General features: G+C 51.4%; 112 protein-coding genes, 1 other RNA gene, 2 pseudogenes and 1 other annotated feature (1 of these 116 running past the window's edge). Of the genes and pseudogenes, 54 read left to right on the forward strand and 61 right to left on the reverse strand.

Going from position 1 to position 115343, the window contains the following annotated elements:
- Nucleotides 1-316: 316 nt before the first annotated feature.
- From yqaB to AAIR21_RS18485, 5 genes are all read left to right on the forward strand, one after another.
- Nucleotides 317-883 carry a fructose-1-phosphate/6-phosphogluconate phosphatase gene (yqaB, locus tag AAIR21_RS18465; RefSeq protein WP_014171331.1) on the forward strand — a complete coding sequence of 189 codons (567 nt, stop codon included), beginning with the start codon at nt 317-319 and terminating at the stop codon, nt 881-883.
- Nucleotides 880-1308 carry a YqaA family protein gene (locus AAIR21_RS18470; protein ID WP_032678833.1) on the forward strand — a complete coding sequence of 143 codons (429 nt, stop codon included), beginning with the start codon at nt 880-882 and terminating at the stop codon, nt 1306-1308. Before yqaB ends, AAIR21_RS18470 begins: the two co-directional genes overlap by 4 nt.
- Before the next feature lie 83 nt (nt 1309-1391).
- Nucleotides 1392-2936 (forward strand): glutamate--cysteine ligase, encoded by a 1545-nt coding sequence (gene gshA, locus AAIR21_RS18475; RefSeq protein ID WP_014171329.1) that lies wholly within the window; start codon nt 1392-1394, stop codon nt 2934-2936.
- Between the two features lie 152 nt (nt 2937-3088).
- Nucleotides 3089-3604 (forward strand): S-ribosylhomocysteine lyase, encoded by a 516-nt coding sequence (gene luxS, locus AAIR21_RS18480; protein ID WP_183516676.1) that lies wholly within the window; start codon nt 3089-3091, stop codon nt 3602-3604.
- A 54-nt stretch (nt 3605-3658) separates the two neighbouring features.
- On the forward strand, nt 3659-4423 hold the full coding sequence (locus AAIR21_RS18485) for an AraC family transcriptional regulator (protein ID WP_040018931.1): 765 nt from the start codon (nt 3659-3661) through the stop codon (nt 4421-4423).
- Here AAIR21_RS18485 and leuA read toward each other — a convergent pair.
- From leuA to AAIR21_RS18550, 13 genes are all read right to left on the reverse strand, one after another.
- Nucleotides 4420-6069: a 2-isopropylmalate synthase gene (gene leuA / locus AAIR21_RS18490; RefSeq protein WP_183516675.1), complete on the reverse strand. Its 1650-nt coding sequence runs from the start codon at nt 6067-6069 to the stop codon at nt 4420-4422. The two genes, AAIR21_RS18485 and leuA, sit on opposite strands and share 4 nt — an antisense overlap.
- 96 nt (nt 6070-6165) lie before the next feature.
- Nucleotides 6166-7713: a multidrug efflux MFS transporter permease subunit EmrB gene (gene emrB, locus AAIR21_RS18495; RefSeq protein WP_020883860.1), complete on the reverse strand. Its 1548-nt coding sequence runs from the start codon at nt 7711-7713 to the stop codon at nt 6166-6168.
- Between the two features lie 16 nt (nt 7714-7729).
- Nucleotides 7730-8902 (reverse strand): multidrug efflux MFS transporter periplasmic adaptor subunit EmrA, encoded by a 1173-nt coding sequence (gene emrA / locus AAIR21_RS18500; RefSeq protein ID WP_040018933.1) that lies wholly within the window; start codon nt 8900-8902, stop codon nt 7730-7732.
- A 127-nt stretch (nt 8903-9029) separates the two neighbouring features.
- Complete coding sequence (gene emrR, locus AAIR21_RS18505) at nt 9030-9560, reverse strand: multidrug efflux transporter EmrAB transcriptional repressor EmrR (RefSeq protein ID WP_014171323.1); 531 nt, start codon at nt 9558-9560, stop codon at nt 9030-9032.
- Nucleotides 9561-9874: 314 nt separating this feature from the next.
- The gene (locus AAIR21_RS18510; RefSeq protein ID WP_014171322.1) at nt 9875-11059 is read right to left on the reverse strand and encodes an MFS transporter; all 1185 of its coding nucleotides are present in this window, start codon (nt 11057-11059) and stop codon (nt 9875-9877) included.
- A gap of 149 nt (nt 11060-11208) precedes the next feature.
- Nucleotides 11209-12207, reverse strand: a complete 999-nt coding sequence (proX, locus tag AAIR21_RS18515) for a glycine betaine/L-proline ABC transporter substrate-binding protein ProX (RefSeq protein ID WP_014171321.1) — start codon at nt 12205-12207, stop codon at nt 11209-11211.
- Nucleotides 12208-12216: 9 nt separating this feature from the next.
- Nucleotides 12217-13281, reverse strand: a complete 1065-nt coding sequence (proW, locus tag AAIR21_RS18520; RefSeq protein WP_014171320.1) for a glycine betaine/L-proline ABC transporter permease ProW — start codon at nt 13279-13281, stop codon at nt 12217-12219.
- Nucleotides 13274-14476, reverse strand: a complete 1203-nt coding sequence (gene proV, locus AAIR21_RS18525) for a glycine betaine/L-proline ABC transporter ATP-binding protein ProV (protein WP_020883862.1) — start codon at nt 14474-14476, stop codon at nt 13274-13276. The genes proW and proV overlap by 8 nt, the downstream gene beginning before the upstream one ends.
- A gap of 333 nt (nt 14477-14809) precedes the next feature.
- A complete protein-coding gene (gene nrdF / locus AAIR21_RS18530; protein WP_183516674.1) occupies nt 14810-15769 on the reverse strand; it encodes a class 1b ribonucleoside-diphosphate reductase subunit beta in 960 nt (319 codons plus the stop codon).
- A 9-nt stretch (nt 15770-15778) separates the two neighbouring features.
- Entirely contained in the window at nt 15779-17923 is a 2145-nt protein-coding gene (nrdE, locus tag AAIR21_RS18535) for a class 1b ribonucleoside-diphosphate reductase subunit alpha (RefSeq protein WP_183516673.1), read from the reverse strand.
- Nucleotides 17896-18306: a class Ib ribonucleoside-diphosphate reductase assembly flavoprotein NrdI gene (gene nrdI, locus AAIR21_RS18540; protein ID WP_183516672.1), complete on the reverse strand. Its 411-nt coding sequence runs from the start codon at nt 18304-18306 to the stop codon at nt 17896-17898. The genes nrdE and nrdI overlap by 28 nt, the downstream gene beginning before the upstream one ends.
- The gene (gene nrdH / locus AAIR21_RS18545) at nt 18303-18542 is read right to left on the reverse strand and encodes a glutaredoxin-like protein NrdH (RefSeq protein WP_020883865.1); all 240 of its coding nucleotides are present in this window, start codon (nt 18540-18542) and stop codon (nt 18303-18305) included. Before nrdH ends, nrdI begins: the two co-directional genes overlap by 4 nt.
- Nucleotides 18543-18794: 252 nt before the next feature.
- Nucleotides 18795-19121, reverse strand: a complete 327-nt coding sequence (locus AAIR21_RS18550) for a DUF883 domain-containing protein (protein ID WP_014171314.1) — start codon at nt 19119-19121, stop codon at nt 18795-18797.
- Between the two features lie 160 nt (nt 19122-19281).
- On the opposite strand from AAIR21_RS18550, the gene AAIR21_RS18555 reads away from it, so the two are divergent.
- Nucleotides 19282-19626, forward strand: coding sequence for a DUF2002 family protein (locus AAIR21_RS18555; RefSeq protein WP_006811693.1), 345 nt, complete (start codon nt 19282-19284; stop codon nt 19624-19626).
- Nucleotides 19627-19658: 32 nt separating this feature from the next.
- Here the strand turns inward: AAIR21_RS18555 and alaE are convergent, their stop codons facing one another.
- Complete coding sequence (gene alaE / locus AAIR21_RS18560) at nt 19659-20108, reverse strand: L-alanine exporter AlaE (RefSeq protein ID WP_073396515.1); 450 nt, start codon at nt 20106-20108, stop codon at nt 19659-19661.
- A 493-nt stretch (nt 20109-20601) separates the two neighbouring features.
- On the opposite strand from alaE, the gene stpA reads away from it, so the two are divergent.
- A complete protein-coding gene (stpA, locus tag AAIR21_RS18565; protein WP_044858472.1) occupies nt 20602-21006 on the forward strand; it encodes a DNA-binding protein StpA in 405 nt (134 codons plus the stop codon).
- A gap of 38 nt (nt 21007-21044) precedes the next feature.
- Here the strand turns inward: stpA and AAIR21_RS18570 are convergent, their stop codons facing one another.
- The 3 genes from AAIR21_RS18570 to AAIR21_RS18580 all read right to left on the reverse strand — a co-directional run bounded on the left by AAIR21_RS18570 (nt 21045) and on the right by AAIR21_RS18580 (nt 22134).
- Entirely contained in the window at nt 21045-21224 is a 180-nt protein-coding gene (locus AAIR21_RS18570) for a hypothetical protein (protein WP_014171310.1), read from the reverse strand.
- Nucleotides 21225-21303: 79 nt separating this feature from the next.
- On the reverse strand, nt 21304-21825 hold the full coding sequence (locus AAIR21_RS18575) for a rhodanese family protein (protein ID WP_073396516.1): 522 nt from the start codon (nt 21823-21825) through the stop codon (nt 21304-21306).
- 9 nt (nt 21826-21834) lie between these two features.
- Nucleotides 21835-22134 carry an ArsR/SmtB family transcription factor gene (locus tag AAIR21_RS18580; RefSeq protein ID WP_020883869.1) on the reverse strand — a complete coding sequence of 100 codons (300 nt, stop codon included), beginning with the start codon at nt 22132-22134 and terminating at the stop codon, nt 21835-21837.
- Between the two features lie 179 nt (nt 22135-22313).
- Here AAIR21_RS18580 and AAIR21_RS18585 point away from each other — a divergent pair, with 179 nt between their 5' ends.
- Nucleotides 22314-22472 (forward strand): YqaE/Pmp3 family membrane protein, encoded by a 159-nt coding sequence (locus AAIR21_RS18585; RefSeq protein WP_032678825.1) that lies wholly within the window; start codon nt 22314-22316, stop codon nt 22470-22472.
- Here the strand turns inward: AAIR21_RS18585 and AAIR21_RS18590 are convergent.
- A complete protein-coding gene (locus tag AAIR21_RS18590) occupies nt 22469-23398 on the reverse strand; it encodes a LysR substrate-binding domain-containing protein (RefSeq protein WP_020883871.1) in 930 nt (309 codons plus the stop codon). The genes AAIR21_RS18585 and AAIR21_RS18590 overlap by 4 nt on opposite strands.
- Nucleotides 23399-23718: 320 nt before the next feature.
- On the opposite strand from AAIR21_RS18590, the gene AAIR21_RS18595 reads away from it, so the two are divergent.
- The 6 genes from AAIR21_RS18595 (at nt 23719) to AAIR21_RS18620 (ending at nt 31334) form a co-directional block, all read left to right on the forward strand.
- Nucleotides 23719-24324, forward strand: coding sequence for an ankyrin repeat domain-containing protein (locus AAIR21_RS18595; RefSeq protein ID WP_020883872.1), 606 nt, complete (start codon nt 23719-23721; stop codon nt 24322-24324).
- A gap of 106 nt (nt 24325-24430) precedes the next feature.
- The gene (fdrA, locus tag AAIR21_RS18600; protein WP_183516671.1) at nt 24431-25972 is read left to right on the forward strand and encodes an acyl-CoA synthetase FdrA; all 1542 of its coding nucleotides are present in this window, start codon (nt 24431-24433) and stop codon (nt 25970-25972) included.
- Complete coding sequence (locus tag AAIR21_RS18605) at nt 25972-27387, forward strand: DUF1116 domain-containing protein (protein ID WP_032680426.1); 1416 nt, start codon at nt 25972-25974, stop codon at nt 27385-27387. Before fdrA ends, AAIR21_RS18605 begins: the two co-directional genes overlap by 1 nt.
- Before the next feature lie 11 nt (nt 27388-27398).
- A complete protein-coding gene (locus AAIR21_RS18610; protein ID WP_047742219.1) occupies nt 27399-28943 on the forward strand; it encodes a hypothetical protein in 1545 nt (514 codons plus the stop codon).
- A gap of 44 nt (nt 28944-28987) precedes the next feature.
- Entirely contained in the window at nt 28988-29938 is a 951-nt protein-coding gene (locus AAIR21_RS18615; RefSeq protein ID WP_182268865.1) for a carbamate kinase family protein, read from the forward strand.
- Nucleotides 29939-29954: 16 nt separating this feature from the next.
- A complete protein-coding gene (locus tag AAIR21_RS18620) occupies nt 29955-31334 on the forward strand; it encodes an amidohydrolase family protein (RefSeq protein WP_182268866.1) in 1380 nt (459 codons plus the stop codon).
- Between the two features lie 18 nt (nt 31335-31352).
- Here the strand turns inward: AAIR21_RS18620 and AAIR21_RS18625 are convergent, their stop codons facing one another.
- Nucleotides 31353-32273, reverse strand: coding sequence for a LysR substrate-binding domain-containing protein (locus AAIR21_RS18625; RefSeq protein ID WP_020883878.1), 921 nt, complete (start codon nt 32271-32273; stop codon nt 31353-31355).
- 281 nt (nt 32274-32554) lie between these two features.
- On the opposite strand from AAIR21_RS18625, the gene AAIR21_RS18630 reads away from it, so the two are divergent.
- The 5 genes from AAIR21_RS18630 (at nt 32555) to AAIR21_RS18650 (ending at nt 37335) form a co-directional block, all read left to right on the forward strand.
- Nucleotides 32555-33886, forward strand: a complete 1332-nt coding sequence (locus tag AAIR21_RS18630) for an MFS transporter (protein WP_014171298.1) — start codon at nt 32555-32557, stop codon at nt 33884-33886.
- Nucleotides 33887-33921: 35 nt separating this feature from the next.
- A complete protein-coding gene (locus AAIR21_RS18635) occupies nt 33922-34671 on the forward strand; it encodes an SDR family NAD(P)-dependent oxidoreductase (protein WP_014171297.1) in 750 nt (249 codons plus the stop codon).
- 12 nt (nt 34672-34683) lie between these two features.
- Nucleotides 34684-35529 carry a transketolase gene (locus tag AAIR21_RS18640; RefSeq protein WP_020883879.1) on the forward strand — a complete coding sequence of 282 codons (846 nt, stop codon included), beginning with the start codon at nt 34684-34686 and terminating at the stop codon, nt 35527-35529.
- On the forward strand, nt 35529-36527 hold the full coding sequence (locus AAIR21_RS18645) for a transketolase family protein (RefSeq protein WP_020883880.1): 999 nt from the start codon (nt 35529-35531) through the stop codon (nt 36525-36527). The genes AAIR21_RS18640 and AAIR21_RS18645 overlap by 1 nt, the downstream gene beginning before the upstream one ends.
- A gap of 73 nt (nt 36528-36600) precedes the next feature.
- Nucleotides 36601-37335 carry a class I SAM-dependent methyltransferase gene (locus AAIR21_RS18650; protein WP_182268869.1) on the forward strand — a complete coding sequence of 245 codons (735 nt, stop codon included), beginning with the start codon at nt 36601-36603 and terminating at the stop codon, nt 37333-37335.
- Here AAIR21_RS18650 and AAIR21_RS18655 read toward each other — a convergent pair.
- Complete coding sequence (locus tag AAIR21_RS18655) at nt 37329-37931, reverse strand: short chain dehydrogenase (RefSeq protein ID WP_025203409.1); 603 nt, start codon at nt 37929-37931, stop codon at nt 37329-37331. The two genes, AAIR21_RS18650 and AAIR21_RS18655, sit on opposite strands and share 7 nt — an antisense overlap.
- A gap of 97 nt (nt 37932-38028) precedes the next feature.
- On the opposite strand from AAIR21_RS18655, the gene AAIR21_RS18660 reads away from it, so the two are divergent.
- The 3 genes from AAIR21_RS18660 to AAIR21_RS18670 all read left to right on the forward strand — a co-directional run bounded on the left by AAIR21_RS18660 (nt 38029) and on the right by AAIR21_RS18670 (nt 40789).
- Complete coding sequence (locus AAIR21_RS18660; RefSeq protein WP_032678815.1) at nt 38029-38937, forward strand: LysR family transcriptional regulator; 909 nt, start codon at nt 38029-38031, stop codon at nt 38935-38937.
- A 66-nt stretch (nt 38938-39003) separates the two neighbouring features.
- Nucleotides 39004-40185, forward strand: a complete 1182-nt coding sequence (locus tag AAIR21_RS18665) for a PLP-dependent aminotransferase family protein (RefSeq protein ID WP_182268870.1) — start codon at nt 39004-39006, stop codon at nt 40183-40185.
- An 85-nt stretch (nt 40186-40270) separates the two neighbouring features.
- The gene (locus tag AAIR21_RS18670) at nt 40271-40789 is read left to right on the forward strand and encodes a DUF6622 family protein (protein WP_032678813.1); all 519 of its coding nucleotides are present in this window, start codon (nt 40271-40273) and stop codon (nt 40787-40789) included.
- Nucleotides 40790-40791: 2 nt separating this feature from the next.
- Here the strand turns inward: AAIR21_RS18670 and AAIR21_RS18675 are convergent, their stop codons facing one another.
- Nucleotides 40792-41211: a nuclear transport factor 2 family protein gene (locus AAIR21_RS18675; protein WP_160890554.1), complete on the reverse strand. Its 420-nt coding sequence runs from the start codon at nt 41209-41211 to the stop codon at nt 40792-40794.
- Between the two features lie 69 nt (nt 41212-41280).
- Between AAIR21_RS18675 and AAIR21_RS18680 the strand changes: the two genes are divergently transcribed.
- Nucleotides 41281-42039, forward strand: a complete 759-nt coding sequence (locus AAIR21_RS18680) for an AraC family transcriptional regulator (protein WP_181012593.1) — start codon at nt 41281-41283, stop codon at nt 42037-42039.
- On the opposite strand, the gene nudI is transcribed toward AAIR21_RS18680, so the two are convergent.
- The 5 genes from nudI to AAIR21_RS18705 all read right to left on the reverse strand — a co-directional run bounded on the left by nudI (nt 42011) and on the right by AAIR21_RS18705 (nt 58640).
- Complete coding sequence (gene nudI, locus AAIR21_RS18685; protein ID WP_063925506.1) at nt 42011-42436, reverse strand: nucleoside triphosphatase NudI; 426 nt, start codon at nt 42434-42436, stop codon at nt 42011-42013. The two genes, AAIR21_RS18680 and nudI, sit on opposite strands and share 29 nt — an antisense overlap.
- Nucleotides 42437-42607: 171 nt before the next feature.
- Complete coding sequence (locus AAIR21_RS18690) at nt 42608-43777, reverse strand: HlyD family efflux transporter periplasmic adaptor subunit (protein WP_086462978.1); 1170 nt, start codon at nt 43775-43777, stop codon at nt 42608-42610.
- A 10-nt stretch (nt 43778-43787) separates the two neighbouring features.
- Entirely contained in the window at nt 43788-45986 is a 2199-nt protein-coding gene (locus AAIR21_RS18695; protein ID WP_047956000.1) for a type I secretion system permease/ATPase, read from the reverse strand.
- Complete coding sequence (locus AAIR21_RS18700) at nt 45983-47386, reverse strand: TolC family outer membrane protein (RefSeq protein ID WP_047742234.1); 1404 nt, start codon at nt 47384-47386, stop codon at nt 45983-45985. The genes AAIR21_RS18695 and AAIR21_RS18700 overlap by 4 nt, the downstream gene beginning before the upstream one ends.
- Nucleotides 47387-47465: 79 nt before the next feature.
- Entirely contained in the window at nt 47466-58640 is an 11175-nt protein-coding gene (locus AAIR21_RS18705; RefSeq protein WP_183516670.1) for a BapA/Bap/LapF family large adhesin, read from the reverse strand.
- Nucleotides 58641-59407: 767 nt separating this feature from the next.
- Here AAIR21_RS18705 and AAIR21_RS18710 point away from each other — a divergent pair.
- From AAIR21_RS18710 to AAIR21_RS18720, 3 genes are read left to right on the forward strand one after another with little or no spacing between them, the layout of a single operon-like run.
- Entirely contained in the window at nt 59408-59935 is a 528-nt protein-coding gene (locus tag AAIR21_RS18710) for a tetratricopeptide repeat protein (protein WP_032678808.1), read from the forward strand.
- Nucleotides 59936-59942: 7 nt separating this feature from the next.
- Nucleotides 59943-60473 (forward strand): sigma-70 family RNA polymerase sigma factor, encoded by a 531-nt coding sequence (locus AAIR21_RS18715; RefSeq protein ID WP_079231754.1) that lies wholly within the window; start codon nt 59943-59945, stop codon nt 60471-60473.
- On the forward strand, nt 60470-61258 hold the full coding sequence (locus AAIR21_RS18720; protein WP_126488081.1) for an anti-sigma factor family protein: 789 nt from the start codon (nt 60470-60472) through the stop codon (nt 61256-61258). Before AAIR21_RS18715 ends, AAIR21_RS18720 begins: the two co-directional genes overlap by 4 nt.
- On the opposite strand, the gene AAIR21_RS18725 is transcribed toward AAIR21_RS18720, so the two are convergent.
- From AAIR21_RS18725 to AAIR21_RS18745, 5 genes are all read right to left on the reverse strand, one after another.
- Nucleotides 61250-61807, reverse strand: a complete 558-nt coding sequence (locus AAIR21_RS18725) for a YceI family protein (RefSeq protein ID WP_063925502.1) — start codon at nt 61805-61807, stop codon at nt 61250-61252. The genes AAIR21_RS18720 and AAIR21_RS18725 overlap by 9 nt on opposite strands.
- 68 nt (nt 61808-61875) lie before the next feature.
- Complete coding sequence (locus AAIR21_RS18730) at nt 61876-62220, reverse strand: cupin domain-containing protein (RefSeq protein WP_063925501.1); 345 nt, start codon at nt 62218-62220, stop codon at nt 61876-61878.
- An 87-nt stretch (nt 62221-62307) separates the two neighbouring features.
- Nucleotides 62308-62664, reverse strand: a complete 357-nt coding sequence (locus AAIR21_RS18735) for a hypothetical protein (protein WP_020883896.1) — start codon at nt 62662-62664, stop codon at nt 62308-62310.
- A 220-nt stretch (nt 62665-62884) separates the two neighbouring features.
- Nucleotides 62885-63325: a hypothetical protein gene (locus AAIR21_RS18740; protein ID WP_079231756.1), complete on the reverse strand. Its 441-nt coding sequence runs from the start codon at nt 63323-63325 to the stop codon at nt 62885-62887.
- A 557-nt stretch (nt 63326-63882) separates the two neighbouring features.
- On the reverse strand, nt 63883-64050 hold the full coding sequence (locus AAIR21_RS18745) for a hypothetical protein (protein WP_226777971.1): 168 nt from the start codon (nt 64048-64050) through the stop codon (nt 63883-63885).
- A gap of 606 nt (nt 64051-64656) precedes the next feature.
- Between AAIR21_RS18745 and hxsD the strand changes: the two genes are divergently transcribed.
- From hxsD to hxsA, 4 genes are read left to right on the forward strand one after another with little or no spacing between them, the layout of a single operon-like run.
- Nucleotides 64657-64929 (forward strand): His-Xaa-Ser system protein HxsD, encoded by a 273-nt coding sequence (hxsD, locus tag AAIR21_RS18750; protein ID WP_032678801.1) that lies wholly within the window; start codon nt 64657-64659, stop codon nt 64927-64929.
- Nucleotides 64929-66317, forward strand: coding sequence for a His-Xaa-Ser system radical SAM maturase HxsB (gene hxsB / locus AAIR21_RS18755; RefSeq protein WP_032678800.1), 1389 nt, complete (start codon nt 64929-64931; stop codon nt 66315-66317). The genes hxsD and hxsB overlap by 1 nt, the downstream gene beginning before the upstream one ends.
- On the forward strand, nt 66310-67422 hold the full coding sequence (gene hxsC / locus AAIR21_RS18760) for a His-Xaa-Ser system radical SAM maturase HxsC (RefSeq protein WP_079231758.1): 1113 nt from the start codon (nt 66310-66312) through the stop codon (nt 67420-67422). Before hxsB ends, hxsC begins: the two co-directional genes overlap by 8 nt.
- Nucleotides 67419-68048: a His-Xaa-Ser repeat protein HxsA gene (gene hxsA, locus AAIR21_RS18765; RefSeq protein ID WP_079231759.1), complete on the forward strand. Its 630-nt coding sequence runs from the start codon at nt 67419-67421 to the stop codon at nt 68046-68048. The genes hxsC and hxsA overlap by 4 nt, the downstream gene beginning before the upstream one ends.
- Before the next feature lie 284 nt (nt 68049-68332).
- Here hxsA and AAIR21_RS18770 read toward each other — a convergent pair whose 3' ends face one another.
- Nucleotides 68333-68878: a hypothetical protein gene (locus AAIR21_RS18770; protein ID WP_079231760.1), complete on the reverse strand. Its 546-nt coding sequence runs from the start codon at nt 68876-68878 to the stop codon at nt 68333-68335.
- Nucleotides 68879-69510: 632 nt separating this feature from the next.
- Here AAIR21_RS18770 and AAIR21_RS18775 point away from each other — a divergent pair.
- The 6 genes from AAIR21_RS18775 (at nt 69511) to AAIR21_RS18800 (ending at nt 73321) form a co-directional block, all read left to right on the forward strand.
- Nucleotides 69511-70164, forward strand: coding sequence for a hypothetical protein (locus AAIR21_RS18775; protein WP_032678795.1), 654 nt, complete (start codon nt 69511-69513; stop codon nt 70162-70164).
- Nucleotides 70165-70194: 30 nt separating this feature from the next.
- Nucleotides 70195-70404, forward strand: coding sequence for a hypothetical protein (locus tag AAIR21_RS18780; protein WP_126488083.1), 210 nt, complete (start codon nt 70195-70197; stop codon nt 70402-70404).
- 738 nt (nt 70405-71142) lie between these two features.
- Entirely contained in the window at nt 71143-71988 is an 846-nt protein-coding gene (locus AAIR21_RS18785) for a DUF6387 family protein (protein ID WP_001067213.1), read from the forward strand.
- A gap of 282 nt (nt 71989-72270) precedes the next feature.
- Complete coding sequence (locus AAIR21_RS18790; protein WP_000795662.1) at nt 72271-72477, forward strand: helix-turn-helix transcriptional regulator; 207 nt, start codon at nt 72271-72273, stop codon at nt 72475-72477.
- Nucleotides 72478-72497: 20 nt separating this feature from the next.
- Nucleotides 72498-72797 (forward strand): hypothetical protein, encoded by a 300-nt coding sequence (locus tag AAIR21_RS18795; RefSeq protein ID WP_000151178.1) that lies wholly within the window; start codon nt 72498-72500, stop codon nt 72795-72797.
- A 248-nt stretch (nt 72798-73045) separates the two neighbouring features.
- Nucleotides 73046-73321, forward strand: a complete 276-nt coding sequence (locus AAIR21_RS18800; RefSeq protein WP_434681940.1) for a hypothetical protein — start codon at nt 73046-73048, stop codon at nt 73319-73321.
- A gap of 541 nt (nt 73322-73862) precedes the next feature.
- On the opposite strand, the pseudogene AAIR21_RS18805 reads toward AAIR21_RS18800, so the two are convergent.
- Nucleotides 73863-74427: pseudogene (locus AAIR21_RS18805) on the reverse strand (helix-turn-helix domain-containing protein).
- 1039 nt (nt 74428-75466) lie between these two features.
- Here AAIR21_RS18805 and AAIR21_RS18810 point away from each other — a divergent pair.
- Nucleotides 75467-75892 (forward strand): hypothetical protein, encoded by a 426-nt coding sequence (locus AAIR21_RS18810; RefSeq protein ID WP_001274227.1) that lies wholly within the window; start codon nt 75467-75469, stop codon nt 75890-75892.
- Between the two features lie 141 nt (nt 75893-76033).
- Here the strand turns inward: AAIR21_RS18810 and AAIR21_RS18815 are convergent, their stop codons facing one another.
- From AAIR21_RS18815 to AAIR21_RS18855, 9 genes and pseudogenes are all read right to left on the reverse strand, one after another.
- Nucleotides 76034-76354, reverse strand: a complete 321-nt coding sequence (locus AAIR21_RS18815) for a hypothetical protein (RefSeq protein ID WP_000860556.1) — start codon at nt 76352-76354, stop codon at nt 76034-76036.
- Nucleotides 76355-76380: 26 nt separating this feature from the next.
- Nucleotides 76381-76767, reverse strand: coding sequence for a hypothetical protein (locus AAIR21_RS18820; RefSeq protein ID WP_001079017.1), 387 nt, complete (start codon nt 76765-76767; stop codon nt 76381-76383).
- 49 nt (nt 76768-76816) lie between these two features.
- Nucleotides 76817-77089 carry a hypothetical protein gene (locus AAIR21_RS18825; protein WP_000369203.1) on the reverse strand — a complete coding sequence of 91 codons (273 nt, stop codon included), beginning with the start codon at nt 77087-77089 and terminating at the stop codon, nt 76817-76819.
- A gap of 188 nt (nt 77090-77277) precedes the next feature.
- Complete coding sequence (locus AAIR21_RS18830; protein ID WP_000677822.1) at nt 77278-78513, reverse strand: relaxase/mobilization nuclease domain-containing protein; 1236 nt, start codon at nt 78511-78513, stop codon at nt 77278-77280.
- Nucleotides 78510-78917: a hypothetical protein gene (locus AAIR21_RS18835; protein ID WP_001374085.1), complete on the reverse strand. Its 408-nt coding sequence runs from the start codon at nt 78915-78917 to the stop codon at nt 78510-78512. Before AAIR21_RS18835 ends, AAIR21_RS18830 begins: the two co-directional genes overlap by 4 nt.
- 201 nt (nt 78918-79118) lie before the next feature.
- Nucleotides 79119-80072 (reverse strand): ankyrin repeat domain-containing protein, encoded by a 954-nt coding sequence (locus AAIR21_RS18840; RefSeq protein WP_000074023.1) that lies wholly within the window; start codon nt 80070-80072, stop codon nt 79119-79121.
- A gap of 14 nt (nt 80073-80086) precedes the next feature.
- Nucleotides 80087-80527, reverse strand: coding sequence for a hypothetical protein (locus tag AAIR21_RS18845; RefSeq protein WP_000744627.1), 441 nt, complete (start codon nt 80525-80527; stop codon nt 80087-80089).
- A gap of 581 nt (nt 80528-81108) precedes the next feature.
- Complete coding sequence (locus tag AAIR21_RS18850; RefSeq protein WP_306308318.1) at nt 81109-81486, reverse strand: DUF4928 family protein; 378 nt, start codon at nt 81484-81486, stop codon at nt 81109-81111.
- Nucleotides 81443-81565 (reverse strand): annotated as a pseudogene (locus AAIR21_RS18855) (DUF4928 family protein); the annotation flags it as partial. The pseudogene AAIR21_RS18855 and the gene AAIR21_RS18850, both read right to left, overlap by 44 nt.
- A 655-nt stretch (nt 81566-82220) precedes the next feature.
- Here AAIR21_RS18855 and AAIR21_RS18860 point away from each other — a divergent pair.
- Both AAIR21_RS18860 and AAIR21_RS18865 read left to right on the forward strand, forming a co-directional pair.
- Nucleotides 82221-84326: an NACHT domain-containing protein gene (locus AAIR21_RS18860; RefSeq protein WP_000944877.1), complete on the forward strand. Its 2106-nt coding sequence runs from the start codon at nt 82221-82223 to the stop codon at nt 84324-84326.
- Complete coding sequence (locus tag AAIR21_RS18865) at nt 84326-85231, forward strand: RelA/SpoT domain-containing protein (protein WP_000282312.1); 906 nt, start codon at nt 84326-84328, stop codon at nt 85229-85231. Before AAIR21_RS18860 ends, AAIR21_RS18865 begins: the two co-directional genes overlap by 1 nt.
- Before the next feature lie 1052 nt (nt 85232-86283).
- On the opposite strand, the gene AAIR21_RS18870 is transcribed toward AAIR21_RS18865, so the two are convergent.
- The 6 genes from AAIR21_RS18870 to smpB all read right to left on the reverse strand — a co-directional run bounded on the left by AAIR21_RS18870 (nt 86284) and on the right by smpB (nt 92233).
- The gene (locus AAIR21_RS18870) at nt 86284-87180 is read right to left on the reverse strand and encodes a ParB/RepB/Spo0J family partition protein (protein ID WP_000614786.1); all 897 of its coding nucleotides are present in this window, start codon (nt 87178-87180) and stop codon (nt 86284-86286) included.
- Nucleotides 87177-88073, reverse strand: coding sequence for a ParB/RepB/Spo0J family partition protein (locus AAIR21_RS18875; protein ID WP_000936463.1), 897 nt, complete (start codon nt 88071-88073; stop codon nt 87177-87179). The genes AAIR21_RS18870 and AAIR21_RS18875 overlap by 4 nt, the downstream gene beginning before the upstream one ends.
- The gene (locus AAIR21_RS18880; protein ID WP_000146253.1) at nt 88063-89619 is read right to left on the reverse strand and encodes a recombinase family protein; all 1557 of its coding nucleotides are present in this window, start codon (nt 89617-89619) and stop codon (nt 88063-88065) included. Before AAIR21_RS18880 ends, AAIR21_RS18875 begins: the two co-directional genes overlap by 11 nt.
- A 282-nt stretch (nt 89620-89901) precedes the next feature.
- Nucleotides 89902-91131: an integrase domain-containing protein gene (locus tag AAIR21_RS18885; RefSeq protein ID WP_001384082.1), complete on the reverse strand. Its 1230-nt coding sequence runs from the start codon at nt 91129-91131 to the stop codon at nt 89902-89904.
- A 166-nt stretch (nt 91132-91297) separates the two neighbouring features.
- Nucleotides 91298-91661: a transfer-messenger RNA gene (ssrA, locus tag AAIR21_RS18890) on the reverse strand.
- Between the two features lie 89 nt (nt 91662-91750).
- Nucleotides 91751-92233 carry an SsrA-binding protein SmpB gene (smpB, locus tag AAIR21_RS18895; protein ID WP_008502505.1) on the reverse strand — a complete coding sequence of 161 codons (483 nt, stop codon included), beginning with the start codon at nt 92231-92233 and terminating at the stop codon, nt 91751-91753.
- A 156-nt stretch (nt 92234-92389) separates the two neighbouring features.
- On the opposite strand from smpB, the gene AAIR21_RS18900 reads away from it, so the two are divergent.
- Both AAIR21_RS18900 and AAIR21_RS18905 read left to right on the forward strand, forming a co-directional pair.
- Entirely contained in the window at nt 92390-92827 is a 438-nt protein-coding gene (locus tag AAIR21_RS18900; protein WP_024908332.1) for a type II toxin-antitoxin system RatA family toxin, read from the forward strand.
- Nucleotides 92817-93104: an RnfH family protein gene (locus tag AAIR21_RS18905; protein WP_032680464.1), complete on the forward strand. Its 288-nt coding sequence runs from the start codon at nt 92817-92819 to the stop codon at nt 93102-93104. The genes AAIR21_RS18900 and AAIR21_RS18905 overlap by 11 nt, the downstream gene beginning before the upstream one ends.
- Nucleotides 93105-93203: 99 nt before the next feature.
- Here AAIR21_RS18905 and bamE read toward each other — a convergent pair whose 3' ends face one another.
- The 3 genes from bamE to nadK form a co-directional block, all read right to left on the reverse strand.
- The gene (gene bamE, locus AAIR21_RS18910) at nt 93204-93542 is read right to left on the reverse strand and encodes an outer membrane protein assembly factor BamE (protein WP_014171256.1); all 339 of its coding nucleotides are present in this window, start codon (nt 93540-93542) and stop codon (nt 93204-93206) included.
- A gap of 138 nt (nt 93543-93680) precedes the next feature.
- The gene (gene recN / locus AAIR21_RS18915) at nt 93681-95342 is read right to left on the reverse strand and encodes a DNA repair protein RecN (protein ID WP_150344238.1); all 1662 of its coding nucleotides are present in this window, start codon (nt 95340-95342) and stop codon (nt 93681-93683) included.
- Between the two features lie 85 nt (nt 95343-95427).
- Complete coding sequence (gene nadK, locus AAIR21_RS18920; protein ID WP_020883909.1) at nt 95428-96306, reverse strand: NAD(+) kinase; 879 nt, start codon at nt 96304-96306, stop codon at nt 95428-95430.
- A 122-nt stretch (nt 96307-96428) separates the two neighbouring features.
- Here nadK and grpE point away from each other — a divergent pair, with 122 nt between their 5' ends.
- Nucleotides 96429-97022: a nucleotide exchange factor GrpE gene (grpE, locus tag AAIR21_RS18925; RefSeq protein ID WP_020883911.1), complete on the forward strand. Its 594-nt coding sequence runs from the start codon at nt 96429-96431 to the stop codon at nt 97020-97022.
- Between the two features lie 51 nt (nt 97023-97073).
- On the opposite strand, the gene AAIR21_RS18930 is transcribed toward grpE, so the two are convergent.
- Entirely contained in the window at nt 97074-98360 is a 1287-nt protein-coding gene (locus AAIR21_RS18930; RefSeq protein WP_032670206.1) for an HlyC/CorC family transporter, read from the reverse strand.
- An 18-nt stretch (nt 98361-98378) separates the two neighbouring features.
- The gene (locus AAIR21_RS18935; protein ID WP_003863130.1) at nt 98379-99170 is read right to left on the reverse strand and encodes a cytochrome C assembly family protein; all 792 of its coding nucleotides are present in this window, start codon (nt 99168-99170) and stop codon (nt 98379-98381) included.
- A 166-nt stretch (nt 99171-99336) separates the two neighbouring features.
- Between AAIR21_RS18935 and ffh the strand changes: the two genes are divergently transcribed.
- From ffh to AAIR21_RS18970, 7 genes are all read left to right on the forward strand, one after another.
- Nucleotides 99337-100698 (forward strand): signal recognition particle protein, encoded by a 1362-nt coding sequence (ffh, locus tag AAIR21_RS18940; RefSeq protein ID WP_014171250.1) that lies wholly within the window; start codon nt 99337-99339, stop codon nt 100696-100698.
- A gap of 190 nt (nt 100699-100888) precedes the next feature.
- Complete coding sequence (gene rpsP / locus AAIR21_RS18945; protein WP_014171249.1) at nt 100889-101137, forward strand: 30S ribosomal protein S16; 249 nt, start codon at nt 100889-100891, stop codon at nt 101135-101137.
- A gap of 15 nt (nt 101138-101152) precedes the next feature.
- Nucleotides 101153-101692 (forward strand): ribosome maturation factor RimM, encoded by a 540-nt coding sequence (gene rimM / locus AAIR21_RS18950; RefSeq protein WP_032670210.1) that lies wholly within the window; start codon nt 101153-101155, stop codon nt 101690-101692.
- 31 nt (nt 101693-101723) lie between these two features.
- Nucleotides 101724-102491, forward strand: coding sequence for a tRNA (guanosine(37)-N1)-methyltransferase TrmD (gene trmD, locus AAIR21_RS18955; RefSeq protein WP_014171247.1), 768 nt, complete (start codon nt 101724-101726; stop codon nt 102489-102491).
- A 43-nt stretch (nt 102492-102534) separates the two neighbouring features.
- Nucleotides 102535-102882: a 50S ribosomal protein L19 gene (rplS, locus tag AAIR21_RS18960; protein WP_002914145.1), complete on the forward strand. Its 348-nt coding sequence runs from the start codon at nt 102535-102537 to the stop codon at nt 102880-102882.
- Between the two features lie 131 nt (nt 102883-103013).
- Nucleotides 103014-103418, forward strand: a complete 405-nt coding sequence (locus AAIR21_RS18965; protein WP_025203431.1) for a DUF2946 domain-containing protein — start codon at nt 103014-103016, stop codon at nt 103416-103418.
- A 37-nt stretch (nt 103419-103455) separates the two neighbouring features.
- The gene (locus AAIR21_RS18970; RefSeq protein ID WP_183516669.1) at nt 103456-104826 is read left to right on the forward strand and encodes a PepSY-associated TM helix domain-containing protein; all 1371 of its coding nucleotides are present in this window, start codon (nt 103456-103458) and stop codon (nt 104824-104826) included.
- A gap of 2 nt (nt 104827-104828) precedes the next feature.
- On the opposite strand, the gene AAIR21_RS18975 is transcribed toward AAIR21_RS18970, so the two are convergent.
- The 4 genes from AAIR21_RS18975 to AAIR21_RS18990 all read right to left on the reverse strand — a co-directional run bounded on the left by AAIR21_RS18975 (nt 104829) and on the right by AAIR21_RS18990 (nt 107604).
- Nucleotides 104829-105314, reverse strand: coding sequence for an OmpA family protein (locus tag AAIR21_RS18975; RefSeq protein WP_014171244.1), 486 nt, complete (start codon nt 105312-105314; stop codon nt 104829-104831).
- A 12-nt stretch (nt 105315-105326) separates the two neighbouring features.
- Nucleotides 105327-106547 carry a diguanylate cyclase DgcN gene (gene dgcN, locus AAIR21_RS18980; protein WP_183516668.1) on the reverse strand — a complete coding sequence of 407 codons (1221 nt, stop codon included), beginning with the start codon at nt 106545-106547 and terminating at the stop codon, nt 105327-105329.
- Complete coding sequence (locus tag AAIR21_RS18985) at nt 106540-107028, reverse strand: YfiR family protein (protein ID WP_074147062.1); 489 nt, start codon at nt 107026-107028, stop codon at nt 106540-106542. Before AAIR21_RS18985 ends, dgcN begins: the two co-directional genes overlap by 8 nt.
- A gap of 201 nt (nt 107029-107229) precedes the next feature.
- Nucleotides 107230-107604 carry a DUF2799 domain-containing protein gene (locus tag AAIR21_RS18990; protein ID WP_020883919.1) on the reverse strand — a complete coding sequence of 125 codons (375 nt, stop codon included), beginning with the start codon at nt 107602-107604 and terminating at the stop codon, nt 107230-107232.
- Nucleotides 107605-107818: 214 nt separating this feature from the next.
- On the opposite strand from AAIR21_RS18990, the gene aroF reads away from it, so the two are divergent.
- From aroF to AAIR21_RS19005, 3 genes are read left to right on the forward strand one after another with little or no spacing between them, the layout of a single operon-like run.
- Nucleotides 107819-108889 carry a 3-deoxy-7-phosphoheptulonate synthase AroF gene (aroF, locus tag AAIR21_RS18995; protein ID WP_025203434.1) on the forward strand — a complete coding sequence of 357 codons (1071 nt, stop codon included), beginning with the start codon at nt 107819-107821 and terminating at the stop codon, nt 108887-108889.
- 10 nt (nt 108890-108899) lie between these two features.
- Nucleotides 108900-110021 (forward strand): bifunctional chorismate mutase/prephenate dehydrogenase, encoded by a 1122-nt coding sequence (gene tyrA, locus AAIR21_RS19000; protein ID WP_014171239.1) that lies wholly within the window; start codon nt 108900-108902, stop codon nt 110019-110021.
- A 60-nt stretch (nt 110022-110081) separates the two neighbouring features.
- On the forward strand, nt 110082-110954 hold the full coding sequence (locus AAIR21_RS19005) for an SMP-30/gluconolactonase/LRE family protein (protein WP_014171237.1): 873 nt from the start codon (nt 110082-110084) through the stop codon (nt 110952-110954).
- On the opposite strand, the gene pheA is transcribed toward AAIR21_RS19005, so the two are convergent.
- The 4 genes from pheA to bamD all read right to left on the reverse strand — a co-directional run bounded on the left by pheA (nt 110951) and on the right by bamD (nt 113716).
- Nucleotides 110951-112111 (reverse strand): bifunctional chorismate mutase/prephenate dehydratase, encoded by a 1161-nt coding sequence (pheA, locus tag AAIR21_RS19010; protein WP_183516667.1) that lies wholly within the window; start codon nt 112109-112111, stop codon nt 110951-110953. The two genes, AAIR21_RS19005 and pheA, sit on opposite strands and share 4 nt — an antisense overlap.
- Nucleotides 112112-112140: 29 nt before the next feature.
- Nucleotides 112141-112266, reverse strand: a sequence feature (Phe leader region).
- The gene (pheL, locus tag AAIR21_RS19015; RefSeq protein ID WP_001386991.1) at nt 112218-112265 is read right to left on the reverse strand and encodes a pheA operon leader peptide PheL; all 48 of its coding nucleotides are present in this window, start codon (nt 112263-112265) and stop codon (nt 112218-112220) included. It overlaps the preceding feature by 48 nt.
- Nucleotides 112267-112369: 103 nt before the next feature.
- Nucleotides 112370-112711 carry a ribosome-associated translation inhibitor RaiA gene (raiA, locus tag AAIR21_RS19020; protein ID WP_183516666.1) on the reverse strand — a complete coding sequence of 114 codons (342 nt, stop codon included), beginning with the start codon at nt 112709-112711 and terminating at the stop codon, nt 112370-112372.
- A 267-nt stretch (nt 112712-112978) separates the two neighbouring features.
- Complete coding sequence (gene bamD, locus AAIR21_RS19025; protein ID WP_013098339.1) at nt 112979-113716, reverse strand: outer membrane protein assembly factor BamD; 738 nt, start codon at nt 113714-113716, stop codon at nt 112979-112981.
- 131 nt (nt 113717-113847) lie between these two features.
- On the opposite strand from bamD, the gene rluD reads away from it, so the two are divergent.
- Both rluD and yfiH read left to right on the forward strand, forming a co-directional pair.
- On the forward strand, nt 113848-114828 hold the full coding sequence (gene rluD / locus AAIR21_RS19030; RefSeq protein WP_014171235.1) for a 23S rRNA pseudouridine(1911/1915/1917) synthase RluD: 981 nt from the start codon (nt 113848-113850) through the stop codon (nt 114826-114828).
- Nucleotides 114825-115343, forward strand: the 5' portion of a protein-coding gene (yfiH, locus tag AAIR21_RS19035; protein ID WP_020883923.1) for a purine nucleoside phosphorylase YfiH. The gene runs 213 nt beyond the window's last position; 519 of the gene's 732 nt are visible here — the first part of the coding sequence; its start codon is at nt 114825-114827; the stop codon falls past the right edge of the window. The genes rluD and yfiH overlap by 4 nt, the downstream gene beginning before the upstream one ends.

The raw sequence follows: 115343 nt of genomic DNA on the forward strand, positions 1-115343 counted from the left end.
TACTCGGCTACGAACCGAGCGGTCGGAGGTTCGAATCCTCCCGGATGCACCATCTTCTCCGAGATAACAGCAAGGTTGTTGTTTCAAGGTCTGCGGGTTAGCCGCAAGCACCAGGGAAGATAACGTTGCTCAGCAACGGCCCGAAGGGCGAGGCGCAGCCGAGTAATCCTCCCGGATGCACCATCTTCTTTTCTGCACCACTCTCTTTCTCCCTGGTTATTCCTTCGACGTTCCGTCAGCAATCATTTCTCTTTGAGCGACAAAAACCACCGTTTACGATAAAGTAATGCTTTGTTAATCGTTTAGCGAGAGCACGATGTACGCACAGTATGACGGTTTGATCTTCGATATGGATGGCACTCTCCTGGATACCGAACCCACGCATCGTCAAGCCTGGACTGATGTCCTTGCTCGTTACGGTATGCGTTTCGATCTTCAGGCGATGATCGCCCTCAACGGAGCCCCAACCTGGCGTATAGCGCAGGCCGTGATTGAACGTAATCATGCCGATCTCGACCCGCACCTTCTGGCCCGTGAAAAAACCGATGCGGTAAAAGCGATGCTTTTAGATACCGTGCGCCCGTTACCGTTAATTGACGTCGTAAAAGCATGGCACGGGCGTCGCCCTATGTCCGTTGGCACGGGCAGTGAAAGCGCTATTGCGGAAGCGCTGCTCACCCATCTTGGCCTGCGCCATTATTTCTCTGCGGTGGTTGCCGCCGATCATGTTCAAAATCACAAGCCCGCACCGGACACCTTCCTGCGTTGTGCAGAACTGATGGGTGTGCCTGCGGTGAAATGTGTTGTGTTCGAAGATGCTGATTTTGGTATTCAGGCCGCGCGGGATGCCGGGATGGATGTTGTGGACGTCCGCTTACTGTGAGTGACGCGCTGTCACTTTTATCATTATTCGCCAGCAGTTTTTTAAGCGCCACGCTCTTGCCGGGAAATTCGGAAGTAGTGCTGGTAGCGATGCTGTTGTCTGGCGTGAGTCAGCCCTGGTTGCTCGTGTTAATAGCAACAATGGGTAATAGCTTTGGAGGGCTGACTAACGTTATTCTTGGGCGTTTCTTTCCGCTGCGTGAAAAATCGCGCTGGCAGGAAAAGGCAGTCGGCTGGCTAAAACGCTATGGCGCTGCCACGCTGTTATTAAGCTGGATGCCTGTAATAGGTGATTTACTGTGCCTGCTGGCGGGATGGATGCGCATCTCCTGGGGGCCAGTGCTCTTTTTTTTGTGCCTTGGCAAGGCGTTGCGCTATGTTCTCGTGGCATGGGCAACACTACAGGGTATGACGTGGTGGCACTAATTGGTGGAATGAATACGCGACCTTCAATCGTCAACCATTACAATTATGCTGAGTAACAATACTTTGACAGGCGGGAGGTCAATTTGATCCCGGACGTATCTCAGGCGCTGGCCTGGCTGGAAAATCACCCTCAGGCACTGAAGGGTATTCAGCGTGGTCTTGAGCGTGAAACGCTGCGCGTTAACGCGGACGGTAGCTTAGCGACAACGGGTCACCCGAAGGCGTTAGGCTCGGCGCTGACACATAAATGGATCACAACCGATTTCGCTGAAGCGCTGCTGGAATTCATCACGCCAGTGGATGGTGATATTGATCATATGCTAACGATTCTGCGCGACATCCATCGCTACACTGCCCGCAATCTGGGTGATGAGCGTATGTGGCCGCTCAGCATGCCGTGCTATATCGAACAAGGCCAGGAGATTGAACTGGCGCAATACGGCACGTCAAATATCGGTCAGCTGAAAACGCTCTATCGTGAGGGGCTGAAAAACCGCTACGGTGCGTTGATGCAGACCATTTCTGGCGTGCATTACAATTTCTCTTTACCCATGGCGTTCTGGCAGGCGAAGTGCGGCGAAACGGATAAAGACGCGATCTCCGCGGGTTATTTCCGCCTGATCCGCAACTACTATCGTTTTGGCTGGGTCATTCCGTATCTGTTTGGGGCATCGCCTGCGATATGCTCGTCATTCCTGCAGGGGAAACCGACCACGCTGCCGTTCGAGAAGACAGAGTGTGGAATGTACTATCTCCCGTACGCCACCTCCCTGCGTCTTAGCGATCTGGGTTATACCAATAAGTCGCAAAGCAATCTCGGTATTACGTTTAACGAATTGCACGAATATGTGGCAGGATTGAAGCGGGCGATCAAAACGCCGTCGGAAGAGTACGAGAAAATCGGCCTCGAAAAAGACGGTAAGCGCCTGCAGATCAACAGCAACGTGCTGCAGATTGAAAATGAACTGTACGCGCCTATTCGTCCGAAGCGCGTTACGCGCAGCGGTGAAACCCCGTCGGATGCACTGCAGCGCGGCGGGATTGAATACATAGAAGTGCGCTCGCTGGATATCAACCCGTTCTCACCCATCGGCGTTGATGAGCAGCAGGTTCGCTTCCTGGATCTGTTTATGGTCTGGTGCGTGCTGGCGGATGCGCCGGAAATGAGTTCAGAGGAACTGCTCTGTACCCGTACCAACTGGAACCGCGTGATTCTGGAAGGGCGCAAGCCGGGTCTGACTCTGGGTATTGGCTGCGAAACAGCGCAGTTCCCGCTGACGAAAGTCGGTAAGGATTTGTTCCGTGACCTGAAGCGTGTTGCCCGGACCATGGACAGCATTGACGGCGGGGAAGCCTATCAAAACGTCTGCGACCAGCTGGTTGAATCGTTTGATAACCCGGAACTGACGTTCTCAGCGCGTATTCTGCGTTCTATGATTGATCAGGGTATTGGCGGCACCGGGCGTTCGCTCTCTGCGGAATACCGCGAGATGCTGAAGCAGGAGCCGTTAGAGATTCTGAGTGAAGCCGATTTTGTGGCGGAACGAGACGCCTCTGTCGTGCGTCAGAAAGAGGTTGAAGCGGCGGATACGGAGTCGTTTGAGGCGTTTCTGGCGAAACAGGCTTAACAGAAAAGAAAAAGGCCACATCGCTGTGGCCAAAATATACATCTCTGAATTCAGGGATGATGATAACAAATGCGCGTCTTTCATATACTCAGACGTGCATTTTGTAGAAGAGTTCAGTTTATTTTAAAAAAAATCACTATCGGAGGTGACGTATGCCGTTATTAGATAGCTTTACTGTCGACCATACCCGTATGGAAGCACCTGCAGTACGTGTGGCGAAGACCATGCACACCCCGCACGGCGACACGATCACCGTATTCGATCTGCGCTTCTGCGTGCCCAACAAAGAAGTGATGCCAGAGAAAGGCATTCACACCCTGGAGCACCTGTTTGCCGGGTTTATGCGTGACCACCTGAACGGTAATGGCGTGGAGATCATCGATATCTCTCCGATGGGTTGCCGTACCGGTTTCTACATGAGCCTGATTGGTCAGCCTGAAGAGAAACGCGTCGCGGATGCCTGGAAAGCGGCAATGGAAGATGTGCTGAAGGTGAAAGAGCAGAACCAGATCCCTGAGCTGAACGTATATCAGTGCGGAACTTACCAGATGCACTCTCTGGAAGAAGCCCAGGAGATCGCGCGTCATATCATCGAGCGTAACGTTCGCGTAAACAGCAACGAAGAGCTGGCGCTGCCAAAAGAAAAACTGCAGGAACTGCACATCTAGTGCACCTTTTCCCTCTCCCTCAGGGAGAGGGTAGGGTGAGGGGGGTTTAACCTCATGACCACAACCTCAACCTTCTCCTTTACCCATCGCCCACTTGTTCCTTATGCCCATGATTACCTTCATGGCGACAGCGAGCCGTGGCATCAGCATGACTGCGCGCAATTGCTGCACACCCTGAGTGGGGTGGTGAGAGTCGATACCGCATCAGGTTGTTGGGTGGTGCCGCCCGGACGCGGCGTCTGGCTACCCGCGGGCACTCCGCACTCTTTGCGTATTACCGGCAACGTTGCGGCGCGCACGCTGTTTATCGATCCCCTCGCGCGAGCCGATCTTCCGGCAACCTGTCAGATAGTCCAGATCTCCGGTCTGTTACGCGAACTTATCCTCACCTCGCTGACGCTTGAGGCGTCCTACTCGCCAGGCAGTCGTGATGAGCGCGTATATGAGCTCATTCTGGATGAAATCCGCACGTTGCGGGTGCTGCCGTTTCACCTGCCTGAGCCCGAAAGCGAGCCGTTGCGTACCCTTTGCCAGCAGATCCGGCTGTTGCCGGGTGAAAGCTGGGGCAGTATGCAGGCCGCAAACACGCTTGGTATGAGTGAACGCACGATGAACCGCCATTTCAAGCAGCAGACGGGGTTAAGCTACGGTGAGTGGTTAAGAAGGGCGCGCCTGCTGGAAGCGCTGCTGCGCCTGGGACAAGGTCAGCCAGTGCTACGCGTGGCGCTGGATCTGGGCTACGGCAGCCACAGTGCCTTTACGGCGATGTTTCGCCGGGTGATGGGGATATCACCCAGCGATTATTTCAAAGACAGCTAGCTGACAGCATTGAACAGGGCCTGAAGAGACGCGCGGGCCACGTCGCTGTCAATGCCGACGCCCCAGCGGCTGCTACCATCCTGAAACAGACAGCGGATATACGCCACCGAGCGGCTGTCGCTGCGCTCCCCAAGCGTATGTTCGTGATAGTCCTTAATCACAAACGGGGTCGTGACCCAGCGGCTTATACCATTGGCCGCCGCGGATAACAGCCCGTTGCCTTGCCCCTCCAGCTGGCGCATCCCGCCCTGCGTCGTGACGCTTGCCGTCAGATGTAACTGCCCGTCCTGCTGGCTGTCGCTACGGTAAGCGTGCAGGGCAAAGTCCGGCGTCTCTACCAGCCCATAACGGGTGCGGAACAGTTGCCACAGCGCATGCTGCGTCATCTCTTTACCGTGCTGGTCGGTTTCCTGCTGTACGTGCTGGCTAAAGTCCTGCTGCAGGGCGCGGGGTAATTTCAGACCATGGTTTTGTTCAATAAGCCACGCGCTGCCGCTTTTTCCTGACTGGCTGTTAACCCGGATCACCGCTTCGTAGGTGCAACCAATATCCTGTGGGTCAACCGGCAGATAGGGCATCTCCCAGCGTTCGTCAGGCTTGCGGGCATCAAAGCCTTTCTTGATGGCATCCTGATGCGAACCCGAAAATGCGGTATACGCCAGCCGTCCTGCCCACGGATGGCGCGGATGCACCGGCAGCTGATTGCAGGTTTCTACCACCTCCACCACGTGATTCATGTCGCTAAAGTCCAGATTCGGGCTAATCCCCTGGCTGTAGAGGTTCATCGCCAGCGTGACCAGGCAGACGTTACCGGTTCGTTCCCCGTTACCAAACAGACACCCTTCGACACGGTCTGCACCGGCCATCAGGGCCAGCTCCGCGCTGGCGACACCGGTGCCGCGGTCGTTATGCGGATGGACGCTGATGCAGACATCGCTGCGGCGGCTGAAATGACGGCAGAAATACTCAATCTGATCGGCATACACATTCGGTGTACTGACCTCAACGGTGGCCGGTAAGTTGATCACCATCGGGCGTTCGGCGCACGGCTGCCAGATGTCCGCCACGGCTTCGCAAATCTCCAGCGCAAAGTCCGGCTCGGTAAAGCAGAAAGTTTCCGGAGAGTATTCGTATTGCCAGCGGGTGGCGGGATTCTCTTCGCACAGCGTGCGGATAAGACGCGTGGAACGGGTCGCCAGCTCAATGATTTGCGCTTTCTCCATGCCGAACACCAGGCGGCGGAACAGCGGGGCGGTGGCGTTATACAGGTGTACGGTGGCCTGCTTCGCCCCGCGCAGCGACGCAAAGGTACGCAGGATAAGGTCTTCACGCGCCTGGGTTAATACCTGAATGGTGACGTCATCCGGAATGCGGTTTTCGTCGATCAACTGACGCACAAAATTGAAGTCCGTCTGCGAGGCAGAAGGGAAAGCGACTTCGATTTCTTTGAATCCGCAACGCAGTAACAGCGCCCAGAACTGCAGTTTGCGGTTGCTGTCCATCGGCTCGGCAAGGGCCTGATTACCGTCGCGTAAATCGGTGGAAAGCCAGCGCGGCGCCTGCGTGAGGCGTTGCTCAGGCCAGCGGCGATCGGGCAGGGAAATAGCAGGTTGAGGTTGGTATTTGTCGGAAGGTGTTTTCAGCATGGTGCGCTCCTGTTGTCTTTTCACTATCGTGAATCGATTTCAGGAGCGCTGCTTTATCGTTACTGACAATCGCTGTCGCGATCTGGACACCGCACGTTAGTGCGCACCGCCGCCACCGCCTCCGGCGCCAAACGGTGGTCGGGCAAACCATACCAGTCCCAGCAGGATGATAAAGATCCCCGCCGATATCCAGAATATCTCGTTTGCCGAGATAATCAGGCCCTGGTTGGTGATCTGCTGGGCGATCCAGCCGGACGCCTGCTGCTCCGTCATTCCCATTCCCTGAAGCTGACTGTACATCTGCTGCGAGTTAGGGTTGAACGGGTTCACCGCTTCGGTCAATTGCGCATGGTGCATCGACTCGCGGTTGGTCCAAAGGGTCGTGGTGATCGAAGTCCCGATGGAGCCTGCCAGCGTACGCGTAAAGTTCGACAGGCTTGATGCCGCCGCCATGCGTTCTGGCGGTAAGCCAGAAAGCGTAATGGTCGTCAGCGGCATAAAGAAGCACGCCACGGCGAAGCCCTGAATGAACTGCGGCCATGCGGATGCGCCAAAGTCCATGCCCGGCTCGAACGTATACGCGCGCCAGTAGAAGCACACCGCGTACATGATAAAGCTGAAGGTCACCAGCCTGCGCATGTCGAGCTTGTGAGCGAAGCGGCCGATAATCGGCGACAGCAGGACCGGAATTAACCCCACTGGCGCAGAAGCCAAACCTGCCCAGGTTGCGGTGTAGCCATATACCTCCTGCAACAGCTGCGGCAGCAGAACGATTGCGCCGAAGTAGAGCATGTAGGCCAGGCTGATACACAGGCAGCCGATGGTGAAGTTTCGCGACTTAAACAGCGAGAGATCGACGATCGGGTTATCGTCCGTCAGCTCCCAGACGATCAGGAAGCTCAGCGATATCACCGCGACAACGGTCAGGATGATAATCTCTGTCGAGTTAAACCAGTCCAGCTCTTTACCCTGATCGAGCATCACCTGCAGGCTACCGATCCCGACCACCAGCAGCGCCAGACCAATGGCGTCAATTCGCCGCTGCTCTGTTCGGGTTTCGCGACCGCGCAGCGTTTGCAGGGTCAGCATCACCACCAGCGCACCAATTGGCACGTTGATGAAGAAGATCCAGCCCCAGTGGTAGTTGTCGCTGATATAGCCGCCGAGGATAGGCCCGCAAATCGGTGCGACAATCACCGTCATTGACCACAGCGCCAGCGCGATAGAGCGCTTAGCGGGCGGATAGTTGTTCAGCAGCAAACTCTGCGACAGCGGAATCAGCGGCCCGGCTACAATCCCCTGAATGACGCGGAAGATGATCAGCATCGTCAGGCTGTTGGACATGCCGCATGCCCAGGAGGCGAGCACGAACAATACCGTTGACCACAGGAACAGCTTCACTTCACCGACGCGCTTCGCCAGCCAGCCGGTGATAGGGATGGAGATGGCGTTTGCCACCCCAAACGAGGTAATAACCCAGGTCCCCTGGCTCAGTGACGAGCCAAGGTTACCGGCGATGGTTGGGATCGCCACGTTTGCGATGGTAGAGTCCAGCACCTGCATGAATGTCGCCAGCGACAACGCAATGGTCATGATAACCAGTTGCGCCCCCTCCAGCGGTTTTTGCGGCTTTTGCTGTTGCATAACGCTCACCTTCGGATTAACCGGCGTTTGCCTTCACGATGTCATCGATCAGTTTATTGACCGGATCGAGGCTAATTTCACGGGCGTTACTTTCATAAGCCGGGGTGCTGCGCACCTGACTTGCCAGGATCTGACCATCGCGGTTAGCGGTATCAACCGTTACCAGCGTAGAGAGGCCAATACGCAGCGGATGGTCCGCCAGCTGTTTTGCATCCAGTTCAATACGTACAGGCAAGCGCTGAACCACTTTGATCCAGTTCCCGGTGGCGTTTTGCGCTGGCAACAGGGAGAAGGCACTGCCGGTCCCCATATCCAGGCCGACCACTTTCCCGGTGTACTTCACGTCATCACCGTAAATATCGCTGATCACCGTCGCGGTCTGGCCGATACGCATATGGGCAAGCTGCGTCTCTTTAAAGTTCGCATCAACCCACAGGTTGTCCGCCGGAACGACCGCCATCAGCGGCGTGGTTGGGCTAATTTGGGCGCCAGGCTGGACGGAACGACGAGAGACGTAGCCGGTCATCGGGCTGACAATTTTAGTACGCTGCAGGGCAAGCCACGCGTTGCGCACTTCGGTGGCAGCCTGTTGCACGGCAGGCTGGTTTTCCAGGCTGGTGCCGAGCACCATCGCCTGGTTGGCGTTGTACTGTTGAATCGCCACGTCCAGCTGCGCCTGTGCGCTGGCAACGGCATCACGCGCGTGCTGCAGCTCTTCACGGCCAATCAGGTTGGCAGTGCCGAGGGGAACGCGACGGTTCAGGTCGCTTTGCGCCTGCGCCAGTGCGGTTTTCTGCACGTCGATGTTGGCCTGCAGCTGCTTGCTGTTGATCATCAGCTGGCGGGTCTGACGGACGCTGGAGGCCAGCGCGGTCTGGGCTTTTTCAAAAGCCTGTTGGGCGTCGGTCGGATCGAGCGTGACCAATACATCCCCTTTTTGCACAAAATCGGTGTTATCAGCCCAGACTTTCGTCACGCTGCCCGATACCTGCGCCATAATTTGTACCTGGTTCCCTGCCACGTATGCATCGTCTGTCTCTTCAGCATGACGCAATACTAAAAACCAATAGATCCCATATGCCACGGCAATAATAATAAAGAGCAATGTCAGTACAATAAGGGCGCTTTTGCGTTTGCCCTTTTTATTGACCGGTTGCTGCGGGGTAGTGCTCTCCGCATTTGCGCTCATTGTTGTTCTCCACGATCTTCTTATTTTCACATCGGCTGAGCCGAGCTGTTGTCAGAAAGGCCAGCAGTGTGACGTGCTGGCCTGTCGGTTTTCTTATGAGTCTGGGATTGTTGAGCGTGTTGTCGCGTTAGCGCAGCGCCTCTAGAACAGCGCCGTCTTCATCCATCTGGTCCAGACGGGTCAGCAGCTTGCGAGTAATGTGCTCAAGCTGGTCGCGCTCGGTGGTGCTGAGGGCAGACCACAGTTGATGCAGGCAATTATGCTGAGGTGGCAGCACCTCACGCAGGAATTGGTGACCTTTGTCGGTCAGCTGCAGATGCAGGCAGCGGCGATCGTTATCGCTTTCACGGCGTTCAATCCAGCCGCGTTTTTCCAGTTCATCGGCAATACGGGTGGCATTAGTACGGGATGAACCCAGCGCGCAGCTCAGCTCTGACGGCTGAATGCTGTGATTTTCCTGAGACTCCAGCGTAATTAACGCCATAAACAACGTCTCGTTAATCCCTTGAGCTTTCAGCATTTTATTACGATTTTCCAGTAGCTTACCCTGCATGTGCATGCACAGGCGGGTCAGCAGGATCTCCTGATACGGGAAGTCCTCATGACGACTGGCGCGGAATTTAAGCATTTGTTCAATGGGCGTAAACGAACTATCCATTTGGGCATAACCTCATTAATTACAGCCGATATAGTAACGATAGTGACAAATAATGTAAATGAATTATTTGTGCGGTTATATCCGCCAAACTTATGTCACCATCAGAAAGCGCCGGGTAAGTCCGTGACCCGGTGAGCACAGAGAGCGTTGGGTGTGAACCCGCGGAAGAGAGGATGTGAGGACGGGGGTCTGAACTATTCATGCCGGTAGAAAATATGTCACCCACATTAAAATTTCTGGGATAAATGATTACGTTTACATTAACAGACTGCAGGGCCCCTTTACACCCTAAGAGGCCCAAAGCAATGTAAAACTTAGTTAATTACGTCCTGGCGATGGTATCCACGCCACCATACTAGCAGATTCAGCGCGGCGACTATTGCCCCTATCCCACACACGCCTGACCAACCGGCATGCTGCCACGCCGAGGCTGAAATTAACGAACCCGCTGCGCCGCCAATAAAATAGCTGGTCATGTATCCGGCCGTGAGGCGGTTACGCGCCTCTGGCTTCACGCGGTAGATGACGGTCTGGTTAGTGATATGCACGCCCTGCACGGTGAGGTCGAGTACCAGAATACCGACGATCAGCGCCAGCACAGAGGTATGGCCATACCAGATGGCTGCCCAGGAGAGCAGGAGCAGAACCAGCCCGGCAGAGGTCGTCAGATGGGATTTGCCTTTATCCGCCAGTCCGCCCGCCGGACGCGCGCCCAGGGCTCCCGCAGCGCCCGCCAGACCAAACAGACCAATCACCGCTTCGGAATAATTGAACGGCGGCGCGGCCAGCAGAAACGCCATTGAGGTCCATAAGATGCTGAAGTTGGCGAAGGTCAAACAGCCCAGCAACGCACGTGTACGCAGCAGTTTATCGTGTGTGAAGAGGCTGAAAACGGAGGCGAGAAGCTGCGGATAATTAAGGTGATTTTCCTGCTTCACCTTTGGCAGCCCGCGCCACAGGGCAAGCGCCATCACGGCCATCAGTACGCTCGCCACCCAATACACGGTACGCCAGCCACCAAGACTCGCCAGCAGCCCGGCGACGGTCCGCGCCAGCAAAATCCCCAGCAACAGGCCGCTCATGATTGTTCCCACCACCTTGCCGCGCTTTTCCGGTGATGCGAGAGTGGCGGCGAGCGGAACCAGAATCTGCGCCACGACGGAGAACAGACCCGTTAACGCGGTGCCGATAATCATCATCGTTAACGAGTGGCTGCTGGCGGTGATCAGCATCCCGCCAGCGGCCAGCAAGGTCATGGAGACAATCAGCATCCGACGTTCAAACATATCGCCCAGCGGCACGAGGAAAAGCAGCCCGGCGGCATAGCCAAGCTGCGCGGCGGTGACAATAAAGCCAGCGGAGCTGGCAGAAAGGTTAAATGCGCGGGCGATGGTATCGAGCAGTGGCTGCGCGTAGTAGTTACTGGCGACTGCCAGACCCGTTGCCACGGACATTAAAAGGATGAGTGCCGGGCTAAGCCCTTGAGTTGTTTTAGTCATCAGGTTCAGGAATCGTGAGTTAAGTGATTATTTTTCCGTGAACCATAATAGCGAATGATTGTGAATGTGGTGGGATTGTTACGTGCTGGATCGTGCGGTTTAGGGGAGTTAACCCTCTCCCGTGGGGAGAGGGCAGGTCTGAAGGGCTCTTATGACTTCTGCGCGTCCATCGCTTCTTTTACCCAGCCATCAAACTGCTGCTGGTGGGCTTTGATCCAGCCATCCACGTGGCCTTTGATGTCAGCTTCGGAGGATTTCCCCGCGTGCATCATCGCGTTCTGGGCGTTGATGTCCGCCAGAGGCAGTTTCATCACCGAGAACAGTTTCGCTGCCGCCGGGTTTTTCTCAGCCCAGGCTTTGTTAGCAACGATATGCATCGTGTTGACCGGGAAGCCATAGTTCATGCCGTTTGGCAGTTTGGTGTCGATATCTTTCTGCTCGCCCGGAAGGGAAGAGAAGGGGACCTGCAGCCACACCACGTCTTTCCCCGGCTTTAGCACGTCGCTCACCCAGTACGGTGTCCAGGTGTAATAGATAACCGGTTTACCTTCTTTGAAGCGGGCAATGGTGTCGGCCATCATCGCCGAGTAGTTACCGTGGCTGACGTCGACCGTTTTCGCCAGGTCAAAGGCTTTGTTCTGGTGATTAATCACCGCCTCACAGCCCCAGCCCGGCGAGCAGCCCATCATGTCAGCTTTGCCGTCACCGTTAGTGTCGAACAGTTTGGCAATCTTAGGATCCTTCAGCTGCTCGATATTGGTGATGTGGTACTGGTCGGCTGTTTTCTTGTCGATCAGGTACCCCTGGGCCGCACCGGTCACGAAGGTGCCTTCGCGGTAGAATTTCTTATCCCCGCCGGCGGCGGCATACATGTCGTCGTGCAGCGGCTGCCAGTTGACGGCGGTAAAGGTGGCATCACCGGAGGCAATCGAGGTGTAGCCCACGTTGTAATCCACTTCACTTGGGGTGTTGACCGTATAGCCCAGTTTTTCCAGCGCGCGGCTGACTAACAGCGTCTGGAAGGTCTCTTCTGAAATGGTGCTCTGCACCGGTTGCACGGTAATGCCTTTGCCCGGCAGGTCTGCAGCAAACGTGCTGGTGGAGACAAGGGTGGCAAACGCTGTGGCAAAAAGTACGCGATGTCGCATCGTTGTTCCTTATTTTCTGAATGGGCGGGTGATTAACCCGACAGGGCCGGTGCTATACCAGCGACGGTTGCCGCGACTGCGTGAATCACGACCGACAGCCTGCGTCAGGCGGTCAAGGATAATGGCGAGGATCACAATGCCGACGCCGCCCACGGTGGCCAGTCCCATATCAAGACGACCAATGCCGCGCAGCACCATCTGACCCAGTCCGCCGACGGCGATCATTGAGGCAATCACTACCATGGAGAGGGCCAGCATCAGCGTCTGGTTGACACCCGCCATGATGGTTGGCATCGCCAGCGGAAGCTGAACTTTAAACAGCATCTGGCGCGGGCTGGCACCAAATGAACGCGACGCCTCGATAAGATCGGCCGGTACCTGGTTAATCCCGAGTATCGTCAGACGAATGACCGGCGGCAGGGCGAAGATAATGGTCACCACGACGCCCGGCACGTTGCCGATACCAAACAGCATCACGATCGGCACCAGGTAGACAAACGCGGGGGTGGTCTGCATCGCATCCAGTAGCGGACGAATAATCTTCGCCGCCCGCGGACTGCGCGCCAGCCAGATCCCCATCGGCAGGCCGATAGCGACGCAGAAGAGCAGGGCGGTGAGCACCAGCGCTAAGGTGATCATTGCCTGCGACCAGGCGCCAATCGCGCCGATGGCTATCAGTGAGATCAGCGTGGCGACACCCATGCCAGCGCTGCCAAACTGCCAGGCAATCAGGGAGAAGAGCACAATAGCGACCGGCGCGGGCATGCCGAGCATCAGCTGCTGGAAACCGTTCAGGATGTAATCCACCGGTACGCGGATCCCCTGGAAGACCGGACGGAAGTGAGTCACTACCCAGTCGATCCCCTCCGTGACCCAGCTATCCAGCGGGATCAGCGTCTTATGAAACGGATCCATAATATTGAAGTGCTCTGGCGCAGGGGCCGGTGCACTGTTGAGCCAGTCCGCCGCGCCGCCATCGGTTGGCGCAGGCGTGGAAGATCCCCACGCATCGGCAGATTGAGCAGCGCTGTCCGCCGCCTCGGTGGTTCCCCACGGGTTAGATTGATCAGCCATTGTTTGTCCCCTCGCGATCTAAAGCCTGCAGCAACATGCGTTTTGAGATGATGCCGACGTACTGTTGTTCCTCACTGACTACCGGTACGGCACACGGGGCCTGACCAACGTGAGAGAGCAGCTCGCTGAGCGGCGTTTCGGCGTCCACGGCAAGCGGGGAGTCGATAACCGCCGCATCAATGCCCTGATTTTCGCTGAGCGCGGTTTTCAGGGAGTCGATGGAAACAATGCCAACAAATTTATTACCGCGTTCGATCAGATAACCGTATTCCCGATCTTCATCCTGCAACAGTTTCAGTGCAGAGCGCGGACCAAAGCCCGGTGTTTTGCGGATAAGACCGTTCGGTGAACGACGGGCGATATCTTTCGCACTAAAGACCTGACTAATATCCACGCCGCGGAAGAAGGTGCGCACATAATCATTGGCCGGATTATTCAGAATTTCATCCGGCGTGCCGACCTGCACCACTTCACCATTTTGCATAATGGCAATACGGTCACCAATACGCATGGCTTCATCAAGATCGTGGGAAATAAAAACAATGGTACGTTGATGTTTAGCCTGTAATTTTACCAGCTCATCCTGCATCTCGGTGCGAATTAATGGATCGAGTGCCGAGAAGGCTTCATCCATTAATAAAATGTCTGGGTTAATGGCTAATGCGCGGGCTAATCCGACACGCTGGCGCATCCCGCCGGAAAGCTCATCCGGGTAGGCATGCGCATAATTCTCGAGGCCCACCTGACGTAATGCATCCAGCGCTTTTTCCTGACGTTCATTAGCGGTAACGCCCGCTAATTCCATGCCAAAGGCGGCATTATCCAGCACTGTCATATGCGGCATCAGCGCGAATGACTGGAACACCATTGCAATCTTCTTTCTGCGCACCTCGCGAAGTTCAGCCTCTGATATTCTGGCGATATCAACGCCATCAATCAGTACCTGTCCACGGGTGGGTTCAATCAGGCGATTGAGAAGGCGAACCATAGTGGATTTACCCGAACCGGATAATCCCATGATGACAAAAATCTCGCCTTCTTCAATGGCCAGACTGGCGTCTTTAACGCCAAGCGACAGCCCGGTTTTTTCCAGAATTTGCTCTTTTGAAAGGCCTTTCTCAATATATTTGAATGCGCGCTGAGGATGCTCGCCAAATACTTTATAAAGATTTTTCACTTCTAATTTAATTGCCATGCAATAGAGAGTGTCCTGTTATTTGTTTATGTCGATATCATTACCATGGTAAATAGTTAACTAGCATTACCCTAACATACTGAGAATCTGAGACAACCCTGGGTTTGCTTATGGCAGGAATTTTGCCGTAAGCGAAACGGCTGAATTTCCCATGAGTAAAGGGCTGAGCGTGGTTTGAATTTTTCTGAATTTTTTGCTTTTGCACAGCGAAATTTCGCCTGAATCGGAGTGATTCAGGCGAATATGAACGGGGAATTACAGTGTAGTTGCCCGTGAAATATTAGGGAGGAAATTGTTAGATTTATATTAAATTAATGAACGTTAACCCGCTCATTAAAAATCCCAGTCCTCATCTTCGGTCTCCACCGCTTTGCCCATCACATACGACGAACCAGACCCGGAGAAGAAATCGTGGTTTTCATCGGCGTTGGGTGACAGTGCCGCCAGGATCGCCGGGTTTACGTCGGCCATTTCCGGTGGGAAAAGTGCTTCGTAGCCGAGATTCATCAGCGCTTTGTTGGCGTTGTAGCAAAGAAACGCTTTTACCTCCTCCTCCCAACCGGTACCGGCGTACAATTCTTCGGTATAACTCAGTTCGTTCTCGTACAAATCCATCAGCAAATCGAGGGCAAAACCTTTTAACGCTTCGCGCTTTTCTTCGCTGACGTTCTCCAGCCCTTTCTGATATTTATAGCCGATGTAGTACCCGTGTACGGCTTCATCACGAATGATGAGGCGAATCAAATCGGCGGTGTTGGTCAGCTTGCCGCGGCTCGACCAGTACATCGGTAACCAGAAGCCAGAATAGAACAGGAAGGATTCGAGAAACACGCTGGCAATTTTTTTCTTCAGCGGTTCGTCGGCCTGATAATACTCCAGCACCAGGCTGGCCTTTCGCTGCAATGACTCGCTTTCTTCGCTCCAGGAGTACGCCGCGTCCACATCTTTGGTCTGGCACAGCGTCGAAAAAATCGAACTGTAGGAGCGGGCATGGACCGCCTCCATAAAGCTGATGTTCGACATCACCGCCTCTTCGTGAGGTGTCAGCGCGTCGGCCATCAGCGCAGGGGCACCGACGGTATTTTGGATGGTGTCCAGCAGCGTCAGGCCGGTGAACACACGGATCGTCAGCTGCTGTTCGGCGTGGCTGAGGGTTTGCCAGGCCGGAATATCGTTTGAAAGCGGGACTTTTTCCGGCAGCCAGAAGTTGCTGGTCAGGCGGTTCCACACTTCCAGGTCTTTATCATCCTGAATTTTATTCCAGTTAACGGCACTCACGCGTGACAGTTTCATCCTTTCTCCTTACAGCGCGCAGGACACGCAGCCTTCAATTTCGGTACCTTCCAGCGCACGCTGGCGCAGGCGAATGTAGTAGAGGGTTTTGATCCCTCTCTTCCAGGCGTAAATCTGCGCCCGGTTGATGTCGCGCGTGGTGGCGGTGTCCGGGAAGAAGAGCGTCAGCGACAGCCCCTGATCCACGTGTTTTGTCGCCTCGGCGTAGGTATCAATAATTTTCTCAGGGCCAATCTCATACGCGTCCTGATACAGGGCCAGATTGTCGTTGGTCATAAACGGGGCAGGATAGTAAACGCGCCCGGTCTTACCTTCCTTGCGGATCTCAATCTTCGACACAATCGGGTGGATACTCGACGTGGCGTGGTTAATGTAAGAGATTGATCCGGTTGGCGGTACGGCCTGCAGATTCTGGTTATAGATGCCGTGGCGCATCACATCATCCCGCAGCTGCTGCCACATCTCGCGGGTAGGCAGGAGAACCCCGGCATCGGCAAAAAGCTGGCGCACTTTGTCGGTTTTCGGCTGCCAGTCTCCTTCCAGATATGGCCTGAAGTACTCACCGCTGGCGTAACGCGACTGTTCAAAGCCCGCAAAGCGCTGGTTACGCTCGCGCGCCAGCATCATTGAGGTATGCAGCGCATGCCAGGTAATGGTGTAAAAATAGAGGTTGGTGAAATCCAGTCCTTCCGGGCTACCGTAGGCGATACCTTCCCGCGCCAGATAGCCGTGCAGGTTCATCTGCCCAAGGCCGATGGCGTGCGAGGCGGCATTACCGGCTTCAATCGACGGCACGCTGCGGATGTGGCTCATGTCTGACACCGCGGTCAGCCCGCGAATGGCGGTCTCCACCGTGCGGCCAAAATCGGGGGAATCCATGGTGTGGGCAATATTCAGCGACCCGAGGTTACAGGAGATGTCTTTGCCGATGTCGGCGTAGTCCAGGTTTTCGTCATACGTGGATGCGCTGTTCACCTGCAATATCTCCGAGCAGAGGTTGCTCATATTGATTCGCCCGGCAATCGGGTTTGCACGGTTGACCGTATCTTCATACATGATGTACGGATAGCCGGACTCAAACTGAATTTCGGCCAGCGTCTGGAAGAAATCGCGGGCGTTAATGTACTTCTTACGAATGCGATCGTCGGCCACCAGATCGTGATACAGGGCGCTTATCGCCACATCACCAAACGCTTTCCCGTAAATACGCTCAATGTCGTAGGGCGAGAAGAGCGCCATCTCGGCATTTTCTTTGGCGAGCGCAAAGGTGATATCCGGAATCACCACCCCAAGCGACAGGGTCTTAATGCGGATTTTTTCATCGGCGTTTTCACGTTTGGTATCCAGGAAGCGCAGGATATCCGGATGGTGTGCGTGCAGATAGACCGCCCCCGCGCCCTGACGCGCCCCCAGCTGGTTGGCATACGAGAAAGCATCTTCCAGCATTTTCATGACCGGAATCACGCCGGAGGACTGGTTTTCGATGCGCTTAATTGGCGCACCGGCTTCACGCAGGTTCGACAGCAGAAATGCCACCCCGCCGCCGCGTTTAGAGAGCTGCAGCGCCGAATTCACCGCGCGACCAATCGACTCCATATTGTCTTCGATGCGCAGCAGGAAGCAGGAGACCAGCTCGCCGCGCTGGGCTTTTCCGCAATTGAGAAAGGTCGGTGTGGCGGGCTGGAAACGGCCGGAGAGCATCTCATCCATCAGGCGTTCTGCCAGCGTTTCATCGCCCTGCGCGAGCGTCAGGGCAACCATCACCACGCGGTCCTCGAAGCTTTCAAGATAGCGTTTGCCGTCGAACGTTTTCAGGGTATAGCTGGTGTAAAACTTCCATGCGCCAAGAAACGTCTGGAAACGAAAACCGCGGCTATGGGCCTGCCCGAACAGCGTCTCCACAAAGGCACGATCGTACCGGGCCAGCACGCGCTCTTCGTAATAGCCTTCCTTGACCAGATAATCGAGACGTTCGTTCTGGCTTGCAAAGGTCATGCTGTTGGGGCGGACGTGGGTGGCGATAAACGCCTCCACCGCCTCATGATCTTTGCCAAACTGAATGTGCCCCTCACGGTCATAGAGGTTCAGCATCGCGTTTAATGCGTGGTAATCCGGTGTCGCCTGAATTACATGTTCTGCGGTTGTCGTTGCCAAAATTCGTTCACTCCTTTACGCACGTTCTCTACGTCCTGCTGTGTCCCCATCAGTTCAAAACGATAGAGATACGGCACGCCGCATTTTTGAGAAATGACATCCCCGGCACGGCCAAAGGCATCGCCGAAATTGCGATTGCCCGCCGCGATAACGCCGCGAATAAGCTGTCGGTTGTGGGGATCGTTGAGAAAGCGGATCACCTGACGAGGCACGGCCCCCGCGGTGCCACCTCCACCATAGCTCGGGACCACCAGAATGTAGGGGTCGTCTGCCCGGATTCGTTCCCGCTCATTAAGCGGGATACGTATCGCAGGCAGCCCGACGCGCTCAATAAAGCGGAGCGTGTTTTCCGAGCTGCTGGAGAAGTAGACCAGCCCACTCATGCCCTGGCGGCCTGGGCGGCGAGGCGGTTAATCATGTCGGGGCGAAAGCCGGACCAACTGGTCTCCCCGGCGACGACGACCGGCAGCTGGCGAAAACCTTGCGCCCGCAGGGTATCGGCAGCTTCGGGCTGCAGGTCAATGTTCACCATCTCAAAGGCCACTCCACGGCTTTCCATTGCACGTTTTGTCGCGTGGCACTGAACACAATCGTTACGAGTGTAAATAATAATGCTCATGATTCGTATTTCCATTTAAAATGAGAGAGCGGCGCGAATCATCGCGTCAGGTTGTGTGTATCTTGCTAAAGGGAATACTAGATGTAGTTGTCGTAAGATTCAACCATACAAGATATGGGAATTTCAGATTGATATGGCCCCGATGATGAGCACAGCGGGGCAGGGCGGGCTGTACGGCTTTTTCAGGCGCGCAGGCAAAGAAAAGCCCCGGGGGCTAACGCGACCGGGGCGGATACGGACAGGCTGAGACGACTATTTGCGCAGGCTAAGCAGCGCCCCCACGAAGATACCCACCGCGGCTACCGTACCAAGCGTACAGAGGGGTTTTTCGCGAACGAAGGTATTGGCGCAACTGATGGCATCGCAGGCAGCCTGCGTGGTGCGCGAACGCCCATTCATGCGGGCGCGGGTTTCACGTAGCAAAGACTGAGCCTTACGTTTTGCGGCATCCGCTTCGTCCTTCGCACCGGAACCCCAGGATTTCAGCACTTCTTCCAGCGAGTCCGCTAATTGGCTGACATCGTTACGAATATCCTGCGTGTCGTCGTTAATATCGTTTCGGTTCGGTCTGTTAAACATACGATCCTCCGTAATTTTGCGTTCCCGTTTAGTTTAGTCCAGAAATTTAATATCTGAAGCGCGTCACGCGTTATCTGGCAGTTTATGGAATATTCTGAAAGCCCTGCTAATGCTGAATACTGTAAGGTTGCCGGGCAGGAAAAGATAACGAGGAAAAGATATGTATTTACGACCTGATGAGGTGGCGCGCGTTCTTGAAAAAGAGGGATTCACCATGGATGAGGTGACATCAAAAGCGTATGGATATCGCCGTGGCGAGAATTATGTTTACGTTAATCGTGAAGCAAGGATGGGACGTACTGCTCTCATTATTCACCCGACGCTGAAAGACAGAAGTTTGTCATTTGCTGAGCCTGCCTCGGATATTAAAACCTGCGATCATTATCAGCAATTCCCACTGTATTTAGGTGGTGAAACGCATGAACATTATGGTATTCCGCATGGCTTCAGTTCGCGTATGGCGCTGGAGCGGTTTTTGAAGGGACTGTTTGGCGACGTACAGTAAATCTGCGACTGGCATTCGCCAGTCGCCTCACATCATGCTTTGGCCTGGCTGTACTGGCTGACCTTAAACAGGCGGCGACAGTAGTCGAGAAAATAGCCATACACCGCACCCATCAGCATTGAAATCACGATATTTGAACTGACCGCAGCGACGATTTGATGCCAGTCTGCGCCCACTGTCAGCAGAATAGCCACGTAAACGGGTGACTGGAACGTCACGTATGCCAGAACGTCGGCGAGGTTTTTCACCCACCCTGACGGGCTAAGACGACGCGCAAAGCGCATGACCGCATCGCGGTATAATCCGTAAGGCCACGCAATAATAATGTTGACCGGAATTGCCACCAGACGAGAAGAAAGTGACTGCTCAAAGGACATTCCGGAGAGGAAAATTTCGATCAGCATGTTCACGACGGAACAGTAAACAACCATCGCGAAGGTATCCGCTACCGCATGGCGCAGGCGAGATTGCGGTGAGAACATGTCTGAACTCCTTGAGAAGAACACAATAGAAACGATTTTCCCTCAGCTGTTAGTGCTTTAGGTTGGTTTGTCAGGCGTGTATAGCGTATATCTCTGCCTTTGAACTAACAACTAGTTATTAATTTTTATTTAGTCGCGTTTTGTCCACAAAATTCTCTAAAATTGCGTGTTTTTTGTTCGGTTCGTTATAATCTGTCCCTGCCGTCAGTTTTTGTATGTAAATCAATCTGTTGATCTTGAACGTGTCGAAGCGAACGTTCTGCCCGAACAACGACAGTGCGGCATGCTTTGATTTGGATTAAATCTAACCGTTTATACTGAGATAAAGATTGAATCCGGCGGTATCGACAGTTATCCGCGGAAATTATTAAACGCGATATTTTAAAACATTTACATTTTTAGCAAGACGTGCCCGCGGGTAGATATTCCAGGCGAAATGAATTATTCTCTTGTCGATTTTTCGATTTACCCTAAAGAAAAGGTTTTCAAATATATGTCTTTGACGTTACAGAATCTTAATAATATCCGAACTCTGCGTGCGATGGCGCGTGAATTATCCCTGGACGTTCTTGAAGAAATGCTGGAAAAAGTCAGGGTCGTTGCTGAAGAGAAACGGAGTGAGCTGGCGGAATTAGAGCAACAACGCGCTGAGCAGCAGGAAAAAATTAATGCCCTGCTGGAACTGATGAAAGCTGATGGTATTTCACCGTCCGATCTCCTCGGTTCAGATTTGGCGCAGGCCGGTAAGCCAGCGAAAAAACGTAAACCGCGTGAAGCGAAATATCGCTTTATTGATCTCAACGGTGAAGAGAAAACATGGACCGGTCAGGGGCGTACGCCAAAGCCTATTGCCAATGCACTGGCAAATGGTAAATCACTGGATGATTTTCTGATTTAATCCATGAGCCGGGCGGAAGACACCGCCCGGTTGCCTGTTTAGCAGACGCCGAAATCACCCTCTTCGGTATACAGGGCCAGGTCTGCGGCCTTCAGGGTAAATTTCTCGCCTTGCTCATTGCTGGCCTGAACCGCCACAACGCTATCGCCGTTCACTTCGAGTACTTTCAGTTTTGGGCCGCCTTTACGCGGTTGCACATAATCACCGACAGAAAACATACTACCTCCTCATCGTTTCAATGATCTTCACCTTAGCCCACGTCTGATGCCGGGTACAGCGTATTTCACCGATTACTGCTTACGAGGTACGCCGGTTCCAGGGCATCACTTTCAGCAGTCTCGCCATTCCGCAAAACCCGGTCAGCCCGGCAAACAGCAGCCCGGCCCCCACAAAGCCGCTCAGCAGGAAAAAGCCGCTGGAGAGCGTAAAGCCCAGCACGACCCCGCACAGGGTGAGCAGCCCGGCGGCAATTTGCACCTGACGCATCAACGGCAGCGGCTGTGACGTGTCTTCCTGCGTGATCAACCCAGCCTGCTTCCACCCCTGAATTCCGCCTTCAACGATAAATGCCTGAGCAGGCGCGGCAGCCTGAGCAAGGCGGGCTGCGTTCGAGGATGTCCGGGCGCCAGACTGGCAGTGAAAAATCACCGTTTCGCCCGCGGGCGTCTCAAGCCCGCCGGGTAAGGTGTCCAGCGGCACGGACCGGGCGGCGGGAATATGCTCGCGGGCATATTCGTCGGGATCGCGAATATCGATCAGTTTTGCACCTTCAGCAACGAGCGCATTGGCCTGCTGGGGTGAAATGAGCGGTAGTGACATGGTGGCTCCTTACGGGCAATAGAGGCTTTTCAGGGTGCTGATCAGCTGATGCACCGCATCGTTTTTAATGAAATACAGGATGCGCTGCGCTTCACGGGTGCTGTCGATAAGCCCCTCTTCACGCATACGCGCCAGATGTTGTGACGTGGCGGATGGGCTAAGCCCCGTCGCCCGCGCCAGATCGCCCGCGCTGGTACCCGGTGTACCGCACAGCATGCAGAGGATCAGCAACCGACGCGGATTGCTCATCGCTTTTAACAGGGCTGCGGCCTGTCCGGCGCTGGCCTGAAGTTGTTCGAGTTCAGTCATATTAGTTTAGTCTTTACTTAATTAAGGAAACCCTAAACTAATGGGGAGGATTAAGCCAGTGTCAAAAGCGTAAAAGAGGGTAAAAGGGCGATAAAGAGATGGTGCAGGCCGTTAAACTGGCTACGCTTAGAGAATGTTCTCTTTTTTATTTTCAATTGGTTAGCTTGCACGGAGTCGTTATGGGTTTTTGGCGTATTGTCTTTACTATTATCCTGCCACCGCTGGGCGTGCTGCTCGGCAAAGGGTTTGGCTGGGCGTTTATCATTAACATCGTTCTGACCTTACTGGGCTACATCCCTGGTCTTATTCACGCGTTTTGGGTGCAAAGCAAAAACTAAGCGCGCCACAATAGATCGCTGTATATCCCGGTCAGCACGCCCTGTGGACCAAACTGCTGTTTGATCCAGCGCGTGACCTGGCCGGTCGCCGCATGCTGCGTGGCAAGCAGCATGCGTGAATCCTGACGCGGATTATTGATTCGCCGCGTGACCAGCAGCCCGTCCTCCACCGCCTCGCGGGCCATATACTCCGGTAAAAAACCAATCCCGTCCCCAAGGATCTGACACTGGCATTTGGTGTTGAAGTCGGGCACCAGAATCGCCTCCTGGCCGTGCAGCAGCCAGCCGACCTTCTTGTTTATGGTGTGCGCCGTGTCTTCCACCATGATGTTGGGGTACAGACGCAGCTGGCTTTCGGCTATCGGCTCCGGCACGAAGGCCAGCGGGTGTTCCGGCGCGATGGCGAATACCCAACGGATGGCACCGATCTCGGTGTAATCAATGCCGCCGCCGTCGAGCAGCGTATCCGGTGCGCCAATCGCGATATTGGCCTGGTTGTTGATGATGGAGTCCCAGACGCCGTTGTAGACCTCGGTCGTGACGGTGATCTGGCAGGTAGGAAACTGTTTTTTCAGCACCTGCAGCAGCCGTGCCGTATGGCGTGGGGTGTACAAAAGCTGGTTGATGCAGATGCGGACCCGCGCCTCAATGCCCTGCGAAATGGTGTCTATCCCGCGCTTAATGGCATGAAAATCATTCAGCAGGTCGGTCGCTTTACGGTAAAAGTAAAACCCCGACTCGGTCAGCTCAATGCTGCGCGTATTGCGTACAAACAGCACCACATCCAGCCCGGTCTCCATTCGCTTGATGGTGTAACTGATGGCAGAGGTGGTTACGCCAAGCTCGGTGGCGGCTTTGCTGAAGCTGCCAAAGCGTGCCGCCGTGGTGAAGGCCAGCAGGTTCTCTTCAGTAAAGATGGAATTCATATTACGGCTCCTGTTAGCCATCAGTTTTGAACATATTTTAACAGCGCTGTTACAACGCATATGACGGCGGTCACAGTTCTGATTATTCGCGCCGAGCCGCGTCATGTCAGGCTTCATCAGGCATAAGCAGAATGCTGTCTGAGGCGAATAAAAGCGCTAAAACATAAGTAAAACATTGCACGGCTGCACATTTTGGCTGAATTGTTGAATTTAACTCAATAATGAATTGACTGTCGATGAATGATTTTTAAGCGGATTCTTTTCTCACCAGGCTGTTGCTATTCTCAGGTCATGAGCAATACATCATGGGGAGTCTGAATATGTCTGCGAACGAACTCGTTACTGAATTTTTGCTGGCGGCAGAGCAGGGCAATATTGACGGGCTAAAAGCCTGCCTTGAAAAAGGTGTCGATATTAATGCCACTCAACGCCAGAAAAGAACGGCCGTTATTATTGCCAGTCTGAAAAAACATTATGACTGCGTGGCATTTTTAATTGCCGCCGGAGCAGATATTGATCAACAGGATCAGACCTGTTTTAACCCCTTCCTGATTAGCTGCCTGACAAATGATTTAACCCTGCTGCGGATAGTCTTACCCGCCAATCCGGATCTTGATCGCCTGACCCGCTTCGGTGGTGTCGGCATTACGCCTGCCAGCGAGAAAGGGCACGTTGAGATTGTGCGCGAGCTGCTGGAGAAAACCGATATTAACGTCAACCACACCAACTTCGTGGGCTGGACGCCGCTGCTGGAAGCGATTGTCCTCAACGATGGCGGCGCGAAACAGCAGGAAATTGTAAAGCTGTTACTGGATAACGGCGCAAATCCGCACATGACCGATAAATACGGCAAAACCCCGCTCGAACTGGCGCGGGAAAAAGGCTACCACCAGATAGCAGACCTGCTGCTGGCTGCAGGCGCGTAATTCCTTCGGCCAGCCTTTTCCGGCTGGTCGCTCATTCAGACAGTATTTTACCGACGTGCCTATTGCACGACGGCGGCCCCCTTTTATCCTCATTCAGGAGAAAATAATGCCCACCAAAATCGTCATAAAAAAGAATACCTATTTTGACTCGGTGTCATTGATGTCGGTTTCCACGAAGGCCAATAAATTGCCGGGCGTTGAGCAGGCTTTTGTGGCTATGGCGACAGAAATGAACAAAGGCGTATTAAAAAATCTCGGGCTATTAACGCCGGAATTAGCGGATGCCAAAAACGGCGACTTAATGATTGTGATTAAAGGCGAGGCGGCGAATGACGAAACGCTGGCAGCCATCGAAGCGCTTTTCACCCGCAAGGAGAGCGGCGGGAGCCATGAAGCGCGTTATGCCACCCTTGCCAGTGCGAAAACCCATCGTCCTGAGAGCAACCTGGTGGTGATTTCGGTAAACGGCACGTTTGCCGCCCGCGAAGCACGTCAGGCGCTGGAAAACGATCTCAACGTCATGCTCTTCTCCGACAACGTCAGCCTTGATGACGAGCTGGCGCTGAAGCAGCTGGCACACCAGAAAGGGCTGCTGATGATGGGGCCGGACTGCGGCACGGCCATTATCAACGGTACCGGGCTGTGCTTCGCCAATGCGGTGCGCCGCGGACCGATCGGTATTATCGGGGCGTCCGGGACCGGCAGCCAGGAGCTGAGCGTGCGGATCCATGAATTCGGCGGCGGCGTGTCGCAGCTGATTGGCACCGGCGGGCGCGATCTGAGCGAAAAGATAGGTGGCCTGATGATGCTGGATGCCATCGCGATGCTGGACGCTGACGACGCCACCCAGGTGATTACCCTCATCTCTAAACCGCCTGCGCCGTCGGTGGCAGAAAAAGTGCTGGCCCGCGCCCGCACCTGCCGCAAACCGGTGGTGGTCTGTTTCCTCGGTCGTCATCAGCCGCCGGCTGATGAAGGCAACCTGCAGTTCGCCCGTGGCACCAAAGAGGCGGCGCTGAAGGCCGTGCTGTTAACGGGGGTGAAAAAAGAGTCTCTCGACCTGCATCCGCTGAACTGGCCACTGATCGAAGAGGTGCGTGCCCGGCTGACACCCCAGCAGAAATACATCCGCGGCCTGTTCTGCGGCGGCACCCTGTGCGATGAGGCCATGTTCGCCGCGCTGGAAAAGTTCGACGACGTCTACAGCAACATTCAACCCGACCCGGCGAAACGGCTGGACGATATCAACGTCAGTAAAGCCCACACCTTCCTTGATTTTGGAGATGACGATTTCACCCACGGCAAACCGCACCCGATGATCGATCCGACCAACCGCATCAGCCGCCTGTTGCAGGAGGCGCGTGACCCCGAGGTGGGCGTGATCGTGATGGACTTTGTTCTGGGCTTTGGCGCGCACGAGGATCCGGTTGGCGTGATGCTTGAGGCCATAAAAGAGGCGCAGGCGACGGCGAAAGCCGATAACCGCCCGCTGGCAATTCTCGGCTATGTGCTCGGAACCGACCAGGACTCACCGTCCCTGGCACAGCAGTGTCAGCTTCTGACCGAGGCAGGGGTGATCTGGGCGAGCAGCAGCACCAACACCGGATTACTGGCACGTGAATTTGTCTTTAAAGGGGAGACTGCCTGATGACGACCTTATTTAACCAGCCGTTGAACGTGATTAACGTCGGTATCGCGCTGTTCAGTGCGGATCTCAAAAAGCAGCATATCCCCGTGACCCAGCTCGACTGGACGCCGCCGGGGCAGGGGAATTTGCAGGTTGTAGAAGCGCTGGATCAGCTGGCCCTTGCGCCACTGGCTGACAAAATCGCCGCCGCCAATAAGATTGCCCTTGAGCGCATTATCCAGTCCCATCCGGTGCTGGTGGGCTACGACCAGGCGATCAACGTTGTGCCGGGCATGACCCGCACCACCATTCTGCACGCCGGTCCGCCCGTCAGCTGGGAAAACATGTGTGGCGCAATGAAAGGGGCCGTGACCGGGGCGCTGGTGTTTGAAGGGCTGGCACGCGATATCGACGACGCGGAGCGCGTGGCGGCGTCAGGGGCGATCACCTTCTCGCCCTGTCACGAGCACGACTGCGTAGGCTCAATGGCGGGCGTCACTTCGGCATCGATGTTTATGCACATCGTTGAGAACAAAACCTACGGCAACCGGGCGTTCACTAACCTTAGCGAGCAGATGGCGAAGATCCTGCGCATGGGCGCCAACGACCAGAGCGTTATTGACCGCCTGAACTGGATGCGTGACGTGCTCGGCCCGATGCTGCGCGATGCCATGAAAATCATTGGTGAAATCGACCTGCGCCTGATGCTGGCCCAGGCGCTGCACATGGGCGACGAGTGCCATAACCGCAACAACGCCGGCACCACGCTGCTGATCCAGGCGTTGACGCCCGGGCTGATTCAGGCCGGGTATCCGGTGGCACAGCAGCGTGAGGTGTTTGAGTTCGTCGCCAGCAGCGATTACTTCTCCGGCCCGACGTGGATGGCGATGTGTAAAGCCGCCATGGATGCCGCACACGGTATTGAATACAGCACCGTGGTCACCACCATGGCGCGTAACGGCTACGAGTTCGGCCTGCGCATCTCCGGGCTGCCGGGGCAGTGGTTCACCGGCCCGGCGCAGCAGGTGATAGGGCCGATGTTCGCGGGCTACAGGCCGGAAGACTCCGGGCTGGATATTGGCGACAGCGCCATTACCGAAACCTACGGTATCGGTGGTTTTGCGATGGCCACAGCCCCGGCGATCGTGGCACTGGTGGGTGGCACGGTGGATGAAGCCATCGATTTCTCCCGTCAGATGCGCGAGATCACCCTCGGTGAAAACCCGAACGTCACCATTCCGCTGCTCTCATTTATGGGCATTCCAACCGCCATCGACATCACAAAAGTCGCGGGCAGCGGCATTCTGCCGGTCATTAACACCGCCATTGCCCACAAAGACGCAGGTATTGGCATGATTGGGGCGGGCATCGTTCACCCGCCGTTTAGCTGTTTTGAAAAGGCGCTGTTGACCTTCCGCGATCGCTACTTTTTATAAGGCATGCATCCATGAAAAACATGAAACTGGAGTGGAAAAGAGGTGACTGGGCGGCGTATTTCGGGTTGATGACCAACAACCTGACCAATTTGCTGACCATGATGGGGCTGCTCATTTTTGTCGTCGGCATCCCGAAGGAGATTGTTTATGGACGCATTGCGCCAGCCTTCGGGCTGGCGGTGCTGGTCGCGAGCGTCTGCTACGCGTGGTTTGGCCTGCAGATGGCGCGCCAGACCGGGCGTACGGATGTCACCGCGCTGCCGTCTGGCCCAAGCGCGCCGTCAATTTTCACCGTGACCTTTCTGGTGCTGATGCCGGTCTACCAGCAAACCGGTGATGCGGATTTCGCTATCCAGATTGGTCTGGTGTGGTGCTTCGTGGAGGCGATGATTCTGGCGGGCGGTTCGTTCCTGGGGGAAACCATCCGCAAGATGATCCCGCGTACCGTCCTGCTGTCGTGCCTGTCCGGGCTGGGCCTGCTGCTGCTGGCGATGAACCCGATGCTGCAGGCGTTTGAGGCGCCTACCGTGTCGTTCATCGTGCTGCTGCTGATCTTTATTAACTGGTTTGGTAAAAAGCCGATCTTCGCCAAAATCCCAACCGGCCTGCTCTTGCTGATTGCCGGTACCGCGCTGGCGTGGATCTCCGGTCTGCAAAGCCCGGAGGCCATCAAAGCCTCGATGTCGTCGTTTGGCTTTAACCCGCCGGAAGTGCATGTCGACAGCTTTATGCAGGGACTGCCGCACGCATTACCGTACCTGGCCTCTGCCGTCCCGCTGGGTCTGGCGAACTACATTTTTGACCTGGAAAACATCGAAAGCGCCCACGCGGCGGGGGATGAGTACCCGACCCGCAAGGTGATGCTGGCAAACGGGCTGGCCTCCATGCTCGGGTGTCTGATGGGTAACCCGTTCCCGGTGACGGTTTACGTCGGCCACGCGGGCTGGAAAGCGATGGGGGCCAGCATTGGTTACACGCTGGCCTCCGGTGTGACCATGTTTATCGTGCCGCTGTTCGGGCTGGGGGCGTTTATGCTCGCCATCATACCGATGACCGCCATCGTGCCGATTCTGGTGTTTATCGGGGTGGTGACCGCCAACCAGGTAGTAAGGGAAACGCCCAAAGTGGAGGTTCCCGTGATCTTCATCTGCCTGTTCCCGTGGATCGCCAACTGGGCGCTGACCATGATGAACAGCGTGATGGGCGCGGCGGGGACCAGTGCGGCGAAAATTGGCACCGACGTGCTGCACAGCAAAGGTATCTACTACCAGGGACTGGTGCATCTGGGTAACGGCGCACCGCTCGCCAGCATGCTGTGGGGCTGCATCGCTATCTTCGCCATCATCAACAAACCGCTGCGCGGAGCCGTGGCCGCCGCCGTTGGGGCGTTGCTGGCGCTGTTCGGCGTGATCCACGCGCCAGTGGTTGGCTTTGCTGAAGGCAGTTCGCTGATGTTTGTCACGGCCTACCTGATGATGGGGGGCATGTTTGTGGTGAAGCATTTTCTTGATAGCCGCGACGTGGTGAGCGCGGCAGCGCCGGTTTCGGAGTCCTGATAATGGCTGATGTCCTCACCCCGCACCATTTCAAAGGAAACACTATGAAAGAGCTCATGGTCGTCGCCATTGGCGGCAACAGCATTATCAAAGATAACGCCAGTCAGTCCATTGAACACCAGTCACAGGCCGTGAAATTGGTTGCAGAGTCAGTGCTGGAGATGCTGGCGTCTGACTATGACATCGTGCTCACTCACGGTAACGGCCCCCAGGTGGGGCTGGATCTGCGCCGCGCTGAAATTGCTCACGAGCGGGAAGGACTACCCCTCACGCCGCTGGCAAACTGCGTGGCGGATACCCAGGGCGGTATCGGCTACCTGATCCAGCAGGCACTCAATAACCGCATGGCCGCCCACGGCGAGCAAAAAGCGGTCACGGTCGTCACGCAGGTGGAAGTGGATAAACACGATCCGGGTTTCGCCCATCCCACCAAACCTATCGGCGCGTTTTTCAGTGAGACGCAGCGTGATGCGCTCCAGCGTGCCCATCCTGACTGGCATTTTGTTGAAGACGCCGGGCGCGGTTATCGCCGGGTGGTGGCCTCACCGCAGCCGCTGCGTATCGTTGAAGCGGAGGCTATCAAGACCCTGACGCAAAAAGGCTTTGTGGTGATCGGGGCGGGCGGTGGTGGTATTCCGGTGGTGCGCACAGCGCAGGGGGATTACCAGAGCGTCGATGCGGTGATTGATAAGGATCTCTCGACCGCGCTGCTGGCCCGCGAGATCCATGCCGACGTGCTGGTGATCACCACCGGGGTGGAGAAAGTGTGCATCAACTTTGGTAAGCCAGACCAGCAGGCGCTGGATACGGTGAATGTGGCGCAGATGAAACGCTACGTGGCGGAGGGGCACTTCCCGGCGGGCAGCATGCTGCCGAAAATCGTCGCCTCGCTGGCGTTTCTGAACGACGGCGGCAAGCGCGTGATCATCACCTCGCCGGACTGCCTGCCTGCGGCGCTGAGCGGTGAGACCGGTACCCACATTGTGAATGCGTAAGTAAAAGGAAGAGAAGATGAGTGAGAATAAAAGCCGACGCGAGTTTATTAGCCAGAGCGGCAAAATGGTTACCGCCTGCGCCCTGTTTGGCACCACTGGCTCCGTCGCGTATGCTGCAGAGACTGCGAAACCACGTTGTGAGACAGGCAAACCGATGAACATTACCGCCAGACACTACTACCTGGATAACGTGCTGCTGGAGGCCGGGTTCAACGTTGACGGCGGCGTGGCGATAAGCACCCGCACCGAACTGAAAACACTCGAAATTAATGACGGCAAAATTGTCGCCCTGCGTGATAACAAAAGCCATGCCGATGCCACGCTGCCACACTATGATGCAGGCAGTAAGCTGATGCTGCCGGCGATGCGCGACATGCATATCCACCTGGATAAAACCTTTTACGGTGGTCCCTGGCATTCCCTTAACCGCCCGGCGGGCACGACCATTCAGGACATGATCCGTCTTGAACAAAAATTGCTGCCAGAGTTACAGCCCTACACGCAGGAGCGTGCGGAAAAGCTTATCGATCTGATCCAGTCGAAAGGCTCCACCCTCGCCCGCAGCCACTGCAATATTGAGCCGACATCTGGCCTGAAGAATCTGGAAAATCTCCAGGCCGTCTTAGCGCGCCGCAAGCCGGGGTTTGACTGTGAAATTGTCGCCTTCCCGCAGCACGGCTTGCTGTTGTCGCACTCCGAAACGCTGATGCGCGAGGCCATGCAGGCTGGCGCGCACTACGTGGGCGGTCTGGATCCGACTAACGTGGACGGTGCGATGGAAAAATCCCTCGACACGATGTTCCAGATTGCGCTGGATTATGACAAAGGGGTGGACATCCACCTGCATGAAACCAGCCCGGCAGGCGTCGCGGCGGTGAACTACATGGTAGAGACCGTGGAGAAAACGCCCGCGCTGAAGGGCAAACTGACCATCAGCCACGCCTTCGCGCTGGCCATGCTCAACGAGCAGCAGGTCGATGAAATCGCCACCCGTATGGCGGCGCAGCAGGTGACCATTGCCTCTACGGTGCCGATTGGCACCCTGCATATGCCGCTGAAGCAACTCCGTGACAAGGGGGTGTTCGTCATGACCGGCACCGACAGCGTCATTGACCACTGGTCGCCGTATGGGCTGGGCGATATGCTGGAAAAAGCCAATCTTTACGCCCAGCTCTATATTCGCCCGAATGAACAGACGCTCTCCCGCGCGCTGGGTATCGCCACCGGTGATGTGCTGCCGTTGAACGACAAAGGCGAGCGCGTGTGGCCAAAAGCGCAGGACGATGCCAGCTTTGTGCTGGTGGACGCTTCCTGTTCCGCCGAGGCCGTGGCGCGGATTTCACCGCGTACCGCGACCTTCCATAAGGGCCATCTTGTGTGGGGCACCGTCTCCTGACGCCACGTCGGGGTATTGCTACAGGTGATACCCCGACAGACGCAGCTCGCGATCAATCCATTCAACAAACTGCTGGATCTTCCAGGTGCGCTCGTTCATGTGCGGCATCACCAGATGATGCGCATTAATGGCGATCCCCGTTTCATCTGGTAGCACCTGCACCAGGGAGCCATCGTTCAGGTGATCGGTGGCCATCATCTTGCTTTCCAGAATAAATCCCAGCCCCATGCGCGCGGCTTCAAAGCTCATGTAAGAACGATCAAAACTCAGGCTGAAGTTGAGCCAGGGGCGGTCGATATTGTGCCAGGCAAACCATTTTTCCCAGTTGACCAGGGTGCTGGTCGACGAGATAAGCGCCTGTGAAAGCAGGTCCTGCGGCGTGTTGACGGGATGTGCACGCAGATATGCCGGTGAGGCCAGCACCACCAGCGCATCGTTTTTAATGGTCATGACCCTGTAAGCGTCCCAGTCCGGGATGCCGTGGCGAATATCAATATCGATGTTATCGCGTGCAAACTGCAGGTTCTCATAGGAGCAGGAAAGATTGACCGTAATATCCGGGTATTCACTGCGAAATTTGCCGAGCCGGCGCAATAACCACGTCAGGCCAAACGTTGGTGAAGAGTGAACGCGCAATACCGGATTATCGGCCTCTTTCATCACCTGTTCGGTTGCACGGCCGATGGCGCTCATCGCTGCGGAGACGTCGCGCAGATATTTTTCCCCCGTCGGGGTCAGGGTCACGCCTTTGCCGCTGCGGATAAATAACTTCTTCCCCATCCAGGATTCCAGCGAGGCGATCTGATGACTGACGGCTGACGCGGTGACGTTAAGCTGTTCGGCCGCCAGATGGATACTGAGAGAGTTGGCCACGGCGATAAAGGACTGAATATTTCGCAGCGAGGGTATGGGGAGGGTCTGGCGATCCTGCGCGGGCATGGCCCACTCCTTTTAAACGAGACAATTTTAAAAAACATAACATTGCGGCATCGCGTCAGCAATTTTTACCCGGCTGAATGGATTAAACATGATCCTGTTCACAGTGTTTTATCGATGAATATTGATGAGGGTTACATTTTATTTTTATGACCTGCATCGCGTATCAAATTTATCTCAGCAATAAATGAGTTTTATTGAATGGTGTTTCGTTCGATAGCCGATATATTGACGTTGAACGCATAAATAAAACGACTCACGTTGTTCGAATAATGAGGTAAAACATGTCTCGTATAGAACAAGTTGCCCCCTACATAGCGACAAAGAAAACCAATTACCGTTTCGTTGTGCTGGCATTAATTTTTATTGTGTATGCCATTAACTATGCCGACCGAACAAATATTGGTGCTGTACTTCCTTTTATCATCGACGAGTTTCATATCAATAATTTCGAAGCCGGTGCGATCGCCAGTATGTTCTTTTTGGGATACGCCCTGAGCCAAATACCGGCGGGCTTTTTTATCGCCAAAAAGGGCATTCGCGGGATGGTGGCGCTGTCGATATTTGGCTTCTCGGCGTTTACCTGGTTGATGGGGACTGCGACCTCAGTGCTGGGCCTGAAGTTTATCCGCCTCGGGCTGGGGTTAACCGAGGGGCCATGCCCGGTGGGGTTGGCATCAACGATCAATAACTGGTTTCCACCAAAAGAGAAGGCCACGGCGACCGGCGTCTATATCGCTGCCACCATGTTTGCCCCCATCCTGGTGCCGCCGCTGGCAGTGTGGATTGCCATGACATGGGGCTGGCGCTGGGTCTTTTTCTCTTTTGCCATTCCGGGGCTGGTCATTGCTGTCCTGTGGTATTTACTGGTACGTACCCGGCCTTCCGAGAGCCCTTTCGTGTCAAAGGGCGAACTGGAGACCATTACCGCAGGTCAGGCGACACCGGATGCCAGACGGGAAAATATCGTGATTTCCCCCGGCTTCTCCCGCCTTGACCGTCTGATCCGCGTACGGGATCTGTCGCCCATCAGCACGGTAAAAGGTCTGTTCACATCGAAAAATATTCTCGGTGACTGTGTGGCCTACTTCATGATGGTCAGCGTGCTGTATGGCCTGCTGACCTGGATACCGCTTTATCTGGTGAAAGAAAAAGGCTTTACGTTCATGAGCATGGGCCTCGTCGCGAGTATGCCGTGTATCGGCGGTTTTATCGGCGCGATTTTTGGCGGCTATGTCTCCGATAAATGGCTCGGGCGCAGGCGTAAACCGACCATGATGTTTACAGCCATCAGCACCGTACTGATGATGGTCATCATGCTGAATATCCCGCAAAGCACCGTTGCGGTTTGTGTCGGCCTCTTTTTTGTTGGTCTCTGTCTGAATATAGGCTGGCCCGCCTTCACCGCTTATGGAATGGCCGTTGCGGACAGCAAAACGTATCCCATCGCCGCATCAATTATTAATAGCGGCGGTAATCTCGGCGGATTTGTTTCGCCGATGCTGGCAGGTTATCTGCTGGATAAAACTGGAAGCTTTAATTCTGTCTTTATTTATTTCGGTATTTGCGCAGCAATTGGATTAGTCATGATTATCTTGCTGGAAGAACCGAAATAATAAATAAAACCTCTCTTACAATACTGGAGAAATATATGCTTCTGAAAGATAAAGTCGCCGTGATTACCGGCGCGGCTTCTGTGCGCGGTTTGGGTTTCGCCACGGCAAAATTATATGCCGAGCAGGGCGCGAAAGTGGTCATTATTGATTTAGATGCCGAGGCCAGCCAGCGTGCGGCTGCATGTCTGGGTGAAGGGCATCTGGGGCTTGCGGCAAACGTCAGCAACGAGTTGCAGGTGAACGCAGCCATTGAGCAGGTTCTGGGTAAATATGGGCGCATCGACATTCTGGTGAATAACGCCGGGATAACCCAGCCGCTCAAACTGATGGATATTAAGCGCGACAATTACGATGCCGTACTGGATGTCAGCCTGCGCGGTACGCTGCTGATGTCCCAGGCGGTGATTCCCACTCTGCGCGCGCAGAAGTCCGGCAGCATTGTCTGTATCTCTTCAGTTTCGGCACAGCGCGGCGGCGGTATTTTTGGCGGCCCGCACTACAGCGCTGCAAAAGCCGGCGTGCTGGGACTAGCCAAAGCCATGGCCCGTGAGCTTGGGCCGGATAACGTGCGCGTGAACTGCATCACCCCGGGGCTTATCCAGACGGACATCACCGCTGGCAAGCTGAGCGATGAGATGAAAACCGCCATTCTGGCGGGTATTCCGCTCAACCGTCTTGGTGATGCACAGGATGTTGCCCGTGCCGCGCTGTTCCTGGGCAGCGATCTCTCTTCTTATTCCACCGGTATCACGCTCGACGTGAACGGCGGCATGCTGATCCATTAAGGGGAGACGAGAATGACGAATACGACAGTTCAACAGGTTGCCGCGGCCGCGTGGCGCATTCGCCGCTACGCGCTGCGAATGGGCGAAGTACAAGGTCAGGGCTATATCGGTCAGGCGCTGGGCTATGCCGACGTGCTGGCAACTGCGTTTGCGCACGGTATGACCTTCAGGGCTCAGGAGCCGGAGTGGGAAGGCCGCGACCGCTTCCTGCTCTCCCACGGACATTACGCCATTGCGTATTATGCGGCGCTGATCGAGGCGGGGATCGTTCCTGAAGAGGAACTTGAAACCTACGGCTCGGATGACAGCCGCCTGCCGATGTCCGGCATGGCAACGTATACACCCGGCATGGAGATCTCCGGCGGTTCTCTGGGGCAGGGACTCAGCATTGGTGTGGGAATGGCGCTGGGGCTGAAACATAAACAGAGCACGGCGTGGGTAATTAACTCCATGTCTGACGGTGAGCTGGACGAAGGTTCAACCTGGGAAGCCGCCATGTCAGCCGCGCATCATGGGCTCTCGAACCTGATTGTGCTGGTGGACATTAACCGGCAACAGGCGGACGGTAATTCACATAACATCCTCGGTTTTGAGCCGCTGGAAGATAAGTGGACCTCCTTTGGCTGGTATGTACAACGCGTTAACGGTAACGATATCCCCGCGCTGGTGTCGGCGTTTGATAATGCCAGACGCTATCCCGAACAACAGCCGCGCGTCATCTTGTGCGACACGCTGATGGGCAAGGGCGTGCCTTTCCTCGAGCAGCGTGACAAGAACCATTTTATTCGCGTGGATGCCGATGAGTGGCAACAGGCGCTCGCCGTGCTCGATGCGAATAAACCAGAAGGAGTCCTGTAATGAGCCAGCCCGTCGAAAATAAACCGCGTTTAACCACCTCCGCCATGATTGCCTCAATTGCAGAGGAAGGGCAGGAAACCCGGGCCGCGCCGTTTGGCCACGCGCTGGTGAAACTGGCGGCTCAGCGCCAGAACATTGTCGGCATGACGGCAGATTTATCGAAATATACCGACCTGCATATCTTTGCTCAGGCATACCCTGAACGTTTCTTCCAGATGGGAATGGCGGAACAGCTGTTAATGGGGGCGGCAGGTGGGATGGCTAAAGAGGGCTTTATTCCCTTTGCCACCACCTATGCCGTGTTCGCCACCCGCCGTGCCTACGATTTTATTCATCAGGTCATTGCTGAGGAACACCTCAACGTCAAGATTTGCGCCGCGCTGCCGGGGTTGACCACCGGCTACGGGCCAAGCCATCAGGCAACGGAAGATATTGCGATCATGCGCGGCATTCCGGGCATGACCATTATCGATCCTTGCGATGCGATTGACACCGAACAGGCGGTGCCTGCCATTGCCAGCCACGAAGGGCCGGTTTATATGCGTTTGTTACGCGGTAAGGTTCCGGTGGTGCTGGATCAGTACAATTACCGGTTTGAAATAGGCAAAGCCGCGCTGCTGGAAGAGGGCAGTGATGTGCTGATTATCGCCTCAGGGCTGATGACCATGCGCGCACTGGAGGCGGCAAAGCAGTTGCGCAAGGATAATGTCAGCGTGGCGGTACTTCACTCACCCACGATTAAGCCCCTGGATGAAGCGACCATTCTGGCGCAAGCCGCGAAACCCGGACGTCTGGTTATTGTGGCTGAAAACCACAGTAGCGTTGGCGGGCTTTGTGAAGCCGTGGCGTCGCTGTTGATGCGCCATCGCGTTAACGTCGACTTTGACACCGTTGCGTTGCCGGATGCGTTCCTTGATGCGGGTGCGCTACCGACCCTTCACGCGCGTTACGGGATTTCGACTGCCGCCATGGTGGAGAAGATCCGGCGCAGGCTCTGATTTTCAGACGGGTATGTTGTCAACGGGCGAGGGGTGTTTTACCCTCGCCTCTGTTGCGATAAAGGAGTCCGTCATGGCACAAAACATCTACGACAACCCGGCGTTTTTTGAAGGCTATGCCCGGCTACCGCGTTCGGTGCAGGGTCTGGACGGCGCACCGGAATGGCCTGCGCTGAAAAGCATGCTGCCACCGTTATCCGGCAAGTCAGTTATCGATCTTGGCTGCGGTTACGGTTGGTTCTGTCGCGCTGCACGCGCGCTGGGGGCGGCAGAAGTGACCGGCGTTGATCTCTCCGAAAAGATGCTCGCCCGGGCGGCTGAACTGACGGACGACGTGCAAATACAGTATCAGCGCAGCGATCTGGCATCTCTGGCGTTACCTGAGAACAGCGTTGATTTGATCTACAGTTCACTGGCGCTGCACTACCTGCCGGTGCTGGAGACCCTGTTTGAAAAAATCCGGCGGGCGCTTAAACCCGGCGGCAGCCTCGTCTTTTCAATGGAACATCCGATTTACACCTGCGCCTCACGTCAGGGCTGGCTGACCGACGATAACGGCGAGCGTTTCTGGGGCGTTAATCGCTATCAGGATGAGGGCGAGCGCGTCAGCAACTGGCTGGCGGACGGGGTGATCAAATATCACCGTACGCTCGGTACCACGCTCAATGCGCTTATTAAGGCGGGGCTGACAATAACGGAAGTGAACGAATGGGGACCAACGCAGGCACAAATTGATGCATGGCCCGCGCTGGCCGAAGAGGCGGAACGTCCGATGCTGGTCCTGATTTCTGCCGCTAAGGCTCAGTAACCCACTTTATACACTCGTCCATTCTGCACTCCTTCCACGCTGCGACGATAGGCCTGCGCCACCGTTGCGGCGGGAACACTTTCAAAGCCCGGGAAGAAGCCTTCGTACGCTTCCGCTGATTCGGTAAGTACCGTCGGGCTAATCAGGTTGATGCGGATCCCGCGCGGCAGTTCACAGGCCGCAGCGCGGACAAACCCTTCCAGAGCGGCGTTCACCGTGGTGGCATTCACCCCCTGAGCGATAGGCTCATGCGCCACGATCCCGCTTATCAGGGTGATGGAGCCGCCTTCATTGAGGTAATGCTGGCCGGTCAACGCCAGACGAACCTGTCCCAGCAGCTTATCCTGCAAGCCCTGGTTGAAATCGCTGTCTTTCATGGTCGCGAGCGGGCCGAAGTGCAGGCCGCCACTGGCAGAGACAATCGCATCCACCGCACCGATGTTTTCAAACAATGCCTGGACGCTTGCCTGAGAGGTGATATCCACCTGGTAGTCGCCCTGGGTGCGACCCACGCGGATCACGTCGTGGCGACGGCTCAGCTCTTCTGTTACCGCACGACCGACCGTACCGCTGGCACCAATAATCACGATTTTCATAGCTGACTCCTTAGGTTGTGAGCCTTCATTCTTTAATAAATCAAAACTCAGATAAACTGGGCTAAAGTTAGAGGATTGCTAACCAGGGGTTTGGAATATGGATAAGCTTCGCAGCATGGAGACCTTCATTGCTGTCGTTGAGAGCGGCAGTTTTACCGGCGCGGCAGGCCGGCTGGAGATGTCGGCGGTGATGGTGGGGAAGTACATTGCGTTGCTGGAGTCTCAGCTCGGCACCCGGCTGCTGGAGCGAAACACGCGGCGTCAAAGTCTGACGGACGCCGGGCGGGTCTATTTCGACGAGGCGAAGCGGGTGCTGGAGCAGGTCTCTATCGCCGAAAGCGCGGTTGAGCGACTGCGTGCCGCCCCAGCCGGGACCTTGCGGGTCACTGCGCCCACCTCGTTTGGGGGTTGTGTGATAGCCCCCCTCACGGCGACCTTTTTGCAGCGCTACCCGGACGTGCGCGTGGAGTTGGATCTGACCAACCGGATGGTGGATCTGGTGGATGAAGGGGTCGATCTGGCCATTCGCATTGGTGACATTCATAACGACGATCTGGTGGCGAAATACCTCTGCCCGTACCGAATGGTGATCTGCGCGGCCCCGGCGTATCTGGCGCGTTACGGCACGCCGCGAACGCCTGCCGATCTGGCGGATCATCTCTGCCTGTCACACACGGTGTGGACCGCGCGTAACGAATGGCGGCTGCCGGGGGTTGAAGGTGAGATGCGCTGGAAGCGCGATGCCATTCTGCGCTGCAACGATGGCTATGGGCTACGGATGGCGGCGAGAGCGGGGGCGGGATTATTACTGCAACCCGAAGTGCTGGTGGCAGAAGAGCTGGCGAGCGGCAGACTGGTGCAGGTACTGGAGAACTACACGCCTGCGCCACGACCGGTACATTTGCTGTGGCGCCAGGATTTACGTCCGCTACCCAAGCTCACGCAATTTGTCGCGCATATTCTGCAGGGCGCGGAATATTTCGGCCATGCAGTTGAAGAAAAGTAATTATCAAAGCCGCAGACTTATGCTACTAAGATTAGGCACATTATAAAAAAAGAAGGTAAGCAAAGAATGTCTGTGAATAAACTCGCCAGCAGCGCACAGGGCCTGCAATCATCTGCCATCCGTGAATTATTAAAACATAGCAAAATGGCCGGGGTGATTTCGCTGGGTGGCGGTATTCCTAACCCTGCACTGTTCGATCATGAAGGCCTGAAAATTGCCGCTGATGCCGTATTATCACAGCATTTTGGTGAAGCTTTTCAGTACGGTCTGACCGAAGGCATCCCGGGGCTGCGTGAAGAAATTAAGCTCATCTGTGAAGGCCGCGGGATCTCCTGCAAGGCCGATGACGTGGTCATTACGTCCGGTTCGCAACAATCTCTCGATGTGCTGGCGCGGGCGTTAATTAACCCGGGCGATACCGTCGTCGTCGAACGTCCAACGTATCTAGCGGCACTGCAGGTATTTGGTCTGGCACAGGCCAAATTTGAATCCGTGGGCACCGATGGCGACGGAATGAAAGTGGATGAACTTGAAGCACTGGTGGCGAATAAAACCATCAAGGCGGTTTATATTGTTCCGACATTTGGTAACCCGGGTGGGGTAACGCTTTCTGAGGTGCGTCGTAAACAGCTGGTGGAATTATCGAAGCGCTATGACTTCGTTATTATCGAAGACGATCCGTACAGTGAAATTAATTATACCGATGAAGTGTTCCGCCCGTTAATTGCCCATGCCAAAGATATCGGCAATGAAGAGAACGTCGTCTATACCTCGACCTTCTCCAAAATCCTCGCGCCGGGCACTCGTGTGGGCTGGGTGCTGGTACCGGAGTGGCTGAAACGCGCGGTGGTTAATCTCAAGCAAACCACCGATCTGCACACCAGCACGCTGTCACAGCTGATGACCTACGAGTACCTGAAAACCGGTCGTCTGGCCGATCAGATTAAAATGATCCGTGAAGCCTACCGCCAGAAATACCAGACCTTTGCAAATGAACTGGAGGCGGAACTGGGTGATGTCATGTCGTTCCATAAGCCGAAGGGCGGAATGTTCCTGTGGGCCAAAATGAACAATGGCATCAACACCACGCGCTGGCTGGAAAAAACGTTAAGCAACGGTGTGGTTTTTGTGCCGGGTGAGTTCTTCTATTGCAATGAGCCAGACCATACGACGCTGCGCATGTCGTTTGTCACGCCAACCGATGAAGAGCTGAAAGAGGCGGTTCGTCGCCTGAAAAAATCGCTGTAACAGACCTGCGCATAATGGCACCTGTGCTGTTATGCGCATTACTTGTGCAGTGCGGCCAGCGCCGCAAGCGTTCATGGTGAATCCCATGTTTGAATTTCTGATCGGTATCCTCACGCACACCCCCGTCTGGGTGTGGGTTCTGTTTATCTTCCTTATCTCACGCGGCCTCAATGCCCGTAAGCCTGCCACCGTTACGCTGGAAAGGCTGGCCATCATTCCTGCCATCTTTCTTATCTGGGATATCTACGATCTGGTGGTCTATCGCGATCTTACTCTCGCGACGGTGGCCCTTTGGGTTGCGGGGATTGTGGCGGGCGCGGCGCTGGGGTATGTGCTGATTAAGCAGACGGTCATCACCCGCACCGACGCGCCGCGCACCCTTTATCGCCAGCCGGACTACACGGCACTGCCGTTTATGATGCTGGCATTTGGGGTGAAATACGTGCTGGGGGTGATGAACGCCCTCTCTCCCCAGACGTTGCAGCAGCCCGCCATGAGCGCGCTGGCGATAGTCTCCGGCGGGGTATTTGCCGGGGTGTTTATCGGGAAGTTTACGCGCTATGTGAGTGTGTATCTCAGCGGCGCACCGCAACCGGCTGAGTAACGTTAGCCCGTTGCATGGGCCAGCGCGCGAGCAGAAGCTTCACCGTTGGCTACTCGCGTGACTTCGTGGATCCGGCAGATTTTTCCTGCGCACAGCGTGGCAAACATATAAACCTCTATTTCAGCCTGATGGCCTTCGGGATACGTGACGGTCACGATATGCCGGTCAGCCAGCAGTGTGTCATGACACCCTATCTGTTCCACGCGGAAGGCGATATCGCGGATCTGCGAACGCACGTGCTCCAGGTGCTGAATAAAGCCAGAATAATCAAGAGAGTGACCGTCCGTGATCTGCTGATACTCTGGCGAAAAAACGTCTTTCGGATCAATCTCGCCTTTAAACAGGCGGGTCAGTAAACGGGACATTTCCTCACGCAAAATAGCATTGTCAGACTGGGTAATCAGGCGGGTGATGATGTTCATGGTGACTCCTCGTTGCGTTGAGCCGCCATTATCCTTGACAGACAGAGACTTAGTTTCTGTAATAAGCCAATGAATACCGATTTTCGGCCAAATAACGTGGTCAGCTTCGAGACACTTTTGCATCCAGGTGGATACCATACGCCGTGGCACAGCCATCAGGCCGGTCAGCTCTGGCGGATTACGACGGGTCTGCTGGTTGTCGAAACAGCGTCTGGGCGTTCGGTTGTACCGGCGCAACATATCGGCTGGATCCCGCCCGGTCAGGAGCATGCTGCCTTTTCCGGGAGTGCGATTGACGGTCGTGCGATCTATCTGGATCCCGCAGGGTGTGAAGCGCTGCCCGGTGAAACGACGCTTTTCGAACCCGACGAGCTCACCAGCGCGCTGTTTTCACGCTTAAACGCTGAAGGAAGCGGGTACGATCCGCGAAAGCTCACCCTGCTGCTGGATGAACTGGCGCGGGGCCGTCAGGTGCGCTATCTGCTGCCCATGCCAGCCGATCCCCGATTAAAGAAGGTAGCCAGCCATCTAATGCAACGTGTGGACGACAACCAGACGGTTGAGCACTATGCCTCCCTTGCGGGAATGAGCGTGCGGACATTCCACCGTCGGTTTAGCGCGGAAACGAGAATGAACGTTGTTAACTGGCGGCAACTTGCCCGCGTAATGCGGGCAATGGAGTGGCTGGCAGCAGGTAAACCGGTTGGCTGGATCGCGCTGTCGTGCGGCTACAACAGTATCAGCGCGTTTATTGAGGTTTTCAGGGCCTTTACCGGCAAAACGCCCGGGCAGTGGGCGCTTAAAGAAGCCCCTTCTGTGCGAAGGTAATGCGCGTGGCTTCGTTCAGATCCAGTGCTTTAATTGCTTCCGGGCGGACCCAGGCAACCTCCTGAAACTCGTCGTTAAACGTTACCTGCCGATTTGTGCTGATGCAGTCGAAAATCAGGTAAATCATATAAATCTCTTCCGTGGTGCCATCGGCATAGGTTTTCACCCGAATGTCATCGCGAAACGCCCAGGGTTTGACCTCCGTGATCTCCAGCACGTCGCCCAGCTCTTCGCGAATTTCACGGCGCAGCGCCTGCTCCATGGTTTCTCCCGGCTCCATCCCGCCGCCCGATAACGCCCACTGGCCGGGAAATACGCCGCGGTCATCGGCCATTTTGCACAGCAGATACGCCCCGTCGTTCTGAATGATGGGGCAGACAATAGTTCGTTGACGCATGGTTTCTTCCTGAAAAATGAGTTTGGGCTATTTTAACAGAAGGCGGAAAGGGAAAAGGTAAACGAGGTCAGACTTTCGCCGCTGGGTTAAGCGGTATTGTTGCGGGTTACGGATGCCATGACTCCGGCCCTCTTCCACGGGCAGAGGGCCGGACAAACAAACCGCCAGTGATTAGCGCTCTCGCAGCGCCTCTTTCGCCCGGTTGAACGGCTTGATCATGTAATCCAGTACCGTTTTCTCACCGGTTTTAATGTCCACCGTCGCAATCATCCCCGGCACGATTGAGAAGTGCCTGCCTGCTTTATTCACCAGGTAATCCTGGCTGGTGCGGATAAATACCCGGTAATAGAACACTTCCGGCTTGGCTTCGTCCTGAATAGTGTCCGGCGAAATGGTTTCAACCACGCCGTGCAGTCCGCCATAAATGGCGTAATCGTAGGCGGTGATTTTTACCAGCGCTTCCTGATTCGGGTGGATAAAGGCGATATCGCGCGGGGAGAGGCGGGTTTCGATCAGCAGGTGATCGTCCACCGGTACAATCTCCATCAGCTCGCCGTTAGGCGGGATGACGCCACCGATGGTGGTGACTTTGATGTTTTTCACGATCCCGCGCACCGGAGATTTCACCGTTAAGCGGGTCACTGAATCCTCGCGGCCTTTGAGGATCGCCGAGACCATATCCACTTCAGCGTTGGCCTTGGATAACGCCTCGCGGGCCTGAACATAGTACTGGGATCGCACGTCGGTGAGTTTCAGCTCCAGATCGCTTTTCTGCCGCTGCAGGCGCAGTACCTCCACGTGGCTGGCGGCGCCGGTTTTCACCAGACGCTGAGTGATCGCCAGCTCCTTATTCGCAAGATCCAATGCCGCACGCAGCTCCCGCTGGGTATCTTCCAGCTGCGCACGGCGTGAATTATAGAGCCGGGTTTCGGCAGCGGTCAGATCGGTCCACTTCGCCAGCGAAGGGGGAAATTTCAGCGGCAGATCGTTTACCTCGGCGTACAGTCGCACGCTGGAGGCCAGCGAGGCACGGTAGCGCGCCGCGCTTTCACCAACGTTAGATTCTGAACGCGTGGGATCGAGTCGCGCCAGCACTTGTCCGGCCTGCACCTGGTCACCCTCATGGACGTTCAGCTCGGTGAGGATCCCCCCGTCGAGCGACTGTAAAACCTGCTCGCGCGAACTGGGGATCACTTTGCCCGTGCCGGTTGAGACTTCATCCAGCACGCCAAACCACGCCCAGACGCCAAGTACCACGAACATCAGTAAAGAGAAGATAACAATCCGCCGCGCACCGGTGTAGCCGCTTTCGGAGTCGAGCGCATTGTCCAGGTCGTCCATTGCGGCGACGTCACGCTGACTGATTTTCATTTTTCCACTCCCGTCCGGTTGCTGCCTGCTGCTGCTGTTGCTGCATGCGGCTGTTGTTCAGCGCCTGCGCTTTCGGCGCGTCCATCACCAGCATTCCCTCTTTGAGCACCACGACCCGCTCCACCAGTTCCAGCACCGGCACGCGATGCGTGGCGACAATCAGGGTGCGGTTGCCAAGCCAGGCGCTCAGACGCTGGATAAATTCCCGCTCGGTGTGCTCATCGAGCGACGCAGTCGGTTCATCCATCAGCACAATATTGGGGTCGCGAAGCAGCATGCGCGCCAGCAGAATGGATTGCCGCTGGCCGCCGGATAACCCCACGCCGTTCTCCATAATCGGGTAGTCCAGACCCTTCGGCAGTTTCTGCACAAAGCCCGCCGCGCCGGTTAACTCCAGCACCTCGAAAATCTCCTCATCGGTGGCGCGCGGCATGCCGAGGGTGATGTTTTCGCGCAGGGTGCCGTAAAAGAGCCGGGCGTTCTGGGTCATAAAGCCGACGTTACGCCGGACATCGGCGACATCGAGGTGCGGCAGGCTGAAGTTATCGAGCCGCAATTCACCGCCGGCGAGATCCATTCCGCCCGCCATCGCCTGCAGCAGGGTCGATTTTCCGGCGCCGTTACGCCCGAGGATCGCCACTTTTTCACCTGGCTTAATCTCCAGACGATTAATGCGCAGAGCCATGCGCGGATCTTCCGGGTGATAGCGGAACTGTGCCTGCTCGAAAAGATAGTGACCGCGCAGTACGTCCTGGCGGATCGGCGTCTCCTCACGCTGGTTTTCTGTGGGGAGCTGCATAATGCTGTCCAGTCCCTCTTTCGCCGCTTTGACCTGCTGCCAGCGCGCCAGCACGCCGCACAGGGTGGCCATCGGAGCGATCATGCGCGAGGCCAGCATTGAGGCGGCGACCACCGAACCGGTCGTCAGCGTGCCGTCGATCACCATCGGCGCGCCGACCACGATCACCCCGGCATAGACCAGGCTCTGAATCGTCATTCCCCAGCTGATCAGGTTCTGGGTCAGTTCACGGGTGCGCAGGCCAGATTCAGCGGTGATCTGGATGTAGCTGTTCCACTGCTGCAAAAAACGGTTTTCCGCCTGCATCAGCTTTATGTCCTCCAGCCCCTGCACGCTCTCCACCAGCACGGCGTTGCGCAGGGTGGATTCGTGCGCCGACTGCTTCGCGAGCTCTGCCAGCTTTTTCTGCAGTAGCAGACCGGGCAGGACCATGATCACCGCGGCGACCGGTGCGATCCACGCCAGTTGGGGAGCGATGATCGCCAGCACCACCACGAACAGGAAAAAGAAGGGCAGATCGACAATTGTGGAGATGGTGGAGGAGGTGACCATCTCGCGGATCTGCTCCAGCTCGCGTAGCTGGGAGATAAAGCTGCCGGTTGAGCGAGGGATAGCGCTGTTGCGCAGCCGCAGGGCGTGACCGAAGACCCGATCCGATACACGCAGATCGGAGCGTTTGCCCAGCAGATCCATAATGTGCCCGCGTGCCACGCGCAGCACAAAGCCAAACAGGGTGGCGATCAACACGCCGATGGTCAGGACATACAGCGTCGGGTAGGACTGCGCGGGGATCACCCGGTCATACACCTGCATGGAAAAGACAATCCCCGACAGGGACAGGACGTTAATGAACAGCGCGGCGAGCATCACCCAGCTGTAGGGGCGCAAGTCGCGCATCACCAGTCGGTAAAGCCAGTCCGGACGGTATTTCGAAATATAGGCATCCACGCGGCTGTCTTTCAGCGCGGCCAGTGGGCGCAGGGCAATGACGTGGCGGATGGCGGGCAGCATGGCGGTCATCGAAAGCCGGTTGGTGTAGGTCTGATCGTCGAAAAAGCTGACCTCCAGCGTATCGTCGCCATCGAAATGTTCGATCACGCCGATCCTGCCGTCGTTCATTGCCGCCACGATCGGCAGACGCCAGCTGTTGATCGCCTGCTGATCCGCCGTCAGCAGCTGAAACGACAGCCCTGCTTCACGGGCCAGCTGAGTCAGTGCAGGCACCATCGGTTTGCCTTTTAGCCACGGCGCGCCCGCGAGCAGCGCACCGGGGGAGCAGGCGACGCGGTAGCGCGTGGCGACAAAACCAAAGGCCTGCGCCCACTGCGCCAGGGCCTCATCCGTCATGGTCTCACCTTGCGGGATATCGCGTTGCTTCATGGCTGGATCTCCACGGTCTGGATGGTGCGGTTATCAAGATCGAACGCGTGACGCAATTGCCCGGTGTTATAGAGGCAGTTGAGCTGCAGCTGGTGCAACTGTCCGAGGGTCTGCTGCTGGGTAAAACGCGCCTGATAGACCTCCTGCTCGGCGTTAAGCACATCGAGCAGCGGGCGCGAACCCAGATCGAGATATTGCTGCTGATAGAGTTCACGGGTGCGGGCGCTGAGCGCCTCCTGACGGCCCTGAATCTGCAGCGTGCTCAGCAGGCTTAATACCTGGCTGCGCGACTCCAGCAGTTTCTGGCGTACCTCGAGGCGGGTACGCTGAATGGTGGACTGTGCGGCTTCTACCGCGTGGCCTGCGGCGTTACGCCGGGCGGTGAGGCCGCCACCCTGATAGAGCGGCATCTGCACTTTCACCCATGCAGAGTATTGGGTGCGATCCCGCGTTTCGTTACCCGCATAGCGTTCGTTCAGGTAGTGGCGCACCTCCGGCTCCAGCGAGACGGTCGGTGTCATCTGGGCGTCGGCGTAGTCGAGATTGGCCTGGGCGACGTTAGCCTGCGCCCAGGCGGCTAATACTGCCGGGACCAGACGATCGTCCGGCTCGGCAATGTCGCAGCTGCGGGCCAGCTTTTGTGGAAAATCGTTGCTGATCGTGTTGAGGGTGTTCCAGCCAAGAAAGCTCATCAACGTGGCACGGGCGCTGTCGAGGCTGGCCTGGTACTGCATCAGCTGGGCGCGCGCGCCTTCGATACGTGCATCGGTCTGCACCACGTCAGAGAGTGAGGTGGCTCCTTCGTCATTACGCTGGCGGGTGAGGGTACCAATCGAGGAGAGCGCCTCAAGCTGCTCTTTGGCGGTGTCGACCATTTGCTGCCAGGTTTGCACCTGCACCATCGCGATGGCGGTATCGTGAGCGATGGTGTCGATGCTGACCAGCACGTTGGCCTGCTGCTGGGCGACGCCGGCACTTTCTGCACGCACCTGGCTTGCCACCTTGCCAAAGTCGTACAGCATTTGTGAGAGGGAGAGCACCAGCGACGGGGTAAAGCCATTATCGTCGCCGTCATGGGTATAACCGTTATCCATGCCGGCATTAATTTGCGGATAGTATTTCGATTTGGCGACGTCCACCTCTTCGCTTTGTTGGTAGAGTTTCCCCACGGCTTCACTGATGGCCGGGTGCCAGGTGACGGCGCGGTTGACGGCTTCGCCAAGCTGCAGCGTGCCGGGGGCAGCCTTGCTGACGACAGGCGCCACGCGGCCATTCAGAGAGGGGAGTTCCTGCGTTTCACGGAGTTGTCCGGTATTGATCATCGCCGCCGGCGTCGCGGAGAGGGCGGGCACAGATATCAGGCAGCACGAGAGCCACCAGTAAGGCATCTTCATTCCCATGTCTTATCCCTAATAAAAATGTACTGCTTTATTGTTTATGCCCGGGCGCTGTGCGCCCGGGTCATTTGTGCAGGTGCTATCAGGTAACGATGTGTTGCTGGTTCACTAACTCGTCGTAGGTGGTCTGGACGTTATCCAGCGTCACGAGCGTCGTATTAGTGTAGGTGCTCCCTGAACCATCACGGTCGATGGAGATCACGGTATTGCCATTACTATTAGTAACATGCAGATAATTACCGAGCGTTGAGCTGCTCCCGTTCCAGCCCACCAGCAGATCGCCGATATCGATTTTGTCCCCCTGCGTGAGCGAGAAGTTGGTCCAGTGATCGCCGGCAGTGCTGCTGACGTTGCCCGCGGTGGCGTTGCCTGCGGTGGCGTTCAGCACCTGGTAAATCAGGGTGTCGCCGTAGGCGGTGCCGGTAATGACGTCGTTATGTTCCGAACTGATGAACTGCGGCGCCATATTGATGGTCAGCGTGGCACTGTCTGTTTTCCCGTCGGCATCTGTCAGGGTGTAGTTGAAGGTCTCCTTCGAGGTGATGGTTGAGAGCGACACCCCGGTGTTGAGGGTGTAGGTGTAGTGGCCGTCCGCACCAATTGCCAGCGTGCCGTAATGGCCGACGACGTTGACCGTTGCGCTGCCGGTGTACGGATCCAGCGTGGTGGTCACGCCGTTGTAGCCGGTCACGCTGAGGCGGGTATCCACCGAATGCAACTGATCCATCGCCCCGGCAGAGTCGGTGCCATCGAAGATGTTGCCGTCAACGGTGTGGCCGCTGGTAGAGTCGAACTGGGTCAGCGAGTAGGTGGTGCCGTTCACGCTTGGGGTAATGGTAATGTTCCCCACGCTGAGCCCCGGTACGCTGCCGGTATAGCTCAGCGTATAGGTTCCGGCATTCAGGTCCAGCCCGGAGAGCGCGATGTCGATATTGCCGCCCAACAGCGAACCGCCGCTGAAGGAGCCGCTGCGAACAACATTCGAACCGTCACTGATTGACCAGTTCACCGTCAGGCCGCCCAATGCCAGCAGCGATGCCACGTTAAAGTGCAGCGACACGTTATGCAGCGCGGTGTTCGGATCCACCACGAAGGTTCCGCTCCCGCTGCCCTGGGTTGATGACAGCAGGGCGGTTGTCCAGCTGGCCGTCCCGACGGTGGTATCCGAGTAGGTCGTCGTGTGATGCACTGAGGTGACGTCCATCGCGGTACTGACATCGTTGACCGCATCCATCGCCCGCGCGGTTGGGGTGATGTTGAGCGATGCCGTATCCTTCGCCCCGTTTGGTGCGGTGATGGTATAGACGAACGTATCCGGCGTACTGATCGCGTCAGCACCCACACCGGCTTTCAGGGTGTAGGTGTACTGTCCGGACGCATTGATGCTCAGCGTGCCGTATTCCCCCTGGATGTCGGTCAGGCCGCTGCTGTTCACCGCCACGCCGTTCACTTCTGATACCACCGCGCCGGTTGCGACATCGTTATCCAGCACATCTCCGGTGGTGGTCTCGCCCACGCTCGACACGCTGTAGACATGATCTTCCAGCACGTTCAGCGTGTAGGCGGTCAGGGCGGTGATCCCTGCAGCCGTATTCAGCAGGAAGAGGTACTCCCCGGCAGGCAGGTTCAGCGTCAGCTGAGACGAGGTACCGCCCAGCAACGGCGCACGCAGCCAGCCCGGTTCGACGCGCATCTGCTCGAAGGTCTGCGTCGCGTTATTGAACTTGTAGACATACAGGTCGAATACCGACGCCAGCGCCACACCGCCCACGGAAGCCTGAATGGTCATGGTGCGGGTGGTACCTTCCTCCACGTTATAGATGATCGGATTGCTCAGATCGTCCAGCAGGTTCAGCCCCAGCGTGTTGCCGAGATTGATCCCCACCACGGTAAAGCCGCCCTGCGACGAGGTGCCGTTATTGATTTCATGGACCGAGGTGTCAAAGGTCAGCGAGGCCGTGTCATCCACCGCCACAATACCGTTAGCGGTAGTACCGGCACCCAGCGACAGTACCAGGTTCGCCGACGCGCTGACGCCGTTATGGGTGATGGTGTAGGTGAAACTCTCTGTCCGGCCCACAACCGAGGCGCTGGTGTCGGTCAGGTTGTAGGTGTAGCTGCCATCGCGGTTAATGGTCAGCGTACCGTACTGGCCCTGAACAACCGTGCCGTCGGCGTTTACGCTGGTGGTGACACCCAGTGCGTTGGTGACAGCAGAGACCGTGGTCCCTGCAGGGGCGTTGTCGCTGCCCGCGGTCGGGTCGGCGTCGAGAATTACGTTACCGTTCAGGCTGGTGTCGCCCGTCACGGTACCGGCGCTGGTCTCTTTCACCGCCACATCGAGGCTGGTGTAGGAGCCGGTCGCCAGCAGGTTAGTGTTATAGCTCAGCACCCGGTAGTCGCCGTTCGCCAGCCCGGTCAGGTTCAGCGATACGCCGGTAGCCCCGAGGGTCAGCAGATCGGCAAACTGGGGTTGTCCGGTATCCACGACGGTAGTCCAGGTACCGTTGACGCTGTCCCAGCGCTGTACCACCAGCTCAAGGGTATTGAGCAGGGAAAGCACCGCACCCGTGGCATTGGCGTTCACCACAATATCCGCATTGCCGCCGCTGCCCACCGTGAAGTCCACCTGGGCAGTATCATTACCCAACAACGTGAGAACGTTGCCTACGGCACCCACCAGCAGGAAGCCATAATCACTGTACTGGCTGTTGGTGACGGTGGCCGTGGTGCTGATATCCAGCTCTTCGACGTTATTGCTGGCGGAGAGCGGGACGACCGGTGCGAGGGCTGAGCCTGGCTGCGACGTATTACCTGCGGCATCGGTGGCGGTGATCTGCAGCGTCTGACCTTCCGTCTGTTTATTGAGGAAGGTATAGCTGTAGGTGCCGTTGCTGCCCGCGATTGTGGTCACCGTGCTGCCATCGCCAAGACGGATAGAGACGGTGCTGCCTGCCTCCGCGTTACCGGTCAATACGCTACCGTCAGCGTTAAAGGTTCCGGTTGGGGCCGTTGGTGCCGTCAGATCGACAATCACGCTGGTGGCGGAAGAGACCGGGCTGGTGCCCGAACTGTTCGTCGCCGTGGCGGTAAAGGCGTGAGAGCCTTCGCTTAACGCCGGGGTGGTGAAGGTCCAGTTGCCTGAACTATCTGCCACTGCCGTTCCCATCGACACGCCGTTGTTATACAGCGTGACGGTGGTGCCTGGCAGGGCTGTACCACTCAGGGTTGGCGTGGTGTCGTCAGTGGTTTTACCGTTGGTCAGGTTACCGGTGACGGTGCCGACGTTATCGTTGATGGTGGTGATAAGCGGTGCGTTCGGCACCGGCGTTGCAGGGGCAATCACCGACGTGCTGACACCGGCGTTACCCGCCTTATCGGTGGCATAGACCAGCAGTGATTCACCGTTGGTTTGGGCCGGCGTGATTGTCGCGTTAAAGTTTCCGCTGCCGTCAGCCGTCGCGGTACCGAGCACTGTTCCGGTACTGGTGGTGATGGTAACGGTGCTACCCGCTTCGGCGGTCCCGGTGACGTGCGTACCGTTGGTGATCACGGCAAGGCTTGCCGGCACGTTCGGTGCAGTCAGATCCACGGTAATGGTGGTGGTGGCCGATGGCGTACTGGTGTTGCCTGCGGCATCGGTGGCGGTGGCGGTGAAGTTATGCGTGCCTTCCGTCAGTGTGGTGGTGGTTTGCGGTAGCGTCCAGTTGCCGTTCGCATCGGCGGTGACCGTGCCGACAAGCGTCGTGCCGTCATAGATGCGCACCGTCGCGTTGGCTTCGGCGGTCCCGTTCAGCGCTGGACGCGCGTCATTGGTCGGGTTATTGCCGGTTACCGGTCCGGTGATGCTGCCGACATCATCGACAACCGCACTGATGACCGGCGCAGCTGGCGCGGCGGCATCCACGTTGATCACATAGGCGGTGGTCGGGGCGCTGGTATTGCCCGCGGCATCGGTGGCGGTAAAGGTCAGGCTGTGTGACCCGTTGCTCAGCGCCGGAGAAGGGGTAAAGCTCCATGCCCCGCCTGTCGCGACCGCGCTACCAATCTGGACGCCGTTATCGAAAATTTTCACCGTGGCACCCGCTTCCGCCGTACCCGTGAGGGTAGGCTGCGCGTCGTTAGTCAATCCGCCATTGGCAATCGGTGTAGCCGCATTGCCCACATCATCCACAATGCTGCTCAGCACCGGCAGGGCTGGCGGCGTCGTGTCGATAGTCAGGCTAAAGGCCGCTGACGAAACGCTGGTATTACCCGCTGCATCCGTGGCCTGCGCCGTGAAGCTGTGCGCGCCCGTGGCTAAGGTGGTCGTGAGCAAGATACTCCAGTTGCCGCTGACATCCGCGGTGCCCGTTCCGACAAGCGTTGTGCCTTCGTAGATATTCACAGTCGCAAACGGTTCACTGGTCCCGACAAGCCGTGGCACGGTGTCGTCGGTCGTCTGTCCTGAACTGAGCGGGCCGGTGATGCTGCCCGCATCGTCAACGGCCTGGCTGATAACCGGCGCATTAGGTGCACTGGTATCAACAACCAGCGTAAAGCCAGGCGAAGCCGGGCTGACGTTCCCCGCCGCGTCGGTCGCGGTCGCGGTCCAGGTATGGCTGCCATTGCTCAGCGCTGATGACGGCGTAAAGCTCCATGCTCCGGTGCCATCCGCCAGCGCGGTGCCGACCGGCTGTCCGTTCTCATAGATGGTCACCGTGGCGTTGGCTGCCGCGGTGCCCGTCAACGTTGGCGTGGTGTCGTCGGTACTTTGCCCGGAAGTCAGCGGCGTCTGTACGCTGCCTGCGTTGTCTCCCGCGGTCGTGATGGCCGGTGCCGCCGGTGGTGCCGTATCCACTGTCAGGTTAAACGGTGCCGTCGTGCTGCCGGTGTTGCCAGCCGCATCGGTGGCATTGAAGGTGATGGCATGAGGCCCGTCACTCAGGGCGGTGTCAGGCGTGTAGGTCCAGTTCCCCTGAGCATTAACCACCGCGGTGCCAATCTCGTTGCCATCCACAATGATATGCACTGTGGCACCCACTTCGCCCGTACCGTTGAAGGTCGGACGCGCGTCGTTGGTGCTGTTGCCGGTAGTGAGCGTACCGGTGACCGGGCCGACGTCGTCAATCACACTGCTGACCAGTGGCGCAGCAGGGCCTGCTGCATCCACGGTAAAGGCAAAGACCGACGAGTTTGCTGACGCATTGCCTGTCGCATCGGTGGCGTAGGCGCGAAGGAGATAGTTGCCGTCGCCCAGCGGCGTGCTCGGGGTAAAGGTCCAGTTACCACTTCCGTCGACGGTCGCAAGGCCAATTTGCGTACCGTTATTCATGATATGGATTGTACTGCCCGGTTGTCCGGTGCCGCCGATCGTCGGGGTGGTGTCGTTGGTGACTTGCCCGCTGGTGAGGTTGCCGGTCACGCCGCCAGGGGCATTGTCGTTAACTGTATCCAGCGTTGGAACCGTTGGCGCCGTCAGGTCAACCACGACGTTCCAGCCGTTAGACACCTGGCTGACGTTGCCCTGTGGGTCGGTGGCGGTAACGGTGAAGGCGTGAGGTCCTTCGCTGAGCGCGGTGTCAGGGGTGAACGTCCAGGCACCGGTGCCGTCAGCCGTGACCACGGCAATCTGGGTACCGCCGTCGAAAATTTTCACCACGCTGTTCGCTTCCGCCGTCCCCGAAAGGGTTGGCGTCGCGTCATTAGTCGGATCGCCGCTCACAATCGTGGTGGCAGCATTGCCCACATTATCCGTTACGTTGGTGATCGCTGGCGTGGTGGAAACCGTATCAACGACGATGGTGAAGCCTGTCGACAGACCACTTTCATTGCCCGCGGGATCGGTCTCGCGGATGGTCAGAACGTTATTGCCCTCCGCCAGTGCGGGCGGTGTGAAGACCCAGGTCCCCGTATTGCCGACCAGTGCGGTACCCAGCAGGGTTCCGTTGCTGTAAACGGAGATGGTATCGCCCACTGTGCCGGAGCCGGTAAGGGTAGGCTGGTTGTCGTTGGTGGTCTGCCCGTTGGTGAGTTGACCAGTGCCAGGGCCGACATCATCAATCACTGAGCCAATGGTCGGCGTGTCCGGTGCAGTGAGGTCAACGGTGACGGTTGCAACCGGCGAGCGGCCGCTGGTCGAGAGCCCGACTGTCGCGGTCACTTCAAAGGTGTGCAGCCCTTCACCCAGCGCAATCAGTGGGGTATAGCTCCAGTTACCGTCCGCATCAGCAATCACGTTGATCAGCGGAACCGCGATGCCGTCCTGGTAGATGGTGATAATGCTGCCCGCTTCGGCCGTACCCACGAGTGTCGGGGTAATGTCGTTGGTGGTTTTGTCTTTCACGTCGCCGGTGACAGGGGGTTCATCATCGTTAATCGCCGTAATGATGGGCACATCCGGAAGATTCGGCAGCGTACCGGTGACGGTGTAGGATGCCTCAGGACTGAGGTTGCCCGCGGCATCGGTCGCGGTCACCGTCAGCACAGCGCCATCCGTTTGGGCTGGGCTGAGCGCGATGGAGAAGGTGCCACCGGTGGCTACGCCTGTACCGAGAACATTACCATTGTTATCGGTTACAGTGATGGTAGCCCCCGCTTCGGCGGTGCCGGTCAATGGAGTACCTTGAGCGGCTATGCCAGTAACCGCGGGAGCAGCCGGATCCAGAGTATCGACGTTAACGCTAAGCGGTGCAGAGTTACCGGACGTATTGCCGGCCGGATCGACCGCGGAGACGGTGAAGGTATGCGGGCCTTCCGTCAGCGTGCTGTCGGCGGTCCAGCTCCAGTTGCCGTCCGACTGTACCGTTACCGGCACTGTGGATGCTGTACCGTCTACGGAGACGATAACGGTGGTACCCGGTTCGCCGGTGCCCGTGAGGGTCGGCGTGCCATCACGGGTATAAAGCACATTGCTTGTGAGCTGGCTGTCAGACACCGCGTTAATCAGCGGGATTTCTGGCGCAGTGGTATCAACGGTGACGGTGAAGACCGGGCTGAGGCCGCTGACGTTACCTGCAGCATCGACTGCCGCAACGGTGATGTTGAGTGGGCCATCAGTCTGGGTCGGAAGATCGAGAGACCACTCGCCATTGCTGCCGATTTCGACGCGTCCTACCTCAACGCCATTGTTATAAACGATGACCGTTTCGCCCGCAGGGCCGGTACCGCCCACACCGGGGGTAGTATCCGTGGTAACACCACCGTCTGGCTTACCGCCAACGGCGCTAATGACAGGCGTATCAGGTGCCACGGTATCAACGGTGATAGTGATCCCCGGTGACGCCGCCGAAACGTTACCGGCTTCGTCAGTGGCGGTGGCGGTAAATTCGTGGCTTCCCTCATCAATGCTGGCGTCAGGACGCCAGCTCCAGTTGCCGTTGCTGTCTACGGTGACGCGACCCACTTCGGTGGCAGGCTGACCATTAATGCTGTCATAAATAATAACCACATCGTTCGCTGTGCCGGTGCCGCTCAGGACCGGACGCGGATCGTTCGTGGTTTCCCCGTCGGCAACCGGTCCGGTAATCTGGCTGACGCTGTCCGTAATCACCGGTGCTGCTGGCGTAGCTGGCGGGTCGGTGTCAATGGTGATGGTCACCGGCTGGGACGGGGCACTTTCGTTGCCCGCGCCGTCCTTGTTGGTGACGGTCAGGGTGATGTCGTAGGTACCGTTGGCCAGTGGGGTATCCGGTGTCCATGTCCAGTTACCGTTGCTGTCCACCTCGGCGTCACCAATTTTGTCGGTGCCGTTGTAGATAGTCACGGTATCGCCCGGATTGCCGGTGCCGCTCAGCGTCGGCGTGGTATCGCGGGTGGTTTCTCCCGGGTTCAGCGGGGTTTCTGTTGTGCCGCCGTCAGGGTTCACGGTGATCTCTGGCGTCTCCGGCGTGGCGGGTGCCACGGTATCGACCACCAGCACAAACGGGCTGGAGACGGTCGTATTCCCGGCAGTATCGGTCGCATGAACCGTCAGAGAGTGCGAGCCGTTGGTGAGCGGGGTGGTAGGGGTGAAGCTCCAGCCGCCGGTACCGTCGAGTGTGGCGGTACCGAGCAGGGTATTGCCATCATAAAGCGTAATAACCGTACCCGCCGGCGCGCTGCCCTGCAGCAACGGTTGCGTGTCATCCGTGGTGTCGCCGCTGGTGAGCGGGCCCTGAACGTCACCGACGTCATCGGTTACGGTTGTGATGGTCGCCGCCGGTGGCGGGGTGATATCGACCGTAAAGGTGAAGCCGCCTGACGGCAGGCTGATGTTACCTGCCGCGTCGGTGGTGACGGCAGTCAGGGTATGCTCACCGTTACCAATCGGTGTGCCTGGCGTAAATGTCCACGCGCCGCCGCTACCGACCAGCGCGGTGCCGATATCAACACCGTCCAGACGAATGGTGACCGTTGAGCCCGGTTCGGCAGTGCCGTTGAGTGTCGGGGTTGGATCGTTCGTAATGGCACCTGCGGTGAGAGCACCTGTGCTTCCCTGAACATCGTCCACCACTTGCGAAATTACCGGTACTTCGGGTGCAGTACCGTCGACAGTGATACTCCAGGCATTTGATGGCCCGCTTGGGTTACCGGCGGCGTCAACTGCCGTTGCCGTCAGCACGTGGCCGCCATCAGCAAGCGGTGAGGATGGCGTGATGCTCCATACGCCAGATGCCGGAACGAGTACCGTGCCGATGACCGTGCCGCCGCTGGAGAGCGTGATGGTTGTGCCAGGCTCGCCCGTTCCGTTTATGGTTGGTGTCCGGTCATTAGTGAGCCCGTTCTGGGCGACAGGGCCCGTAGTGGCAGAGGCATCGTCGTCCACTGAAACGATAACCGGCGTTTGCGCGGCGGTAATATCCGGCGCAATGGCAGGGGTTGTTGGCCCGGTATTGCCGGCGGGATCGGTGGCATCTGCGGTCAGGGTTTCACCGTTGGCTTTTGGTGGGGTCAGCGTGACGGTGAAGCTGCCGTCGTCATTGGCTTTCGCCTCGCCAACCGTGACGCCATTTTCACGGATGGTCACGGTGCTGCCCGGCTCTGCGGTACCTGTCACTTTGGTACCGTCATCTGAGACAACAACGTTGTCCGGAGCCAGTGGCGCCGTGGTATCTGGTGCATCGGCTGTAGCGGGCAGGCTGGCGTTACCGCTGCCGTCGGTTGCCACGACCGTCAGCACTTCACCGTTGGTCTGTGCAGGACTAATAACCGCCGTAAAGGTACCATCGCTGTTGGCGGTGGTTTCACCGATGACCGCGCCGTTAGGATCTTTAATGGTGACGGTGCTGCCTGGCTCCGCCGTGCCGCTGACGCTCTGGCCGTTTTCTGCCACCTGAAGGTTGCCGGGGGCGACAGGAGGGGTTGTGTCCGTAGCCGTGACGGTCGCAGGTGTGCTCTGGTTACCTGCAGCATCAGACGCCACCACGGAGATCTGCTGGCCGTTAGTTTGCGCCGGCGTTAACGTGGCAACGAAGTTGCCGTTGCCGTCCGTTGTCGTCCGGCCAATTATGGTGCCGTCGCTGCTGGTGATGACAATGCTGCTGTTTGGCTCGGCAGTGCCGGTAATCTGCGTGCCTGCCGGATTAAGCGTGATGTCGGGCGTTTCCGGCGGCGTGGTATCGACAATGAAGTTGATTGGCTGCGACAACCCACTCTGGTTCCCGGCAGCGTCGGTGACCTGCACCGTTATTGAGTGAGCCCCCTCCGACAGCGGTTTGTCCGGTGTGATGCTCCAGGTGCCGTTGGGCTGAACTTTAACGGTCGCAATGGGCACGCCGTTATCAAAAATCGTAATTGTCCCACCGGGCTCTCCTCTCCCTGCAAGAACAGGTTTAGCGGCATCAGTGAACAGGCCAGAGGTAATTGCGCCTTTGATGGCACCCGTTTCATCGTTCAGCACGATGGCGGTTGGCGCAGTTGGTGCGGTGAGATCGATGGTAACGGTGAACACCGGGGAAGCCGGTCCGGTGTTACCGGCGGCGTCGGTTGCCCGGACGGTGAGCTGATGCGTGCTTTCGCTGAGATTGATCGAGGGGGTAAACGTCCAGGTGCCGTTGCTGGCAACGACAGCGGTGCCAATCGCGATCCCGCCATCATAAATGGTGACCGTAGATCCGGCTTCCGCGGTGCCGGTAAGCTGTGGTCGCTGATCGTTGGTGCTACCACCGTTACTGACCGGGCCGGTGACCGGATTGGTATCGTCTGACACGAGCGTGATGGCCGGCGCTGTGGGGGCGACGGTATCCACCACAAAGGTCACGGCGCCGGAGGCTGGGCTGGTGTTACCTGCCGCGTCGGTCGCGGTGGTGGTAATGGAATGGCTTCCGTTAGCGAGATTTGTACCCGGGGTAAAGGTCCAGTTTCCGCTGGCATCAACCTTGGTCGTGCCAATCGGCTGACCATTATCGTACAGGGTGATGGTACTGCCTGCTTCGCCGATGCCGCTGAAGGTGGGGCGGGCATCATCGGTACGCTGACCGTTAGTCAGCGGTCCGGTTTCTCCGCCAACGTCGTCATTCACAATTACGATATCGGGCGCATCGGGTGCGGTGGTATCCGGTGCTGTAACATGTCCGGCCTGGCTGGTATTGCCTGATGAGTCGGTTGCTGTGGCGGTAAGTTGCTCGCCATTCGTCAGCGGCGTGCCCAGAACAATGGTGAATTTGCCGTCGCTACCGGTTTTACCCGTGCCGACCAGGTTGCCGTCCGCGTCTTTCAGCGTAATCGTACTGCCGGGTTCGGCAGTACCTGTGACAGTTTTACCATCTGAGGAGAATTGAAGGTTGGAAGGCGCATTTGGCGGTGTGGTATCCGGATCGGAAGGATTGCCCGGCGTGCCGGGGTTCGTATTGTCATCATCATCGTCGCCACCCCCTCCGCCGCCGCTGCTTGCCGCGACAGCGATCCCGCCTGCGACAGCAAGACCACCGAGTACCCATGGCCAGATGGCTGCGCCACCGGTATCACCGCCTGAGGCCGCCAGTAATACGTCCGTGGAGGCGATAGATTCGTAGGTAGCAGCCCCGGTAGGATCTTCAATCCACCACAGCGCACCGTCACTCTCTTCCAGGACCAGCTGACTCACCCCCTCCGCGTCGGTGACGTAGAAATTCTTCAGGGTAATGACCTCGCCAGAGTGCAGCGTGACCACCAGATCGTTACCACTGCGGGCGAAGTGGGAGACATCGGCTCGCTCTACATGAAGCTCAACGATAGAGGAATGGCTCAGCGTAACCTGTGTGCCTTCCGTGGTAGTTTCCACGCCAGTAAGTTTCGATATAACAGATATTTGGCTCATTTAGGTATTACTCCAGCAGAGTTGTCGTGAACGGCGTGCAAGATGCGCCATCTCTGCGGAAGGTAAAGCACGCCCCCGGCGGAGTTGCTGTTATTTACGCAGCACTCACCGTTATTTTTTTTAGAGCGAACGATGCCCGCCATAATCCAGAGTGGCAACATCAGAGCGAATCTAATTACTCATGAGAGAGAATGTCGTTTATTTGTATTTTTGTGTTGTATAAAACCCTGTAATTAATAGAGGTATTGTTTTTGACGATATAAAAATGATATAGCCAGAAAAGTCTGAATGTGCAAATTAAGCATCTGTAAACACTGTATGAAGCGTTGAAGGGGGCATTAATTTATAGCTGGCTATTATAATTTTAAAAATATAACATGTTGTATTTATTGTTTTTTATTTGTTTGTAAAATGCGGTGTTTTATCATTTGCCATGAATAAATATTTAGCAGGGGACTTTTTTTAGGATGGCGTTAAACGCTATTGTTTATGCCGGCTTAATGTGCGTTTAAGTTAGGGTAACGTTTTTGATATAACATATATTATGTTGGTAATTAATTAAAAATATATTCTTGTGCGGTGCCGGGATTCTGCTACTGAGAGAAAAATAATAACTAACAGGGAGTAAAGATAAAATATCCCGCTCAACATTTAATGGGGATACGACGTCAACATGATTCTGAGAAAAAAAGAGGGGCCCGGGAATGAATAAAATGCATCGCTCACGCGTTTACTGACGTCATTCCCATTTCACCCTGGAGCCTTTTATGAACACGACCTCTGTGCGTTTGATCCCGGTGCTGATTTTTTCCCTGTTGTCTCCTCTCGCGCTGGCGATGGGCGATAATAGTACCGAGAGTAAAACACCCGACTGTCCGTCCGGACAGGTGTATGACAGTGCAACTCAGAAATGTGTGCCCGATAAGAGCAGCAGCCTTAGCGATCAGGACAAAACCAACTATGCCTATCACCTTGCTAAAAAAGGCGAGTACCAGGCGGCGCTGAACCTTCTTGATTCGTTAAAAAATAACAACACGGCTGAAGCATGGAACTATCGCGGGTATGCCACCCGCAAACTGGGTCGTACGGATGAAGGTATCGGTTACTACCAGCGTGCGCTGGCTATCGCCCCGGATTATGCCAAAGCCCGTGAATACCTGGGCGAGGCGTGGATGGTCAAGGGACGTCCGGATCTGGCCAAAGAGCAACTGAAAGTGATTGCCGGTATTTGCGGCCAGTCCTGTGAAGAGTACCGTGACCTGCAGGCTGCCATTAACGGACATCCGGAATCCTGATTTTCTCGTGGAGGGAAAACACATCGCTACCCGTGAGGTTCGCCAACAGTTAGCCGCACACCTCTCACGTCTCTGGCGTTATGGGCTGGTGTTGTCGCGAAACAGGGATGTCGCCGAAGAGCTGGTTCAGTCCACCTGCGTCCGCGCGCTTGAAAAAAGCAGTCAGTACATGCCCGGTACACGTATCGACAGGTGGCTGTTTGCGATATTGCACTCCATCTGGATCTCTGAGCTTCGGGCACGTCATGTTCGTCAGGGGCAGGGGTTTGTCGCCAGCGACGAGCTTCTGGCACCGGATACCCGTGAACAGGATGAGACGCGCCTGCATTACCTGAAGGTGATGCAGCGCGTCAACGCGCTCCCGGAAGCCCAGCGCAACACGGTTTTTTTGGTGTATGTCGAAGGCTTTACCTATCAGGAAGCCGCGAACACCCTGGCGGTGCCGATCGGTACCGTAATGAGCCGACTGGCGACGGCACGGGCAACGCTGGCAGCGTCTGCCGATGCCTTGCCCCCGGTTAAGGAGAAACGCTCTTGAACGCGCACCGTTTTACAGCGCCCTATAACGATGAGGCTATCGTGGCATGGATAGATGGCGAGATGTGTCATGCCGACGCGCAAAAATTTGAAGAAGAGTTGAGACGTGACGAGCGCCTCTCCGGGCGGACCGCCGAGTTAATGAAAAGCAATGCGGATTACCCCGGCGCGTTTGCCGCTATGCTGGATGATGCTCCTCTGGAGAAGATGCAGGCCCGGCTGGCGGAACTGCCCGATCCGAAGCCCGCTACCCCGGTTGGCGTAAGCCGGCGCGCACTCATTGCCGCGTCGGTCAGTTTCCTGGTGGTCGGTTCCGGCGTGGGATATGGGTTGCGACCCGCTTTCGCACCGTCTGATGAAAACGCCCATATTCGTGACCTCGAAGCGCAATACATGTCGCTTTACAGCGTAGAGACTTTGCTGGATATGGACAGCGCGCCGCATGTTCTGCAGCGTGGGCTGGAACGGGCAGCGCAGGATATCGGCCTGCAACTTCAGGCGTCACAGCTTATCCTGCATGGAGCAGAGCTTAAAATGGTCCGCATGCTGCGCTATGAAACCACCTCTATCGCGCAAATAGCCTGGATAAATGCCGACTACGGCCCGATGGCGCTGTGTATCTCCCCGACAGAGCAGACAACGACAGCCGCTCAACAGGAACAGCGGCACGACATGAACCTGGTGTGGTGGCAGAAAGCGGGATATCAGTTTGTGCTGATCGGCCGCAACCCGCTCCCACAGTTGCGGGGCAGTGCAGAGCAGCTGCAAAGCCTGATTTCAGGATGACGGGATACCGTTAGCCTGAATCGCAATGGTGATGGCAATCCTGTCATCAACGACCAGCGCAAATTTATCCATGCCGTAGGCCGCGCGCGAAATGGTCGTTGTCGCATCCAGCGTAAGGACCGGCGCGTGCGGATCTTTCACGACGGCGTCCAGAATGACCGGGCGGGCAATGTCGCGTACGGTCAATGTTCCGAACACCCTGAACATTCCTGAACCCTGAGCGACCACGCGTGAGCTGATAAATTCGATAACAGGATAACGTTCAGATTCAAAAAACATGTCGCTTTTCAGTTGCCAGGTGAGCAGGCTGTTTGAGGCAACCAGGGTGGCCACGGGAAGGGTGACATGAATATGGTCATCGATATCCTTATCCGGGTTAAGCGTTACGGAACCCGTGACGCCACTGAATCTGGCCCAGGAGAGGATTCCCCCGAAGGCGTGCCAGGATAACCGTATGGCAGTGTTTTCAGTATCAATGGTATAGCTCTGCGGGGCGGCCTGCGCCAGCGGACAGAGCAACACGAACAGAATAACCAGGCGTCGCAACATCTCAGGATCTCTTTAGGGGTGACAAGGCGTTAACGCGCAACCCCGGGGATCTATTCGGCTTTTAGGCGTCAGGACGTCTTAATAATATCCACCGAGATCTCGACGGCGGTTACCGGACCCCGGTTTTCCAGCCAGTGGACCGTGTTGTGATCTTCCGGCCAGCCGACACCGGGACCGTAGTCAGTCGCAATACCGTGACGATGATCGGTGATGGTACCTTCAAGGATAAATACGGTGCCGGGCCTGTCGATATGATTATGCACCGGACCAAAGACCGCGCCGGGAGCGAGAGTGACCCTGCGCATACGAAGCTGGCGACCGGCCATGTCCGCTATTTCCGGACCCAGATCGACGACGGAGAGTAATTCAACGGTAACGCCCTGGGTTTCAGGTGCGGTGTGTTCGCTGTTCATGATGGAGTCCCCCTGAGACAAGTTTAGTTTGCAGGGAGCAGGGCAGGAGGGAATAAAAAAGGCCGCGTCTGCGGCCTTTCGAAGGGATTACTCAGTGACTTTCTTTTCCAGCTCGCTGGCACCTTCTTTGGTTTTATTCCAGCCTTTCTCAGCACCTTCTTTGGTGGCATCCCACCCTTTCTCGGTACCTTCTTTGGTTTTATGCCAGGCTTTCTGGGAATCTTCGCTGACCTTGCTGCTTAAATTTTCGGTTTTACCCTCTGCAGCATGCTTCTGTTTCAGCTTCAGCTCTTCGCCTTTATTCTGCTCTTCGTGCAGTTTTTGCTTCGCGTCGTTGGCGTTTGCCTTCGCCGCAGCGACGGTATCGTCAGTTGCATGTGTGGTCGCAGCAAATACTGGGGAAGCCAGCAGAACGGCAGATAATGCGATAATTGTTTTTTTCATAATATCCTCATTTAACGTTATCGGTTATGAGCGTGATTCAGCATGGCACAGACGAAGCGGCGTGGCTTTAGGAAAAAACTGTAATGTTATTTTGGCGTTATACCGTGAAGCGTATTTAGTTACGCAGAGGAATTAATTATTTTCAGGATCAATGCCGTGTACCAGGGGCGTGCATATCCCTATTACTGGTGGCTTTTGGCCATGAGTAAAGTTAATTAACTCACTGAGCTTCGCAAAATATATTTTGACTCTCCCCGCTTGTTGGGGAGAGTTCGCAGAACAGTTTCACGCTGTCGTTCCTGGAATAGCCTGAAAAAGGCCCGCCAAAGCGTTGGGAGGTGTAAATATCGCGTTTTTGTCCCTGAGGGTCGATTGTTGTCAGTGTCCAGCTACTCAGGCGATCTTGCGGTCCGACGGGTATAAAAACATGCCAGTCTCCCTGCGGTACGAAAGAAAAATACCCGTTATTATCCGTTTGTGTCGTGGCAATGTGTCGGTCGAATTCCACTAACGAAACGGTTACCCGGGGCAGCGGTTTTCCTGCGTTATTCAATGTGCCCTCAATACGAGGGGAGGGATAATCATGGTAAACGCAGCCGCTGAGCAATAACGTGAGAGCCACGATAGCCTGGCTTGCGATGCGGTTTGAGGACGCTGTCATGGGTGCGAATCCTTTTGCGTTCAGGTGTTTTTTGGTGGCGTGAATGCAGTATACGCGGGTGGCGTAATTTCGGAACTGTAGATTCTGTTAAGGATGTTGATTTACTGAGTTTTTCCAGACTTATGCCTGGATAAATTGAGCGTGTGAATAGACACTGGCACCTCCAGGAGAATGTAGCTTTACGAGCTACATAATAAGAGGTCTTGTCGTTGCCTTTACAATGTTAACGTACTGACGTTGCGCTTTGCAGAAAGTCGCATCAACGAACTTTCTCTGGCGCAGGAGTGGCTGAAATCGTCATGTATTTTTTCAGGCCAGCCTCTCGTTTTACACCTTGGGGTCTGAACCAAAAGGAAGCCTTAAGCGCGGGGAGTCGACGGTGTTCACTGTCGAGAGAAAATTACCAATGAATCTGAAATTGATACTAGCTACTGTAACGGATAATACCTCAAAACTTCCCGTCGAATACTCATTACCCAAACGGACGATTTCTTTAACGCTATCCTTAACATCGATAAGAGCAATTGTCAGTGACTCCTCGAAAATAATGTCATCCGTTAAAAAAAGATATAGCGATGATCATTAACCTGAACAGCTGCTTCCAGTATTTGCCCTGGTACAATAATGTCTGTGCTATTGCCATTGATCACTACGTTAGGCTGCGCCTGGGATAAATCTGTCGCTTCCTGACCCTTTACCAGAGATATTGAATTAACCTGTTGCATAATCAATTCCACACACTACCCATCTCCGATACTGCAAGAGCACCGCTGACAAAACCACCAATAAGTACACAAACAGGTGCATCTGGCCCACACATCAATCCCGCCATTACGCAGCCTGCGGCGTTTATCGCTATTTTCCGCCCCGATTCTGAGACCTTATTCTCAGCGGTATAAATTTCGTAAACAGAAATTGCAACAGTGGGTACGACGTATAGATGCTCAAGGTATTGAGAGTGATTGTAAGCTCTCCTGGCTTAGTTAGTATCGACGTGCGCTAGTGCAGCTTCATCACGTCATGAGGAAATTCTTTCTCATTAAGAATTATTGAAGTAATAGATTTCATATCATGAACCACCAGCAGATCTTTTAAGCCCATACGTTTTGATGGTATATTGGGCGCTTAAAATTTAACCGGTTCAAGCGGCATATGATAATCAGAAAACATTATTGATTATCATAGGATAAGCAACATCATTTGTCAGAGTCGCCATTCAGATGCAAACATCCTGTAACATATTAATTAAATGGTGTATCCTCATTTCTATAGGAAAAATCCGCTTTACAGTGGTTGCTGATTGTGATTATTAGTTTTGTGAGGCAATGGCAATGTGCGAAAGGATATTAAAAAAAGATGTTTATTCTGAATGGGTTATACGCAATACCCTGTACTGGATGACTTCGCTTACTCAGTGGAAGTTTTGTGAAGATATATCCTCCTGGAAAATCTCTTTTGAAAACGATAGTCCCGAATGCCTCTATGAATTCGAGAGGCTGCTGAATGATTACGCTTTGCGAGAAAAACTACAGCATAAAACAGGGGCGTTGAGAGATTCTATTGTCCATAAAGTGCTTCGCAGTGTCGATGAAAGGCTTTCGTAATGGAATTGATGCCATTCAATTTTGACAGATTGCCTAATGGACAGGTGTTTATAAGCAACCTCGCTGGTTTTCATCATTTCATTGATGAGCAAGAGTTGCTTGATCTTTCTGATGAGCAAATCAATGCGGAACAATCAAACGCACTCGAAAGCAAGCTATTCATAACCAACGAAAGCTCATCGGCTATAACGCCCTATGCTTTAAGTTCTGCTTTTGCAAAACGATTGATGAATGAACTGGCTATCAGGCCAATTTTCATGATTGTGCCCACACTACGTTGCGACCATACCTGCAAGTATTGTCAGGTCAGTAGAGCTTCAGTGAATGCCTCTGGTTATGATCTAGATCCCGATCTCATCCCTGATATCATTTCTACTATCAAAAAACTATCGACACCACCATACAAGATAGAGATACAGGGTGGAGAGCCACTCTTGCGGTTCGATTTAATTCAGTCTATCTATGAGCAATGTGCTGAAACGCTGGGAGGTATCGATTTTGAGATGGTGATAGCATCAAGCCTGTCTGTCTTGAATGAGGATATGCTTGAATGGTCGAGAGATAGGAACATAACGTTCTCTACTTCGCTTGATGGTGAGGAAGTTGTTCACAACAGTAATCGAATTCTTGGTCATGGGCTTGCGTACAGTAGAACAGTGTCAGGAGTAGAGGCTATTAAACGGTCTTTAGGCGCTGGGCGAGTTGCAACGGTTACCACAGTTACTAAAGATCTTATCAGGCATCCTGAATCGATTGTCCATGCTCACTTGTCTCTTGGCCTCAAGGACATGTTTATCCGACCTGTTAGTCCCTATGGGTTTGCACAAAAAGCATCGTTCACCTTTTCTATGGATGAATACTTCAGTTTCTATGCCTCGTTGATAGATGAAATCCTTAAGATCAATAATGAAGGGATAAGGGTTGTGGAACATTCGGCCTCCATTCATCTGAAAAGGATCTTCAATCCCGGCTTTAGTGGTTACGCAGATTTAAAGTCGCCAAGTGGGGTTGTGCTTAACAGTATTCTTTTCAATTATGACGGTCGAGTATATGGTAGCGATGAGAGCCGTATGTTGCAGAAGGTGAATCCTGAAACGGAGTTCAGTGCGGGTGAGGTTAAGACGCTACAATTTTCTAAGAGTCCTTACTATAACGCAGTATTAAGTTCATCGTTCAATTTTGCTCTACCAGGTTGTGATACATGTGCATATCAACCATTTTGCGGTGCAGATCCATGCCAGAACATAAGTGTACAGGGTGAGCCTGTCGGTGATAGGAGTCGTTCAACGTTTTGTCAGTATCACAAGGGGATGTTCAGGTATCTGATGAACTGCATCTCAGAAGGTGGTCCGAAGGCTGAGATGCTAAAAGGATGGGCATATGTCTGAGGTTATCAGGAACGATATCTTTCATTTTGCTTCAAAAGAGACTGTGCCCGCGGGGTTCTATCGGTTATGCAAACAAAAACCAGTGAACCCTTTATTCTTTTTGCCCAATTTGCTGGTAGTTGCTGAAAGCAATAATGATGTCATTCTACCATGCTTTGATTACTCTGTTATTAGCACTGAATTATTTGAGTCAATTGAAGATGGAGATATTGGGATAATCAACAATGGCAATATGATACGCGTTATTCTGTCCCGAAGAGCCAATCATAATACTGTCTTAGTAACGGAACGTTGCAATAACTTGTGTCTGTTTTGTTCGCAGCCACCAAAAAAATCAAATGATGATTGGCTTCTTACCCAATCAGCTCTTGCTATAGCTTCATTTGGTTTGAATGGAGTTGTTGGGGTCAGCGGTGGTGAACCTTTGCTGTATGGAGATGATTTCCTTCACTTCATTGATTTTATCATCGAGAATTCACCAGATACTGCTTTGCATGTTTTAACAAACGGACGCAAATTTGCTGATACCAACTTTACTCTGGAAATGGCAAAGCGAAGCAAAAAGATCAAAATCACCTTTGGTATCCCGCTCTACTCATCAAGACCACTTGTGCATGATCATCTGGTAGGGAGTGATGGCGCATTTAATGAAACAGTCAAGGGGTTAATCAATGCAGGAAACTCAGGGATTAATATCGAACTTAGAGTTATTCCGACACTGGCTAACTATACAGAACTGGATGACATCGTAGAGTTCGTCGGCCGTGTGTTCTCCAACATCAATCAGATTTCCCTTATGGGGTTGGAATCTATCGGGTGGGCACGAAAAAACTGGTCATCAATCTTTATCGAGCATGATAACTATCGTGAGAAAATCCTCTCTGTCATAGACACTGCGCAAAGGTCAGGCATCCCTCTAACAATCTTCAATTACCCATTGTGCCATCTTCCTGAAAAAGCCAGAGGGTTTGCTACCCAGTCAATTTCTGACTGGAAAAATTACTATCCCAAAGAATGTGATGAATGTACTCAGAAGTCTTCCTGTGCTGGTTATTTCAGTTCGTCAAAAGGCCGTTTTCATCAACCTCCGAGACCAATTCTATGAAAAAATTTAATTTCGCTTCCCTGCTTCCGGGATTTTTAGCACTCAATAATTCTGTATGGGCAAGTGATTCCTCTACTGGAGCAAGTGATTTGCCCGGTATGACTCTTAATGAGCATGATTTAGTGATAGCACCCCTTAACACAGAAGTCCCATTCTACATTGCTGGGCATCGCAGCCATAGCTCCCATCGGAGTCATAGTTCTCACAGATCCTCATCAGGTGGCGGGTACTATGGTGGCAGCACTCCTTATTATCCTAAAACATACAGTTCACCAAGCTCATCTGGCTCTTCAAGTTCAGGGACAAGTTCCTCATCGTCATCTGTTCGTTCGCTTCGCTCTAATGACATGGATGCCTCTACGACTACAAACTCTGCTGGAACGAATGGAACTACCCGTGCAACTAGCGGGCTGACTTCTGATACTGAAAAGCGTAAACGTTTAATCATGCGAGTGCAGTTTGCATTACTGGATAAAGGTTTTTATAACGGTAATATTGATGGAAGTATGGGACCAGCGACACGAGCTGCTATCAAAGATTATAGAGTTGCAAATGGGCTTCCTACTCCAGTAAGAGAAACATTAGATACTCAGTTATTGAATTCTTTAAATATACTGGCCCGTTAAAAATATCTGGTTAAATAGAATGAACATAAAACTCGCTATTTGAAGGATTAGCTAATTCTGGGACAGGACATTCAGACGCCGCAGGACAGATCATGCATACAAAAAAGCCCGCAGGGCTTGCGCCGTGCGGGCTCTTAGGACTTCATCGGATGACTCTGGTAATCACCGATGGAGAATTTTGGTGGAGCTGGCTGAAAGCGACACCAAATACTAACTGTCTGATTCTTTGATCAATGTAGCGGGAATCAATGTCACACCACTATGTCACATGCCCAATACAAAAATCAAGACATCGGCTTAATCACGTGGGTGCAATGGGGATGATCAGGAATTTTAGGCGTTTTGTCCCAGTTGCCATCCTCATAAGAGGTAACTAATAATTTGAGTAGATGACTGACGTCATGAGAACGTCCTGCAAGAACTTGTGAGCATTGTGATGATGCTTGCTCCTGCGACGATGGGGGAACAAAGCATTCGTTGTGTCCCTTTGCTATCTCGATTTCTAATACTGCTTGGTTGTAGAACCGACTAAACTGTGTTCTGGTTAAACGTTCTGCCCAGCCACTAGCAAAGACTCTGTTATCCCCGGAATGGATTGATGTGTAACGTGGAATACGATTTTCAACGGCTCTAATTGCTTCGTCTAAGCGCAATTCACCATTTGTGAGCTGAGATAAAATTGCTCTGAACTCTTCTACCCTGCCTGCTCCTTCGGTCGCTTTGCCCGCAATCTTTTTACTGGCAATAAGAGATAACATTTTTCTTTGGAGTTCTTGGTTGTTGCCTAAAGCACTAGGTATTTCATTAAAATCAGAAGCATAAGTGATCATGTAGGATTCCTTGCTAAATTAATGAAAGTTACAGAGTGTGGATGGTTATCCACGAGGGTTTTGCAGGTAATACTCGTTCAGACCATCGGTGTAACCTTGGTAATAGGCTACTCTTGGGCTTCTATGGCGAACTTCAGCCGCTTGGCTTTTTAAGATGGAGTCAATAGCCGTAGCAGCGCTAGGCTCTTGGTTTGATACCCCTGCCTGAAATCCAAGTTCGTATGCACATCCGGCACATTTATGACGGAATGGATAGCTCTGATCCTCTGGAAGGGCGGCAAACATTGTGTCGTAGCGGTGTGGTGCTTGGCAGGTAGGCATGAAAACCTCATAGTTTAAAAACAGTACTCTTTATATGAGTATGGTTTCTTTTTCATTCAAGATGCTGCAGTTGTATCTCTCCTCTTCTTTTACAAAATGTGAGGCTAGTCACTTTTAACAGATGATACCAACGCTGTTAGTTAATCATTTATATTGCAAGCAACTTACTGTTGTTTAAGGTGAAAGGAACTGAGTAATACATCACTGGTGATGGACTCTTGAATCTCTGTTTCACTTTGTTTTTATGAGACAATATATGTAGCGTTTATACACACATTATTCCAGAATGTGGCTTTCTTAGGGAGAATGAGTTGAGTAGGACTGACGAGGAAATAAAGCAAGCAACTGCGATTTTCGCGGTTTACAAAGCGGAGATTGATAAGCGTGAGCTATCAAATACCGACAATTATGACAAAAATATTCTCACTTTGTCTTCAGCTGGGCTAGCTATATCGCTGACCTTACTAAAAGATATTGTCAGTAAGGAAGGGCCTACACTTGTGGCTTCCCTTTATCTGTCGTGGACTTTTTTTGGGCTTGCTATCCTATCAACCATTGCTAGTTTTCTCATTAGTAACAAGGCATTAACCAAACAGTTGTCTATAGCTGAACGATATTATATTGATGGAGATCAAAATGCGTTCAGTGAAAAAAACAGATGGGGGAATTTCACTTCGCTGTTGAACTGGCTTTCAGGTAGTTTCTTCATATTGGCTATCATTTCGGTGATTGTATTCGGTTTAAGTAATTTTTCTAAGAGGTCGCAAGTGGACACTGATAATTCCAAAAAATGCGTTGTAAGCAACCTTAATGAAGGGCAGGTAGTACCGAGAATGCAACAACTTCCTATTGATAAGGGGGCTTCAATTCCTGCTATGCCAAAAGTTCCAGCACCCACTCCCTCTCCGGTTAATCCTGTAGTTTTACCAAACTCCCCAGCAGCCCCCACGACGACGAAGCCGTGATAATTAACACTAAACCTCTGGAATTAAGTTATGAGTGATAAAGACAACACTAGTTTGAACCTTGGAATTAGCATGGAAGGACACAATGTCCCAACAATGCAGCGTGTGTTTGTTGGCAATGGGGCTAATGTTCCTGCTATGCAAGCTATCCCTTCTACTGGGCAACAGGCTTCTTCATCAACTGGTCAAAATGTCCCTCAAAACGGTAATAGCTCTCAAAAGAATTCTACTTCTTCGTAATATCAATGTGTTAGAAGGAAATGTATGAGCCAGAAAATGAGTAATCCGATTCGCATGGTTGTTGGAGATGGCGCTATCATGCCTAAGATGGTGAAAACACAGTCAGCAAACACTGAAAAACATGGTGCAACAATACCCAAGATGCAGCCAACCCCAGCACAGAGTACGGGTACTTCGTCTAACGCTCCAAAGTCGTCAGGTGACGCTAAAAAATAGCCATGCCATTTGGCTATATGAATTACAGCAAGTTATATCGGACGTGAATTCAACTCCCAAAATGGAAGCTGAATTCGCGTCTTGTTGTTGCTACTAAGTTCGGATTTAATTAGTTCTCTTCGGACTTCGCGGGACAAATTCAAGGCACAAAAAAGCCCGCAGGGCTTGCGCCGTGCGGGCTCTTAGGACTTCATCGAATGACTCTGGTAATCACCGATGGAGAATTTTGGTGGGCTGGCGTCCCTGTAAATAACTATTCATGACATTGATTTTTAGGTTTATTTTAAATTTTAAATTTATATGTGGTCCTAAAAAGGAACCATAAATCTTAACGGTATGAGTTCTCACGAATAGCCGATTTGCAAATTGTATCAAAAGACAACAAATTTCTCAGTTCAACTCCCTATTGGTAACTGAACTCATAGATAAGGTCCGTTATGCTTTTCATAGGTAGACGAATACGGTAACTTTTCTCAATAGCACGATTCTATCCGCAGTACCAGCATAGGTGGAGAATGGATTTTGAACAATTGGTCACCAGAGCATACAAAAGTCATCAAGAGCTGGTTTAAGATTGATACATATCGCAAATTTGAAGACCTCTCATTGATTCAGTTCTACCATGAGATATGGGCCCGTAAATTGTTCTTTAAGGAGTATCGGGAAGAGTTTGAGAGCAGAGCACTTGCGGGTTACTTCTCAAAAATTTTTAGTGGCAATCCTTTTTTAATTGAAGAAGGACAACTGGGATACATGACTCCTGCCAACAAACTTTTTCAACCTCCCCATTTCTTTCTCACAACTCTTGATCGCCTTGCTGAAACGAGCATTATTGCAATGCAACGTGGAGGTTTTCTTTGGCATGAAGGTGACAATTATTCTATAAACGCAGAGCTTCGAGAAGAATCACTTTCAGACATTATGCCAGATCAGTTTACACGAACGATCATGTTCGAGATTGATCTGGCAAGTGGCACAGACGAAGAGATTGCAGAGTCGCTTAAAGCTGCATTACCGCAGTGGCGTAAAGTTAAGGGTATTGATGAAAACCCATTGGAATCTGTTCGTTTTGGATACGGAACTATCAAGAAACTCATCAGTTATCGTGTAATACCTATGCTTGATATCCTGGTGTGGGCAGCCGTTAAAAAAATCCGTGTCTCTGACGACAGGTTATCCAGACTACTATATACAGACGATGACGAAGAAAGCGAAATGAGACAGTCCAGCCAAATCAAAGATACCGACAGGCCTTTGGCTCTTAAATCCTGCACAACTGACTTTATCCGACAATTCCATTACTTCATGAACAAAAACAGCCATTTAAAGCAAATGAAAGTCTCTGATGTAATGAAACTATCGGATTAAGAGTTAATTAATAACTGTCTGTTTTTTTATTATAAAAATAAACTAAAAGCACTACTGTAAATGGTGCTTTTTTTTGCGATTTTTACTTTAAACCGGCCATTTTTACACTTGCTATAAAACAGGGGAATTTCAGCTACTCTCAAGTTCCCTTGTTCTGTACTGCACCAACTTCGAGAAAACCATCCTGCACAGCAGCGAAGAACCTCCGCTTCAGGAGCTTCGCTCCTTTCTTTTCCCAACTGCTCGTATAGTGACTTCACCGCAACGACAAGGGATAACGAAATGAAAAATCAAGCAACCCGCCTCATACGCTTACCAGAAGTTCTCGAACGAACTGGCTACGGAAAAGCCTGGATCTATCGTCTGATCAACGATGGCAAGTTTCCTGCTCCTGTCAAAATTGGAAGTCGTGCAATAGCTTTCGTTGAAAGTGAGATTGATAGCTGGATTCAGTCTGTTATCGAAACAAGTCGAAATAATGTTGCTTAATTGAATTTAGGAGAGATTTTATGACTATCGAAGAATTTGTGAATGAAGAAAACCATATGTGTAATCTGGGCCAGGAACTATTCTTTAAAATTTTCGAGCCTGAATCGATTTATAATTTACCCAATAACGAGTTTAATAAAGAAATAATATATTGGCTCAGTCAGTATCTTGTCGGAAATTTGATACAACCTTTAGACGCGATCTCAGAGCTTAATGCTTCCAAACAAATATATGTTTACGAGACTTGGTTTTCGCTAATTAAATGCCCTGATGAAATGAAACTCTTGGCGAAGCGGATAATTGAATATTTATTGGATTAAGAAATTCATATGGCAATGCAAAGTTTTGCTGCATATTTTAGATTAAAACGTTAAAGAATAACTTGCATTATTTTTATGACCGTTCTTTTGCAAGGCAGTGAGATGGTTTTAGGTGGGTTGGGTGTGCATAATATTAATAGTGTTAGGACGGTTTTTAGTATTAAGAAGTAATAATAATAGCCATTGGTGAAAATTATGACGGGATTTTTACCATGACATTTCATATTAATAAGTATAGGAAAGTTAAAATGAATAATTCAATCATAGTACCAGAAGATAAAGATTTTGTATGTGCGTTTGCGACTTCACCGAATAGCTTTTATGAGGCTATTGAATCCTATCGTAATTATGTAGATCTAGTCCAAGAGATAGAGTTAGAGCACGTCTTTCTTTATTTATTGTTTTCTATAGTGGTCAATGGTAGTACAGATATTACGATTAATGATGAAGTACGAATGTGTATTGAGCAGCTTGTCTATGAAAAAAATAGTATCAGAAATAATAATGCAGATAAAAAGATGTAAAGGCTGTAATAAATTATCATGGGTACAGACAGCACAAGTCTGTACCTTCTTATTTTAATTCAACAGATAATGATACATGAAAATTATGTGCTTTTGATAGTGGTCATCTGGTTTTCTATAGTAAACATTATAGGATATAGGTTATCCTGAATTTTAATATTATGCTCTTTTTTATTTAAAAGAGCTGAAAAATACAGGATTTAAATGGTGTTGGTATTTAAACTCAGTAGGTATAGTAACACTCGCATCAATCAGTTCTGTGATAGCCTGATAAAATTGAGTGGGTGTAATATGTATCCCTTCTTGCTGTGCTATGGGCGTAACACGATGAAAAATTAGGTAAACAATGCTCTTATCTGGCTTATACGACGCGATTAATGTAAGCAACCAGAATACATTGTGAATAGTAGTGTTAAGATTATGACTTTCAACTGATGATTGATTATTTTGAAAGTAAGTGGAGAGTCTTTTTTGCATAAAGGTATCGTTTTTTTGTTAATGTTATCACTCGCGTGGAGAAAATTACCACGCTGTAATGTTTTTAAAATGGAATGCCGTCTGCAGGATTTCGTCTTCTGGAGTTTTTAACTGATTTTGTTTTACTCCAGGCACGATAAAAATTAAACGAATTGGCAAAATCTTCTGTCTCCAGTCTGGATTTTCTGAATTTATCCATCAGATCTTCATTGAAACGACGAGGAATTCCCTTAACGCACAAGTTTGAATTCAGATATACCTGATTATCTATGGTGTCACGAATAAGTATTTTTTTTTCCAAATAACTCTTTGAATGCACGTGAAACATTTGATTTATTCAGCCCAAGCTCTTTGGCAGTACGTGACTGTGAAAAATCAGGAATAATATTACCGTAATCAATGGCTGAGAAGAGATAAATCACAATTCTAAATGCTGTAGGCGTCAAATCCATTCTGGCGAGTGTCGCCATATTACCTTTAAATACCATTGAGAAATCGTCCTTGAAGGACGTCTTTTTATAGCTGGTTGCTTTAATTTTTATTTCTTCTAGATCTTCGGGCATAACCTCTAATGCTTCTGCAATAATGGATTTTTGTTCTTTAGTTAATACAACACTTGTGATTGACATAATGGCTCCTTTTTTATTGTTGTGATTACAGACATGGCATATTTAATTTATTTGTCAATGGTTTTGATGATATTATTTTAATTATATCTTATTTGAATTTTTTATCCGTTCTTTGGTGGTGGTAATAGGTTGTAAAATTTGAAACGAGGGGTGCTAAATTTAACCATCACCTGTTATGTGATTGATAATTTTTGGTGCTGAAATTAACAACGGCATATTTTGTATAATCATATGATTTTATTAGATAATTTTTGATTTTGATCTGCAAGATAAAAGAGTGATAAAGAAATAAGAAACCACAGTTTTGCATTTGATCGATACTCAAGGCCTTGGTGTACCTGATGAAAACATTTTTATTATTGCTTTTCTTAAATAATATCATTTGTAAATTGAAGCCTGCGCAACTGTGTGTTACGCCCCATTGGGCTTCAGAACATCACTATAGTGTTTTCAGTCAGTATAAATACGCTTCGCGCACGAGTTCACAGTATTTAGGTTTACTGTCATTAAAAATACGCTTCGTGCAGAAGTTCAGAAAAATGGGGTTAGCTGTCAGCACAAATACGCTTCGCGCAAAAAAAAATCAGGAGGCTAAGTTGATCGGGAAAGCGAACACAGATACATGATTTACCCGTTTGCTGACTACGGCTCACGCCGGGACCCTTCGGAAAAACCCTTTCTGCTTCAGCGAGTGAGTGCTGCGGGCACTCAGAGGCGCTGCCAGGGAGACAAAATTAAGTTTTTCAACTGTTTGGTAAAAATAATTAACATTTATAGGTAGTCGGGGCGTAAGCCAGTGCGTAGCACGCTCTCAAAAAATATTCCTGTGGGTTTCTTATCTGCAATAGGGAAATAACTCAGATAATTGATATATGAAAAAACAATACAATCGGGAAGACACAACTTTAGCACAGTAAAAGCTATTTGTATTTATGAGGAATAAAATATATATGAATAATAAAATATTTTTATTTTGCTATTGATTTTAATTTTTAAGATGATAGTACTTAATTATAAAAACAAAATAATGGAGGAAATTATGAGTGCTATTAATGTGTTATCTCAGGAGGAAAAATTTATACATGTTGTTGATAAATTTATAACCCATAATCACAACGGCGTTAATAACAATGTCTTTTATAAAAAACTTTATGTTCTCTTCGCCGGATATCATCTGAAGTATTTTTATTCACGGGCGCAATATCGCAATTCGTGTTATCACGTTGATAATATCATGCAGATGTTTATGGGTGTCGTTTCTACCCTGAAGACCCCTCTGCTCAGGCAACTCGCAAACAGTGACACATTGCTGCATTGCCTGAATTCGCTCGTGAATTATATTTCAGGCAATCTGGATGAAGCAGAGCACATTTATGCTGATTTACTGGCACAGTATGAAAAGAAACGCATTGCACGTTCTCTGGCTTATACACCACCAGGATCCGTGGTCAGGAAAAGACTGTGAGACATCGGAAATGCGCCGGACAAGGCAGAGTATGGCAGAGTGACATAAAAGCAGTCGTTTCCCGCAAGATATTACCGGGCATTAAAAAGGCAGGATCCACCGATTTGGTGTCCTGCCTGGCGGGATTATTTTATTGTGGTCTTACTTATCAACGACCTGCCAGCCATCATCTGTTTTGACCAGCTTGACAGCCGCTGTGCGTTTTTCGTTATCGACAACAGCTGTTACATTGCATTTATAGCTTTTATCCGATAGTTTTTCGCAGTCGTGTTTTTTGACTGATTTTAACTTCCGCAGCATGTCAGGCGTGATATCGTTTCTCGCTATGGATTTAACGATGGCATTCGTCTGCTCCACGACCTTATTCATCGCAGTGTAAATATCCTGCTCAGACGGTTCACTGGTGCAGCCGGTCAGCAAAAAAATGGACGCAATGAGTGTGGTAAATGCATATGTTTTCATAAAATAATCCCAGACGGTAGAGTACGTTATTGAAAAAGGCCGGTTTTCATCTTGCTGTTGTTTTCAGAGAACGTCCACTTGCTGACGGTTTCGCCTTTAAATTCGATTTCCAGCGTTTTGGCCTGCGTCTGTGAACCCCCGGTCAGCAGTCCAATCACGGGAATGAATGTGGTGGCATCAAACTGATTGTTGTCCATCGAATAAGTCCATTGTTCATTGCCACTATCAAGTGTAGTTTTGGTTTCGGGCTGACCGAATGCGGTAATGATTTCTGATTTCGTTGTTTTATTTTTGATGATTTTCGACTGCAGACTTTGTGATGTTTCTTTTTTTAGATGCTGGTTGCCTGATGTTGAACAGCCAGAAATAAGTAAAGAAGAAATAAAAAACACAGAAATCATGAATCTGTTCATAAGTTTTCTCATATTAATTTTTTATGTTTGCGGTGGTGTGAAATTAATATCATCTTATAAAAACAACTCTGTCTGCATATTTCTTTTTAATAATGCAGATAAGAATAATGACGCTGGCAAAAAACGTAATGACTGAGGCAGGAGTGCTGCCGGTCAATGAAAACACTAACCAGGCGAGAGCTAATGCCACGAATTGAAACAGGAATGCCACACTGAGTGGACTTTCACCATAGGCCACTTTTGCATGGCAACCTTTGCAAACCCGCACACCGTGTGGGCTTTGTGTAAAGCAGAAAGGGCAGCTAATCGTTTTATTATCCATCATGACTCCGTAGCCTGATTTAAGGTGATGTATTTTTGAACATTTTCGATGAATGAACTGCTTTAGTAAAATTGCTTGTACCGATCGATGGATCTCAGGCGATAGGTTATATCTATTATAACTAGATTATCGATCTATAAAAACGATCGATATCTTATTGACTATCACTAAAGTATGGACTAGCTAACTTATGGTGCAGGATGGTTGTTGTTTTTAAATGATTGTTCTTTATTGGTATTTGTTGTCATGGGATGACAGGGTGTCAGAATATGTAGGTGGAGGATTTGGTGGAAAGGATGTGCAGTGGCATGTAACAGAGACATGCCTCTGCGCCTGAGAAGTGCCACAATATGGACGAGCAATACAAGCCATGAATACAGACGACGCTGGCGGGGTATCTGACGAGCTGTATTGTGCAGATTGCTCCTGAGCTGGATGATACCCACTGTCTCCTGTTGTCTTTCCAGACGAATTTTTTCTTCAAGCTGATGGATTTTCTCCAGAATCGTTTCCCGGTTTGCAGCCTGCTCTTCAGACTCGCATGATGGCACTGGCACTGGCACTGGCACTGGCACTGGCACTGGCACTGGCGCGGTTGTAGGTTCTATTGGCCTCTGGGCTTCTTTCAGTAAACTCAGATGCTCAGGCGTAAAATCAATCAGTGCTTGCAGGGAAGACCAGCCATATTTTTTACCCAACTGAGATGCTTTAAAGGCAATACCCTGGTATTGAAATGAAAATCCACTCATTTTACCCGTAGTGGCGATATTGGGTTTGCAGGTCACTCCTTCCTGTTCCAGTAAGCGAACAAAGGTTAGTAAATCGGGATGGTGTGTTAATGCATTGTCGAGCAGGGCCTGCAACAGTGACTTAGGGCAGGGAGCTGCTGTGCGTTCTGCCATCATCAGTTCATTACGGGAAGGCTTCCTTTTATCCTGGCGGCTACTGCCGGTTACACCCGTAGTTTCGGTGAGGCCGTGTACTCTCTCCAGCTCACTGATAATCCGTGTGCCGATAAGATTTTCATTTTTCCCCAGGTACAGTTTTCCACCGACCATGTTAATACGACTTGCAATGATATGAATATGCTGCCCATCCGGATCATCGTGCATGATATAGCAGCGAAGATGGGTGTCAGTGAAGCCCATTCGGGCCATATAATCGTCAGCGAATGCTGCCCACTGTCTGTTTGACAGTTTCTCACCCTTTGGCAGGCGAAGTGAATTATGCCAGACAGGTTTGGCGACATCGGGACGCAGCAGTCGGGTGCCTTCAAATTCACTTATAAGCTCAGCAGCAGTGCTACCCGTCATGTTGCCACCGATGACATAAGGCGTGATTTTGTGGTGAGAACCTGACTTCAGGCTATAAATAACCACACCTGTGAATTGTTTACCCCTTTTTATTTTCTGCATGCCTTTCATGGGTCTGACTCCAGAAATGTTGAGGGAATAAGGTGATCCCTGAGAGTTTTGATTTGTCTGCGCAGGGCGAAGAGTTCTGTACGGGTCAGTTCGCTGTCAGGGCTTTTGCTGTCGAGATGACTCAACAGGTAGTTTAAATCCTGTGAAAGGCTGCCAAGTTTTATCCATGCTTCACGATTGATTTCTGGCAGAACCGGCGGGAGTTTATTCAGGGAAGCCATCCTGAGCCATTCTCCTTTTTTATACTGACCTCTTTTACTGTCGAGAATAATTAATTCTTCTTCATTTAATCTGACACTGATGCAGTGATGTCGTATTTCATTCTCAGGAAATTTGTCAGTATGGAATTTACCGCGTTTTGATACTCTGGTTATATCATCATCATTACTCATGTCACTGTTCATAGTTATCCTTTTATTTCATGTTTATTACTACAGATAACCGATGAAATGAATAAGTCAAGTTGTTACGGGATAAATAATTTAATTATCTGGATTAAAAAAGGTATACCATTTGACAAATAGTATACCCACGAGGACATATCAGATTAATGGTCATTAAATGAATCCTTGCAGACTAAGAAAAGGGTTGTTTACTCCAGAGTTTTAGAGTCTTTTTCGTACAGATGAACGGGGGATCTCTGGCTTCATTTCTTTTAACAGGTCTTTTTTCTCTCTTGCTGCGATATAAGAAAAAATCTTATCGGAGTCAGAACGCTGTCTGAGTATATCGTCGTCCATTCGGATACCATTTCGAATGAACCATTTCACACTTTCTATGCCGGTGTAGATACCAATATGTTTATCATGATAACAATTATAAAACTGAACATGACTGATATCGGTATATTTTTTCAGTGAGGTAAAGAAGTACTTCATGTTTTTGACATATAATGCGAAGGAACAGTGTTCAGCGATAAGGATATTACGCCCTTTTTCATGAAGCAAAGCAATTAGAGGCAAAGCCTCAGTTGAAACATGTTTAAATAATACTGGCGTGCTGTCTATTCTATCAACATGGCGTTTGAGGGCATTAATACTGAAATCATATATCCACCACTCGTTGTCAGTCGGAAGATCCAGCACCGCTTTGCCACCATAATCTCTGTGGTTTATGTCACACCCTTTATTTACCCAGTAATCAAAGACGTCATGATCGAGGAGGTCATAAAGAAGCGTTTGTCCTTCGTTATCTGTGCTGTGGATATCAATGCCCGCGTTTATGAGGAGTTCCGCACAATCTATGGCGTAGCGCTGCCAGTGAAGACAGGACTGGCCTTTATTATTTTTGTGGTGAACGTTAATACCTGACTTTATCAATAGCCTCACTGCACGTGGGCTTTTTCTGCTAAACAGGGCATTATTACCATAACAATCTGTATGGTTCAGCGCTATGCCTGCTTCAATCATGGCTTTTAAAGCCCCGATACTGTCGCAACCGAAAAGGGCGTTTTCACCGTGTTCATTAAGTGTGTTAATGTCAATGCCTGCAGCAATGCAATTCTGGACGTCTTTTTTAGTTTTGCTGTCAAATAAATTATCTTCTGTATAGTTACTCATGGGCGTTCTCCTTTTTAAGCGGTCGTTTTGTGCCAGGTATTATTGTTGTATTCATATTCTTTTATCTTAATGATCTCGTCATAGATCCGTGAAAAAGAAAACCATGAGATCTCTTTCACTTCGCCTTTTTTGTTTGTATAAATGATATTGCAGCCACGAAAAGAAAATGACTGATAGAAAGTATCGTGATTCTCCTCTTTAAGAAAACGGGTAAAAGCTTTTATGGTGTCTTTTTTTTCCATGCTATAAGAGAAAAAGGTATGGATAGCAAATATGGTCAGAATATTTCTTTCCGTCACCATATGTCTGGAAAAATAATTAAGATAAAAAACATGATCTTCAATGCTATTTTTACAGAATATTGAAAAGTGAGGGTTATACAGACGGTAGAGATCTGTATTCTTTTTTGTTTTAGATAGGTAACTTGTCAGGGTTGAATAGTTTTGTTTTTTCATTTTTATTCTCCTTTATTATTTTGATGAAATGAATGTATATTATCAAATAAATAAAAATCAAATTTATTTTTAATAATAAAAAATAAGCAAGCGTTTTCTTTTGAATAAACTAATTTAATGTGATGTTTTATATAAATAAATTCATAGTTTGCAAAAAGTGCTATTTTTATTTCATGGTTGATTGATGGGCGTTTTTCCCCATTGCTTAGGGGGAAATATATCCCATTAATATTAAATGTTTGAAGTGAATCGTATTTTAGCAGGGGAATATTATATCTTTTACTTCTGTTTTGATTTTCAACTTTGTGTGTGAGACACAATATGTGATAGTGTTGTGATAATCGTAAGTATCCTGCCAAAACGAATCATTCACTTTAAACCTTTACTGACATATTGGTTATATATTCTGAGAAATTTATAGTGCAAAAGGCTCGGTGTGCAGACTTACGCCAGCCCAATCAAGCCGTAGTGCTTTAGTTTTGGGGCTTAGGTATGGTGGAAAAAAGCGACTCGTTAAGCTTACTGAGCTCTATGTATTTCAGGAGTCGGTCAGTAAGTTAACGATCCAAGAGGCTCATCAATCATAAGAGATGTATCAATCTTGCGAGACTCTCACGGATTTTATCGCCGTCATAAATAGCAATCTCTTCAATATTGTTACCAATGAAAGTTTCAGCTGCCTGGATGGCTATCAGTTCAGACATACCAACGTTATCAGCCAGCTGGCGTGCTGCAATGACCTTGCTTTCAAGAGTTAGGATGACCGGCCTGTAGCCTGCGCGTTTGATTTTGATACAGTGTGAAATCAATTTCTCCATAGGTGCGGTGGTCACTTGGAATGCAGTCGTACCCACCTGAAAGGCCCCTTCACGGTCAATGTGTGGATCATTAGCATTGGCCCTGCGACTACTGATTTTAACATCTAGGGAAACGTAGCTGATGTTTGGCTTCGATAAGATTCTGTAGCACCGCCTCAGTGGGGTTGTCAGAACATTCCGCTGCCGCCTTAAGAATATCGCTTACTAGAGATGAAACTGGTTGATTGTAATCCCGGTCGACCGTTACTCTATGTTTATCCGGATAATTTTGGCGTACACATTAAGTGAAGAAAACTTCAAAGTGATTTGAAACAGATGTTGTATTCACTGGCTCATTTACATTAACTTGAGTGTTGTTCAGCACATGTTGAAACGCAGCTGTAAGGAAGATGATACAGCCAAGATGTATCCTTCATTATGGGGATTGGCGCGATGACCACCACGGCTTAGCCCGATTGATTATTTGGAAATTGATTAGAATGCATAATCTGGGCTGAGCTCACTTAAAGTCTCTAATGTTTGACTTGGAGATTTGGGGGGCAGTGGCTTTCAGTTTTGTTAACTCTAACATCTGGTTTACGTTCCTTTTGGAACAAGAAGCAGAGGTCTGCTAAGTAATGGTTGTACTGCTTGTGATAGGTATGACTGCATGTTCAGCGAGCAAGAATGGCTTAAAAGTTCTGTTACTGAGCACCCCATGAAGTTAGAACGATGTCATAACGTGCACGTAACCGTTGAACTGTTCTCTTACAGATAATCTCTACATAGCTATTATTGCTTAGGCGGTAGCTATGTAGATGGTTTTTGTAATATTATATTAAAAGTTCATACAGCGACTATAGCATCATTGCGAAAAATATCAGGAGGTGAGTTTAATGTTACGAAAAAGCAAACTTACAGAGATATATAAAAGGTTTGGTTTTACTGAAGAAAATACAGGTAACGAAAGTATTGCTGTATATTCTATTAAAACAGGGCACTACCATAACGCGGACATACTTCCACTAAATAATGAGGTTAATGTAAATCAAACCTTTGAAGAATATAGGCAGTTAGGTTATGCATGTCAAATTAAAAAATATCAGTCTTATGAAGAAGCACATAAGGAATTATTTAATGGCTTCTTTAGCGTCGATTCAACTAAAGAAAGGTTGATTAAAGATTATAATACTTTCACAGATTCAATTGTAAAAATTCACTCACCTACTGCAACTTATTCCTACATAAATTCAAAATATTACTTAAATGGTGTTATTGGCGAAGCTAATGTTGTTACGGAAATATTAGAGAGAATACAACATAGGCGTCCAATTCTGTTTTTGATTGAGGCTGCAGCCGGTTTTGGAAAGACTTGCACGGCGTATGAATTATTGAGGGAGATTATAGTTAACAATATAGGGAAAATACCATTATTTTCAGAACTATCAAGGAATAGGCAAGCAAAAATATTCAGGTATGTACTATTAGATGAAATTGATAGAAGTTTTCCTTTGTTAAGCTCAGCCTTAGTAAGGAATGAAATAAGAGCAGGAAATGTACCAGTTATACTTGACGGGTTTGATGAACTATTGCATGAAAGTACAAACGGAATTGAAAATAATTATGAAAAAACAGAGCCAATGCTGGAAACAATAAGTGAGCTTCTAACTGATAGTGCAAAAGTGGTTTTGACAACTCGAAGAACAGCTATATTTGACGGAGATGAATTCCATCAGTGGATAGCATCACATCAAGAAGATTTTGATGTGATAAGAATAAGAATTCATGAACCACAAATTGAAGACTGGCTTCCAGGTCAACGTTTAGATGAAATTTCATCGACAGGATTTCCTCTTAACAAATTATCAAACCCTGTACTGCTATCATTTCTAAGATGCATCGACGACACCGACTTTAATAAAGTTATAAGCGACCCAACAACTATAGTGAGGAAGTATTTTGATTCAATGCTTGAGCGAGAAAGAAAAAGACAAGATTTATTAATGTCTATTGAAGATCAATATACTATACTAAAAATAATAGCTGACGACATGGTCGAGGGTAACTACACATCTGAGTCTAGAGAGTATATATCGTTAGTCATAACTGAAAAGAATCAACAACTCTTGGAGGCTACAAGAAAGCTTTATACTGTAGATGAAAGACCAACTACTGACGAATTAGTTAATAAATTAGCATCGCATGCTCTATTAGATCGGTCAGGCTCAGAAAACCAAGGTATTGGATTTGTTAATGAATTTGTTCTTGGTAATTTTGTTTCTGAAAATATTATTAATGATAAGTCAAATGAATGGATTGGTGATAAACGTTTTATAGAACCAGCAGTGCAATCTTATATGCCGAGGATCGATGATGAAAAAGAATTACTTTGGCATAGCTTAGAGTTTGCTTTATATTTTATGTCAGGTAATGATAAAATCCTTTATAGTCATTTGCTTATAGGAAAAGTTCCATTAGATTTAAAAAATGATAGTGTTGAGCAATTGTCTATATCAAAACTTTCTTTAGGCGATATAAATATAATACATGATACTATCTTTGTTGATTGTTCGTTTTTTAGCAGCATATTTACCTGTGGTAATTATAAAAACGTTACATTCGTGAACTGTTCTTTTATAGATTGTAGTTTTAACGAATTAAGTGGTAGGGAAGATATTTATTTTTTGGGATGTGAATGTGACAATGATGCTATTAATAAAAAATCTGTCGAGATAAACAGTGAAAATGATCACGATATTACAGATTGTGATATTTACATCTTAGAGAAGTTCTGTCCCAGAGGGAGTGTTAGCTATCATAAGCATCGGCCTATAAAAGGCTTATGTTCTAACAACAATCAATTTCAGTTAAGTGAAATACTCCATTCTTTAGATAAATTGAGGAAAGACGGTCTTTTACTTACGCCAGACAAGCGTTCGTTCCTTGAACTTAACATGGCAAGAATATCAGAGATTAAAGCAATTCTTGGGAGGAATTTCTGATGTATAACGGGAATGAATTGCGAATTATTCAAAGTTTGCAAAAAGATATAGAAGATGAACTTAATCGTATTGGATTACTTTATCGTTTTTTTTCGAGGACAAAATCAGAAAGCTCAATAATTAAGAAATATGAAAAAGAGCCTAATAAATACTCAGAGGATGGTAAAAAAATTCAAGACTTATTTGGGGTTAGGATAATATTATATTTTCCTGATGATTTATTTATTGCTCAAAAAACACTGGAGAAATTATTCGAAATTGAATCTAAAACCGTAGACGAAACCACGGCTAATCTCTTTGCGGCAACTCGATGCAATTACGTCTTTAAGTTACCAGAAGTATTATCAAATGATAGTGTCTTATTAAAGAAATATTCTTATATTGATACTACTTTTGAAGTCCAATTTAGAACTATTTTATCTGAAGGATGGCATGAAGTTGAGCATGATCTACGCTATAAGTGCAAAGAGGATTGGGTTGAGCATAATGACCTTAGTCGCGCGCTGAATGGAATTTACGCCTCTTTGGAAACATCTGATTGGGGAATAATGAAGTTATTTGAGGATTTAGCATATAGAAATTATAAGTCAAGCGCATGGTCCGCTATGCTAAGAAATAAATTAAGATTGAGAATGGACGATAAGCTTGATGAAAAGATAATTTCAATAATTAATGAGAAAGAGCTTGGTAAAAAGTTTTATAGAATTGACAGAGATCGTTTGTTATCGTTAATGTTAGATTATAATATTGATATACCAATTAATCTTAATAATATAATTTACCTTTGTAATTATTTTTTCATAAAATCTACGGAGCTTCAGGATATAGCCCCTGCTTTAATAATGAAAAAGCTTACAGATGCTGATGAAAAATTCAATAAAAATACTATTTTAGCATCTAAATAATAACTATCTCCGGCTATTAAGTAGGCCTTGTATTTTAGGCCTACTTAAAAAGTTTCATTATGTGAAGTGATGATGATAGCAAATCTGATATCTTTATGGTTGGATGCGAGAAAATATTTTTATCCCGACACAACAACTGGTAATGATAGAAAATTTAAACCCAAAAATGCTACAGTAGCCTCAGCTCACAAACGGAGTATAAAGTGGCGGTTACTCTTTAGTGGGAATACTGTAGATAGTTGATAAACTGGGCTGGATTTTCTTTTCTAACCGAAGGGAAGAAAAGCAAGGGGAACCCAAAGAAACAAGCGCAGCGGCTTCGTAGGGTTAGCCCTTGCTTCTTTTATAATTGGCATTATTCATTCAAGAACAATAGGATCTTCGCTTGTACAAGCGAAGCTATAATAAAAAATCAATTAATTATTTTAAAAGTATTAAGCAAGAGCCTATTGACATTCGTAAAATAAAAGTTATTTTTAATGTATGCCATAAATAAAAAGTTTTATGTCATATGTATCCTGCACTATGTGCAGTTAATGTGCCACTTGTCCCATATATGGGAATATTGGAAAGGTTACTTTGTTTTGAAGTAGCCTTTCGTCCTTCAATATTCACGATTACTTATTGCTATTACCAAGTCCAGTCGAATCGAAGAACATCTTTTATCTGAAACGACTCCTAATACCAGGTTGAAGCCACAATATCTCTCGCATAAGTAGACCAAAGAAAAATTATGATATTAACTATGTGATTTTTTTTAGTGTTAAGTTGAATAATTATATACTGGAGAGTTTTCTGTACACTACCAATTGCTGGTTCATCTGTTCTGCCGCTGATGTTTCTGACTAATCTCCCGGTGACACAGAACTGTCCCTCTCTACCAGCCTTTATTCGACTCAATGTCCGGCTGCTGATACGCAGTTATCCCTTCGTATCAATGACTGACTCTTAAACGCAATGCTTTGGTTGCTGGCGTATCTGACAGCTTCTTCGGCGTGAAGGTCGTTGTGTAAGTATACTTCTTGGTTTATTTAGGCTATATAAAACCATGACTATGACTGGCTGTTTTCAGTAAGAGTCTTATCATCCAAAGAATTTATTCTAGAAATTCTTTTTAACTCATTAAGATAATCAACCTCGTTTTCTAAGAACCAATGAAGAACTTTAGAGTTGCCAAGTAATTTATTAATATATGACTGGATTATAACGAATTTCAACATATCTGAACCATACTCGGTTTGAAGTTTTTTCGTTTCTTCCGAAGTTGTTGCCATTTCTTGTTCCAGACGAAGTATGGTTTTTTTTATGTCCTTTTTATAGGGAGTGTTTTTCCCTTTATTTACTATCATCGATGACGGTGTTGCATCCAAGATGCTCATTGCAAATTTTTTACTATAATTATCAAAATTAATCATTGTACCGACTGCTTCAATTTGACGAATTGGCTTCATTTTCCTCAAAACGTCAAATGTAGCCTTAGGTATAGGTTTATCAGAAAGTTTCGCAATTACACTTGGATCTATGCCGTTCATCACATTAGCTTTATCTTTTATGGCATCAACAGATATGCCCAAAGCAGCACTAAGTTTTTCAATTGATACTTTTGCCAGAGACTTAATTATCATTCTATGTTCTTCAACTACATTTATATGATTCACTTGTTTGTTAGGAGTGAAAGCATCATCTATGCTCGAAAGTATACATGGAGCTTTTTCTATATCTAAGTCTTTTAAAGCCTCAACCCTTAAATGGCCATCAAGTATCTTAGTGACATCTTTATCTTTGTCATAGAATACTATTATTGGTTCAATAATACCCAAGCTTTCGATAGAGGTAACTATTTGATGATATTTATGGCTTCGCTTTACGTTTTCTAATAATTCCTTAGATGGAATTAACTTATTAGTTTCCAGGTAAATAAAATTTTTGCCAAAACGTATCTGAATCATTTTGATACCTCTTTGTTTACTGGGTTTAATATCTGAGATGGTAGTTCTGAAAGATTCTCTTGTTCAAGTATATTTTGAAAGCTTTTATTCATCATTATGATGTTAAAAATCTCATTTATTATTAGTAGATTGGTTTTTATAAATTTCGAGTTGTTATAAACAGATTTATGTTCAGCGATACTATTTTCATAAAGCTCAATCAACTCCTCTGCAGTCATCCTTTTTGATGGTTTGTGATAATAAAATCCGGCTGCTTTTGCACCTTTATTCCCAACTGTTCTTTGATTTAGAATGTATTTTATCTTTATAATGTCCCGACTTTTTATTAATTTTTTATCATATGCTTCGGTAAGAATATCTTGTGCTTCCTCAGTTTCACATCTTGCAAATTGCACTGCGAGATACAGAGGCAAATTACCCCGTTCGACTGCTGAGAGAAGTTTATGCTCTCCCTTATCAAGAAGCATATTAATACTGCTCACCCAGTTCGATGAATATCCAGTAATCTCACTTATTTCGGAGTCTGAAAGTCCTCTGATTTTCATGTCTTTAATCACCTGTAATAACTCATTAGAACGTGGTCTTCTCCTTGCAATGTTTTCAACTAAACTCATAACGTAAGCATCTTCTTCTGATACATCTCTTATAATTGCTGGAATAATAGTTTCACCTAATGCAACAAGAGCCTCTATTCTCCCTTGACCACAAATTAAAGCATATTTGAAATCGTCTTCATCAATAGCTCTTACGCTTATAGGCTTGCTTAATCCTCTTTTTTTTATGCTTTCCTTTATTTCTTCATGCACTACCTTATTTCTTGTTCGTGGGTTAAGAAATTTTATTTTTGCAATCTCAATTTGAATTATTGGGAATTCATTTTTTTCAGGCAGCATATAGTTCCCTCACTTTCATGCGAGTAATAATTTGTAGAAATTTATCAAGATTATCAAATCTATAGAGATCTAACCGAATGTTGTTTGTTTCCATCATACACATTTTACTATATTCGTTTTCAATCTTTGGTATGATATAAAAATCAAGAGGTGAAATATTTTGTGAATTCATTCGTATAACAATTGTTATGTCTGCTTTCTGTGAGTTATCAAACCGGACTTTCCATCTAAGTTTACCTGATTTCATATGTATGCATTTAGTAACAAGGACGGAAATTAAAAACTCATCATTGATGTAAAGCATTGGGTAATATTTATACTCGTCTATATGACAGTTACTTTTTAATATTTCGCCCTTAAAATCCTCAATTATCTCTGAGTAAAATGATCTTAGTGCTTCATTTATTTGGAGATAGCTGTAATCATGTTCTGGCTTATAACCAATCAAAGTATATGCTCTTAAAAGACCACCAAATCGGGTTCTATAAACAGAAGATGAAGGGCCTGTATCATCTTCATCAATGATAAAGCCTGATAGTTTTCCATTAGATTCTAATTTTTCTTTTAGCTTTTCTAATAGATCTTCATTAGTCAAATGAATGGATCGGAGCTGAATTATTTCTTGAGCTTTATTATATTTTTTCTTTGAAATAATTGGTTTATATGCCTTGTCACATCTAATCCATTCATGTTTGGGGTTTTTTACAAGCTTACTTTTTAGTTTAGATGAGGTTTTGTTATATATGTTGTTTCCAATATATTTTTCATTTGTCAAAATTTGATGTATTTTTGCACGAGTCCATGATGTTCCATTTTCTGCAGGTATGCTCTGTTCATTTAATCTCTCAGCAATAATGAATTCTGGGACGTTACTATCTATAAAGAGATCATAGATTCTATTTACAATTTTTATTTCATTTTTTGGTCCCGGAATTAATATTACCCTATCTGTTTGAATACTCTTTCTTTTGCGGAAATTCAATATTTCTTTAGCTATGCCATTTTCGTCTACTAAAAGACGTCTCAGCCCATAACCAGCCATACCGCCTTGATGATAACCAAGCTTTATTAAATTTACTTGCCCTATAAATACCTTTTCAGATAGATTCCTGCTGTGATATGCAGCACTTGATCTTTTTATATTCAGTATAACAGAGGACTCTAAAGGGAAATCTTTAGTGGGTATAGGTTCGGAACAATATATAAGATCTACACCATTTCTTTCAAATAGAAAGGAATAATATGCAGCTTCATCACTATTTTGAAAACGACCAAAACGGCTCACATCATAAAATAATACAGCCTGTATATCTATTTTCTTTTGTTCTACATCGCTAAGTAACTGCTGCAAAGAATGCCTGCCTACGATACTGACTCCGCTCTTACCTGCATCATCGTAGGTATAAGCGATTTCCATATTGTTCTTTTCAGCATAATCTTTGATATATTCAGACTGATTATGTAAAGAATATTGCTGATGGTCGGTAGACATCCTCAAGTACTGTGCGACCCTAACTCTATGATTTTTTTCATTTCCGCTAGCCATGCACAAAACCTCATGGATGATTCAATACAATGTAGAGGATAAAATTGATCAAATTTTAACCGAATTCAACTGTTTTATCATTGATTAGAGCGAATTTGGTAGTTCTTCGAGGTGTATGATAATCGAGAAGAGATGTGAATTATTTAGCTGATATGACCGACAGCTTTCGTTATGTGGCCTCAAGGTACCCATTTGTAAATGGCTATGCTTAGTCCACATAGGTTAATGGTGTGATCATTAATTCTTCAAATAAATCAAGATAGTTAACCCATCATGGAAGAGTTATGCGGCAATAACTTTGTATTTTTGAGACGAAACATAGTCACTCCACCATTGCATGAGAACCACACGTTCTGTGAGATACTCTGCACGATTGTAGGCTGCAATTATTTCATCTTTTTTCGAGTGGGCAAGGGCGGCTTCTAAGACATCAGTTCTAAACTTGCCACACTCCTCAGCCGCCGTTCTAGCGATTGATCGCATACCATGAGCTACAAGCTCACCTCCGAAGCCCATACGGATTATAGCCGCATTAGCTGTTTGTTCATGCATGTGATTGAGTGGAGCTTTGATACTGGGAAAAACCCACTCTCTATGCCCGCTGATGGCTTTCATTGAATCCAAGACTCGCAAAGATTCTTTGCTCAGTGGAACTTTGTGAGGCTTCTTCATTTTCATAAACTCCGCCGGGATGTTCCACATGCTGGTTTCTATATCAATATCTGACCATCTTGTGCGAACAGCTTCACCAGGGCGAACCCATGTGAGAAGTTGCCACTCAATCAGTAGCCTTGTTTCTAAACGGATAGAAGCATTGTTTAGAGCAACCAGGAAGCGGGGGAGTTCGGAAGGGGGTAATGCTGGCATATTCTGTTTTTTTGGCTTGCTGAACCGTTGCCCCAGGTTGTCAGCCGGATTGAATTCTATGAGTTCTTCTGTTGCTGCATAGCGGAAAATTTCATTCAGGCGGGATATGACGCGGCGAAGTGTTTCAAGGACACCTCGTTTTTCTATGGGGTCTAAATGCTGTTTAAGCATTTTAGGGCGAATCTCCTTAATGGGGGTATCACCCAACGTTGGAAAGATATTTCTCTCTAGGCTTCGCCAGATGTCGTTAGCATGATCCTGGGAGATGCCTGACGTTTTGACTTTCTCATCAAGCCACTTCTTGGCTACTGCTTGAAATGTATGTTCCGTTGCATCCTTAAGGGCATTGGCTTTGTGGGTGTTATGAACTTGTGGGTCTATACCATTTGCAAGCAACGACAAGTACTCATCACGTAAAGCTCGTGCCTTCGCAAGTGTAAGGTGAGGATAGGTTCCTAAGCTCACCTTAGTTCGCTTTTTGGTCACAGGCACTGCATATCTGAAATACCAATTTTTCTTTCCTCCCTTCGCTAAGGGGGCGATTCGCAGGAGCAAACCATCGCCGTCAAAAAGGTTAACCTCTTTCTCGGCAGGTTTGGTGCTTTTGATTTCAGTGTCAGTGAGCTTCTTAGCGATTTTTGCCATGTTTGGGACCCTCATGTTTTGGACCCTTTGTGTTGGGTCCCAAAAAGGGTGCCATAACGAGTAGATTCTAGCAATTCTCGGTAGACTACTATAGACGTAAAAAAGCCCGCAAGGCTGGTTCCATGCGGGCTTGATAGACTTCACTGAACTTCAATATATCAAAAATTGGTGGAGCTGGCGGGAGTTGAACCCGCGTCCGAAATTTCTACATCCTCGGTACTACATGCTTAGTTTGTCTTTACATTCGCACGCCAGCTGCGAACAAACACGCCACTAACGTACTAGCCTGATTAGTTTTAACGCTTCAACCCCAGGCAGGGCTTCCACGCGATCTCTTTTGGGTTTGACCTCTCTTGAATCCCCGTCTTAAGAGCGGAAGCTAGGGAGAGAGGGCTCAGAGCAGGTTATTAAGCTGCTAAAGCGTAGTTTTCGTCGTTTGCGACTATTTTTTTGCGGCTTTTTACGAGGCAAACCGCCCCTCGGCATGCACCTTGGGTTTCGCAAATCCCGTCGAATCCAGAATCAGCCCCAATAGTGTTGAACTGAGTATACCAGATTTTAGATCCTGGATACCAGCCCGGAACGCTAACTTATTGAATAGTACAATAAGTGCGCAGAATCAACGTCCTGCGTTTTTCATAATACGTGCTTTGTCGAGCTGCCATTCGCGCTCTTTCAGATCGGTACGTTTGTCGTGCTGTTTTTTACCCTTCGCGACGCCAACTTTCACTTTGCACCAGGCATTTTTCCAGTACAGAGACAGGGCAACCACGGTGAAGCCTTCACGGTTAATGCGCCCATAAAGGGACTCCAGTTCGCGCTTGTTCAGCAGCAGCTTACGGGTACGCGTTGGGTCACACACGTAGTGTGACGAGGCGACGGTCAGCGGCGTGAAGTTGGCACCGAACAGGAAGGCTTCGCCATCTTTCAGGATCACGTAGCTATCACCGATGTTGGCTTTCCCGGCGCGCAGCGATTTTACTTCCCAGCCCTGCAATGCAAGGCCAGCTTCGAATTCTTCTTCAATAAAATACTCGTGGCGAGCACGCTTGTTGAGCGCAATGGTCGCCGAGCCTGGTTTATGTGCTTTTTTCTTCGTCATAAGTATCGTAAAGCCATCGGTAATCTGATTTCAAAAAGTCACCTCATTGCGTCCTGTGAGGTCTAACGCGCTATATTAGCACGAGATGAGGCTTAGCGTTTTTTTAACAGGTGATAAATGTTATTATTTGTCGGTTGTGTGACCATGGGAAATGCTATGCCTCAGATTAGCCGTACTGCGCTTGTTCCATACAGCGCGGAACAAATGTATCAGTTAGTGAACGACGTTCAGTCTTATCCAGAATTTATTCCGGGATGTACCGGGAGCCGAGTGCTGGAGTCTGGCCCGACGCAGATGACGGCGGCGGTCGATGTCTCCAAAGCGGGGATCAGCAAGACGTTCACCACCCGCAATACGCTGACGAGCAATCAGAGTATTTTGATGCATCTGGTAGATGGTCCGTTTAAAACCCTGATGGGTGGCTGGAAGTTTACCCCCCTCAGCGCTGATGCCTGTCGCATCGAGTTCCAGCTGGACTTTGAGTTTACCAATAAACTGATTGAGCTGGCGTTTGGCCGCATCTTTAAAGAGCTGGCCTCGAATATGGTTCAGGCGTTCACGACCCGCGCCAAAGAGGTTTACAGTGTCGCATAAGATAGCTGTCGAGGTGGTGTATGCGCTGCCGGAGAAGCAATATCTGCAGCGTGTGATGCTGGAAGAAGGTGCGACCGTTGAGGCGGCTATTCGCGCTTCTGGCATCCTTGAGCTTCGTCGTGACATCGACCTGGCGAAAAATAAAGTCGGCATTTACAGCCGTCCGGTCAAACTGGCTGATGTGGTGAATGAGGGTGACAGGGTCGAAATTTATCGCCCGCTGATTGCCGACCCGAAAGAGCTGCGTCGCCAGCGTGCGGAGAAATCGGGTAAGTAGTTTGCTCTTCACCTTAAGCCTGATCTCAAAGGGGCGAGGGGGATGAAGGAATACAAAAAAGGTGCTCATTGAGCACCTTTTTGCATCTCTGACACCTGATTATTTGGTCAGGGCAGGCTTGTTGTCGATGTTGGTCAACACACCGGCGCTGCTGAAGGTCAGCGTCAGGGTCTGCTGGGACGCGTCTTCATGGCCCGGCTGCTGACGGAATACATAGAACCAGGTGTTTGTGCCGAACGGATCGGACATCATTGGGGTTCCAAGTGCATAAGCGACCTGCTGTTGTGTCATCCCCACACGGATTTTGGACACATCGTTAGGGGTAAGGTAGTTCCCCTGGTTGATGTCAGGACGGTAAACCACTTTCTCCAGAGTGGAACAGCCTGCGGTCAACATCAGAAGAACCGCTGCGGCAGCGGTCAGCATTTTACAACGCATAGTGATTTGATTCCTTTTCGGGCCCGAGCAGAACGCGGCTCATATGTTATATGCCGATGATAATAGACCTTGCCCCACTTTGAAACCGGTCTGGCGGCGTTTTTGTTGTTCTCTATGACCCTGAGATCCCGAAAAAGTTTATGCCGCCAGCAGTTCTTTCGCGTTCGCGAGCGTATTTCGCGTGACTTCACTGCCGCCCAGCAGGCGTGCCAGCTCCTGCAGACGTGCGCGTTTATCCAGTGGCTTCATGTGCGTTTCCGTCATTTCACCGTCAGTTTCTTTGCTGACGATAAAGTGATGATGACCACACCCGGCCACCTGCGGCAGGTGGGTAACACACATGACCTGCGTTGATTCACCCAACTGGCGCAACAGTTTGCCGACGACCGCCGCCGTAGGGCCGCTGATCCCCACGTCCACTTCATCGAAAATCAGCGCCGGGGTTTCCATTTTACGTGCGGTAATTACCTGAATCGCCAGCGCGATACGCGACAGTTCACCGCCGGAAGCCACTTTAGAGATGGGCTGCAACGGCTGCCCCGGGTTGGTAGTGACGCGGAATTCGATACGGTCCGCACCTTCCGCCGTCAGATGGTTCTCTTCGAAACGGACATCGATGGTGAATACGCCGTGCGGCATCGCCAGCGTGTGCATGCTGTCGGTGATGTGCTGACTCAGTTCCTGGGCGTAATGTTGACGGATCTCATGCAGCTGTTTCGCCGTCGTCAGCGCCTGTTCATGGTGCAGGTTCACCGCCAGTGACAGGGTTTCCAGCGAGTCAGCCTGATCGTCAAGCTGCTGTTGTTCATCAAGCAGGGACTGATAATAGCCAGGCAGCTCTTCTGGCGTAACGTGGTGCTTACGCGCCAGCGAGATCTGACGGGAGATGCGTTGCTCCAGCTCAAACAGACGGTTCGGGTCGAGATCCAGACGTTCACAGTAGTGGCGCAGTTCGTCACTGGCTTCTGAAATCTGAATCGCGGCCTCTTCCAGCATATCCAGTACGCCAGAGAGTTTGCTGTCCATGCCGGCCAGCTCGGTGATGAGCTGACGAACATTATACAGCTGGCTCTGCAGGTTCACGTCTTCACCGTCAGCCAGCATGTTAAGGGCATTCTGGCTGGTTGAGAGCAGGTGACCGCTGTTAGCCAGGCGCTTGTACTCTTCGTCGATAAGCTCAAATTCACCCACCTGCGGGCTAAATTCATTGAGTTCTTTAAGCTGGTATTCCAGAAGCTCAGCACGGGCGGCACGCTCCTGGCTTTGCTGCTGGTGTTGGGCAAGCTCACGGCAGCTTTGATGCCACTGGCGATAGTGCTCCGCCATGCGCTGAGTAAGTGCGTACTCACCAGCATAGCCATCAAGCAGCGCTTTCTGCTGCTCCGGTTTAATGAGTTGCTGGTGCGCGTGCTGGCCGTGGATCTGAATGAGTAACTGGCCGAGCTCGCGAAGCTGGGAAAGCGGGACTGCAGTGCCGTTGATAAAGCCGCGGGAACGACCATCGCTGCTGATAACGCGACGAAGTAAACACTCACGTCCGTCTTCCAGCTGGTTCTCTTCGAGCCAGCGCAGGGCAGCAGGGGTATCTTTCAGGGAGAAGCGAGCGCAGAGATCGGCACGGTTTGCGCCCCTGCGCACCATGTCACCTTCTGCACGGCCGCCGAGGCACAAGCCGAGGGCATCTATGGCAATGGATTTACCCGCACCGGTTTCCCCGGTGATCGCCGTCATGCCGCTGTGGAAATCGATCTCAAGCTCACGAACTATGGCAAAGTTGTTGATGGTCAGTTGCGCCAGCATAATTGTTTTCCTGTATGAAAAACCATGACTGTGTTTTCATACAGTATAAACTGGTTTTATATACAGTAAAGTACTGGATGCAAAATCAGAACAATTTTTTTGACCAGCCAAGCTTCGAGCTTAATGTATTGAAATAGCTGTAATCTTTCGGGTGAATAAGATTCAGGTGGTAATCACACCGACGAATGAGAACATCTTCACCTTCCTGAATAGGCAGCGCAATCTGGCTGTCGCAGCTGATCTCCAGATCGTTACGGCGGTGCGAGAAACGCAGACGAATGGTGCTGCTGCTGTTGATCACCAGCGGACGCGCGGAGAGCGTGTGCGGGAACATCGGTACCAGGGTGATGGCATCCAGTGAAGGGGTGAGGATCGGACCACCCGCAGAGAGCGAGTAGGCAGTCGACCCTGTCGGCGTGGAGATAATCAGCCCGTCAGAACGCTGAGAGAAGGCGAAGATTTCGTCGATATAGACTTCGAACTCAATCATGTGCGCCACTTTGCCGGGATGGAGCACCACTTCATTAATCGCGGTGCTGATGCGCTTCTGGCAGTCCTGCTGACACACCTGCGCTTCCAGCAAAAAGCGTTTTTCGCTGATATAATGACCTTCCAGCACGTCGGCCAGCTGCTGCTGGGCGTTGTCCGGATCGAGGTCGGTCAGAAAGCCGAGATTGCCGCGGTTGATACCGATGACCTTGATGTCATAACGCGCGAGCGTTCGGGCCGCGCCGAGCATATTGCCGTCGCCACCGACCACCACGGCGAGATCCGCCTGCTGGCCAATTTCCGCCAGCGTGCCGGTTTTGACGCTCTTCAGCTGCAGCTCCTGGGCAATCTGCTGTTCGACCATCACTTCATAGCCTTTGCTACACAGCCAGCGATACAACATTTCATGTGTCGTCAATGCGGTAGGGTGACGCGGATGCCCGACGATCCCAATACACCTGAAATGATTATTCATTTTCTGGAGGTCCTTGTGCCTGATGAATGATGACAATCTGTCTTGTTCCCTTGAATCCCGGAAACTGATCCCCATAATAAGCGAAGTTAGCGATATGAATGCAGAAAAACGCGGAGAAATTCATGAGTAGTAAAGAACAGAAAACGCCTGAGGGGCAAGCCCCTGAAGAAATTATCACGGAACAGCACGATGATGTTGAGGCTGTAGAGCCGGACGCATCTGCTGAGCAGGTGGACCCGCGCGATGAAAAAATTGCGAATCTGGAAGCTCAGCTGGTAGAAGCACAGAATCGTGAACGCGACAGTGTTCTGCGCATCAAGGCGGAAATGGAAAACCTGCGCCGTCGTACCGAGCAGGACGTTGAGAAAGCGCATAAATTTGCGCTGGAGAAATTCATCAACGAACTGCTGCCGGTGATTGATAGCCTGGATCGCGCACTGGAAGTGGCTGATAAAGCTAACCCGGACAACACCGCGATGATCGAAGGTATCGAACTGACGCTGAAATCCATGCTGGATGTGGTACGTAAGTTTGGCGTGGAAGTGGTTGGCGATACCAACGTTCCGCTGGATCCAAACGTGCACCAGGCGATTGCGATGGTGGAATCAGAAGACGTTGAAGCCGGTAAAGTGCTTGGCGTGATGCAGAAAGGTTATACCCTGAACGGTCGTACCATTCGTGCTGCAATGGTTACCGTGGCGAAAGCGAAAGCGTAATTTGCCATCTGTAGTGCCGGGTGGCGGCTTGCGCCGTACCCGGCCTACTCTCTACTCAGCAATACTTTCCCGAATCGGTTTTACCGGCAGGACTTTCACCTGCTTAATCATATTGTCCTGCACGTCCAGGATATCAATATCGTATTGCTCAATGCGCACCCGCGTGCCCGCCGCCGGGATCTCTTCCAGTGCTTCCAGAATCATCCCGTTTATGGTGCGCGCTTCATCTTCCGGTAAATGCCAGTTAAAGGCTTTATTGAGTTCGCGAATGTTCGCGCTACCGTCGATCAGCACCGAGCCGTCGTTTTGCGGGGTGACTTCTTCCGCAAGGGAAGGGGACATTGAGGTGGTAAAGTCCCCGACAATCTCTTCCAGAATATCTTCAACCGTCACCAGCCCCTGAATATCCCCGTACTCATTGACCACCAGGCCGACCTTCTTCTTGTTACGCTGGAACTTCACCAACTGGGTGCTGAGCGGCGTTCCTTCCGGCACGTAATAAATTTCGTCGGCGGCGCGGAGCATCACCTCTTTGGTGAACTCTTTTTTCTCGGTCATCAGACGATAAGCTTCGCGCACGCGCAGCATGCTGATGGCATCGTCCAGAGAGTCGCGGTACAGCACGATGCGCCCGTGCGGGGAGTGGGTCAGCTGGCGGACGATGGCTTTCCAGTCGTCATTGATATCAATGCCGACGATCTCGTTACGCGGCACCATGATGTCGTTAACGCTGACCTTTTCCAAATCCAGTACCGACAGCAGCATGTCCTGATTACGCCGGGAGATCTGCGAGCGCGATTCATGCACGATGGTGCGCAGCTCTTCTTTGCTGAGCGCGCTGCTGATGGTGACGTCTGCTTTGATACCGATCATCCGCATCAGAACACGCGTCACCATGTTCAGTAACCAGACCAGCGGCATCATCAGGATCAGCAGTGGCGCGAGCAGGAAGCTGCTGGGGTAGGCCACTTTTTCCGGGTAGAGCGCGGCGATGGTTTTAGGCAACACTTCTGCAAACACCAGCACCACAAACGTCAGCACACCGGTGGCAATGGCGACGCCGGCGTTGCCGTACAGGCGCATCCCAACGATGGTACCGAGTGCAGAGGCAAGAATGTTGACGAGGTTGTTACCGATAAGCACCAGACTGATCAGACGATCCGGTTGACGCAGCAGTTTTTCGACGCGACGGGCGGCACGGTTACCCTGTTTAGCACGATGACGTAACCGGTAGCGGTTTAAGGTCATCATGCCGGTTTCCGAGCCGGAGAAATAGGCGGAGATGACCACCATGACGATCAGGGTAATGATCAGCGTGGTGGTAGAGATGTGTTCCAGGGGGAACTCCTTTGTTACTTAGCCAGCAAATTGCTGTATGAAGCGGCTGCCAAAATAGGCAAGGGTGAGAATGCCCGCGCCCGCGACGTTGAACCAGACCACGCGACGACCGCGCCAGCCTTCATGATAATGGCCCCATAACAGGACAATATAGACAAACCACGCGATGATGGAGAGGACCGCTTTATCGATATTCTCCACGCTGAACAGGTTTTTCATATAAAACAGGCCCGTGCACAGCGTTAACGTCAGCAGCACGACACCGACCTGCGTGATGTGGAACATCTTACGCTCAATCACCATCAGCGGCGGCATCTCATGGTTAAAGGCCAGCTTTTTGTTTTTCAGCTGATAGTCAATCCAGGCGAGCTGCATGGCATAGAGCGCGGCGATAATCAGCGTTGCATAAGCGAAGAGTGACAGGCCGATATGCACCAGCATTCCCGGCGTCGCTTCCAGATGCGTAATAAACTCATTGGGCATAAACGTGGCCAGGGCCAGGTTAATCAGCGCGAAGGCATACACAATCGGCAGTAGCAGCCAGCCGCGGTTTTTAGAGGCGACAATGGTCATCACCGTACAGATCATCAGGCTGACCAGCGAGCCGACGTTGAGCACGCTCAGGTTCTGTACGCTGCCATCGCCGGGGATAATGCGCGATTCCAGCGCGAATGCATGGCTTATCAGTGCGATCACCGCCGAAAGAATAGCCATGCGTCGCCAGCCGCTGTTTTTTTGCAGCAGTCCAGGAATGATCAGCGCGAGGCTGACAGAGTAGGCAACAAGGGCGATCAGTGCGAAAACAGGCATATAGGCATCGACAGTTGTCTTAATAAGAAAGAGAAGCAGTATAACGTTACGTGACGCCTGCTCCAACCGTTGCATAACAACAAAGCCGCCTTCATGTTATACTCCGGCAAAATTCTGTGTATGTGTCGCTGCCAGCGACCCAACGTTTCTACTCAGGCGAGAGACAATGTTTGATAATTTAACCGATCGTTTGTCGCGCACGCTGCGCAACATCAGCGGCCGCGGACGCCTTACCGAAGACAACATCAAGGAAACGCTGCGCGAAGTGCGCATGGCGCTGCTGGAAGCAGACGTCGCGTTGCCGGTTGTTCGTGATTTTATCAACCGCGTTAAAGAGAAGGCGGTTGGTCATGAAGTTAACAAGAGCCTGACCCCGGGTCAGGAGTTCGTCAAAATCGTCCGTAACGAACTGGTTTCGGCGATGGGCGAAGAGAACCAGGTGCTTAACCTGGCGGCACAGCCACCGGCCGTCGTGCTGATGGCAGGCCTGCAGGGTGCGGGTAAAACCACCAGCGTGGGTAAGCTGGGTAAATTCCTGCGTGAAAAGCACAAGAAAAAAGTGCTGGTCGTTTCTGCGGACGTCTATCGCCCGGCGGCGATTAAACAGCTGGAAACCCTGGCGCAGCAGGTCAGCGTGGATTTCTTCCCGTCTGACGTTGCCCAGAAGCCTGTCGACATCGTTAACGCGGCGCTGAAAGAGGCGAAGCTGAAATTCTACGATGTGCTGCTGGTGGATACCGCCGGTCGTCTGCACGTTGACGAAGCGATGATGGATGAGATCAAACAGGTGCATGCCGCTATCAATCCGGTAGAGACCCTGTTTGTTGTTGACGCCATGACCGGTCAGGATGCGGCGAACACCGCGAAAGCGTTTAACGAAGCGCTGCCGTTAACCGGCGTAGTGCTGACCAAAGTGGACGGTGACGCCCGCGGCGGTGCGGCGCTTTCGATTCGTCATATCACCGGCAAGCCGATTAAATTCCTCGGTGTGGGTGAGAAAACCGAAGCGCTGGAGCCATTCCACCCGGACCGTATCGCCTCCCGTATCCTCGGCATGGGCGACGTGCTGTCGCTTATCGAAGATATCGAGAGCAAGGTTGACCGCGCCCAGGCTGAGAAGCTGGCAAGCAAGCTGAAAAAAGGCGACGGCTTTGACCTGACCGATTTCCTTGAGCAGCTGCGTCAGATGAAAAACATGGGCGGCATGGCAAGCCTGATGGGCAAATTGCCGGGCATGGGCCAGATCCCTGACAACGTAAAAGCGCAGATGGATGACAAGGTGCTGGTGCGTATGGAGGCGATCATCAACTCGATGACCCTCAAGGAACGTGCTAACCCGGACATTATCAAAGGGTCCCGCAAACGCCGTATCGCAGCCGGTTGCGGCATGCAGGTGCAGGACGTAAACCGCCTTCTGAAACAGTTCGACGACATGCAGCGCATGATGAAGAAAATGAAGAAAGGTGGCATGGCGAAGATGATGCGTGGCATGAAGGGCATGATGCCGCCAGGATTCCCTGGCCGTTAATCGCCTGGCTGTTGGCTATTTTAATGCCGGGGTGTGCCCGAAAAGCGCACCCCGACCGTCTTTTGCAGCAGAGTTTTAACTGCTGATTGCATTTTCCCCAGAAATCAGTAAAATTTTCGGGCTTTTAATATGACACCCGGGCTCCGTTCCTCGATGGGGCCCGGTTGTTTTATTCACACAAGAGGATGTTATGGTAACTATTCGTTTAGCACGTCACGGCGCTAAAAAGCGTCCGTTCTACCAGGTTGTTGTTACTGACAGCCGTAATGCACGCAACGGTCGCTTCATTGAGCGCGTTGGTTTCTTCAACCCGATCGCTTCTGGTTCTGAAGAAGAAACCCGTCTGGATCTGGATCGTATCGCTCACTGGGTTGGCCAGGGCGCTACTGTTTCCGATCGCGTTGCTACGCTGATCAAAGCAGCAAACAAAGCAGCTTAATCTGTCACGGTGGTCATGATGAGCAATAAAGCACCTGTTGAACCGATTGTATTGGGCAAAATGGGTTCTTGCTACGGTATTCGTGGTTGGCTCAGAGTGTTTTCCTCCACTGAAGACGCTGATAGCATTTTTAATTACCAGCCCTGGTTTATCCAGAAAGCCGGTAAGTGGGAAGAGGTCGAGCTGGAAAGCTGGCGTCACCACAATCAGGACATCATCATCAAGCTGAAAGGCATTGACGATCGTGATGCCGCGAATGCACTGACTAATTGTGAAATTATCGTGGATTCGTCGCAGTTGCCGCAGCTGGAAGAGGGCGACTACTACTGGAAAGACCTTATGGGTTGCCAGGTGGTCACCACTGAAGGTTATAGCCTGGGGAAAGTCATCGACATGATGGAAACCGGGTCAAATGACGTTCTCGTCATTAGGGCAAACCTGAAAGATGCATTTGGCATCAAGGAGCGGTTGGTTCCGTTCCTCGATGGACAGGTTATCAAGAAAGTCGATCTCGCTACTCAAACGATTGAAGTAGATTGGGATCCTGGTTTTTAAATTCTCCGGATAAACGGTAAAAGACGGCGCTATGTGGATTGGCATAATTAGCCTGTTTCCTGAAATGTTCCGCGCGATTACCGATTACGGGGTAACTGGCCGGGCAGTAAAGAATGGCCTGCTGAACATCCAGAGCTGGAGTCCTCGTGACTTTACGCATGACCGGCACCGTACCGTGGACGATCGTCCTTACGGCGGCGGACCGGGGATGTTAATGATGGTGCAACCCTTACGGGACGCCATTCACACAGCAAAAGCCGCGGCAGGTGAAGGCGCGAAGGTGATTTATCTGTCACCTCAGGGACGCAAGCTTGATCAAGCGGGCGTCAGCGAACTGGCGACGAATCAAAAATTGATTCTGGTCTGTGGTCGCTACGAAGGGATAGATGAGCGCGTAATTCAAACCGAGATTGACGAAGAATGGTCTATCGGCGATTACGTACTCAGCGGTGGTGAGTTACCAGCGATGACGCTGATTGACTCCGTTGCCCGGTTCATTCCGGGTGTACTGGGCCATGAAGCTTCGGCAACGGAAGATTCCTTTGCTGATGGGTTGCTGGACTGTCCACACTATACTCGTCCTGAAGTGTTAGAAGGGATGGAAGTACCGGCGGTGTTACTGTCAGGAAACCATGCTGAGATACGTCGCTGGCGTTTGAAGCAGTCGCTGGGCCGAACCTGGCTTAGAAGACCTGAACTTCTGGAAAACCTGGCTCTGACTGAAGAGCAAGCAAAGTTGCTGGCCGAGTTCAAAAAAGAACACGCGCAACAGCAGCATGAACATGATGGGAATGCGTAATACGCTCCCGAATATCAGTTTACCCAGGATAAGAGATTAAATTATGAGCAACATTATTAAGCAACTTGAACAAGAGCAGATGAAGCAGGACGTACCTTCCTTCCGTCCAGGTGACACCGTGGAAGTGAAAGTATGGGTTGTTGAAGGTTCCAAAAAACGTCTGCAGGCATTCGAGGGCGTGGTTATCGCTATTCGTAACCGCGGTCTGCACTCTGCATTCACTGTTCGTAAAATTTCCAACGGCGAAGGCGTTGAGCGTGTCTTCCAGACTCACTCTCCGGTAGTTGACAGCATTGCTGTTAAACGTCGTGGTGCTGTACGTAAAGCTAAACTGTACTACCTGCGTGAGCGTACTGGTAAGTCTGCTCGTATTAAAGAGCGTCTGAACTAAGATTCGCTTAAGCGACATCCTGTTAAAAAGGGCTGGCCGAAAGGCTGGCCCTTTTTTATTCCATCGCACCTCTCGCATTAACCATTTCGTCATAAATCATTTACAATGCTGGCCTCTTAACGGGAGGGAAAGTGGATAACGTACTGCATCGGCATAACTGGAAACGCGCAGCGGCTTTGACCGCGCTGTTTGCGATCCTGCTGATCGTGGTTGCGCCGCTTATCTCCATCTCGCTGCAAAAAGATCCCATGAGCGCCATGCCGGGAATGCATCATGACATGAGCATGATGTCGATGGATGAGCACCATGGCGATATGCCGCACTCGATGCCCGTCGACCATGCGGAAGCGTGTGGCTACTGTGTACTGTTAGCGCATGTGCCGGGCGTGATGCTGGCGCTGATTGTACTGCTCAGTGTCGTACTGCAAAGGAGCCGCGTTACACCGCCGCAACCGCCGGTCAGCCACTGGCACTTTTTCCCCTGGCTCTTTCCTGATACCCGCGCGCCGCCGCGGCAGTCTGCTTTTTCCCTTTAAAAAAAATCGATAACTTTTTGCCTTAAAAAGGAAAAGTATGACTACCTGCACTCCGCGCGCGGCATGGGGAAACCTGCTGCGTCGACTCCATTTCTATGTCGGGCTGTTTGTTGGCCCGTTTATCTTCTTCGCCGCGCTGACCGGTACGCTGTATGTGGCGACGCCGCAGCTGGAAAACACGCTCTACCGGCACGCGTTGCACACGGATTCGGTGGGAGAGGCACGGCCTCTGGCCGAGCAGATTGCCGTGGCGGAAAAAACCGTGGGTTCAGATCTGCGCCTGCATGCCGTTCGTCCGGGGCTGGTTGACGGTGATACTACCCGCGTGATGTTCGCTGACCCGGTGCTTGGCCCGTCGGAGAACCGCGCTATCTTTGTGGATCCCGTGAGCCTTGAGGTGCGGGGCGATATGACGGTGTACGGCACGAGTGGCATTCTGCCGTTGCGCCAGACCATCGATTATCTGCACACCTCGTTGATGCTTGGCGATGTCGGGCGTCTCTATAGCGAGCTGGCCGCCTCCTGGATGTGGGTTGCCGCGCTGGGGGGAATCGCCCTGTGGTTTTACACCCGACCAAAACGTCGGATGAACAACCGTTTCCAGAACCGCCGTCGTGTGCATGTGGCACTGGGCTGGGTGTTGCTGGGGGGAATGTTATTGTTCTCAGCGACAGGCCTGACGTGGTCTCAGTGGGCGGGCGGTAACGTGGATACACTGCGTGCCCGGATGAACTGGCTTACGCCGCAGGTCAATACTACGCTCTCCGGTGTGCCTGCCATCATGGACGAGCACGCTGAGCACCGGGGGCATCATAGCGGGATGATGATGCCCGCGATGGTGATGGATCCGACGCTTTTTGATGACGTCCTGCATGCCGCCCGCACGGCGGGTATAGATGCCAGCAAGCTCGAAATCCGCCCGGCGAAAACGGCTGAACAGGCCTGGACCGTGACGGAAATCGATCGCAGCTGGCCGACTCAGGTCGACGCGGTGTCGGTCGATCCGCACGTCATGCACATTCTGGACAGAACCCGGTTTGAAGATTTCCCCTTAATGGCAAAACTGACCCGCTGGGGCGTGGATTTCCACATGGGGATCTTGTTTGGGCTGGCCAATCAGCTGTTGCTGATCGCGTTCGGTATTGCCCTGTGCGTGCTGATCGTCTGGGGATACCGGATGTGGTGGATGCGTCGTCCGGCGCAATCGGCCGTGAACCCGGTTCAGACGCTCTGTCAGAGCTGGCTGGCGCTATCGGGATGGGGAAGAGCCGTCACGGCGATGGTGAGTGTCCTGCTGGGGCTGGCGATGCCGGTGATGGGTGTGAGTCTGGCCCTGTTTGTGCTGGTCGATTGGCTGCGCTGGCGAGCGGCAACAGGCGTGTCGCTCGCAGAATCATCGGTTAAATAACCTTATGGCGTGCTGATAACCACCGCAACCCGGCGGTTTTCAGCGCGCCCTTTTGCAGTACTGTTGCTCGCAACAGGGTATTTTTTGCCTAACCCCTGCGTGGTGAGGTTGCTGCGCGGGATATTGGCTCCCTTCGCCCAGGCGTCGGCTACCGCATTTGCACGTTTCAATGACAGCGCTTCGTTGTAGCGCTCTTCGCCGTAGTTGTCCGTGTGACCGTCCATACGCGCGTGGTTCAGGCCGGTTGCCGCGAGGCGAGAGGCCATGGTCTTGATCTGCGTTTCACTTTCCGCACGCAGCCTGGCGTCGTTTTTATCAAACAGGATGGTATCTGACAGGCCAAGGGACCAGTCGCCGTTCAGTTCGTTAAAACCGTAAGACTTCATCGCCGCAATCTGCTCAGGAGTGAACTTGCCTTGCGGCGGTGACTGGCAACCTGCCAGCACGACTGAGGCTAATAACAACGGCGCGAAGTATCGCTTTAACATATCGTTTCCCTTCTAATTTATCGTTTTTGTACGCTGGTTTTTAACCAGGTACATATTGCGGTCGGCTTTCTCCAGTAATGCTTCCACAGAACCATTTTCCCACGCCAGAGCAAAGCCAATACTGAGTGACATTGATGCTTTTTGCCCGTTATGCAATTCGAACGGGCGGATAAACTGCTGCGATAAGGCAGCACAAAGATATTGAACCTCAGGCTCTGAATGGACGCCGTACAGCACCATGGCAAACTCGTCGCCGCCAAGGCGGTATGACTGATGGCGCTTATCACCGAACTCGACCATTCTTTTGGCGACTTCAATCAGCACACAGTCTCCTGCCGCGTGTCCCCAGGTGTCATTAATAAACTTAAAATTATCACCGTCGAGGAAGAGCAGGGCCGAGTTTGTTTTTGCTGCGGGGTCATTCATTAATGCCGCGATGCTGTTACGAAATGCCGCACGGTTGGCAAGACCCGTCAGCGGGTCGTGCATGGCGGTGCGTAATAGCTGGGCGTTTTTCGCCTGCAGTTTAAGCTGCCACTCCTCCATTTCATCCAGAAGGCTGTTGAAGTCCTCGCCAAACTGGTGAAACTCTTCAATCCGCCCGTCTTTCACCCGTCGGGAGAAGTTACGGTTAGTGCGTACGTCATGAACGACGTCAGTAATGTTTTGCAGCGCTGTAACCATGCCGTGATGCAAGGATTGCGTAATGGTCAGTGCGACCACCGTCGCAAACAAAATACAGCCGGTGAGAACGGCAAACGACATCCAGATGAAGTGGCTTATCAGGCTATCACGCGCGGTAAGGCGTATTTCGCCAATCGTTGAGCCGTTATGGAATACGGGCTGGGAAATCGGCTCGGGGAAAAGCCAGCGGCTGACCAGTGCGCCCAGAGTGTCGTTGTTATCCGCCGGGTTCCACGACCAGTACGCAAAGCGTTTTTTGTGCACGTTGAAGACTTCAGCCACGGCAAACTGGCCCTGTTTGCCAAGGGCGGCAAGCGTTTCATTGGCTGCCACTGAATCGTTGAACACCAGGGAGGCTTCAAGGCTGTGGCTCATGGTGGCGCCGGTTAATTCGAGATTCTTTTGTGCGTATTGCTTTAATGTCACGACGGAGGCAAAACAGAGGAGCAGCCATATTAATGTCATCGTGATGATGACGCTTATCATGCTGATTCGTCTGAGTGTTCTTTTAAACGTCGGACGTGGCGCTGAAGTGAAATCTTTATCCATGCTGCTTATTCCGTGCGAGCATTAATACATCCGGATTGACTCTCACGCCACTGCGAGTCAGCGCATCCAGATTGACGGAAAACCGGACATGGTTGCGATCAATTATCAGGCAAAAGGCGCTGCCAATAATACATTCCGGATTTTGCTCTGAGATTAATAGCAATGCTCTGCCCTGATACTGACTTATTAATTCACGTTGTTTTACGGGGGATTCCGCCCCGAAATAAATAGCATCACACGTCGCGGACAGGGCTTCCTGATCGTTACGCACAATAACGGGGGTATAAGGTAATTCGCTTTGCCCGTCCTTGCTGGTGAGTGCATGCGTGTAGTGAGAAGAAGCATAAACACAGAGTTTTGGCTGGCCGGAAAGTGACGGCCATCGGGTGTAGCTCACAATACCTGAAACGATCGAACGTACCGATTTATCGGTTTCGGTGAACGTGCCTGCCGCTGCTGGGCCCACCATAAGGAACAGCATTAGCACCAGAGTGAGTCGGAAAAAAGAGATCAAGAATAAATTTCTCACCAGAATCCGCCACTTCGCTCCGGAAATAGATGTCCTTAAGAGTTGTGGGCAGAATACCATTGTTTATCAGAGCCGTCATTATGTCAGAATTTTCCCTGCCTCGACCTAAGCTAAATCCTACACTTTGTTATATTCCGGTGAATAAAAAGAGGCTTAATTAAGTCTGCTGGAGCGCATGCTTTCATCCATGCCTTTTTGCCATGACTCGTGCAGTTTTGCTGCATTTTCAGCAGTATCGCAGCTGGCAGGAAAAGATTTGCCCGCTAATCCCCAGGCGTGGAGAAAACCTTCTTCACACACTTTCTTCTGTCCGTCTGCATATCCCCGGAGATATTCACTACGATCAACATGCGGATCATTAAAATTATCGGCCAGCGTCTGGTTATCTTTAACCGGCAGACCATTCATGGCGTCTTCTTTACCTGCATCAAACCAGCTGGGGCTGGTCCAGTCCGGGTGGAAGGTATAAGGATTGATTTGGCAACCCGATAAAATGAGCGACAACAGCACCAGAGCAATTGAACGCATAGCCATTCTCCTTTTTTCTTCAGCATAGCCTGGTAACGGAAAGAAGGGGTGTAATTTAAAGTTTACGGCTATGGCGGCTTATTTTTGCAATAAATTGGCATTTGTAAAGAAAAGTGTACGTATTTTGGATTGAAATCTTTACTTGTTATGGTATCGTTGTTTCACCTCTTCGAGGAAAACAACTATCGCAAACGAGCTTTACAGGATCGCAATCATGCAAAAAGACGCGCTGAACAACGTACACATCACTGACGAACAGATTTTGATTACTCCGGATCAACTGAAAGCGGAATTCCCGCTTAGCGTCGCGCAGGAGGCTCAAATTGAGCACTCGCGTCAGACCATTTCAGACATTATCGCTGGCCGCGATCCGCGCCTGCTGGTGGTATGTGGTCCTTGTTCTATTCACGATCCTGAAGCCGCCATTGAGTACGCTCGTCGATTTAAAACATTAGCGGAGGAGGTCAGCGATAGCCTCTATCTGGTAATGCGCGTCTATTTTGAGAAGCCACGTACCACCGTTGGCTGGAAAGGGTTGATTAACGATCCGCACATGGATGGCTCGTTTGATGTGGAAGCAGGGCTGAAAATTGCGCGTCGCCTGCTGGTGGAGCTGGTCAGCATGGGCCTGCCGCTGGCCACTGAAGCGCTGGATCCGAACAGTCCGCAGTACCTGGGCGACCTGTTTAGCTGGTCTGCCATTGGGGCACGCACCACAGAATCACAAACCCACCGCGAGATGGCGTCTGGTCTGTCGATGCCGGTTGGTTTTAAAAACGGTACTGATGGCAGCCTGGCCACCGCGATTAACGCCATGCGTGCCGCGGCAATGCCACACCGTTTTGTCGGCATTAACCAGGCGGGGCAGGTTTGCCTCCTGCAAACGCAAGGTAACCCGGATGGTCACGTGATCCTGCGCGGTGGTAAAGCACCGAACTACAGCCCGGCAGATGTGGCACAGTGTGAAAAAGAGATGGAGCAGGCGGGACTGCGCCCGGCACTGATGGTAGATTGCAGTCATGGTAATTCGAATAAAGATTACCGTCGTCAGCCTGCGGTTGCGGAATCTGTGGTGGCACAGATAAAAGACGGCAACCGTTCTATTATCGGTCTGATGATTGAGAGCAATATTCATGAAGGCAATCAGTCATCTGAACAACCGCGCAGCGCAATGAAGCACGGCGTATCCGTCACGGATGCCTGCATCAGCTGGGAAACCACCGACGCGCTGCTGCGTGAGATCCATAAAGATTTAAGCGGCCAGCTGGCGACGCGTCTGGCTTAAGAGGGTAGTTATGGTTGCTGAATTGACCGCGTTACGCGATCAAATTGATGAAGTGGATAAGGCGTTGCTGGACCTGCTGGCGCGCCGTATGGCTCTGGTTGCCGAAGTGGGTGAGGTAAAAAGCAAATACGGCCTGCCGATTTACGTCCCGGAGCGTGAGGCATCCATGCTGGCCTCGCGGCGCAAAGAGGCCCAGGCGCTGGGCGTCTCGCCGGATCTGATTGAAGATGTCTTGCGTCGCGTAATGCGGGAATCTTATTCCAGTGAAAACGATAAGGGCTTCAAAACCCTCTGTCCGTCCCTGCGCCCGGTGGTTATTGTGGGTGGTGCGGGCCAGATGGGGCGTCTGTTTGAAAAAATGCTGACGCTTTCTGGTTATCAGGTTCGCATTCTGGAAAAAGAGGACTGGGAACACGCGCCAGCGCTGATGGCCGATGCGGGGATGGTTATCGTCAGCGTGCCTATCCACGTGACGGAGCAGATCATCGGCAAGCTTCCACCGTTGCCGAAAGATTGCATCCTGGTTGACCTTGCATCGGTCAAAAATGGCCCCCTGCAGGCGATGCTGGCGGCGCATACTGGCCCGGTGCTTGGTCTGCACCCGATGTTTGGTCCGGACAGTGGCAGCCTGGCGAAGCAGGTTGTGGTGTACTGTGATGGTCGTCAGCCGGAGGCCTATCAGTGGTTCCTGGAACAGATTCAGGTATGGGGTGCCAGGTTGCACCGGATCAGCGCGGTAGAGCACGATCAGAACATGGCGTTCATTCAGGCGCTGCGCCACTTTGCGACCTTTGCCTACGGTTTGCATCTGGCGGAAGAGAATGTGCAGCTTGAACAGCTGCTGGCGCTCTCTTCACCGATCTATCGCCTGGAGCTGGCGATGGTCGGGCGTTTGTTCGCTCAGGATCCACAGCTTTACGCCGACATTATTATGTCCTCTGAGAACAACCTGGCGCTTATCAAACGTTATTACCAGCGGTTTGGTGAAGCGATCACCTTGCTGGAGCATGGCGATAAGCAGGCGTTTATCGACAGCTTCCGTAAAGTCGAGCACTGGTTTGGCGATTATGCGCAACGTTTTCAGAGTGAGAGCCGCACGCTTTTGCGTCAGGCAAATGACAGTCGCCAGTAATGCGATGATGTATATACTAAAAGCCAGCAATGCTGGCTTTTTTCATTTTGGGGAACTGTTATGGCCGAACCGCAGCCGCTGTTGAATTACACCGGGCATCTGCCCGAATGTCCGACATGGAGTGCCGAAGAGCATGCGCTCTACTGGGCAGATATTCTGGAGGGGGAGATCCACCGTTATCATCTGCCTACCGCGGAACACACGGTACTCTCTTTCCATGAAGAAGTAGGCTGTTTCGCTCTGCGTGAGCGTGGCGGCTTTATCGTCGCGATGCGCAATGGCATCTGGCTTGCTGACAAGCACGGCCTGCTTCAGCGCAAGGTGTGTGATAACCCCTCTAACCCGCAACTGGCGCGTTTTAATGATGGCGGTACCGATCATCATGGACGGTTCTATGCGGGAACCTTCTGGGGGCCGGGGGATTACAACGGCGCCATGCTGATGCGTATCGATAATGACCTGACGCCGAAAGTGATCCAGTGTGATATTCACGGGCACAACGGTCTGGCATTCAGCCCGGACAAACAGTGGATGTTCACCTCTGACACGCCAAATGGCGTTATCTACCGCACGCCGCTTGATGAGCAAGGTGAGCCGGGGAAACGCGAGATATTCCGCCGCTTTAAAGAGGGGGAGGGCATACCCGACGGTGCTGCGATGGATGAAGAAGGCTGCTACTGGAGCGCAATGTTTGATGGCTGGCGTATCGCGCGCTTTTCACCGCAGGGGGAACAACTGGAAGAGCATCGCATGCCGGTTCGTTGTCCGACGATGGTCTGCTTTGGCGGCGAGGATATGAAGACCCTGTTTATCACAACCACGCGGGAAAATATGGATGCGGATGAAGTGGCGCAGTATCCGCTCTCCGGCGCCATCTTCACCCTGCCCGTTAGCGTGGCAGGGATGAAGAAAAGCCGCTTTATCGAACGTTAAGCGGGGTCAACCGGCACGACGTTTTCGCTCGGATAGCAGCCCAGCACTTTCATTGAGCGGGTGATTTCACCCAGTTCACGCAGGGCTTTCTGCATGGATGCAGATTCCAGGTTGGCCTGGATATCCAGATAAAACATCTCTTCCCACGGATTGCCATGAATCGGGCGAGATTCCAGCTTCGTCATGATCAGGTTGTGGTTACGCAGTACCAGCAGGGCCTCAACCAGCGCACCCGCCTGCTGCCCGGTCGCCATCAGCAGCGTCGTTTTAGCCGGAACCTGCTCAGAGACATTGATGGCTTTACGGGCCAGTACCACGAAGCGGGTGATATTTTGCGTCTGGTTCGCCAGGTTGCGTTCCAGCACCTGCAGCCCATACAGCGCTCCGCCCGCCTCGCTGCCAAGCGCGGCCACCGTCGGAGAATTGGCCTGCATCACTTTTTCCATCGCCGCAGAAGTGCTTTCGGTGTACTCAATTTTCCAGTTCGGATAACGGTTGAGGAACTGACTGCACTGCTGGAACGGTTGTGGGTGACTGTACACCGTCTCGATTTGGCTCAGGTCGGTTGAGCCAGAGACCAGTACGCAGTGATCGATAGGGATGGTCATCTCGCCAACTAGCGACAGCGTAGTGTGCTGCAGAAGATCGTACACGTCGTTAATGGCACCAGAGCTGGTGTTTTCAATCGGTACGACGGCGTAATCCGCCTGTCCGGTTTCGACCTGATTGAAAATATCAGCAAATTTTGCGCAGCCGCTTTCAATAAACACTTCGAAATGACGTGCTGCGTACTGGCGCGCGGCAAGGTGAGAGTAAGAGCCTTTAGGGCCGAGGAAGGCGACACGTGCAGAGTGCGGGTTCGTTTTATTCAGATGCTGCTGGAGTAGCGCTTGCTGGGTCAGAACGGAGTCTTCGATGATGAGCTGGAACAAACGGGTGATGTAATGGGCGTCGAGGTGGTGCGCTTTGCCAAGCTGAATCAGGCGTTCCAGCAGGTCGCGTTCACGGTCAATATCACGCACCGGCCGATGGGAGTCCAGCTTGGCTTTTCCCACTTCGATGGCGAGTGTGCGACGTTCTGCCAGCAGGGCCAGTAATTTTTCGTCCAGTGCGCTGATTTTCACTCGCAGGTCCAGTAACGGGTTTTCCGGTGTCATAGTGTTGCCTGTCTCGTTTATCGTTATTAATAAAAAAGGCCTCCCGGTGTGGGAGGCCTTGTTGTTCGTCTTCGCATTCTTTATCACACGACGAAACGCCTCCCAATCAGGGGAAGGTAAAAAAGAATGCGAAGAAAAACGGTGTGTGTTTCATGAAATCATCCTGTCGTTGATACCGTTAAAGTACCCGTACTGTTTTCACGCTGTCAATAAAAAACGCGCCCGAAGGCGCGTTGGCGGTAAACTCAATTTAAAGGATTACTCTTCTTCAACTTCTTCCGCGAAGCTGGCGTCTTTCACCGACGTTGCGGCGCGACGGGCTTCACCTTTGTGTTGCACTTTATTGAGCTGCCGTTCCAGCTTGTTGATCAAATCGTTAATAGCGGTGTACATATCGTCGTGTTTTGCGCTGGCGACCAGATGGCCGTTTGGAGTATTGATAGTTGCGTCAGCGATGAAACCTTGCGGCTCCTTGGACAGGATGATATGTGGGTTAATCAAATGTGTTTGCCATTTATCCAGTTTGGCAAGACGGTCTGCGACGTGTTGGCGGATTGCCGGAGTAATTTCCATTTGTTTACTGGTAATGTTCATTGTCATAAATTTTACCTCTTGTCTTTCCGTCTTGGTGATTCCAGCATACCTGTCCTAATGTCAAAATGTGTGATTTAGATCACGTTATTTTGTCGGTTTTTGTCAGGGAATGTTTTTTGTGAGGCAGGGCAGGAAGAGGTGATATTTACCTTGTGGAAGGCCCGATTTGCGGTCATAGTTGATAGGATGTGTTGAGGCTAAACCGCTTCAGCTGATCTCTGAACGCATAAAAAAACGGCAGCCCGAAGGCTGCCGTTTTGCATTGAGGCAATATCAGGTGTTGCTGCTGTTCGCGGCGATGATTTTCGCCACTTTGTCAGCCTGTGCGGTCATCTGCATTTGACGGTAAGCATTTTCCATCAGCTTCAGGCCATCACGCGTTGCCTGTGTATCCGGGTAATCACGCAGCATACCTTCTACACGATTAACCACGGCAACCCATGCGCCACGGCGGGTATAGTATTCCGCAACGGAGTATTCGTATTTCGCCAGACGATCTTTCAGGAACACCAGACGTTTGGTCGCGTCAGTGACGTACTGGCTGTTCGGGTAGCCGCGCACCAGTTTGGAGAAGTCGTTGAAAGCATCACGCGCATGCTGCGGGTCACGGTCAGAACGATCCACACCGAAGAAACCTTGCAGGGCACTGTCGTCCAGCGCCATGTTGGTAAGACCGCGCATGTACATGACGTAATCGATGTTAGGATGAGTCGGGTTCAGACGCATGAAACGATCGATGGTTGCCTGAGCCAGCGGCAGATCGGCATTTTTATAGTAGGCATAGATGAGATCTAACTGTACCTGCTGCGAATACGGACCAAATGGATAGCGATTATCCAACGCTTCCAGTTGCGTTATCGCCTGTTTCCAGTTACCGTCCTGCAACTTTTGTTGTGCAGTCGCATAGATTTCATTCGGCGGATTGTCAGGGACCTGTTCATTTGAACCGGAGCAGCCCACCAAAGCCAGGCTCAACGTGGCCGCTGCCACCAGATATTTCATGCGCGTCATGACGTTTTGACTTTCCTCAAATGTTTGTCCGGGAGAAACTCTGTTCCTGCTCCCGATTAAGACCAGCTACAATAGCACACTATATTAAACGGCAAAGCCGTAAAACCCAACGTTAAACGAAGAAGCAGTTTATGGCACAACGAGTAGAACTCACCGCAACAGTCTCCGAAAATCAGCTCGGTCAACGCTTAGATCAGGCTTTGGCCGAATTGTTCCCTGATTATTCGCGTTCACGCATAAAAGAATGGATCCTTGACCAGCGCGTGCTGGTAAACGGCAAGATCTGGGACAAACCAAAAGAGAAAGTGTTAGGTGGGGAAGCCGTCGCCATCAATGCTGAAATCGAAGAGGACATCCGCTTCGAGCCGCAGGACATCCCGCTGAACATCGTCTATGAAGATGATGACATCCTGGTGATCAACAAGCCACGTGACCTGGTTGTTCATCCGGGCGCGGGGAACCCTGATGGTACAGTGCTTAACGCACTTCTCCATTATTACCCGCCTATCGTGGATGTTCCGCGCGCCGGCATCGTTCACCGTCTGGATAAAGACACCACGGGTCTGATGGTGGTGGCAAAGACCGTTCCAGCTCAGACACGTCTGGTGGAATCTCTGCAGCTGCGTGAAATCACCCGTGAATATGAAGCGGTGGCCATTGGTCATATGACCGCTGGCGGTACGGTGGAAGAACCTATCAGCCGTCACCCAACCAAACGTACCCATATGTCGGTGCACCCGATGGGTAAGCCAGCGGTGACGCACTACCGCATTATGGAACACTTCCGCATTCATACGCGTCTGCGTCTGCGTCTGGAAACCGGTCGTACTCACCAGATCCGTGTTCATATGGCGCACATTACCCATCCGCTGGTGGGCGATCAGGTCTACGGTGGTCGTCCGCGTCCGCCAAAAGGCGCATCGGATGAGTTCATTAGCGTACTGCGTAAGTTTGATCGCCAGGCGCTGCACGCAACGATGCTGCGTCTTTACCATCCTATCACCGGTATTCAGATGGAATGGCACGCGCCGATCCCACAGGATATGGTCGACCTTATTGACGCCATGCGCGTTGATTTTGAAGAACATAAAGATCAAGTGGACTGGTTATGACCAAACTGATTGTCCCGGAGTGGCCACTGCCTGAGGGCGTGGCTGCCTGCAGTTCAACCCGTATCGGCGGTGTGAGCCAGGGCGCGTGGGAATCTTTGAATCTCGGCGCACACTGTGGTGACAACCTGGAGCACGTTGAAGAAAACCGCAAACGCCTGTTTGCTGCCGGGAATTTACCGTCGAAACCGGTCTGGCTGGAACAGGTTCACGGTAAAACGGTACTGCCGTTAACGGGCGAACCCTATGCGTCTAAACGGGCCGATGCGTCTTACAGTGATACCCCGGGAACGGTATGTGCGGTAATGACTGCCGATTGCCTGCCGGTTCTGTTCTGTAACCGTGCCGGTACCGAGGTGGCAGCAGCGCATGCGGGCTGGCGTGGTCTGTGTGAAGGTGTGCTCGAAGAGACCGTCGCCTGCTTTAAAGATGACCCTGCGAATATCATGGCCTGGCTCGGCCCGGCCATTGGTCCTCGTGCGTTTGAAGTGGGACCCGAGGTCCGCGAAGCCTTTATG

It is taken from the genome of Enterobacter sp. PTB (assembly GCF_051130085.1).
Taxonomy (GTDB): domain Bacteria; phylum Pseudomonadota; class Gammaproteobacteria; order Enterobacterales; family Enterobacteriaceae; genus Enterobacter; species Enterobacter ludwigii.

Coding starts and splice junctions, on each gene's coding strand:
- nrdF (WP_183516674.1), bottom strand. CDS start 15,769: ATGAAACTGTCACGCGTGAGTGCCGTTAACTGGAATAAAATTCAGGAT.
- AAIR21_RS18795 (WP_000151178.1), top strand. CDS start 72,498: ATGACTATCGAAGAATTTGTGAATGAAGAAAACCATATGTGTAATCTG.
- AAIR21_RS18510 (WP_014171322.1), bottom strand. CDS start 11,059: ATGACTAAAACAACTCAAGGGCTTAGCCCGGCACTCATCCTTTTAATG.
- rpsP (WP_014171249.1), top strand. CDS start 100,889: ATGGTAACTATTCGTTTAGCACGTCACGGCGCTAAAAAGCGTCCGTTC.
- AAIR21_RS18970 (WP_183516669.1), top strand. CDS start 103,456: ATGACTACCTGCACTCCGCGCGCGGCATGGGGAAACCTGCTGCGTCGA.
- stpA (WP_044858472.1), top strand. CDS start 20,602: ATGTCTTTGACGTTACAGAATCTTAATAATATCCGAACTCTGCGTGCG.
- AAIR21_RS18620 (WP_182268866.1), top strand. CDS start 29,955: ATGAGTGAGAATAAAAGCCGACGCGAGTTTATTAGCCAGAGCGGCAAA.
- AAIR21_RS18935 (WP_003863130.1), bottom strand. CDS start 99,170: ATGCCTGTTTTCGCACTGATCGCCCTTGTTGCCTACTCTGTCAGCCTC.
- AAIR21_RS18580 (WP_020883869.1), bottom strand. CDS start 22,134: ATGACTGAACTCGAACAACTTCAGGCCAGCGCCGGACAGGCCGCAGCC.
- AAIR21_RS18680 (WP_181012593.1), top strand. CDS start 41,281: ATGAATACCGATTTTCGGCCAAATAACGTGGTCAGCTTCGAGACACTT.
- AAIR21_RS18745 (WP_226777971.1), bottom strand. CDS start 64,050: ATGCAACAGGTTAATTCAATATCTCTGGTAAAGGGTCAGGAAGCGACA.
- AAIR21_RS18845 (WP_000744627.1), bottom strand. CDS start 80,527: ATGAAAAAACAAAACTATTCAACCCTGACAAGTTACCTATCTAAAACA.
- AAIR21_RS18870 (WP_000614786.1), bottom strand. CDS start 87,180: ATGATTCAGATACGTTTTGGCAAAAATTTTATTTACCTGGAAACTAAT.
- smpB (WP_008502505.1), bottom strand. CDS start 92,233: ATGACGAAGAAAAAAGCACATAAACCAGGCTCGGCGACCATTGCGCTC.
- hxsA (WP_079231759.1), top strand. CDS start 67,419: ATGAAAAAATTTAATTTCGCTTCCCTGCTTCCGGGATTTTTAGCACTC.
- AAIR21_RS18675 (WP_160890554.1), bottom strand. CDS start 41,211: ATGAACATCATCACCCGCCTGATTACCCAGTCTGACAATGCTATTTTG.
- aroF (WP_025203434.1), top strand. CDS start 107,819: ATGCAAAAAGACGCGCTGAACAACGTACACATCACTGACGAACAGATT.
- AAIR21_RS18570 (WP_014171310.1), bottom strand. CDS start 21,224: ATGTTTTCTGTCGGTGATTATGTGCAACCGCGTAAAGGCGGCCCAAAA.
- AAIR21_RS18635 (WP_014171297.1), top strand. CDS start 33,922: ATGCTTCTGAAAGATAAAGTCGCCGTGATTACCGGCGCGGCTTCTGTG.
- yqaB (WP_014171331.1), top strand. CDS start 317: ATGTACGCACAGTATGACGGTTTGATCTTCGATATGGATGGCACTCTC.
- recN (WP_150344238.1), bottom strand. CDS start 95,342: ATGCTGGCGCAACTGACCATCAACAACTTTGCCATAGTTCGTGAGCTT.
- AAIR21_RS18800 (WP_434681940.1), top strand. CDS start 73,046: ATGAATAATTCAATCATAGTACCAGAAGATAAAGATTTTGTATGTGCG.
- AAIR21_RS18665 (WP_182268870.1), top strand. CDS start 39,004: ATGTCTGTGAATAAACTCGCCAGCAGCGCACAGGGCCTGCAATCATCT.
- AAIR21_RS18860 (WP_000944877.1), top strand. CDS start 82,221: ATGTTACGAAAAAGCAAACTTACAGAGATATATAAAAGGTTTGGTTTT.
- AAIR21_RS18690 (WP_086462978.1), bottom strand. CDS start 43,777: ATGGACGACCTGGACAATGCGCTCGACTCCGAAAGCGGCTACACCGGT.
- AAIR21_RS18605 (WP_032680426.1), top strand. CDS start 25,972: ATGACGACCTTATTTAACCAGCCGTTGAACGTGATTAACGTCGGTATC.
- AAIR21_RS18650 (WP_182268869.1), top strand. CDS start 36,601: ATGGCACAAAACATCTACGACAACCCGGCGTTTTTTGAAGGCTATGCC.
- hxsD (WP_032678801.1), top strand. CDS start 64,657: ATGTGCGAAAGGATATTAAAAAAAGATGTTTATTCTGAATGGGTTATA.
- bamD (WP_013098339.1), bottom strand. CDS start 113,716: ATGACGCGCATGAAATATCTGGTGGCAGCGGCCACGTTGAGCCTGGCT.
- AAIR21_RS18815 (WP_000860556.1), bottom strand. CDS start 76,354: ATGAAAACATATGCATTTACCACACTCATTGCGTCCATTTTTTTGCTG.
- AAIR21_RS18700 (WP_047742234.1), bottom strand. CDS start 47,386: ATGGGAATGAAGATGCCTTACTGGTGGCTCTCGTGCTGCCTGATATCT.
- AAIR21_RS18735 (WP_020883896.1), bottom strand. CDS start 62,664: ATGAAAAAAACAATTATCGCATTATCTGCCGTTCTGCTGGCTTCCCCA.
- tyrA (WP_014171239.1), top strand. CDS start 108,900: ATGGTTGCTGAATTGACCGCGTTACGCGATCAAATTGATGAAGTGGAT.
- AAIR21_RS18710 (WP_032678808.1), top strand. CDS start 59,408: ATGAACACGACCTCTGTGCGTTTGATCCCGGTGCTGATTTTTTCCCTG.
- AAIR21_RS18900 (WP_024908332.1), top strand. CDS start 92,390: ATGCCTCAGATTAGCCGTACTGCGCTTGTTCCATACAGCGCGGAACAA.
- dgcN (WP_183516668.1), bottom strand. CDS start 106,547: ATGGATAAAGATTTCACTTCAGCGCCACGTCCGACGTTTAAAAGAACA.
- emrA (WP_040018933.1), bottom strand. CDS start 8,902: ATGAGCGCAAATGCGGAGAGCACTACCCCGCAGCAACCGGTCAATAAA.
- rluD (WP_014171235.1), top strand. CDS start 113,848: ATGGCACAACGAGTAGAACTCACCGCAACAGTCTCCGAAAATCAGCTC.
- hxsC (WP_079231758.1), top strand. CDS start 66,310: ATGTCTGAGGTTATCAGGAACGATATCTTTCATTTTGCTTCAAAAGAG.
- proV (WP_020883862.1), bottom strand. CDS start 14,476: ATGGCAATTAAATTAGAAGTGAAAAATCTTTATAAAGTATTTGGCGAG.
- raiA (WP_183516666.1), bottom strand. CDS start 112,711: ATGACAATGAACATTACCAGTAAACAAATGGAAATTACTCCGGCAATC.
- AAIR21_RS18575 (WP_073396516.1), bottom strand. CDS start 21,825: ATGTCACTACCGCTCATTTCACCCCAGCAGGCCAATGCGCTCGTTGCT.
- nadK (WP_020883909.1), bottom strand. CDS start 96,306: ATGAATAATCATTTCAGGTGTATTGGGATCGTCGGGCATCCGCGTCAC.
- AAIR21_RS18585 (WP_032678825.1), top strand. CDS start 22,314: ATGGGTTTTTGGCGTATTGTCTTTACTATTATCCTGCCACCGCTGGGC.
- AAIR21_RS18550 (WP_014171314.1), bottom strand. CDS start 19,121: ATGTTTAACAGACCGAACCGAAACGATATTAACGACGACACGCAGGAT.
- AAIR21_RS19005 (WP_014171237.1), top strand. CDS start 110,082: ATGGCCGAACCGCAGCCGCTGTTGAATTACACCGGGCATCTGCCCGAA.
- AAIR21_RS18655 (WP_025203409.1), bottom strand. CDS start 37,931: ATGAAAATCGTGATTATTGGTGCCAGCGGTACGGTCGGTCGTGCGGTA.
- AAIR21_RS18590 (WP_020883871.1), bottom strand. CDS start 23,398: ATGAATTCCATCTTTACTGAAGAGAACCTGCTGGCCTTCACCACGGCG.
- bamE (WP_014171256.1), bottom strand. CDS start 93,542: ATGCGTTGTAAAATGCTGACCGCTGCCGCAGCGGTTCTTCTGATGTTG.
- AAIR21_RS18770 (WP_079231760.1), bottom strand. CDS start 68,878: ATGATCACTTATGCTTCTGATTTTAATGAAATACCTAGTGCTTTAGGC.
- ffh (WP_014171250.1), top strand. CDS start 99,337: ATGTTTGATAATTTAACCGATCGTTTGTCGCGCACGCTGCGCAACATC.
- hxsB (WP_032678800.1), top strand. CDS start 64,929: ATGGAATTGATGCCATTCAATTTTGACAGATTGCCTAATGGACAGGTG.
- AAIR21_RS18645 (WP_020883880.1), top strand. CDS start 35,529: ATGAGCCAGCCCGTCGAAAATAAACCGCGTTTAACCACCTCCGCCATG.
- nrdI (WP_183516672.1), bottom strand. CDS start 18,306: ATGAGTGGGCTGGTCTACTTCTCCAGCAGCTCGGAAAACACGCTCCGC.
- AAIR21_RS18820 (WP_001079017.1), bottom strand. CDS start 76,767: ATGAACAGATTCATGATTTCTGTGTTTTTTATTTCTTCTTTACTTATT.
- AAIR21_RS18670 (WP_032678813.1), top strand. CDS start 40,271: ATGTTTGAATTTCTGATCGGTATCCTCACGCACACCCCCGTCTGGGTG.
- AAIR21_RS18840 (WP_000074023.1), bottom strand. CDS start 80,072: ATGAGTAACTATACAGAAGATAATTTATTTGACAGCAAAACTAAAAAA.
- AAIR21_RS18725 (WP_063925502.1), bottom strand. CDS start 61,807: ATGTTGCGACGCCTGGTTATTCTGTTCGTGTTGCTCTGTCCGCTGGCG.
- AAIR21_RS18595 (WP_020883872.1), top strand. CDS start 23,719: ATGTCTGCGAACGAACTCGTTACTGAATTTTTGCTGGCGGCAGAGCAG.
- grpE (WP_020883911.1), top strand. CDS start 96,429: ATGAGTAGTAAAGAACAGAAAACGCCTGAGGGGCAAGCCCCTGAAGAA.
- AAIR21_RS18615 (WP_182268865.1), top strand. CDS start 28,988: ATGAAAGAGCTCATGGTCGTCGCCATTGGCGGCAACAGCATTATCAAA.
- AAIR21_RS18730 (WP_063925501.1), bottom strand. CDS start 62,220: ATGAACAGCGAACACACCGCACCTGAAACCCAGGGCGTTACCGTTGAA.
- AAIR21_RS18865 (WP_000282312.1), top strand. CDS start 84,326: ATGTATAACGGGAATGAATTGCGAATTATTCAAAGTTTGCAAAAAGAT.
- AAIR21_RS18695 (WP_047956000.1), bottom strand. CDS start 45,986: ATGAAGCAACGCGATATCCCGCAAGGTGAGACCATGACGGATGAGGCC.
- proX (WP_014171321.1), bottom strand. CDS start 12,207: ATGCGACATCGCGTACTTTTTGCCACAGCGTTTGCCACCCTTGTCTCC.
- luxS (WP_183516676.1), top strand. CDS start 3,089: ATGCCGTTATTAGATAGCTTTACTGTCGACCATACCCGTATGGAAGCA.
- AAIR21_RS18630 (WP_014171298.1), top strand. CDS start 32,555: ATGTCTCGTATAGAACAAGTTGCCCCCTACATAGCGACAAAGAAAACC.
- emrR (WP_014171323.1), bottom strand. CDS start 9,560: ATGGATAGTTCGTTTACGCCCATTGAACAAATGCTTAAATTCCGCGCC.
- rimM (WP_032670210.1), top strand. CDS start 101,153: ATGATGAGCAATAAAGCACCTGTTGAACCGATTGTATTGGGCAAAATG.
- AAIR21_RS18660 (WP_032678815.1), top strand. CDS start 38,029: ATGGATAAGCTTCGCAGCATGGAGACCTTCATTGCTGTCGTTGAGAGC.
- AAIR21_RS18830 (WP_000677822.1), bottom strand. CDS start 78,513: ATGAAAGGCATGCAGAAAATAAAAAGGGGTAAACAATTCACAGGTGTG.
- nudI (WP_063925506.1), bottom strand. CDS start 42,436: ATGCGTCAACGAACTATTGTCTGCCCCATCATTCAGAACGACGGGGCG.
- AAIR21_RS18625 (WP_020883878.1), bottom strand. CDS start 32,273: ATGCCCGCGCAGGATCGCCAGACCCTCCCCATACCCTCGCTGCGAAAT.
- pheA (WP_183516667.1), bottom strand. CDS start 112,111: ATGACACCGGAAAACCCGTTACTGGACCTGCGAGTGAAAATCAGCGCA.
- emrB (WP_020883860.1), bottom strand. CDS start 7,713: ATGCAACAGCAAAAGCCGCAAAAACCGCTGGAGGGGGCGCAACTGGTT.
- fdrA (WP_183516671.1), top strand. CDS start 24,431: ATGCCCACCAAAATCGTCATAAAAAAGAATACCTATTTTGACTCGGTG.
- AAIR21_RS18790 (WP_000795662.1), top strand. CDS start 72,271: ATGAAAAATCAAGCAACCCGCCTCATACGCTTACCAGAAGTTCTCGAA.
- AAIR21_RS18825 (WP_000369203.1), bottom strand. CDS start 77,089: ATGGATAATAAAACGATTAGCTGCCCTTTCTGCTTTACACAAAGCCCA.
- AAIR21_RS18835 (WP_001374085.1), bottom strand. CDS start 78,917: ATGAACAGTGACATGAGTAATGATGATGATATAACCAGAGTATCAAAA.
- rplS (WP_002914145.1), top strand. CDS start 102,535: ATGAGCAACATTATTAAGCAACTTGAACAAGAGCAGATGAAGCAGGAC.
- AAIR21_RS18875 (WP_000936463.1), bottom strand. CDS start 88,073: ATGCTGCCTGAAAAAAATGAATTCCCAATAATTCAAATTGAGATTGCA.
- alaE (WP_073396515.1), bottom strand. CDS start 20,108: ATGTTCTCACCGCAATCTCGCCTGCGCCATGCGGTAGCGGATACCTTC.
- AAIR21_RS18810 (WP_001274227.1), top strand. CDS start 75,467: ATGAGTGCTATTAATGTGTTATCTCAGGAGGAAAAATTTATACATGTT.
- leuA (WP_183516675.1), bottom strand. CDS start 6,069: ATGCTGAAAACACCTTCCGACAAATACCAACCTCAACCTGCTATTTCC.
- AAIR21_RS18555 (WP_006811693.1), top strand. CDS start 19,282: ATGTATTTACGACCTGATGAGGTGGCGCGCGTTCTTGAAAAAGAGGGA.
- AAIR21_RS18740 (WP_079231756.1), bottom strand. CDS start 63,325: ATGACAGCGTCCTCAAACCGCATCGCAAGCCAGGCTATCGTGGCTCTC.
- AAIR21_RS18990 (WP_020883919.1), bottom strand. CDS start 107,604: ATGCGTTCAATTGCTCTGGTGCTGTTGTCGCTCATTTTATCGGGTTGC.
- nrdH (WP_020883865.1), bottom strand. CDS start 18,542: ATGAGCATTATTATTTACACTCGTAACGATTGTGTTCAGTGCCACGCG.
- AAIR21_RS18610 (WP_047742219.1), top strand. CDS start 27,399: ATGAAAAACATGAAACTGGAGTGGAAAAGAGGTGACTGGGCGGCGTAT.
- AAIR21_RS18705 (WP_183516670.1), bottom strand. CDS start 58,640: ATGAGCCAAATATCTGTTATATCGAAACTTACTGGCGTGGAAACTACC.
- AAIR21_RS18885 (WP_001384082.1), bottom strand. CDS start 91,131: ATGGCAAAAATCGCTAAGAAGCTCACTGACACTGAAATCAAAAGCACC.
- AAIR21_RS18985 (WP_074147062.1), bottom strand. CDS start 107,028: ATGCTGTTCCTTATGGTGGGCCCAGCAGCGGCAGGCACGTTCACCGAA.
- trmD (WP_014171247.1), top strand. CDS start 101,724: ATGTGGATTGGCATAATTAGCCTGTTTCCTGAAATGTTCCGCGCGATT.
- AAIR21_RS18880 (WP_000146253.1), bottom strand. CDS start 89,619: ATGGCTAGCGGAAATGAAAAAAATCATAGAGTTAGGGTCGCACAGTAC.
- AAIR21_RS18485 (WP_040018931.1), top strand. CDS start 3,659: ATGACCACAACCTCAACCTTCTCCTTTACCCATCGCCCACTTGTTCCT.
- AAIR21_RS18640 (WP_020883879.1), top strand. CDS start 34,684: ATGACGAATACGACAGTTCAACAGGTTGCCGCGGCCGCGTGGCGCATT.
- AAIR21_RS18975 (WP_014171244.1), bottom strand. CDS start 105,314: ATGTTAAAGCGATACTTCGCGCCGTTGTTATTAGCCTCAGTCGTGCTG.
- AAIR21_RS18780 (WP_126488083.1), top strand. CDS start 70,195: ATGAGTGATAAAGACAACACTAGTTTGAACCTTGGAATTAGCATGGAA.
- proW (WP_014171320.1), bottom strand. CDS start 13,281: ATGGCTGATCAATCTAACCCGTGGGGAACCACCGAGGCGGCGGACAGC.